Consider the following 115,343-nt stretch of genomic DNA (forward strand, 5'->3'; position numbering starts at 1 on the left):
TGGCGCTGCTGCTCGGCGTCACCGGCGAAATCAGCCCGCTGCACGCCCGGCTGTTGCCGGCGGCGCTGGTGGCCGCCATCTTCGCCCTCAGCACGGCCGGCACGGTGCCTATCTGGCAGGCACCGCTGCTGTACGCGATCGGCACCGCCTGGTATGGCTTATTCACCTGGTTCTGGTTCAAGCTGTGGAAAGAGCAGCCGATGCGCGAGACGCTGAGCCAGCTCTACCTGGAACTGGCGGACTATTTCGAAGCCAAATACTCGCTGCTGACCCAGCACACCGATCCGCAGACCGCGCTGCCGCCGCTGCTGGTGCGCCAGCAAAAGGTGATGGACCTGATCAGCCTGTTGTACCAACAGCTTAATTTCCTGCCGCACGCCAACAATCTCGAGCAAAAGCGCCTGCAGCGCGCCTTTCAGGTGGCGATGGACCTGCAGGAGCACATCACCGTCAGCCTGCATCTGCCGGAAGAGGTGCAAAAACTGGTGGAGCAGAGCCAGGCCGAAGCGATCATTCGCCGCAATGCTCAGGTGATCGCCGGCCGGCTGCGCGTGGTGGCGCACGATATTCTCTATCATCAACATTCGAAGCGCTTCTCCATGACCCACGAGCTGGCGGCGCTGGAAAAAATGGCGGCGCAGCATCCCGATAATCCGGTCGGCCAGTTTTGTTATTACCACTTCAGCCGCATCGCCCGCCTGCTGCGCACCCAGCATCCGCTGTACCGCCGCGACCTGATGCCCGGCCAGCACCGCCTGCCGTTTTGGCCGGCGCTGGTCAGCTATCTGTCGTTCAAATCCACCGCCCTGCGCAACGCCGCGCGGCTGGGCGTAACGCTGGCGGTCGGCAGCAGCCTGGGTGCGGTATTCAACCTGCCGAAGCCTTACTGGATCCTGCTCACCATCATGCTGGTGAGCCAAAACGGGTATAACGCCACCCGGGTGCGTATTCAGCACCGTGCGCTGGGCACGATTGCCGGGCTATTGCTGGCAGCCGGGCTGCTGCAGCTGCAGCTGCCGGAGGGAGAAACGCTGAGCATCATGCTGGTGATCACGCTGCTGGCCTACCTGGTTTCGCGCAAGAACTACGGGCTGTCGGTGATTGGCTTTACGGTCACGGCGGTTTACACCCTGCAGCTGCTGGCGCTGAACGGCTCGCATTTTCTGGTACCGCGCCTGATCGATACGCTGATCGGCTGCGTGCTGGCGTTCGGCGGCACCATTTGGCTGTGGCCGCAGTGGCAAAGCGGGCTGCTGCGCAAGAATGCCCATCAGGCGCTGGAGAACGATCAAGCCGCGCTGCGGCTGATGCTGAAGCAACCGGAACCGGACGCCACCGCGTTGGCCTATACCCGCATGCAGGTCAACCAGGCACACAACGCGCTGTTCACCTCGCTCAATCAGGCGATGCAAGAGCCGGGGTTCGCGTCAAACTATCTGGCGGACATGCGGCTGTGGGTCACTCACAGCCAGTTCATCGTCGAACACCTGAACGCCATGACCATTCTGGCACGCGAGCACTACATGCTGACGCCGAAACTGGCGGAAGAGTATCTGCAGACCTGTGAAATCGCGCTGCAAAGCTGCCAGCAGCGGTTGGAATACGACGGCCCGAGCAGCGGCAACAGCGGCATCATGCAGCCGCCGGATCTGCATCCGGACATGCCCGTTACCGAGATGGAGCGCCATCTGCGGCGCATTTTGTCGCACCTGAGCGTGATGCACACCATTTCGTCGCTGGCCTGGCGCCAGCGCCCGCACCACGGCATCTGGCTCAAGCGCAAACTGCGCGATCAATAAGGGCGCGGCATGCCGCGCCCCGTTATATGCCGCGCGGGCTTCAGGCGTTGATCACATCCTGCACCGCCAGCTCGAACAGCGCCATGCCGGCCTCGATATCCTGCAGCTCCACCACCAGCGACGGCGCGAAGCGGATCACGTTCGGCCCGGCATTGAGGATCATCAACCCACGCGCGGCGGCGGCGGTGAGGAAGTCGCGCGCCCTGCCGTGATAATGCGGAGTCAGCTCGGCGCCAATCAGCAGCCCCATGCCGCGAATCGCGGTGAAAATACCGTATTTATCGCCGATATGCTGCAAAGCCTGCACATACAGCGCATGACGCTGCTCAATGCCGCTCAGCACCTCCGGCGTATTGATCACGTCCAGCGCCGCCTCCGCCACCGCGCAGGCCAGCGGGTTGCCGCCGTAAGTGGTGCCGTGGGTGCCCACCTGCATCACCGACGCAATGTCTTCGGTGGTCAGCATGGCGCTGACCGGGAAACCGCCGCCCAGCGCCTTGGCGGTGGTGAGAATGTCCGGCGTCACGCCATAATGCATATAGGCGAACAGTTTGCCGCTGCGCCCCATTCCGCTTTGCACTTCGTCGAACACCAGCAGCGCCTGATGTTGGTCGCACAGCTCGCGCACGCCTTTGAGGAAGCCGGCGTCGACCGGCGTAATACCGCCCTCGCCCTGAATCGGCTCCATCACCACCGCGCAGGTGTGGTCGTCCATCACCGCTTTCACCGCCGCCAGATCGTTGAACGGCACGTGCACGATGTCGGCCGGCTTCGGCCCGAACCCGTCGGAGTATTTGGCCTGCCCGCCCACCGACACGGTGAACAGCGTGCGGCCGTGAAACGCGTTATAGAAAGCGATGATTTTGGTTTTGTACGGGCTGTTACGGGTAATGGCGTAATGGCGCGCCAGTTTGAACGCCGCCTCGTTGGCCTCAGCGCCGGAGTTGGCGAAGAACACCCGATCGGCGAAGGTGGCGTCGATCAGTTTGCTTGCCAGGCGCAGCGCGGGCTCATTGGTGAAGACGTTGCTGGTATGCCACAGGGTTTCGCCCTGGCGTTTAAGCGCCTCGACCAGCGCCGGATGGCAGTGCCCCAGCGCCGTCACCGCGATGCCGCCGGAAAAATCGATGTACTCTTTTCCCTGCTGATCCCAGACCCGGCTGCCTTGGCCGCGCACCGGCACAAACTGGGCAGGCGCATAAACAGGCAGGATCACCTGGTCAAAGGTACTGCGGCTCACTGCGGATTTTTCAGTCATTTTCGGCTCCACCCTGAAAGTTTTTCAGCGCTATCGTAATGTTAGATTGAAAACATAATCACGAAATATGCATAAAAAACCAATCAAGCGCAAACGCAAAACGCCTGACGGGCGAAAAAAACGCACCGGAATTAACGCTTGAGGAAATTATCCAGCAGCTGGTGGCCCTGCTCGCTGAGCACGCTTTCCGGATGGAACTGCACGCCTTCCAGCGCCAAAGTGCGGTGGCGGATGCCCATGATCTCGTCGCGCACGCCGTCGCGCTCGCTCCAGGCGGTCACTTCAAAGCAGTCCGGCAGCGTATCGGCTTTCAGCACCAGCGAGTGATAGCGGGTCACGGTCAGCGGATCGCTCAAGCCGCGAAACACGCCGACGCCCAGGTGACGAATCGCCGAGGTTTTGCCGTGCATCACCGCGCGGGCGCGCACCACCTCGGCGCCGAACGCCTGCCCCAGCGCCTGGTGCCCCAGGCACACGCCGAGGATCGGCAGCTTGCCGGCGAAATGACGAATGGCGGCCAGCGAGATACCCGCTTCGTTCGGGGTACAGGGGCCAGGGGAAATCACCAGATGCTGCGGCGCCAGCCGCTCGATATCGGCCAGCTGCAGCTCATCGTTGCGCTTCACCAGCACCTCGGCGCCCAATTCGCAGAAGTACTGGTAAAGGTTATAGGTAAAGGAGTCGTAGTTATCGATCAGCAGCAGCATGTTAGGTCCGGCAGAGAAAAATGCCGCCACAGTGTACTGATTTAACCCGCCGCTGCCGACGATAATTTCCGCTTACTTTTTACGGCCGCCGGTGATCGACCCCAGCACGCCGCGCAGGATCTGGCGGCCGAGATCGCGCGCCATGCTCTTGGCGGCGGTCTGGACGATGCCGTCGCGCTTGCCGCCGCGCGGGCCGGTGGAACCGAACAGCAGCTCGTTCAGGCCGTCCATCAGGCCGCCGCCCGCCTGCTGTTGTTGCTGTTGCGCCTGCGGTTGCTGCCCCTGCTGCGGGGTGCCGACGGTGGCGAAGCCACCCGACGACAGCTTCTCGTAGGCGGATTCGCGATCGATCATATCCTCATAGCGGCCATACAGCGGCGACTTGTTGATCGCGCTGTTCAGCCCTTCCGCACCGAGCATGCCCATTTTGGATTCCGGCGCGATCACCATCGCCCGCTCCACCACGTTAGGCCGGCCCTTCTCGTCGAGGAATGACACCAGCGCTTCGCCCACGCCCAGCTCGGTGATCGCCGTTTCGGCATCGAAGGCCGGATTGGCGCGCAGGGTTTGCGCCGCCGTCTTCACCGCCTTCTGATCGCGCGGGGTAAAGGCGCGCAGCGCATGCTGTACGCGGTTGCCCAGCTGGCCCAGCACGCTGTCCGGAATGTCCAGCGGGTTCTGGGTGACGAAGTAAATGCCGACGCCTTTGGAGCGGATCAGACGCACCACCTGTTCGATCTTGGTCAACAGCGCCGCCGGCGCATCGTTGAACAGCAGGTGCGCCTCATCGAAGAAGAACACCAGCTTCGGCTGTTCAGGGTCGCCCACTTCCGGCAGGTGCTCAAACAGCTCGGCCAGCAGCCACAGCAGGAATACCGAATACAGCTTCGGCTGATTGATCAGCTTGTCCGCCGCCAGCAGGTTGATCACGCCGTGACCGTTGGCGTCGGTTTTCATCAGATCGTTGATGTCCAGCATCGGCTCACCGAAGAACTGGTTGGCGCCCTGCTCTTCCAGCGTCAGCAATCCGCGCTGGATGGCGCCGATCGACGCGGCAGAGATATTGCCGTACTGGGTCTGGAATTGTTTGGCGTTGTCGCCGACGAACTGCACCATGGCGCGCAGGTCCTTCATGTCCAGCAACAGCAGCGCATTGTCATCGGCGATCTTGAACACCAGCTGCAGCACGCCGCTTTGCACCTCGTTCAGATCCAACAGGCGCCCCAGCAACAGCGGCCCGAGATCGGAAATCGTGGCGCGGATCGGGTGGCCCTTTTCGCCGTAAATATCCCACGGGATAATGGTGCAGGCCTGCGGCTGCCAGTCGGTGACGCCGATCGCCGCCAGGCGCGCCTGCAGTTTCTCGGAAGGCACGCCCTCGGCGCCGATGCCTGACAGATCGCCCTTCACGTCGGACAGGAACACCGGCACGCCGATGCGCGAGAACTGTTCGGCCATTTTCTGCAGCGTCACCGTCTTGCCGGTGCCGGTTGCCCCGGTGATCAGCCCGTGGCGGTTGGCCAACGCCGGCAAAATCACCAGATCCTGCTCCGGTTTTCCGTCTTTCATCGCTTTGGCGATAATCCGTGGTTCACTCATTTTCTGTTCCTTTGACGCTGACGCAGCGCGAAACGCGCCTGTTGATGCAATAAAGCTATAAGCGCCGCGTAACCCCGTCAAGGACAAACAAAATGGGCGCCGTCGGGATGCCCATGATGCCTGTCTTTTCAGAATCCCCCTAAGACCTGCGTCACCCCCGCAGCCCCAGTTGCTCTTTCAGCGCCTTCAAATAGCGTCGGCTGACCGGTACAGGATCGCCGGCCGACATGATCATTTCCGCCGAGCCGCCCTCTTCGAAGCGGATCTCGCGCACCTGTTCCAGGTTGACCAGATACTGCCGATGGCAGCGCACCAGCGGCGTACGGCTTTCCAGCGTGCGCAGCGTCAGCTCGGTGAAACACTCCATGCCGTCGCTGCGCACCACGAAGACCCCGCTCAGTTTGGAACGGATCGCCAGCACTTCGTCGAACCGCAGCAGATAGATGCGGCTGTGGCCGGTGCAGGGAATGTATTTCAGGTAACCGGCGCTCTCTTCCAGCGCCGCCACGTCCTGCGGTGCACTGCGCTGCCGCAGGCGTTGCAGCGTCTTGCTCAGCCGCTTCGGCTCCGCCGGCTTCAGCAGATAGTCGAAGGCATGCTCCTCGAACGCCTGCACCGCGTATTCGTCGTAGGCGGTCAGAAACACGATGTGCGGCATGCGGTTGGGATCCAGCATGCCGACCATTTCCAGCCCGCTGATGCGCGGCATCTGGATATCGAGAAACACCACGTCCGGCTGCAGCCGGTGGATCTGGCTGATGGCTTCGATGGCGTTGGCGCATTCGCCGATAATCGCGATCTCCGCCTCGGCCTCCAGCAGATGGCGCAGGTTGTCGCGCGCGGAAGGTTCATCGTCAACAATCAGTGCGTTTAACATCAGGCGGCCCTCTCCATGGGGACATTGAGCGTAATGCGGGTGTAGGCGTCCGGCCGGCAATCCACCTGCACGCCATAGCCTTCGCCGTAGCGCACGCGAATGCGTTTATCCACCAGATTCATCCCCAGCCCGCTGCAGTTCGGTTTCGGCTGGAACAGCCCGGCGTTGTCCGTCACCTGCAGCAGCAGATGCTCGCCTTCGCAGCAGGCGCCGATTTCGATGCGACCCACGCCCAACAGATGCGAGGTGCCATGCTTGATGGCGTTTTCGACGATTGGCTGCAGCGAGAACGCCGGCAGCCGCACCGCCAACAGCGCCTCCGGCAGCGATACCGCGATCTCCAGCCGATCGGCGAAGCGCGCTTTCTCGATCTGCAGGTAGGCCTTCACGTGTTCAATCTCATCCGCCAGGCTGACTTCGTCATCCGAGCGTTTGAGGTTTTTACGAAAGAAGGTCGAGAGGGACTGCACCAGATCGCAGGCGCGCTCGCCATCGCGGCGGATCACCGCCACCAGGGTATTCAAGGCATTGAACAGGAAATGCGGATTGACCTGCGCATGCAGCAGCTTGATCTCCGACTGCGCCAGCAGCTGCTTGTGGCGCTCGTACTGTCCGGCCATGATCTGCGCCGACAACAGGCTGGCGATGCCTTCGCCCAGCGTACGGTTGATGGTGCTGAACAGCTGGCTTTTCGGTTCGTACAGTTTGATGGTGCCGATCACCCGCTGGTTTTCGCCGCGCAGCGGGATCACCAGCGTCGAACCCAGCTTGCAGGCCGGGTTGATCGAGCAGCAATAAGAGAGCTGATTACCGTCGGCGTACACCACCTCGTTGTTGTCGATGGCGCGATGCGAATGCACCGAGGCGATCGGCGTGCCCGGCAGGTGATGATCGTCGCCGATGCCGATAAACGCCAGCAGCTTGTCGCGATCGGTGATCGCCACCGCGCCGATGCCCAGCTCCTGATAGATCACCCGGGCGACCTTCATGCTGTTCTCCTGATCGAACCCCTGCCGCAGGATGCCCTCGGTGCGCTCGGCGATCTTCAGCGCCTTGGAAGAGAAGGCGCTGGTGTATTTTTCGAACATCGCGCGCCTATCCAGCAGGATTTGCATGAACATCGCCGCGCCGACGGTATTGGCGATCATCATCGGCAGCGCGATGTGCTCCACCAGCTGCAACGCTTCGTCGTAGGGGCGCGCCACCGCCAGGATGATCGCCATCTGCAGCACTTCCGCCACCAGCGCCACGCCGCCGACGAACAGCGGATTGAACAGCAGCTCGATGCGCCCCCGGCGCATGGCGATGCTGTGCACGATGCCGCCGACCAGGCCTTCCGACACCGTGGAAATCGCGCAGGCCACATCGGTCATGCCGCCGAGCGTATACCGGTGCAGGCCACCGGTCAGCCCGACCAGAAAGCCCACCGACGGCCCGCCCAGCAGCCCGCCCAGGACCGCGCCTATCGCGCGGGTGTTGGCGATCGAATCCTGAATGTGCAGCCCGAAATAGGTGCCCATGATGCAGAACACCGAGAAGATCACGTAGCACAGCAGCTTGTGCGGCAGGCGGATGGTCACCTGCATCAGCGGGATGAACAGCGGGGTTTTGCTCAGCAGATAGGCGATAACGAGATAGACGCACATCTGCTGCAGCAGCAACAGCACCTGGTTAAATTCATACATGGCAGCAACTCATCCAGAGACAACAAAGGGCGAACGCCGGATTTCCGGTCTGATTATTGTCTGCCGATTAGAGCATGGGGCGCAGGAGAAAACAGTGATGAAGGCAAGGCTTCGGGAGGAAGGAGCGGCCGACCCCGGCGGGATCGGCCAAAAAACTTACGGCAGTACCTTGGCCGACAGAATCACCACCGGTTTGGTCGGCACATTCTGGTAAGGGCCGACGTTGCCGGTCGGCACCTGGGCAATTTTGTCCACCACGTCCATGCCTTTCACCACTTTGCCGAACACCGCGTAGCCGAAGTCACGCTGGCCGTGATCCAGGAAGGCGTTATCCGCCACGTTCAGGAAGAACTGGCTGGTGGCGCTGTCCTTGTCGGCGGTGCGCGCCATCGAGATGGTGCCGCGCAGGTTGCGCAAGCCGTTGTCGGCTTCGTTCTTGATCGGCGCCTTGGTGGATTTTTGCTGCATGTCAGCGGTGAAACCGCCGCCCTGCACCATAAAACCCGGGATCACGCGGTGGAAGATGGTGTTGTTGTAGTACCCGCTGTTCACGTAATCGACGAAGTTCTGGGTGGAAACCGGTGCCTTCTGGCTGTCGAGCGCCAACTCGATATTCCCCGCCGAGGTCGTCAGCATGACGTGGGTCTCACCGGCGGCGAGTGCGGCTGGCGCCACTGCGGTCAGGGAACACAGCGCGACGAAGGTCACTAAAGTACGTTTGAACATTAACGGGTCCTTTCTCTGAGAGACAAACAACGGAAAAGCGCTTTGATTCTAAAGAGCTGTATCGGCAAGTGCCAGCCATTTACCTATATTTACCCAATTACGGGACATATCCTAGGCGGCCCTGAATTTTGCTGCGGAAAGTATGGGCGCAGAAGGCTTTTTTGCCAACCGCATCACGCATTTTTTGCCCCGCGCCACCCTGGGTCGGTTTTTGCGATCTGCCTCCCAGTTTGCACACGCATTGTCGTTACTCTATTTAAATGAGAGCGCTCTCATTATAAAAAGAACGGATACTGAAGCATCCCACGGCGGCGTCGCCGCGCAACCCCTGGAGAAATGACGTGAGTGAATTGATGACTGAAGTCAGCCCCGAGTTTGAAAGCACCATCATGGAACTGCTGGTGTTCTCCGGCAGCGCGCGCAGCAATGCGTTGATGGCGCTGCGGCAAGCGCGCGCCGGCGACTTCGCCGCCGCGGCCAAGCACATGGCCGAATCCAAAGAATGGGTGAAGAAGGCGCACCTGATCCAGACCGAGCTGATCGGCCTGGACGAAGGCTGCGGCAAGCTGGCGATCAACCTGATCACCGTGCATGCGCAGGACCATCTGATGAACGCCATGGTGATCCAGGATCTGGCCGACGACATGATCGAGCTCTATCGCCGTCAGTCGCAGACGGAGGGCCGCCCATGAGCACGCTCAAAATCGCCGTGATCGGCGGCGGCAGCAGCTACACCCCCGAACTGGTGGACGGGCTGATCCAGCGCATCGAGGAGCTGCCGGTCACCGAACTGGCACTGGTGGACGTCGAACCGGGCCGGCAAAAAGTGGAAACCATCGCCGCCCTGACCCGCCGCATGCTGGCGCGCCACGGGCTGGAGCAGGTGAAGGTCAGCGTGCACTTCGCGCTGGACGACGCCATTCGCGACGCCGCTTTCGTGCTGACCCAGTTCCGCGTCGGGCAACTGCCGGCACGCGCCGCCGATGAACGGCTGGGCCTGAAATATCAGCTGCTCGGCCAGGAGACCACCGGCGTCGGCGGCTTCGCCAAAGCGCTGCGCACCATCCCGGTGATGCTGGATATCGCTCGCCGGGTGGAAAAGCTGGCACCCGACGCCTGGATCATCAACTTCACCAACCCGGCCGGCATCGTCACCGAGGCGGTGTCTCGCTTTACCAAAGCGAAGATCATCGGCCTGTGCAACGTGCCGATCAGCATGCATCACATGATCGCCAACATGCTGCAGGCGCCTTACGCCGACGTACAGCTGCAGTTCGCCGGCCTGAACCACATGGTCTGGGTGCATCAGGTCACGCACCTGGGGCGCGACGTCACCGCCAAGGTGATCGACATGCTGTGCGACGGTGCGGCGCTGACCATGAACAACATCAAGGAAGAGCCCTGGCAGCCGGACTTCCTGCGCGCGCTCGGCGCGATCCCCTGCCCGTACCACCGCTATTTTTACCAGACCCGCGAGATGCTGGCGGAAGAGATGGCCGCCGCCGGCGAGCGCGGTACCCGCGCCGAGCAGGTGATGCAGGTAGAAAAAGAGCTGTTCGAGCTGTATGCCGATCCGCAGTTAAACACGAAACCGGAGCAGCTCAGCTTCCGCGGCGGTTCTTTCTATTCCGAAGTTGCGCTGGAGCTGATTCGTGCTATCCATAATAATCTCGGCACGCAATTAGTGGTCAACACCGCAAACCGCGGCGCAATCCATGGCCTGCCGGACGATGCTGTGATAGAAATCAACTGTATCGTCGATGCTCAGGGCGCACACCCGCTGACCTTCGGCCCGCTGCCGGAGCCGATGCAGGCCCTGACGCAGCAGGTGAAAGCCTACGAACGTCTAACCATCGAAGCCGCGGTGCACGGCGATCGCCGCAGCGGGTTGCTGGCGCTGATCGCCAACCCGTTAGTGGGCAACGCCAACCTGGCGCAGCCGCTGCTGGACGAGGTGTTGACGATAAACGCGCCGTATTTGCCGCAGTTCAGGTAAGCGGCTATACGCAGCCAGACAGGGGTTCGGCGCGCCGAACCCATTTTTTTAGCCGTAATTCAGGAGTGGGACGATGGTGACACTGGAAGATGTCGCGGCGCTGGCGGGCGTTTCGCGCGCCACCGTATCGCGCGTGGTGAACGGCGACAGCAACGTCAAGGCGCCGACCCGCGAGAAGGTTGAACGCGCCGTCGCCCAGCTCGGTTATACCCCCAACCCGGCGGCCCGCGCGCTCGCCTCCAGCCACAGCAATACCCTCGGACTGGTCACCACGTCGTACCGCGGCGGCTTCTTCGGCGCGCTGATGGACTTCGTGCAGACCGAGGCCGAATCCCACGGCAAACAGCTGCTGGTGACCCAGGGCCGCAACAGCGCCGAAAACGAATGGCAGGCGATACAGCGGCTATTTAGCCTGCGCTGCGACGGCGTGATCCTGCACGTGCGTTTTCTCAGCGACGATCGGCTGCGCCAATTGGCGGCGGAACAACGTGATTTCGTGTTGCTCGATCGTCTGGTACCGGGGCTGGAAGCCCGCTGTGTCACCTTCGATCACCCGCTCGCCAGCCGCATGGCGACGCAGCAACTGCTCGATGCCGGGCACCGGCGCATCGCCTGCATCAGCGGCCCTCGTGAGCGCCCGTCGAGCCGCCTGCGGCTGCAGGGGTTTGAAGAGGCAATGCAGGCGGCGAATATCGAACCGGTGGCCTGCCTGGAGGGCGTCTACGATCTGGAAAGCGGTTACCGCTGCGCCGATCGACTGCTGCAGCAAGCCTCGCGGCCCAGCGCCATCTACTGCTGCAACGAAGAGATGGCGATCGGCGCGCTGCTGGCGATCAACGAGCACCGCCTGCGGGTACCGCAAGATATCTCCTTGATCTGCTACGACAGCGGCGAACGCGCGCCTTTCGTGCGCCCGGCGTTGAGCAGCGTCCATTTTCCCATCAGCGAGATGGCCCAATACGCGGCGCGCAGGCTGATCGACCCCGCCACCCCGGCGCACCGGTTTGAGCCGACGATCGTCAACCGTGATTCCATTGTGACGGTACGCAAATAGATCACAATAATGCGCATCACCCCTTCATGGGTTACATCAAAAAATCGACAGCCATCACAAAAAATCCCGTTGTCTGTGCTAGGATCCGCCCCCTGGTGGCCTGATCGGGACTTTTTTCTGCGTTTGTCAGGAAAAGCCAGCGGCCTTATGCCAGCTTTAAAACCTCTAACAGACATATTCAGGCCTATACAATGAATGACAGTAACCGCATACGGCTTACCTGGATCAGCTTCTTTTCGTACGCGCTGACCGGTGCTTTAGTGATCGTCACAGGGATGGTGATGGGAAACATTGCAGAGTACTTTAACCTGCCGGTTTCCAGCATGAGTAACACCTTTACTTTCCTCAACGCCGGTATTTTGATTTCGATCTTCCTCAATGCCTGGCTGATGGAAATCATCCCGCTGAAGCGTCAGCTGATCTTCGGCTTTGTCCTGATGGTGCTGGCGGTCGCAGGGCTGATGCTCGGCAAGAGCCTGACCATGTTCTCGCTGTGCATGTTTATCCTCGGCGTGGTTAGCGGTATCACCATGTCGATAGGCACCTTCCTGATCACGCACATGTATGCCGGCCGCCAGCGCGGTTCACGCCTGTTGTTCACCGACTCCTTCTTCAGCATGGCCGGGATGATCTTCCCGATCGTCGCCGCGATGCTGCTGGCTCGCCACATCGGCTGGTACTGGGTTTATGCCTGCATCGGCCTGCTGTACGTGGGGATCTTCGTGCTGACCCTGTGCTCCGAATTCCCGGTGCTGGGCAAGAAAGGCGCCGACGCCGGTCAGCCGGTCGAAAAAGAAAAATGGGGCATCGGCGTGCTGTTCCTGTCGATCGCCGCACTGTGCTACATCCTCGGCCAGCTGGGCTTCATTCAGTGGGTGCCTGAGTACGCCACCAAGTCGTTCAACATGGACATCGGCCAGGCCGGTAAGCTGGTGAGCGACTTCTGGACCTCTTACATGGTCGGCATGTGGGTGTTCAGCTTCATCCTGCGCTTCTTCGATCTGCAGCGCATCGTTACCGTGCTGGCCGCATTGGCTACCGGCGCGATGTACCTGTTCGTCAGCACCGACAACCCGGAGCACCTGGGCTACTACATCATGGCCCTGGGCTTCGTTTCCAGCGCCATCTACACCACGCTGATCACCCTCGGCTCGCTGCAGACCAAGGTCTCCTCACCGAAGCTGGTCAACTTTATCCTGACCTGCGGCACCATCGGCACCATGCTGACCTTCGTGGTCACCGGCCCGATCGTGGCGAAAGGCGGCGCGCACGCAGCGCTGACCACCGCCAACGGCCTGTACCTGGCAGTGTTCGTGATGTGTCTGCTGCTGGGCTTCGTAACCAAGCACCGCAGCCACGGTCACGTGACGCACTAACGTCTTCGCATCAAATACATCAAGGGCGCCCGCAAGGCGCCCTTTTTTTGCGCCTTAGCGCCGAAAATCCACCGTCTCATCCTGCTGCAAATGCAGCGTGGTTTCCGCCGGCCGCGTTTCGGCGATCACCGCTCCCTGGCGAATCGAATAACGCACCGGCGTCTGGCGGCGCACTGCGTCGAAGCCGCTTTCCGCCGGCAGGATCACCAGGTTGGCGCTGTTGCCGGCCGCCAGGCCGTAGTCGCTCAGGTTAAGGGTGCGCGCGCTGTGGTGGGTGATCAGCTTCAGCCCATCGTCGATCTGGCCATAGCCCATCAGCTGGCACACGTGCAGCCCCATATGCAGCACCTGCAGCATGTTGGCGGTGCCGAGCGGATACCAGGGATCGAACACGTCGTCATGGCCGAAGCAGACGTTGATCTCTGCCTCCAGCATCTCCTTCACCCGCGTCACGCCACGCCGTTTCGGGTAGCTGTCGAAACGTCCCTGCAGGTGAATATTCACCAGCGGGTTGGCGACGAAGTTGATGCCGGACATTTTCAGCAGGCGGAACAGCCGCGAGGCGTAAGCGCCGTTGTAAGAGTGCATCGCCGTGGTGTGGCTGGCGGTAACTTTCGCCCCCATCTCCAGCTTCAGCGCCAGCGCCGCCACGGTCTCGACGAAGCGCGATTGCTCGTCGTCGATTTCATCGCAGTGCACGTCCACCAGCCGATCGTATTTTTGCGCCAGCGCGAACGCCTTATGCAGCGACTCCACGCCGTATTCGCGGGTGAACTCGAAGTGCGGAATGGCACCCACCACGTCGGCCCCCAGCCGCAGCGCCTCTTCAAGCAGCGCTTCGCCATTAGGATAGGAAAGGATCCCCTCCTGCGGGAAGGCGACGATCTGCAGCGTCACCCAGGGCGCCACCTCCTGCTTCACCTCCAGCATGGCACGCAGCGCGGTCAGCGTGGGATCGGAAACGTCGACGTGGGTGCGCACATACTGCACGCCGTTGGCGATCTGCCACTTGAGCGTTTGCCAGGCGCGCTGTTTGACGTCTTCATGGGTCAGCAACGCTTTACGTTCGGCCCAGCGCTCAATGCCCTCGAACAGCGTGCCGGACTGGTTCCAGGCCGGCTGACCGGCGGTTTGCGTGGTATCCAGGTGAATATGCGGTTCGACGAACGCCGGCAACGCCAGCCCGCCCTGCGCATCCAACACGTCGCTGCGCCACTCCTGCCCTTCCGGCTGCGGCACCAGATGCGCGATGCGCCCCTGTTCGATCGCCAGTTGCCACAACCCTTCATGCCCGCTTAAACGCAGGTTGTCGATAAACTTCAATGGACGTTTCGCCACCCTTCACCTCTGCCGTTGCGCTGGTTTTCTTCATCATACTGGCAGCGGATCGCGCTGACAAAGTCGCCGTTGCCTGCCTACCCCCTGTGTTTACTCCCTGTGGGGTAATTTGCATGCAAACTGACTCGCTTCAGCTAAAGGTGAATAAAATCCGCAACTTATCAAAAAACGTGAAAAATCATCCATATACCACGTTAGAGGTATATAAGGGTGTGATTGATTTGCATCAATAAATTGCCCATCGGGAGAGATAAGGTAAGCCTAGGAAACCAGAATTTTGAGGCAATAATGAGCAGAGTCAAACTTGCCGTCGTCGGCAATGGCATGGTCGGCCACCGGTTCATCGAAGATCTGTTGGATAAAGCAGACAAAGACCAGTTCGAAATCACCGTATTTTGCGAAGAGCCACGCATCGCTTACGATCGCGTGCACCTTTCCTCCTACTTCTCGCACCACACCGCCGAAGAGCTGTCGCTGGTGCGCGAAGGCTTTTACGAAAAACACGGCGTGAAAGTGCTGGTCGGCGAGCGCGCTATCACCATCAATCGCGACGAGAAGGTGATCCACTCCAACACCGGCCGCACCGTCTATTACGACAAGCTGATCATGGCCACCGGCTCCTATCCGTGGATCCCGCCGATTAAAGGCTCGGATAGCCAGGACTGCTTCGTTTACCGCACCATCGAAGACCTGAACGCCATCGAAGCCTGCGCGCGCCGCAGCAAACGCGGTGCGGTAGTCGGCGGCGGACTGTTGGGGCTGGAAGCCGCCGGCGCGCTGAAAAGCCTGGGAGTGGAAACGCACGTGATCGAGTTCGCTCCGGTGCTGATGGCCGAACAGCTCGACCCGATGGGCGGTGACCAGCTGCGCCGCAAGATCGAGCGCATGGGCGTCAAGGTACACACCGGCAAAAATACCCAGGAGATCGTCAACGGCGGCGGCACGGCGCGCAAAACCATGCATTTCGCCGACGGTAGCCTGCTGGAAGTGGATTTCATCGTGTTCTCCACCGGCATCCGCGCCCAGGACAAGCTGGCGCGTCAGTGCGGGCTGGAGATTGGCCGCCGCGGCGGCATCGCCATCAACGACAGCTGCCAGACGTCGGATCCGGACGTGTACGCCATCGGTGAGTGCGCCGCCTGGCGCGATCGCACCTTCGGCCTGGTGGCGCCGGGTTACAAAATGGCGCAGGTGGCCGTCGATCACCTGCTGGGCCGCGAAAACGGCTTCCAGGGCGCCGACATGAGCGCCAAGCTGAAGCTGCTGGGCGTGGACGTCGGCGGCATCGGCGATGCCCACGGCCGCACCGAGGGCGCCCGCAGCTACGTTTATCTGGATGAAAGCAAAGAAGTCTACAAACGCATCGTGGTCAGCGCCGACAACAAAACCCTGCTCGGCGCGGTGCTGGTGGGCGACACCAGCGATTATGGCAACCTGCTGCAGCTGGCGTTGAACGGCATCGAACTGCCGGAGAACCCGGACGGCCTGATCCTGCCGGCCCACGCGGGCAGCAAACCGGCCATCGGCGTGGATTCGCTGCCGGAAAGCGCGCAGATCTGCTCCTGCTTCGACGTCAGCAAAGGTGACATCATCCAGGCAGTCAGCAAAGGCTGCCACACCGTAGCGGCGCTGAAGGCCGAAACCAAGGCCGGCACCGGCTGCGGCGGCTGCATCCCGCTGCTCACCCAAGTGCTGAACGCCGAGCTGAGCAAGCAAGGCATCGAGGTCAACCACCACCTGTGCGAACACTTCGCCTATTCGCGCCAGGAGCTGTTCCACCTGATCCGCGTCGAAGGCATCAAGTCGTTCGAGGCGCTGCTGGCCAAATACGGCAAAGGCTACGGCTGCGAAGTGTGTAAACCCACCGTCGGCTCGTTGCTGGCTTCTTGCTGGAACGAATACATCCTCAAGCCGCAGCATACGCCGCTGCAGGATACCAACGACAACTTCCTCGGCAATATCCAGAAAGACGGCACCTACTCGGTGATCCCACGCTCCGCCGGCGGCGAAATCACCCCGGACGGCCTGCTGGCCATTGGCCAGATCGCCAAGGAGTACAATCTCTACACCAAAATGACCGGCTCGCAGCGCATCGGCATGTTCGGCGCGCAGAAAGACGATCTGCCGGCCATCTGGCGCAAGCTGCTCGCCGCCGGCTTTGAAACCGGCCACGCTTACGCCAAGGCGCTGCGCATGGCGAAAACCTGCGTCGGCAGCACCTGGTGCCGCTACGGCGTCGGCGACAGCGTCGGTTTCGGCGTCACGCTGGAACATCGCTACAAAGGCATCCGCACCCCGCACAAAATGAAGTTCGGCGTCTCGGGCTGCACCCGTGAATGCGCCGAAGCGCAGGGCAAGGACGTCGGCATCATCGCCACCGAGAACGGCTGGAACCTGTACGTCTGCGGCAACGGCGGCATGAAACCGCGCCACGCCGACCTGCTGGCCGCCGACCTCGATCGCGAGACGCTGGTGCGCTATCTCGACCGCTTCATGATGTTCTATATCCGCACCGCCGATAAACTGCAGCGCACCTCGGTGTGGCTGGAAAGCCTGGAAGGCGGTATCGACTACCTGCGCAAGGTGATCATCGACGACAAGCTCGGCATCAACGACCAACTGGAAGCGGAGATCGCCCGCCTGCGCGACGCGGTGATTTGCGAGTGGAAAGAGACCGTCGAGCATCCGGAAACGCAGCTGCGCTTCGCCCACTTCATCAACAGCCCGCTGCGCGATCCGAATGTGCAGGTGGTGGCCGAACGCGACCAGCACCGCCCTGCGCGCCCGGACGAGCGCATTCCCGTCACCCTGATCGATACCGAGGAGAGCCACGCATGAGCCAGTGGATTACCGTTTGTCCCGTCGCCGACATTCTGCCCGGCACCGGCGTGTGCGCCCTGATCGGCGATCGGCAGGTGGCGGTGTTCCGCCCCTATGCCGACGAGCAGGTGTTCGCCATCAGCAATATCGACCCGTTCGCCCAGGCCAGCGTGCTGTCGCGCGGCCTCATCGCCGAGCATCAGGGCGAGCTGTGGGTCGCCAGCCCGCTGAAGAAACAACATTTCCGCCTGTACGACGGCCACTGTCTGGAAGACGACAGCCGTTCCGTCGCCAGCTTCACCAGCCGGGTGGTCGACGGCATCGTACAAGTCGCGGCATAACCTTTCGGGAGGCAACATGTTTACCGACACGATCAATAAATGCGCCGCCAACGCGGCGCGCATCGTCCGACTGGCGAAGGAGAGCCCGCTCGGCTTCTGGATCAGCTCGGCGATGGCCGGCGCCTACGTCGGCCTCGGCATCATCCTGATCTTCACCCTCGGCAACCTGGTCGACCCAAGCGTGCGACCGCTGGTGATGGGCGCCACCTTCGGCATCGCGCTGACGCTGGTGATCATCGCCGGTTCCGAGCTGTTCACCGGCCATACGATGTTCCTGACGCTCGGCGTCAAGGCCGGCACCATCCGCCAAACCCAGATGTGGGCGGTGCTGCCGCAAACCTGGCTCGGCAACCTGCTCGGCTCGGTGCTGGTGGCGCTGATGTATTACTACGGCGGCGGCAGCCTGCTGCCGGTGGATACCAGCCTGGTGCACAGCGCCGCGCTGGCGAAAACCACCGCGCCGGCCGAAGTCCTGTTCTTCAAGGGGGTGCTGTGCAACTGGCTGGTTTGCCTGGCGATTTGGATGGCGATCCGCGTAGAAGGCGCCGCCAAGTTCATCGCCATTTGGTGGTGCCTGCTGGCCTTTATCGCCTCGGGTTACGAACACTCCGTCGCCAACATGACGCTGTTCGCCCTCTCCTGGTTCGGCAACCACAGCGAGGCCTATACCCTCACCGGCATCGGCCACAACCTGCTGTGGGTGACGCTGGGCAATATCCTGTCCGGCTCGGTGCTGATGGGCCTGGGGTATTGGTACGCCACGCCGCGCGCCGAACGCCCGCAGGCGGCGAAAGCCGCCGCACGTCAGACCGCCTGAGTTTTCGGGGGCGCATTTCGCCCCCACACTGATTACCCCGAGGAGTGCCGATGGACTACCTGCCGATTTTCTGCCAACTGCAACATAAAGCCTGCCTGCTGGTGGGCGGCGGCGAGATCGCCGAACGCAAGGCGCGCCTGCTGCTGGACGCCGGCGCAGCGCTGACCGTCAACGCCGTGGACTTCACCCCGCAGTTCCGCCTGTGGGCGGAAGAAGGCCGGTTGACGCTGGCCGAAGGCGAATTCAGCCCGGCCCTGCTGGCGGAAAAATGGCTGGTGATCGCCGCCACCGACCGGCTGGAGGTCAACGCACTGGTGTATCAGTGCGCCAACCGGCAGCGGGTGTTCTGCAACGTGGTGGACGATCCGAAACGCGCCAGCTTTATCATGCCGTCAATCATCGATCGTTCGCCGATCATGGTGGCGGTGTCCTCCGGCGGCAAAGCGCCGGTGCTGGCGCGGCTGCTGCGCGAGAAGCTGGAAGCGATGCTGCCGCAGCACCTCGGCAAGCTGGCCCAGCTGGGCGGCTCGCTGCGGCAGCGGGTAAAACAACGCTTCAGCAGCCTCGGCGCGCGCCGTCGCTTCTGGGAACGGTTATTCGCCCACGATCGGCTGGCGCAGTCGCTGGCCAACGACGACGCCACGCTGGCCGAACGCCAGCTCGAGCAGCTGTTCAGCGAACAGCCGGAAGATCGCGGTGAAGTGGTGCTGGTGGGCGCCGGGCCGGGCGATGCCGGCTTGCTGACGCTGAAAGGGCTACAGCAGATCCAGCAGGCCGACGTGGTGGTTTACGACCGGCTGGTCTCCGAAGAGATCATGACGCTGGTGCGCCGCGACGCCGAACGCATCTTCGTCGGCAAACGCGCCGGCCACCACTGCGTGCCGCAAGAGCAAATCAACCAAATCCTGCTGCAGCAGGCGCAGCAAGGCAAACGCGTGGTGCGCCTGAAGGGGGGAGATCCCTTTATCTTCGGCCGCGGCGGCGAAGAGCTGGAGACGCTGGCGGACGCCAACGTGCCGTTCTCGGTGGTTCCGGGCATCACCGCCGCCTCCGGCTGTTCCGCCTACAGCGGTATCCCGCTTACCCACCGCGACCATGCGCAGAGCGTGCGCCTGGTGACCGGCCACGCCAAGGCCGACGGCGGATTGGACTGGGCGACGCTGGCCGCCGGGCAACAGACGCTGGTGTTCTATATGGGGCTGTCGCAGGCGGCGGAGATCCAACGCCAGCTGATAGCGAATGGATTGGCGGCCACCACGCCGGTGGCGCTGGTAGAAAACGGCACTTCCTGCCACCAGCGGGTGATCGAAGGCGAACTCGGCCAACTGGGCGCCCTGTCACTGCAGGCCGCCAGCCCCAGTCTGATCATCGTCGGCAGCGTGGTCAGCCTGCGCAGCAAACTCAACTGGTTCGCCAGCGAGGTACCGCCTGCCGGCCTGGCGCAAATGGCGTGATACCGACATAAAAAAAGCGGCCCGTGGCCGCTTTTTTTATTTTCGCTGGCGTTACGCCTGCGGCGGTACGAAACCGACGGCCTGATAGACCTTCGCCAGGGTTTCCTGCGCGCGTGCGCGGGCCTTGGCGGCGCCGTCGCGCATCACCTGCTGCAGATAGGCTTCGTCGTTACGGAAGCGGTGATAGCGCTCCTGCAGCTCACCCAGCATGCCGGAGACGGCTTCCGCCACCGCGCCTTTCAGGTGGCCGTACATCTGGCCTTCGAACTCGGCTTCCAGCTGCGCGATGCTCTTGCCGGTCACGCCGGCGAGAATATCCAGCAGGTTGGAGACGCCCGCCTTGTTGACCACGTCGTAACGCACGACAGGCGGCTCTTCCGAGTCGGTCATTGCGCGCTTAATCTTCTTGGTCACCGCTTTCGGATCTTCCAGCAGGCCGATCACGTTGTTGCGGTTATCGTCCGACTTGGACATCTTCTTGGTCGGTTCCTGCAGCGACATCACGCGCGCGCCGGATTTAGGAATAAACGGCTCCGGCACTTTGAACACGTCGCCGTACAGCGCGTTGAAACGCTGCCCTACGTCGCGGCTCAGTTCCAGGTGCTGCTTCTGGTCTTCGCCCACCGGCACCTGGTTGGTTTGATACAGCAGGATATCCGCCGCCATCAGCACCGGATAGCTGAACAGCCCGGCGTTGATGTTCTCCGCGTAGCGCGCGGATTTGTCTTTGAACTGCGTCATGCGGCTCAGTTCGCCGAAATAGGTGTAGCAGTTCAGCACCCAGCTCAGCTGCGTGTGCTCAGGCACGTGCGACTGCACGAAGATGGTGCTTTTTTCCGGATCGATACCGCAGGCCAGGTACAGCGCCAGCGTATCCAGCGTGGCTTTGCGCAGTTTCTCGGCGTCCTGGCGCACGGTGATGGCATGCAGATCGACGATGCAGTAGATGCAGTCGTAGTCGTCCTGCATCTGCACCCACTGACGCAGCGCACCCATGTAGTTGCCGATGGTCAGTTCGCCGGACGGTTGCGCGCCGCTAAATACGATGGGCTTACTCATGTTTAAATTTCCTGATTCTCTAAAGATGACAGCCCAAGAGCGGGCAACAAATCGGCGAAGCGCTCCAACACCCGATCGGGGTGGCTCAGGGCTATCGATTCGCCGTAGTTATAACCGTAGGTAAAGCCGACGCTTGGGCAACCGGCGCCCTGCGCGGCTTGAATATCGTTGCGTGAATCGCCGACGAACAGCAGTTCATGCGCGCGCAGCCCAAGCTTGCCGAGCACCAGATACAACGGCGCCGGGTGCGGTTTCTTTTCCGTCACGTCGTCGCCGCCGATCACCAGCGAGAAATAGTCGCCAATCCCCAACGATGCCAGCAGCGGCGCCACGAACGGCGTCGGCTTGTTGGTCACCAGCGCCATCGGGTAGCCGTGCGCGGCCAGTCGGGCCAGCGTCTCTTGCACCTGCGGGAACAGGCGGCTACCGCTGTCGACGGTCTGCGCATAGAAATGGTCGAAGCGTTCACGCAGCCGGCCGCACTGTTCCGGCGTGCCTTCCGCTTCCGCCCAGCGCAGCGCGCGCTGCACCAGCACGTCGGCGCCGTTGCCGATCCAGGTGCCAACCCGCTCCTCACCCGCTTGCGGCAGGCCCGCTTCTTCCAGCGCCATATCGATGGCGGCCGCCAGGCCCGGCGCGCTGTCGACCAGCGTGCCGTCCAGATCGAAGGCCAATGCGCGGATCGCGCCGAAATCAGCCATGGGAAACCTTCGCCAACTCGCTGCGCATCTCGTCGATCACCTTGCGGTAGTCCGGCTGGCCAAAGATGGCGGAACCGGCGACGAACATATCGGCGCCCGCAGCGGCGATTTCGGCGATGTTATCCACCTTCACCCCGCCGTCGACTTCCAGGCGGATGTCGCGACCGCTGTCGTCGATCAGCTTGCGCACCTGGCGCAGCTTGTCCAGGGTGCCGTGGATGAACGACTGGCCGCCGAAGCCCGGGTTAACCGACATCAGCAGGATCACGTCGATTTTATCCATCACGTAGTCGAGATAGCTCAGCGGCGTGGCCGGGTTGAACACCAGGCCGGCTTTACAGCCGTGCTCTTTGATCAGCTGAATGGTGCGATCGACATGCTCGGAAGCTTCGGGGTGGAAAGAGATATAAGACGCGCCGGCCTTGGCGAAATCAGGCACGATGCGGTCCACCGGCTTGACCATCAGATGCACGTCAATCGGCGCGGTAATGCCGTAGTTGCGCAGCGCTTCGCACACCATCGGACCGATGGTCAGATTGGGCACGTAGTGGTTGTCCATCACGTCGAAGTGCACCACGTCGCCGCCTGCGGCCAGCACGTTGGCGGTATCTTCACCTAACCGGGCAAAATCTGCCGACAGAATGGACGGGGCAATCAAAAACTTTTTCATCCGCTTCTCCAAACGTAGGGTCGAGTTGTTATGCGCCGGGGTGCCCCGGCTTAGCGATACAGCGCCAAAAGCTCGTTCACTTTGCTGCGGCCGAGAATATTGCGGCTGATCGTGCGGCGCGCTTTCACCACATACAGCGCAGCATTCTGGTACCAGTCGCGCGTCAGCTCGGTATCGTGATTGGAGATCAATACCGGTACCCGGCTCTCTACCGAGAGCTGATGCGCCAATTGCGCCAGGCTCTGCTGATCGGCGATGCTGAAGCTGTTGGTGTGGTAAGCGGTGAAATTCGCCGTCGCCGACAGCGGCGCATAAGGCGGATCGCAATACACCACGGCGCCGGCCACGGCCTTCGCCATGGTATCGCGGTAATGCTCGCAGACAAAAGTGGCATTGCGCGATTTTTCAGCAAACCAGTAGAGCTCTTCTTCCGGGAAGTACGGTTTCTTGTAGCGGCCGAACGGTACGTTGAACTCGCCGCGCAGGTTATAGCGGCACAGGCCGTTATAACAGTGGCGGTTCAGGTACAGGAACAGCAGCGCCCGGCGGTAAGGCTCGGTGCTAGTATTGAACTCTTCTCGCAGCAGGTAAAACTGATCCGAGTTATTGAATTCATCGGCGAAAAGCGTGCGGGCATCGCGCACGAAGTCATCCGTGCGCAGCTTAACGATGTTATACAGGTTGATAAGATCGCTATTGATGTCGGCGAGAATGTAGGCGTCGTAATCCGTATTCAGGAAGACGGATCCCGCACCCACGAAGGGCTCGATTAAGCAGTCTCCCGCCGGCAGATGGCGACGAATCTCGTCTACCAGCGGGTATTTTCCACCAGCCCATTTTAAAAAAGCGCGGTTTTTCTTCATGCCGTCAATTAGCTACTTATACAATTCAGAGCGGCGGATTGTACTCTGTTTCAGACAGCACATCAGCGCACAAATTTAAATGATTTATTTTTTAAGATCTTGCTGTACCTGATGTACAGGTCGGACCCATGGTTTTTTCGCCTGTACATCCGCCGGCAACGAAGCAATAGCGCGCTTCGCTTCCGCGGAAGACGCGTAGTTGCCGCTTACCAGCACATACCACGGCTTGCCGTCACGCTTGGTGGCGTACACCAGGTAGTTCTGCAGCTTCTGCTGTTTGGCGTAGGCGTTCAGCGTATCGGAACGCGAAGCGCTGCTCAGCTGCAGCGTGTAATGGCTGCCCGGTGCAGACTGCAGCGAACTGCCGCTGCTGCTGACCGCTCCCGCTTTCGCGGTGGAAGACGGCTTGGCCGGCGGCGTATACACCGTAGTCGGTGATTTATGCTGCGTCGCGGTCGGTTTGGTGGCGGCGGTTTTCGCCGGCGTTTTATGCTGTTGCGGCGTGGTGCCTTGCACAGGGCGCGTCGCCTCGCGCGCCGCAGCGCCGCTCATCACCGTTGCCGGTGCAGTCGGCAACGTCGACGCTGCGCCGGTCATGCCCTGGGTTGCGGCATCCACCTGCCCCTGCTGCTGCGACAGCGCATCCGCCATGTTGCCCGGCAGATCGACGCGCTGCTGCGCACCGCCCTGCTGAGGCTGAGTTTGCGCTTCGGTCGGCGTGCCGGAGATCGGCGGAACGCTGACGTTCTGCGGTTGCTGCGGCTGAGTCGCGCTCACACCGTTGTTATCGTGGGTATCCGTCGTGCCGCCCGGCACGCCGTTGTTGGCGGTGGTCAGCGACGAAGAGCCGGACAGGTTGATGTCGCGAGCCGCGCCGTTTTGCGCGCCGCTATCCTGAGCCGCCTCATGCTTGGTCGGCGCCTTCAAGGCGGAACCGATGCCGATAATCAGCAGCAACAGCACCAAAATGCCGATGCCAATCATCAAATGCTGGCGCGAAACGGCGAAGCGCGGCGCGGCGGCCGGCTTGCGCGAACGCGTAGGACGACGATCGCTGCTATCAGGTCTGAGATCGTCTTCCGGTTTAAACTCGTCCATCTGAAACCCTCCAACTAGAGGCAAAAGCCCACCACCGTAGACCTACCGTGGCACGGGCAGATTAACCCGATGATGGCAAAGCGACACCCGTCGTGCTCTGCTCACTGTATTAATATAGATGCAAATGGCGGCTAAGCCACTGTTACTTGGTCCGATTTAATTACGCTGCTGCTCAGGCAGGCAGGCGGCGATCGACGCCAACACCAGTTCATGCCCTACGCCGCCGCGCACTTCGGCCGCACCGATCGCGGTCGGCAGCACCAGACGCAGTTCACCCGCCAGCACTTTCTTGTCGCGCAGCATGTGCGGCAAATAGGATTCCGGCGTCATTTCCTGCGGCCCGCAGACCGGCAAGCCGGCGCGCAGCAGCAGCGTTTTGATGCGTTCGATGTCTTCAACGGAGAACTGGCCGAGACGGTGCGCGGTTTCCGCCGCCATCACCATGCCCGCAGCCACCGCTTCGCCGTGCAGCCATACGCCGTAGCCCATTTCGGCTTCGATGGCGTGGCCGTAAGTATGGCCCAGATTCAGCAAGGCGCGCAGGCCGCTTTCGCGTTCGTCGGCGGCCACGACCTCGGCCTTCAGCTCGCAGCAGCGGCGGATACAGTAGGCCAACGCCTGCATATCCAACGCCATCAGCGCATCGATGTTGTTTTCCAGCCAGACGAAGAACTCGCGATCGAGGATGATCCCGTATTTGATGACTTCAGCCAGACCGGAAGAGAGTTCACGCGTCGGCAACGTTTTCAGGCAATCCAGATCAACCACCACCGAAGCGGGTTGATAGAAAGCGCCGATCATGTTTTTGCCGAGCGGGTGGTTGACGGCGGTCTTGCCGCCCACGGAAGAATCCACCTGCGACAACAGCGTGGTGGGAACCTGAATGAAGCGCACGCCGCGTTGATAGCACGCGGCGGCAAAGCCGGTCAGATCGCCGACAACGCCGCCACCGAGCGCGATCAGCGTCGTGTCGCGCCCGTGCGGTTTTTCCAGCAGCGCCGAAAACACCTGCTCCAACACCGCCAGAGATTTGTACTGCTCACCATCGGGAAGGATCACCTGATCCACCACGACGCCGCCCCGCTCCAGCACCTGCCGGACGCGCTCCAGATAGAGCGGCGCCAGGGTCTGGTTGGTGACCAACATCGCTTGCTCACCCGCCTTCAACGGCATAAAAGAAGCCGGATCGTTAAACAATCCGGCGGCGATGGTAATCGGGTAGCTGCGCTCCCCAAGCGTTACAGTAATTCTCTCCATGTCGCGCTCAGTTCTCTGTATGGTGCGGCGGTGGTTGATCCCCGCAGCGGCGGGGAACACAAATCAGTTTTCCGCATTGGCCGACGGCGAACGCGAAAATCGGCAATCAGTTGCTTTCCAGCATGTTGATGATCTGGTTAGCAACCACTTTAGCGCTCTGATCGTCGGTGCGGATGGTGACATCGGCAATCTCTTCATACAACGGATTGCGCTCTTTCGCCAAGGCTTCCAGCACTTCACGCGGCGGAGAATCGACCTGCAGCAGCGGGCGTTTTTTATCACGCTGGGTACGAGCCAGCTGCTTCTCGATCGTGGTTTCCAGATAGACCACCACGCCGCGCGCGGACAGACGGTTGCGCGTTTCGCGCGACTTCACCGAACCGCCGCCGGTCGCCAACACAATCCCTTGTTTTTCCGTCAGTTCATTAATGACTTTTTCTTCACGATCGCGGAAACCTTCTTCCCCTTCCACGTCGAATACCCAGCCCACGTCAGCTCCGGTACGTCGCTCAATTTCTTGATCGGAGTCGAAGAACTCCATATTGAGTTGCTGAGCTAACTGACGGCCAATAGTGCTTTTGCCGGCACCCATAGGCCCAACCAGAAAGATATTGCGTTTCTCTGCCATGTTTTTCGGTATTACTAAGACAATTCGTTAATGTTAACCCGCCCCGCCAATCAAATCAGCGGCGGGACCTAAACTGAAACCTCATGAGCGATAGTGCGAGATCAGACGAAAAATTATCTCAACACTCTTGGTAGTTTGGCAACCGAATAAATCGCAATCCACGCCGCGGGAGGGAAACCATATGTTTTTAACGGCGTCTTGACGCTAACAAAAAACCTCGGTGCTCAATTCGGTAACCCTTGTAAGCTAAATCGGCCGCAGCGTCAAACGCAGATCCCCCCAAGGAGATAAAAAAGTGTATCTGCTCATCAACTTTAGGAGATTTGCCGTCCGGCTGACAGGTAGCCGCTTATCCCTTAATCAGGGTCGGCGTAATGAAGATCACCAGCTCGCGTTTTTTCTGTTGTGCGCCGCTTTGTCGGAACAAGCCTCCCAATAACGGCGCATCCGCCAATCCCGGCACCTTGTCCGCCGTCTTGCCGCTATGCCGTTGAAAAATACCGCCGAGCACCAGGGTTTCACCGTTTTTCACCGTGATCTGCGTTTTAATCTCCTGTTTATCGATGGTCAGCGCTTCCCCCGCGCCCCGGCTGATGGCGCGCCCCGGCATATTTTGGCTGATGTGCAACGTCAGCGTGATGCGCCCGTCCGGCAACACTTTCGGCGTCACCTCCATGCCCAGCACCGCCTCTTTGAACTCGATGGCGGTCGCACCGCTGGCGCCGCTTGACACTTCGTAAGGGATCTCGGTTCCCTGCTTGATGCTGGCGGTTTGCAGGTGCGCCGTCAGCAGGCGCGGGCTGGCGATGATCTCCACCTGATTCTCCTGTTCCAGCGCCGTCAGCTCGAGGCTCAGCAAACGCCCGCTGATGCGCGCCAGATGGAAACCGGCGTTCACCGCGCTGCGCTCCAGCGGCAGGTTGACGCCGAGATTGCCCGGCCGCAGCGGCTTCGCCGGCCTGTCGTCAGGCGCCAATCCCCAACGCACGCCGAGTTCGCGCAAGCTTTCGCTGTTGATGGTCACGATATGCGCCGCCAGCTGGACCTGTGCCAGCGGCGCGTCCATTTCCGTTACCCGCTTTTTCAACTGCGCCAGGATCGGCGCGGTGTCGCGCAGCAGCAGCGTATTGGTGCGCTTATCCGCCAGCACGCTGCCCCGCTCGCTGAGCAAGGCGCCGCGTTGGGCATTGAGGCTTTCGGCAATCTCCGCCGCATCGCCGTTCTGTAACGTCAGGCTCAGGCTGTGCAGCGGTTGCCGCTGCGCCAGCGCCTCTCGCTGCTGCCTTTTTTCCTGCGCGTCCGGCTCCGGCGCAATCAGCATCACGTTACCCTCACGCGTCATCGCCAATTTGCCCATGCGCAGGGTCAGCGCCAGCGCCTGAGGCCAGGGCACATTCTCCAGCCGCAGCGTCAGGTTGCCGCTCACGCCGGGCGCGGCGATCAGGTTCATCTGCCGATAATCCGCCAGCGCCTGCAGGATGACCGTGACCGGCGCATCCTGAAACTCCAGCGAAATAACCTGTTTATCCTGCGCCTGTGCGGCGCCGAGCGTCAGACACCACAGCGCCACGCCCAATCCAGCGCGTCCTTTCATGGTTTCCCATCCTTGTTGTCCATTATCAGCGGGATGTCGCCCTGGCTCGCCGGGCAATCCGGTTCGGCCGCCAGCGCCGTTAACGTCAGGCTGCGCGCCTGCACCTGCGTCACCTGCCAACGCTCGGCCAGCACCCGCTGCTGCGGCCGCAGGCGCAGCCACTGCCCCGCCGGCGTCACCACCCAGCCATAGCGCAGCGTCGGTTGCCCGATGACGCCTTTCAGTCGCCAGCCCGCCGGCGATGCCGCCGTTTGGGCACAAGCAGGCAGCGGAGGCGGCGCAAACGGGTCGCGCGGCTCAGCACATAGGGCCCACGGCCATAGCAGCCACCACCACCCACGGCCGGGTCTTTTACTCATCTGCCTGCTCCTCGGTGGCATCCTGCAAAACCAACCGCGCCGTCATGCCAAGGGGCGGCGTCTCCACGCTCAGCTGCTCGAGGCGCAAATCGGCGGGCAGCGCCTCCAGCAGCGCCAACAAACCGGCGTAGTCAATGCGCAAACTCAGCGTTTGCCGCAGCGGTTTTTCCTGCCGCTGCCAGCGCAGCAAAGCGCCCCCCGCCCGTTGCAGCACGCTCGCCAAATCGCCGGTGGTGGTCGGCGCAAGCACCGCCGCCGGGATAATGGTTTGCGGCGTCTCTTCCAACTGGCTCTGCACCATAGCGATCTGTTGCAGCAGGCGCTGTTGCCGCTCCGCCGCATTTTCCCGCTGACGCCATTCGTCTTGCAGCAGCCAACCGCCGCCCAACAGCGCCAGCGTGCCGATGCCCAACCCTTGCGACAGCAGCAATAGCCAGCCCGGTAAGCTCAGCCAGAGGCGCAGCCCGGAGGACAAACGGCTATCCATCACGCCCCCACTGCGCCGCCAGATGAAAGGAGTACAGGCCGTCTTCGCGTTGCGCCATCTCCGCCAAATGCAGCCGTGGCAACGCAGGTATCCCCGCCAGCCGCCGTTCGAACTGCGTGATGGCCGCAGGAGAGCGGCTCAATCCACGCAGCCGCAGGCCGTTCGCCGCATTGCAGTCCAACGCCGTGAGCCACAGCGGCGGAGGAATGCTGGAGGACAATTGCTGCAGCAGCTGCAAATAACGCCGGTTATGTTGGGCGTTATTTGCCTGCCGTTCGGCGCGGGCACTGTGCATCGCTTGCTGCGCCCGCTCTTGCTGCTGCTGGCGGGCGAGCGACGTCAATGCCGCCAGCTCCTCACCCAGCATCGCCTGCCGCGCCTGCCGCTGCGTCTGTTGGTGACGCAGTTGGCCGGCGGCCAGGAACAGTGCCAGCAGCAGCGCCGTTACCTGCAACAGCAGCACGCCCAGCCAGAAATAGGCGCGTCGCCGATCGCGGCGCTGGCGCCAGGGCAGAAAGTTAACCTGATACATCAACGATCCTCCTCGCGCAGCGCCAGACCACCGGCCAACGCGAACGCCGAGGGATGCACGGGCAACGGCGGACGCAGCTGCGTAAAGGCGCTGAGCGGCGACCAGGCCAGGCAGCCGGCGGGCAGGGCTCCCGCCAGCACGCTGCCGGCATAGACAGGCCGATCGTCGCCCGCCGGCGTCTGGGCTTGCAGCGCCCGCAGCGCCTGGGCGCCATCGTCGCCCGGCGCCAGACCAAAGGCGAAGGCGCCATCGGCCGGCGCCACCCACAGCCATTCTCGTTCGAGGCGATGCATCAGCCCCGCGGCGGGCGGCACGCCTGCCGCCGTCGCCATCATCCGCAGCGCGCAGGGGGTGATATCGACCGCCTGCGGATGCAGGCCAGCCTGACGCAGACAAAGCAGCCACTGCTGCAGTTCCTGCCGCCGCGCGGCGGTCAACAGCAGCGCCGCCTCATCCCCCGGTGCGGCGCGATAGTCGAGCGCCAGCGTCTGGCCGTCGAGCGGAAACTGCTTCAAACCGTGGCCGCCGATATAGTCGCTGCGTTCCGGCTCGCGCAGCCGCGCATCAGGCCGTGCCATACGCTGCTGCAACACGCGCTGCGCCGGCAGGGCAATGCGTAAGGAAATATGTCGCGGCAGCTGGACGCGCCATTGCCGCAGCGCCCGGATCAGGAATTCGGAAGGTTCCAGGCAGCCGTCGCGTAAAACTGCCTGCGGCAGCGCCTGCTGCCACCAGTGGCGCAACTGCCAGCCGTTGCGGCGGCGTTGGGCCGCCACCGCCCGCACGCAGTCGATTTGTATATCCAGCCCCACCTGCCATGCTTGAGGGAACATGTTTCGCAAGCCTCCATAACATCAGATGATAAAAGAACATATCCATGTCGCAGGCTTGCCTTTATACTACCGCGCGGTTGTTTATAAACTGCCCAAATGACTTAGAAATGGGAAATCTCAGGTGAAGTTCGTAAAGTATTTACTAATCCTTGCAGTATGTTGCATCGTGCTGGGAGCAGCCTCGATTTTCGGCTTGTACAAATATGTCGAGCCACAGCTGCCCGACGTCGCAACGCTGAAAGATGTGCGGCTGCAAATACCGATGCAGGTTTACAGCGCCGATGGCGAACTGATCGCCCAATACGGCGAGAAGCGCCGCATTCCGCTGAAGCTGGATCAAATTCCACCGGTGATGGTGCACGCATTCATCGCCACCGAAGACAGCCGCTTCTACGATCACCACGGCGTCGATCCGGTCGGCATCTTCCGCGCCGCCTCCATCGCGCTGGTCTCCGGCCACGCTTCGCAGGGGGCCAGTACCATTACCCAACAGCTGGCGCGTAACTTCTTCTTAAGCCCGGAACGCACCCTGATGCGTAAAATCAAGGAAGCCTTCCTGGCGGTGCGCATCGAGCAGATGCTCACCAAGGATGAAATCCTTGAGCTATATCTGAACAAGATCTATCTGGGTTACCGCGCCTACGGCGTGGGCGCCGCCGCGCAGGTCTATTTCGGCAAAGACGTCAGCCAGCTGACCCTGAGCGAAATGGCGACCATCGCCGGCCTGCCGAAAGCGCCGTCCACCTTCAACCCGCTCTATTCGCACGATCGCGCCGTTGCCCGTCGCAACGTGGTGCTGTCGCGCATGCTGGACGAACACTACATCACGCAGGCGCAGTACGATCAGGCGCGCGCCGAAGATCTGGTCGCCAACTACCATGCGCCGGAAATCAGCTTCTCCGCGCCGTATCTCTCCGAGATGGTGCGTCAGGAGATGATCAAGCGCTACGGTGAAAATGCCTATACCGACGGTTACAAGGTTTACACCACCGTCACCAAGCGGCTGCAGCTGGCGGCGCAGGAGTCGGTACGCAACAACGTGCTGGCCTATGACATGCGCCACGGCTACCGCGGCCCGTCCAACGTGTTGTGGAAAGTCGGCGAAGCGGCCTGGGATCGCAAACAGATTGTTGATTCGCTGAAAAACCTGCCGAACTACGGCCCGCTGGCGCCGGCGGTGATCACCGCCGCCAACCCGCAGGAAGCGACGGCGATGCTGGCCGACGGCAGCAGCATTGCCCTGCCGATGGCGACCATGCGCTGGGCGCGCCCATACCGTTCAGACACGCAGCAAGGCCCAACGCCGAAACGCGTCACCGACGTGGTGCAGGCCGGCCAGCAGGTGTGGGTGCGTAAAGTGAACGAGGCCTGGTGGCTGTCGCAGGTGCCGGACGTCAACTCGGCGCTGGTCTCAATCAACCCGAACGACGGCGCGGTGAAAGCGCTGGTTGGCGGCTTCGATTTCAACCAGAGCAAGTTCAACCGCGTCACGCAGGCTCTGCGCCAGGTAGGGTCGAACATCAAACCGTTCCTGTACACTGCCGCGATGGATAAAGGCCTGACGCTGGCCACCATTCTGAACGACTTGCCGATTACCCGTTGGGATGCCGGCGCCGGCACCGACTGGCGGCCGAAGAACTCGCCGCCGACCTACGACGGCCCGATTCGCCTGCGGCAGGGGCTGGGGCAATCGAAGAACGTGGTGATGGTGCGCGCGATGCGTGCGATGGGCGTCGACTACGCGGCGGAATATCTGCAGCGCTTCGGCTTCCCGGCGCAGAACATCGTGCATACCGAATCGCTGGCGCTGGGCTCCGCCTCCTTCACCCCGATGCAGCTGGTACGCGGCTACGCGGTGCTGGCGAACGGCGGTTACCTGGTTGACCCGTACTTCATCACCAAAATTGAAGACGACAACGGCAATACGGTGTTCGAAGCCAAACCGAAAGTGGTGTGCAGCAGCTGCAACCTGCCGGTGATCTACGGCGACACCCACCGTTCGGCGGTGCTGTCCGACGACAACATCGAAAACGTCGCCACCTCGCAGGAAGGCAGCAACAGCACGGTGCCGATGCCGCAGCTGGAGCAGGTTACCCCGGCTCAGGTGCAGCAGGACGGCGACCAACAGTATGCGCCGCACGTGATCAGCACGCCGCTGGCCTTCCTCATCCACGACGCGCTGAACAGCAACATCTTCGGTGAACCGGGTTGGATGGGCACGGCCTGGCGCGCCGGGCGCGATCTGAAGCGTCATGACATCGGCGGCAAAACCGGTACCACCAACAGTTCCAAAGACGCCTGGTTCTCCGGCTATGGTCCGGATACCGTGACGTCGGTGTGGATCGGTTTCGACGATCACCGCCGCGACCTGGGCCGTTCGACGGTATCCGGCGCCATCCCGGATCAGATTTCCGGCGGTGAAGGCGGAGCCAAGAGCGCCCAGCCGGCGTGGGACGACTTCATGAAGACCGCGCTGGAAGGCATCCCGGAGCAGAAAGTCACGCCGCCGCCGGGCATCATCAGCGTCACCATCGACAAGAGCAGCGGCAAGCTCTCTGGCGGTGGCGGCGGCAGCCGTTCCGAGTACTTCATCGAAGGAACTCAGCCGACGGACTACCCATCGCGCGATACCGGCACCACGTTGACCGATCCGGGCGGTGAAAGCCACGAGCTGTTCTGATCGAAAAGGGCCAGAGAAATCTGGCCCTTTTTTTGTTTGGCGCGAAGCGTATCAGCGCGAAGCGCGCAAAAATGCCTCTGAGAGGAACAGCGCGCTGACGTTGCGCGCCTCACGAAAATCCGGTTCCGCCAGCAGCGCCATCATGTCGGCGATCGGCCAACGCACCTGCGGCAGGGGCTCCGGCTCATCCCCTTCCAGGCTCTGCGGATAGAGATCGTGCGCCAGCACGATATTCATTTTGCTGGAAAAGTAAGAGGGCGCCATCGTCAGCTTGCTGAGAAAATCAAAGCGCTTCGCGCCGTATCCCACCTCTTCCATCAGCTCGCGGTTGGCGGCCTCCAGCACCCCCTCACCGGGATCGATCAGCCCTTTCGGGAACCCCAGCTCATAGGATTCGGTGCCTACCGCATATTCGCGGATCAGCAGCAGGTCATCGCCAATCACCGGCACGATCATCACCGCTTCGCGATCCGAAGGCCGCATGCGCTCATACACCCGCCGCACACCGTTGCTGAATTCCAAATCGACCGACTCGACGTTGAACAAACGCGAACGCGCGACGGTTTCCACTTTCAGAATTTTAGGTTTTTGCAGGTGTTTATCCATGATTGCCTCAAAGAGGTTACCCAGGCGCGGACGGGGCAACCGAAATAATGATTGGCGTAACGCACGGCTCGTTGGCGCTCAAACGCTGACCAAATTCGATCCTGATCACATTGTGCGTTAAGGGTAAGCTCCGCCGCAACGAGCATGAGCAGTAATTTACTTTCTTTTAACAAGCGTAGCCAGCGGCGGGCGATTTTCCGTACTGATTCAGCAAACAGCACGCATGAAAATAGGATAATACCGATATCGACGGCAGAGGCCGGTTGCTAGTATCACGCAGGCAAGAATCAGTGATAAAATGGCCTTGCGTCATGAAGGAATGAGATCCAGAGCGAGAATCTGTTTGTTCCCTCATTATTAGTTCTGGGTGCCTCCTGGCGGTTTACTCCGTATAATATTCACCTTTTCATCAGGTTGGCGAAATTCACGGGTGTGAAATGGGGATTGCATGAGCACAATAGTGTTGATATTGGCCTTAGTGCTTGTCTGCCTGATTGCCGCCGGCCTGTACCTGTGGTTCAAGGCGCGCAACCCGTCGGCGCTGGCGCACGCGCTGCCGTTTATCAAACCTGCCCACCGCAAGCTGACCGACGAAGAGCGTGCTGCGGTCGAGTTCTATCTCAATCAGCAAAACAAGCTGAGCAACAAGCTGTTGCCCGGCGGCGGCGCTACCTTGCCCGCAGCCAAACTGGCGCTCACCCCGCAAAGCGATAACGTTTATCCCGTCACGCACGCCATCACCCGCTATGGGCTGGCCAGCGACGATCCCAATAAATGGCGCTATTACCTCGATGCCGAAGAGGTGCACCTGCCGCCGTTTTGGGAACCCTATATCACCGCCGACAACCATGTGGAAGTGATCCGTACCCAGACGCTGCCGCTGGTGATTTCGCTCAACGGGCACTCGCTGAAAGATCATATTCACGACCGGCCGCAACCGCCGGTGGTGAACGCCGCGCCGACCAAAAACGCCTCTATCCGCAAGGAAGAGAGCGAGCATGTCGAGCTGGTCAATATTCGCAAGGAAACGCCGGAAGAGCATGCGCTGAACCGGCCGAACGGCATCCGTGAAGCCGTCATCATCTCCGCCGCGCTGCTGCTGCTGTTCTTCAGCCTGATAAGCCCGGTGCTGGTGATCCCCTGGATGATTTTCGTGGCGGTGCTGATGATCGCCTGGGGATGCTGGAACCTGTTCCGCCGTCCGGCGTCACGCGAGCTGAAAGAGATCCACTGTCTGCGCGGTACGCCGAAGCGCTGGGGCCTGTTCGGCGAATCCGGCCAGGGGCAGATCAGCAACATTTCACTCGGCATCATCGATCTTATCTACCCGCCGCATTGGCAGCCTTACCTGACGCAGGACCTGGGCAAGACCACCGATGTGGACGTCTACCTCAATCGGCAGGTGGTGCGCCAGGGGCGCTTCCTCTCGCTGCATGACGAAGTGAAAAACTTCCCGCTGCAGCAGTGGGGCCGCAACGCGGTGCTGGTCGCCAGCTCGGCGCTGGTGCTGCTGTTGCTGCTGATCTATATCCCGCTCAACCTGCCGCTGACCCTCAGCATGGCCTGGCTGCAGGGTGCGCAAAAAGTGGAAGTGACCAGCGTTCAGGCGCTGGAAGCCACGCCGTTGCGCATCGGCGACACGCTGAAAGTGCGCGGCAGCGGCATGTGCTATGTGCCCCCGCCGGCCAATGGGGGCAGCGCCGTCAATTTTGCGCCGTTCGACTGTTCCGGCATCTACTGGAACAACGCCGCCCCACTGCCACAGCCGGAATCGGAAGTCATAGACAAAGCGACGGCCCTGCTGGCTACGGTCAACAGCCAGCTGCATCCGAGCGGCGCCGATCAGAAGGTCAACCCGCAGTTGGCCAGCGCCATCGAGAAATCCGGCATGATCCTGTTGGACGACTTCTCTGATATCGTTTTGAAAACACAGGATTTGTGCCAGGCAGAAAGCGACTGCGTGCGGTTGAAGAACGCCCTGGTCAACCTGGGCAACGCCAAAAACTGGAGCGGCCTGGTGAAACGCGCCAGGTCCGGCGCGCTGCAAGGCGTCAACGTCCTGCTGCGCCCGGTGAGCGCCGAGTCGCTGGAAAGCCTGACCAAAGTGGCCACATCGTCGTTCATCTTCAATGAAACGCGTTTGGCCGCCGCAGCGCTCAACAGCCCGCCGCCGGGCGGTTTCCTGATCAGCAGCGACGAAGGCCGCCAGCTGGTCAGCCATCCGCAGCCGTCGGCGCCGCAGAGCGAATACAACGCCCTCGACCAGTGGAATGAGTTGCAGCGCCTTTCCACTCTGCTGCTGCACACCCCCTTCCAGGCACAGGGCGTGATCACCAGCCTCAGCGTCGACGCCAACGGCACCCGTCATGTGGCGCTGCACAGCGAACCGGACATGATCACCCTGTGGCGCTACCTCGGTACCAGTCTGCTGTTGCTGGCGGTCGTCATCAGCCTGGGCTATAACGCCTGGCGGCTGGTGCAGCGTCGGCGCATCAATCAGCACCGCGTCGCCGATATCCAGCGTTACTACGACAGCTGCTTCAATCCGCAGCTCAATCCGATGTCGATGCGGCCGATGGCCTGAACCTGACGCCGGGGCCTCCGCCCTGTCATCTGCTTATGCTACGCTAACGCTATTATTCTCATCTGCGGACCGCCCGTCGGTCCGCCCGTGGAGTTTTTATGGTTCCCGAGTTTGATTGGCCGCAGATCGATACCGTGCTGCTGGATATGGACGGCACCTTGCTGGATCTGGAGTTCGACAGCCACTTTTGGCTCAGCCTGGTGCCGCAGGCGCTGAGCGAAAGGCGCGCCATTCCTTTCGACGAAGCCCGTCATATCATTGAGCGGGAGTATCAGGCGGTGCAGCACACCATGAACTGGTATTGCTTCGATTACTGGAGCGAGCGGTTGGATCTGGATATCTACCGCATGACCAGCGAAGTCGGCAGCCGCGCCCGGCTGCGCGAAGACACCGAGCCGTTTTTACGGGCGCTGCGCGACGCCGGTCTGCAAACCATTTTGCTGACCAACGCCCATCCGCACAGCCTGGCGGTGAAAATCGAGCATACCGGCCTCGATCGGCACCTTGATTTATTGTTTTCCACCCACACATTTGGTTATCCGAAAGAAGATCAGCGTCTGTGGCAGGCGGTGCAACAGCACACCGGATTCAATCCGCAGCGCACGCTGTTCGTCGACGACGGCGAGCCGATCCTCGACGCGGCGCGCACTTTCGGCATTCGTTACTGCCTGGGCGTGCAAAACCCGGACTCCAGTACGGCGGAGAAAAGCTTCCAGCGCCATCCGTCGATGCGTGACTACCGCCTGCTGATACCGGCGCTGGCCAAGGGGGAAGCATGAAGGAAAAAGCGACGCGCGACGACGCGGTACGGCTGGATAAGTGGCTCTGGGCCGCTCGCTTCTATAAGACCCGTGCGCTGGCACGCGAAATGATCGACGGCGGCAAGGTGCATTACAACGGCCAGCGCGGCAAGCCGAGCAAGATTGTCGAACTCAACGCCGAGCTCAAGCTGCGGCAAGGCAACGAAGAACGTACGGTGATCGTGCTGGCGCTGACCAGCCAACGCCGCGGCGCCGGCGAGGCGCAGCAAATGTATCAGGAAACCGAAGCCAGCATCGCCAACCGCGAAAAGATGGCGCTGGCGCGCAAGATGAACGCGTTGACCATGCCGCATCCGGACCGTCGTCCGGACAAAAAGGAGCGGCGAGACCTGATGAAATTTAAATTTGGTGAGCCGGAATAACCCCTCACCGCAATGAGAGAAGATTATGTCCAACCATGACCAATTGCACCGTTACCTGTTTGAAAACTACGCGGTGCGCGGCGAGCTGGTTACCGTCAGCGAAACCTATCAGCAGATCCTGAACAACCACGACTACCCGGCGCCGGTACAGAAGCTGCTGGGCGAACTGCTGGTCGCCACCAGTCTGCTGACCGCGACCCTGAAGTTCGACGGCGACATCACCGTGCAGCTGCAAGGCGACGGCCCGCTGAAGCTGGCGGTGATCAACGGCAACAACCGTCAGGAGATGCGCGGCGTTGCGCGCACCCAGGCGCCTATCGCCGACGACAGCACCTTGCATCAGATGATCGGCAACGGCGTCATGGTCATCACCATTTCGCCGACGGAAGGCGAGCGCTATCAGGGCGTAGTCGGTCTGGAAGGTGAAACCCTGGCCGAATGCCTGGAAGCCTACTTCCGCCAGTCCGAGCAGCTGCCAACCCGCCTGTTCATCCGCACCGGCGAAGCGGAAGGCAACGCCGCGGCGGCCGGTATGCTGCTGCAGGTGCTGCCGGCGCAGGACGGCAACCTCGATGATTTCGATCATCTGGTGCAACTGACCAACACGGTAAAAAGCGAAGAGCTGTTCGGCCTGCCGGCCAACGAAGTGTTGTACCGCCTGTATCACCAGGAAGAGGTCACCCTGTACGAACCGCAGGACGTGCAGTTCCGTTGCACCTGTTCGCGCCAGCGTTGCGCCGACGCGCTGCTGACCCTGCCGACCGACGAAGTGGCGGACATGCTGGAGCAGGACGGCAATATCGACATGCACTGCGACTACTGTGGCAGCCACTATGTCTTTGACCCGGTTGATGTTGCCGCTTTGTATGCGGGTAACACCGGCGAAAGCGACCAGTTGCACTAAGTCACACCTCCTCGGCGGGCGCGCTCGGCGCCCGCCAACGCCCGCCGTTTGCACGTTTGCTTTTTTCCGTGTGCTATCTCTCAGATCGTAACGAAATACCGCCTAAAACGTTAAATATTTGATACCCATCGCGGTTACGCACCGTTAGATCCCTACAATTGCCGCCAGAAATTCTGTGACCAAGGAGTAGTAACATGCGCGTTAAAGGTATAACCCCTCAGGATCTGGCCGCTTACGGCATTCACGACGTTAGCGAAATCGTTCACAACCCGAGCTATGAACTGCTGTTTAAGGAAGAAACAGACCCATCTCTGGAAGGTTTTGAGCGTGGGGTAGTCACCAAGCTGGGTGCCGTCTCCGTCGATACCGGCATCTTCACCGGCCGCTCGCCGAAAGACAAATACATCGTCCGCGACGACATCACCCGCGATACCGTGTGGTGGGCCGATCAGGGCAAAGGCAAAAACGACAACAAACCCCTCAGCCCGGAAGTGTGGGCCGATCTGAAACACCTGGTCACCGAACAACTGTCCGGCAAACGCCTGTTCGTGGTGGATACCTTCTGCGGCGCCAACGCCGACTCGCGCCTGAAAGTGCGCTTCATCACCGAGGTGGCCTGGCAGGCGCACTTCGTGAAAAACATGTTCATCCGCCCGAGCGATGAAGAACTGGCTGACTTCGAGCCGGACTTCGTGGTGATGAACGGCGCCAAATGCACCAACCCGAACTGGCAGCAGCAAGGCCTGAACTCGGAGAACTTCGTCGCTTTCAACCTGACCGAGCGCATGCAGTTGATCGGCGGCACCTGGTACGGCGGCGAAATGAAGAAAGGCATGTTCTCGATGATGAACTACCTGCTGCCGCTGAAAGGCATCGCCTCGATGCACTGCTCGGCCAACGTGGGCGAGAAAGGCGACGTGGCGGTGTTCTTCGGCCTGTCCGGTACCGGCAAGACCACCCTCTCCACCGATCCGAAGCGTCAGCTGATCGGCGATGACGAGCACGGCTGGGACGACGACGGCGTGTTCAACTTCGAAGGCGGCTGCTACGCCAAGACCATCAAGCTGTCTGAAGAAGCCGAGCCGGACATCTATCACGCCATCAAACGCGACGCGCTGCTGGAAAACGTCACCGTGCTGGCCGACGGCAGCATCGACTTCAACGACGGTTCGAAAACCGAGAACACCCGCGTTTCTTACCCGATCTACCATATCCAGAACATCGTCAAGCCGGTGTCCAAGGCGGGTCACGCCACCAAGGTGATCTTCCTGACCGCCGATGCCTTCGGCGTGCTGCCGCCGGTATCGCGTCTGACCGCCAACCAGACTCAGTACCACTTCCTGTCCGGCTTCACCGCCAAGCTGGCCGGCACCGAGCGCGGCGTAACCGAACCGACGCCAACCTTCTCCGCCTGCTTCGGCGCCGCATTCCTGTCGCTGCACCCGACGCAGTACGCCGAAGTGCTGGTGAAACGCATGCAGGCCGCCGGCGCCCAGGCTTACCTGGTCAACACCGGCTGGAACGGTACCGGCAAGCGCATCTCGATCAAAGATACGCGCGGCATCATTGACGCCATCCTGAGCGGTGAAATCGACAAGGCGGAAACCGTTACCCTGCCGATCTTCGATCTGGCGATGCCGACCGCGCTGCCGGGCGTGAACCCGGAGATCCTCGATCCGCGCAATACCTATGCCAGCCTCGAGCAGTGGCAGGAAAAAGCGCAGGATCTGGCCGAGCGCTTCATCACCAACTTCGATAAATACACCGACACGCCTGCGGGCGCCGCGCTGGTCAGCGCCGGCCCTAAGCTGTAATTCGGTAGCGTTACCTCTTCAGCTAAGGCGCGGATCCCGCGCCTTTTTTTATTTTCAGCGATTGCTTTTTAACCAGCAAGGCGAGAAAATAAGTCAATGCAATCATTGATAGCAAAGGAGGTTTCAATGGCTACTATCACCGTCAGAAATCTGGACGACGAAATCAAAGAGCTGCTGCGTATTTCAGCGGCGAAAAACGGCCATTCTATGGAAGAGGAAGCGCGCATGATCCTGAAACAGGCGCTGGTGAAAAAACCGCCGCGCTATGGGTTAGGAACACGCATGCATCAGTACTTCGCCGAATTCGGCGGCGTTGAGTTGGAGATCCCCCCACGTGATGAAGCCCCTCATCGTATTGTCAACTTTGATGAAGACGATGAAAAATGATTGTGCTGGATACCAACGTCGTTTCGGAATTGCTGCGGCCGGCGCCTCACTACAATGTATTGCGCTGGTTAGATGAGCAGGATACGTATCGGTTCTATTTGAGCGCCATCGTGGTTGCGGAGCTGTATACGGGCATCGCCTGCATGCCTCACGGCAAGAAACAGCTCGAACTGCAAACTAACCTCGGCGACATGCTGCAGGAAGAGTTTTCAGACAGAATCTTACCCTTTGACGTCGGCTGTGCGATGCAGCATGCGGAATTAATGGGCGCCAATCGCCGCCGAGGCATTGGCGTCAGCATGCCGGATACCCAAATCGCCGCCACCTGCCTGCATTACGGTGCCGCCCTGGCCACCCGCAACACCAAAGACTTCCTCCACTGCGGCATCGAGTTAATCGATCCGTGGCAGGCGCCGACCGGCCGTCGGTTGCATGAGGATGCGGCGGAATACTACGTGATGAGCAGGAAGTCCTGACGGGGCCGCAGCAACGCGGCCCGCGCCAAGAGCGTCAGGCGTTTTCCCTGGCGGTTTGATGGCCGTTGGCCGACTCTTTTTTCTCCATCGGCAACGGAATATACGCGCGGATCAATAGCCCGCCGCGTTCGCTGGTGCCGATATCCAGTTCGCCGTCGTGCGCGTCGATAATGCGCTGCACGATCGCCAGCCCCAGACCGGTGCCGCTGGTGCTGCGCGCGCTGTCACCGCGTACGAACGGCTGCAACAGATGCTTCAATTCTTCCGGTTTGATGCCCGGGCCGTCATCCTCCACCTGGAACCAGCCGCGCTGCAGCTCACGGCCGCTGCTGACCTTGATCCAGCCGTTGCCGTAACGTGCCGCGTTCACCACCATGTTCACCGCCGCCCGCTTAATCGACAGCGGATGCACGTTCATCATCAGCTCGCCCGGCGACAGCGCGGTTTCAATCACCCGCTCATAGCCGCTCTCCGCCGCGACCACCTCGCCCAAAATGGCGTTCAGATCGCTGCTTTCGGTCGGCATCTCCTGCCCGGTGCGCAGGTAATCGATGAACTGCTCGATGATGGCGTTGCACTCTTCGATGTCTTTATTGATCGACTCGGCCAGATAGCCGTCTTCGGCGCTCATCATCTCCGTCGCCAGCCGGATGCGCGTCAACGGCGTGCGCAGGTCATGGCTGACCCCGGCCATCAGCAAGGTGCGGTCGTCCGCCAGCTGCTTGACGCCCGACGCCATCTGATTGAATGCGCGAGTCACCGACCGCACTTCGGAAGCGCCATACTCGCGCAGCGGCGGCGGAATGATGCCCTTGCCCACCTGCAGCGCCGCATGTTCCAGCTCCACCAGCGGGCGGTTTTGAATGCGGATAAATAGCCAGGCGCCGCCGATCGCCAGTAGCATGATCGCCAGCGTATAGCGGAACAGCGGAGAGAAGTCGCCCTGGTGGATTTCCGTCAGCGGTACGCGCACCCAGATATCGGGCTGCAGCCAGGTTTTCAGCCACACCACCGGGGAGTTCTTGTTCACCTCCACCCGCACATCGGTCGGCCCGCCGAGCTGCTGCGCCATCTGCTGGCTGAGGAACTGGTAGTGCTGCGCCCAGCGCAGGCCGCTCTCCTCCGCCGCCGAGTTGGTGTAGAGAGAGATGCCCAGTTCGCGGTAGATCTCACGGCGGAACGCCGGCGGCACTTCCAGCAGCGTGCCGTCCTCCAGCTGCAGCCGATCGGTCATCAGCATACGCACTTCGTACGCCAATACCTTGTTGAACTGCTGCAGACTGGGCAGGATGGCGAAGTTCAGCACCACCAGATAGGTCGTCACCAGGCTGACGAACAGCAAGGTGACGATCAACAACAGGGTTCGGGCAAACGAGCTACGCGGTGAAAAGCGCAATCGCCTCATGCCTTACTGCCGTCCGGGACGAACACGTAGCCGAGACCCCAAACGGTCTGGATATAACGCGGATGCGCCGGATCTTCTTCCACCATGCGGCGCAGGCGCGAGATCTGCACGTCGATGGAGCGCTCCATGGCGCTGTATTCGCGGCCACGCGCCAGGTTCATCAGCTTATCGCGCGACAGCGGTTCACGCGGGTGGCTGACCAGCGCCTTCAGGACCGCGAACTCGCCGCTGGTCAACGGCATCGGTTCATCTTCGCGGAACATCTCGCGGGTGCCGAGGTTCAGTTTGAATTTGCCGAACGCGATCACCGCTTCTTCCTGCGAAGGCGCGCCCGGCAGTTCGTTAGCCTGGCGGCGCAGCACCGCGCGGATGCGAGCCAACAGCTCACGCGGGTTGAACGGCTTAGGAATGTAGTCGTCGGCGCCGATTTCCAGCCCCACGATGCGATCGACCTCTTCGCCTTTGGCGGTGACCATAATGATCGGCATAGGGTTGCTCTGGCTGCGCAGGCGGCGGCAGATGGACAGCCCATCTTCGCCCGGCAACATCAGATCGAGCACCATCAGATGGAAGGATTCACGTGTCAGCAAGCGATCCATTTGCTCAGCGTTGGCAACGCTGCGAACCTGGAAGCCCTGCTCGGTTAAATAACGTTCTAAAAGCGCGCGCAGGCGCATGTCATCATCGACAACCAGGATCTTATGATTCTCTTGCATGGTATTACTCCCAAAGGCTTTATTGCCTGACTCGAATATTGTTAGAAAACCTTGCCATTTGAGACAGCGTTTAATGGTATGTATTCTAGACGAAATTGTTACAAAGCTTATTCTTTTCCCCATTTATCAACAATTTTCATCGAATGTCGACGGGGGTTCGTCAAAATTTCGCCCTTTATCGGCGCAATGTGGGGCAGTGGCCCAATTTTACGCAATTTCGCCACCGGCGAACCGCACGGTGGCGTTTTGACGACGAGTCAGGAAGTCTGCAGGAAACGCGCCAGCTGCCGGCGCAGCTGCCGGTTCTCTTGCTGCAGTGCATCAACCCGGTCGAGCAGCGTCAGCGCCATGGCGATCCCCGGCCAATCCAGATCCAGTTCGGCCCGCAGCCTGCGCGCACGCTGCAGATGGCTCAGCGCCGGGTAATCGAACTCCCAGCTCGGCTGCGCCGGCTCCAGCGGCACGATCACGCCCAGGCCGACGATCTCGACCAGCTCATCCTCTGAAATCTCCACCCTCTGACACAGTTCCACCACGGTGAATGTGATCTCTTTTTTCATCATGTGCTTTACTCCCATTCCGCGCGCGGGTTGAACGCCGCCTGTTCAGCCAGTTCTCGCCACAGGGCGCTGGCCTTCTCGTTCGGCTTCGGCGGCATCACCACCTTGAGAATGACATACAGATCGCCGGGCTCTTTCTTGCCCGCCAGCCCCTTGCCCTTGACCCGCAGCCGTTTGCCGCTCTGGCTGCCGGCCGGCACGGTCAGCGCGATTTTGCCGGTCAGCGTCGGCACCTCGATGCTGGCCCCCAGCGCCGCTTCCCACGGGGCGAGCGGCGCCACGATGCTCAGGTTGTGGCCGTCAATCTCGAACAGCGGATGCGGCGCGAGGCGGATGACCAGATACAGGTCGCCGTTCTGGCCGCCGCCCACGCCGGCAACGCCCTGCCCCTTGAGGCGAATGCGCTCGCCGTCGCCCACGCCGGCCGGGATTTTCACGTTCAGCGTTTTGCTGGCTTCGCTCACCTGCCGCCCCAGCTCGTCGTACACCGGCAGCTTGTAGGCGATCTCGCGGCTTTGGCCATGCAGCGTTTCCTCGAGGAACAGCGGCACCTCCATCTCGAGATCCTGGCCGCGGAAGCCATGCCCGCCGTGCGAGTGCGAAGCGGAGCGGTGCCCGCCCGCCGCACGCCCACCGAACATGCTTTCGAAGAAATCGGAGAAGTCTTGCGCGTCGGCGCCGCCGCCGTGCCATGAAGCGCTCTGCTGATAGCCGCCGCGATCGCCGCGCGCCTGGCGGCCAAAGTTCGGATCGTTGCGGTGCAGCCGGATCTGATCGTACTCGGCGCGGCGCTCTTCGTCCTTCAGCACCTCATAGGCTTCGGCCAGCTCCTTGAATTTGCTCTCGGCGTCTTCTTCGGTGCTCACGTCAGGGTGATATTTACGCGCCAGCCGGCGGTAGGCCGTTTTGATGGTTTTCAGATCGGCGTTGGGCTCAACGCCCATCGTTGCGTAGTAATCTTTAAATTCCATGCGGTAATACCTTCAATGTGTTGGGTTGTGCGCCAAAATTCCTTGTCTCTCTCGCCAGATATCCTCCTTTCGTCACATTCCTTTTCCGCTATCGCTAAGCATACTCCCGATTGTTAAAAGCTGCGCAAACTGAATAAAAACCGTGCGACAACGCGCAGGCCCCCACGCCATTTCTAAAGCCCTGCGCATTCACGTACACTGTGGCGGTGGCCCCATAAAGATAAATCACGATGAGAACTCAACTGATAACCCGTGAAGGGTATGACAAGCTCAAACAAGAGCTGGATTACCTCTGGCGCGAAGAACGCCCCGAGGTGACCAAGAAAGTGACCTGGGCCGCCAGCCTGGGCGACAGAAGCGAAAACGCCGACTACCAGTACAACAAGAAGCGGCTGCGCGAAATTGACCGCCGCGTCCGCTATCTGACCAAATGCCTGGAGCAGCTGAAGATCGTCGATTACTCCCCGCAGCAGGAAGGCAAAGTGTTCTTCGGCGCCTGGGTGGAAGTAGAGAACGAAGACGGCGAGACCAAACGCTTTCGCATCGTCGGTTACGACGAGATCTTCGGCCGCAAGGATTACATCTCCATCGACGCGCCGATGGCGCGCGCCCTGCTGAAAAAAGAGGTCGGGGACGTCGCCACCGTCAATACGCCGCTGGGCGAGGCGCAGTGGTACGTGAACGAGATAGACTACCCGAAGTAAGCTTTCAGCTTTTTCCGAACCGCCGCCAACGCCGCCGCCTGAGCTGTTCTCCACGCCGCGGCCGCGCGGCGGCGGCCCGCTCCGCTGGCATTTTCCGCGATCAATCCGTATAACTGTCCCCTGTTTATTCACCGTTCTCAATACAGATACCAGACCTATGAATGACCCACTGAGCCGCATTATTGCAACAGAACTGCAGGCCCGGCCGGAGCAAGTCGACTCCGCCATCCGTCTGCTGGATGAAGGTAATACCGTGCCCTTTATTGCACGCTATCGTAAGGAAGTCACCGGGGGCCTGGACGACACCCAACTGCGCCAGCTGGAAACCCGCCTGGGTTATCTGCGTGAACTGGAAGATCGTCGCCAGACCATCCTGAAGTCGATCGATGAACAGGGCAAACTGACCGAACAACTGGCGGGGGCGATCAACGCCACGCTGAGCAAGACCGAACTCGAAGACCTCTACCTGCCGTACAAACCGAAGCGCCGCACCCGCGGCCAGATCGCCATCGAGGCCGGTCTGGAACCGCTGGCGGACGCGCTGTGGCAGGATCCGCAACAGCAGCCGGAACAGCTGGCTGAACGCTACGTCGATGCCGACAAGGGCGTGGCGGACGTCAAAGCCGCCCTCGACGGCGCGCGCTATATCCTGATGGAGCGCTTCGCCGAAGACGCCACGCTGCTGGCCAAGGTGCGCGACTACCTGTGGAAAAACGCCCATCTGGTGTCCAAAGTGGTCGAGGGCAAGGAAGAAGAAGGCGCCAAATTCCGCGACTATTTCGATCATCACGAACCGATTTCCCAGGTGCCTTCGCACCGCGCGCTGGCGATGTTCCGCGGCCGCAACGAAGGCGTGCTGCAGCTGGCGTTGAACGCCGATCCGCAGTTTGAGGAAGCGCCGCGCGAAAGCCAGGCGGAGCTGATCATCATCAATCACCTCAACCTGCGCCTGAACAACGCCCCGGCCGACGCCTGGCGCAAGGCGGTGGTCAACTGGACCTGGCGCATCAAGGTGCTGCTGCACCTGGAAACCGAGCTGATGGGCACGGTGCGCGAGCGCGCGGAAGACGAAGCGATCAACGTGTTCGCCCGCAACATGCACGATCTGCTGATGGCCGCGCCGGCCGGCATGCGCGCCACCATGGGCCTCGATCCGGGCCTGCGCACCGGGGTGAAAGTCGCCGTGGTCGACGCGACCGGCAAGCTGGTCGCCACCGACACCGTCTACCCACACACCGGGCAAGCGGCCAAAGCCGCCGCCATCGTCGCGGCGCTGTGTATCAAACATAACGTGGAGCTGGTGGCCATCGGCAACGGCACCGCCTCGCGTGAAACCGAGCGCTTTTATCTCGACCTGCAAAAGCAGTTCGCCGAGGTCCGGGCGCAGAAAGTGATCGTCAGCGAAGCGGGCGCATCGGTGTATTCCGCGTCCGAACTGGCGGCGCTGGAATTCCCGGATCTCGACGTGTCGCTGCGCGGCGCGGTGTCCATCGCTCGTCGCCTGCAGGATCCGCTGGCGGAGCTGGTGAAGATCGACCCGAAATCCATCGGCGTCGGCCAGTATCAGCACGACGTCAGCCAGAGCCAGCTGGCGAAGAAGCTGGACTCGGTGGTGGAAGACTGCGTGAACGCCGTCGGCGTCGATCTGAACACCGCGTCGGTGCCGTTGCTGACACGCGTGGCCGGCCTGACGCGCATGATGGCGCAAAATATCATCAACTGGCGCGACGAGAACGGCCGCTTCAGCAACCGTGAACAGCTGCTGAAGGTCAGCCGCCTGGGGCCAAAGGCCTTCGAACAGTGCGCCGGCTTCCTGCGCATCAACCACGGCGACAACCCGCTGGACGCTTCCACCGTTCACCCGGAAGCCTACCCGGTGGTGCAGCGCATTCTGGTCGCCACCGAGCAGGCGCTGCAGGACCTGATGGGCAACGCTTCGGCGGTGCGCAGCCTGAAAGCGGTCGATTTCACCGACGACAAGTTCGGCGTACCGACGGTCACCGATATCCTGAAAGAGCTGGAGAAACCGGGCCGCGATCCGCGCCCGGAGTTCAAAACCGCGACCTTTGCCGAAGGGGTGGAAACCCTCAACGATCTGCAGGTGGGCATGATCCTGGAAGGGTCGGTCACCAACGTCACCAACTTCGGGGCCTTCGTGGATATCGGCGTGCATCAGGACGGCCTGGTGCACATCTCCTCGCTGGCGGACAAGTTCGTTGAAGATCCGCACACCGTAGTAAAGGCCGGCGACATCGTCAAAGTGAAGGTGATGGAAGTCGATCTGCAGCGTAAACGCATCGCGCTGAGCATGCGCCTGGATGAACAGCCGGGCGAAGGTTCACCGCGCCGCGGCGGCAACGCGCCAGCGCAGACACGCGACAACGCCAGCCGTTCGGCGGGTGCCAACAAGGCCAAACCGCGCAACGCGGCGCCGGCCGGCAACAGCGCCATGGGCGACGCGCTGGCGGCGGCATTCGGCAAGAAACGCTAAGTCGGAACCGACAGGGCGGAGCCTGCTCCGCCCTTTCTGATGAATAAAACCTGCGGCATTTTTTGACCCGTCTCAATAAACCGTCATCTTTTTATGTCCCGTTCCTGCGTGACCGTCCTCCCATTATTCAGGCAATAAAAATCCTCTCCGCAGCCATTTATTAACAACTTCGTTAACACGCCTGTTTCATCTCGCGAATTGTGAACGAAACACAAATGGTTACCGCTCGCATTACGCCGGAATAATGTTATTGAATTGCCTTTCGACGGAAATAAATAAAGGGAAAAAGCCCTCGAAGTTTGCAAACGAGAAAACTCGGCTACAAATACGTAACTGATTTAACTCGCCATTCTCATTTGTTCCCGCTCGCCAGCGGTGGTAAAACGTCATTAATAAAGGCAACGCCATCAAAAACTGTCGTCGCCATAATAATTGGTTACAATACCCTTACTTTTTGTATTGAACGCGATAATGATAATTACTATTATTTGCGCTCACTTTATTGCATGACCTTATGGATGAATACCGCCGACGGCGTGGCATTTTCGCCGGCAACGTCCAATTATCATCAGCCCGATGTTCATCGGCACCCGGAAGGTTAATCACATGCAGCTTCAACCTAAACGCACGTATAAGATTGTCGGCTTTTCCGGTGAAATTGCGCCGGCCTACCGCCAGAAACTGTTATCGCTCGGCATGCTGCCCGGCTCTTCGTTCGACGTGGTGCGCGTCGCGCCGCTGGGCGATCCGATAGAAATTAAAACTCGCCGCGTCAGCCTGGTGCTGCGCAGGAAGGATCTGGCGCTGCTGCAGCTCGACGGCCAGTCCTGAGCCGGCACGCCCTCCGTTTGCCGACGCGCCCTTGCGCCGGCGCTGTTCTCCTTGAAGACGACACGCTGAACTATGAAAAAACTCACCATCGGCTTAATCGGTAACCCGAACTCCGGCAAAACCACGCTGTTCAACCAGCTGACCGGCGCACGCCAACGGGTCGGCAACTGGGCGGGCGTGACGGTCGAACGCAAAGAAGGCCATTTCACGACCCCGCAGTCCGACGTGCGGCTGGTCGATTTGCCGGGCACCTATTCCCTGACCACCATTTCAGAGCAAACCTCGCTCGATGAGCAGATCGCCTGCCACTACATTTTGAGCGGCGACGCCGATCTGCTGATCAACGTGGTCGACGCCTCCAACCTGGAGCGCAACCTCTATCTGACGCTGCAGCTGCTGGAGCTGGGCATTCCCTGCATCGTGGCGCTGAACATGCTCGACATCGCCACAAGCCAGCATATCGATATCGACGTCGCCGCGCTGTCGGCGCGCCTCGGCTGCCCGGTGGTGCCGATGGTCTCCACCCGCGCCGACGGCATCGGCGTGCTGAAACAGATGATCGACAATCACCACATCAACGAACAGCAGGCGCTGGTGAACTATCCGCCGCGGTTGCTGAAAGAGGTCGCCACGCTGAGCGACGCCATGCCGCAAACGCTGCCGGCAGTACAGCGCCGCTGGCTGGCGCTGCAGATGCTGGAAGGCGACATCTACAGCCACCGGCTGGCCGGCCCCGCCGTCGCACTGCTGCCTGCGGCCACCCAGGCGTTGCAACAGCAGCAGCAAGAAGACCCGGCGCTGGTGATCGCCGACGCGCGCTATCAGTCTATCGCCGCCCTGTGCGACGCGGTCAGCAACTCGCAGCAGGCGATGCCCAACCGCCTGACCGAGATGCTGGATAAAGTGATCCTCAACCGCTGGCTGGGTGTGCCGATCTTCCTGCTGGTGATGTACCTGATGTTCCTGCTGGCGATCAACATCGGCGGCGCGCTGCAGCCGATCTTCGATATCGGCTCGGCGGCGATCTTCATTCAGGGCATTCAGTGGCTCGGCTACACCCTGCACTTCCCCGACTGGCTGACCGTTTTCCTGGCGCAGGGCATCGGCGGTGGTATCAACACCGTGCTGCCGCTGGTGCCGCAGATCGGCATGATGTACCTGTTCCTGTCCTTCCTGGAGGATTCCGGCTACATGGCGCGCGCGGCGTTCGTGATGGACCGCCTGATGCAGGCGCTCGGGCTGCCGGGCAAATCCTTCGTGCCGCTGATCGTCGGCTTCGGCTGCAACGTGCCGTCCATCATGGGTGCCCGGACGCTGGACGCCCAGCGTGAGCGCCTGATCACCATCATGATGGCGCCGTTCATGTCGTGCGGTGCCCGTCTGGCGATCTTTGCGGTGTTCGCCGCCGCTTTCTTCGGCCAGGACGGCGCCGGGGTGGTGTTCTCGCTGTACATGCTCGGCATTGCGGTGGCGATCCTCACCGGTCTGGTGCTCAAATACACCATCATGCGTGGCGAGGCCTCGCCGTTCGTGATGGAGCTGCCGGTCTACCACGTGCCGCACCTGAAAAGCCTGCTGCTGCAAACCTGGCAGCGGCTGAAAGGCTTCGTGCTGCGCGCCGGTAAGGTGATCGTGGTGGCCAGCATGTTCATCGGCGGCCTGAACAGCTTCTCGTTCAGCGGCAAGACGGTCGACAATATCAACGACTCCGCGCTGGCCTCGGTCTCCAAGGTGTTGACGCCGCTGCTGCAGCCGATGGGCGTCCACAGCGATAACTGGCAGGCCACCGTCGGCCTGGTGACCGGCGCGATGGCGAAAGAAGTGGTGGTCGGCACGCTGAACACGTTGTACACCGCCGAGCACATCAACAAAGAGGCGTTCGACGCCGCCAACTTCAACCTGCTCGATGAGCTGGGCGGCGCGCTGAACGAAACCTGGGACGGCCTGAAAAACACCTTCAGCCTGAGCGTGCTCTCCAACCCAATCGAAGCCAGCAAGGGCGACGGCGAGATGGGCGTCGGCTCGATGGGCGTAATGAGCAGCAAATTCGGCTCCGGCATCTCCGCCTACAGCTACCTGATCTTCGTGCTGCTGTATGTGCCTTGCGTCTCGGTGATGGGCGCCATCGCCCGTGAATCGAGCCGCGGCTGGATGACCTTCTCTATTCTGTGGGGGCTGAACGTGGCCTACTCGCTGGCGACGCTGTTCTACCAGGTGGCCACCTTCAACCAACACCCGCAGTACAGCCTGACGGCGATCCTGGTGGTGCTGGCGGTGAACCTGCTGGTGCTGTTCGGCCTGCGCCGGGCGCGCAGCCGCGTTACGGTGCGCCTGGGCAACGCTACGCCGGCGGCCTGTTGCCAGGGCGCCAAGGGGAGCTGTCACTGATGGCCGGGCTGCTGCAGGTGCGCGATGCGCTGGCGCTGCTTGGCAGCGCTCAGGCGCAGCAGCTCAGCCAATCGCTGGCGACGCCGCTGCCGTTGGTGCAGGCGATGCTGGACCGTTTGGCGGCGATGGGAAAAGTAGAGCGTATCGAACAGGATGACGGCGCCTGTCTGAGCGGCAGTTGCAAAGGCTGCCCGCAGGGCCAGGGGTGCAGCACGGTTTTCTACCGGCTGAAGGCCTGACGATCAGGGGCGCCGCAGCGGCGCCCCTTGCCGTTGAAGGCTTATTGCTTGTCTTTGTAAACTTCAGCGATGGCGCTGAATTTACCGTGCTCGCGGCCTGCCAGGATCACGTAGTATTGACCGCCCTTCTCGTCCGCCAGTTTGGACAGCTCATCCTTGGCATCCATCGGCGAGGTGGTCTGCGCCGTGGTGGTCACGGTGCCGATCTTCTCGTATTTACCCGGGTTCTTATCCAGATCTTCCTTGGTCAGCAGGGTTGCCGCCATGGAGCCGAAAGACACCGAACCCAGCACTGCCGCTGCAATAATCATCTTCAATGATTTCATGACACTAACCTCTCAATGGATAATTTATCTGTTATGAAAGCCGTCAAGAATCCATGCGTAGTACAGCAGGCTGCCGCGACATCCTCAGGCCTCGTTGCTTTCCCTGACGGGGCCTGTTTCCCAGAGACGAAACGCCAAAATGAAAAGCGCCGCACGCGGTCTTTTCATTTTGCAGCCAACGCATTGACTCACTAAGTATCGAACAGCTTTGTCTTTTATCCACCCGGCGGCGTTTTTTTTCGCGCCCTATCGTGCGTTTTCCCGCCGCATTCAATGTGCTGCAATAAACGCTTCGATCATCGTCACAAATTCGTCGGGATGAGAGATAAACGGCGCATGGGCGGCTTTGACCACGACCTGCGACGTAGAATTCGGCCAGGCCGCGTCGAGCAGCTCGGCGACCTTGCGCGGCACCAGCCCGTCCAGATAGCCGTAAATCCGCAGCAACGGCAGCTCCAGCGCGGCCAACGGCGCACGCAGATCGGCGGTGCGCAGGATCTCCAGCCCGCCGTTCAACACCTCGACGCTCGGCGTCGGCTGGTTGAGCACCACCGCTTTCAGCTGGCGCGCATCCTGACGCGCGCTCTCGGTGCCCAGCGTCTGCAACGCCAGAAAACGCTCGACGGTGCGCTGGAAATCCAGGCTCAGCTGGTGCTGAAAACCGCTCAGCACGTCCGGGCGGATCCCCGGCCACTCATCGCGGGCGGCAAAGCAAGGCGAAGAGGCCACGGTGATCAAGCCCTTGAGCCGCTCAGGTTGCATCAACGCCGCCTGGCTGGCCACCAGCCCGCCGAGCGACCAGCCCAGCCACCAGGCCTGCGACGGGGCGGCCGCCAGCACGATTTCCGTCATCTGCTCCAGCGACAGGGCGCCGAACCCCTGGCTGCGGCCGTACCCCGGCAGATCGACCAGGTGCAGGCGAAAATGCGGCGCCAGTCGCGCCTGAATGCAACTCCACACTTCGGCGTTCAATCCCCAGCCGTGCAGCAGCACAAGATCGCGTTCGCCTTCACCTATTGTTTGCCAGTACAGCGCTGTCATTGGTTATTGTCCTTTCATGCTTACCCGTCTCGGAGGCTCTATGCTATCAATCCGCAGCCGCTGTTGGCTATGCCGACAGCCGTTGAGCCTGATGCGTCATGGCATCTGCAACTGCTGCCTGCGCCATCTGCCGGCCAGCCCCCCGTGTTGCCCGCGCTGCGGGTTGCCCGCCGGGAGAACGCAAACGCCCTGCGGCCGCTGCCTGCAACGGCCGCCGCCCTGGCAACGGCTGGTGTTCGTCGGCGACTACATTGCGCCCCTCAGCCAACTGGTAAAGAGGTTCAAGTTTCACCGCGCGTCCGAGCTGGCCCCGGCGTTGGCGCGCCTGATGCTGTTGCGCTGGCAGCAGGCGCGCAGAGAGCAGTATCTGAACAGACCCGACCTGATTTTAGCGGTACCCTTGCATGCATCACGCTGCTGGCGCCGCGGCTATAACCAGAGCGATCTGCTGGCCCGGCCGCTGGCGCGCTGGCTGGGCTGCCCCTATCGGCCCGCCGCCTTGCGCCGGGTACGCAAGACCGCCCTGCAACAGCGGCTGAGCGCCGGAGCACGCAGGCGCAATCTGCAGCGCGCGTTCGTCTGCACCGTCTCGGTCGCCGGCCGGCATATCGCCCTGGTGGATGACGTGGTGACCACCGGTAGCACCGTCGCGGAGATCGCGGCGCTGCTGCGGCGGCAAGGCGCCGCCTCGGTGCAGATCTGGTGCGTTTGCCGCACGTTGTAGTGCCACGGCAATGGGCGTATTATAACCGACTATAGAAGTCAACTATTGAGCTAATGCTATGATCCGTATAACAGATGCTGCACAGGAACACTTTGCCAAACTGCTGGCAAATCAAGAAGAAGGCACCCAAATCCGCGTATTCGTGATCAACCCGGGCACGCCGACGGCCGAATGCGGTGTCTCTTATTGCCCGCCGGACGCGGTAGAAGCGACGGATACCGAACTGAAGTTCGACAAACTGTCCGCCTATGTCGATGAGCTGAGCGCGCCGTATCTGGAAGACGCCGAAATCGACTTCGTGACCGACCAGCTGGGTTCTCAGCTGACGCTGAAGGCGCCGAACGCCAAAATGCGCAAGGTCGATGACAACGCGCCGCTGATGGAGCGCGTGGAATACGTGCTGCAGTCGCAGATCAACCCACAGCTGGCGGGCCACGGCGGCCGCGTGACGCTGATGGAGATCACCGACGACAACATGGCGATCCTGCAGTTCGGCGGCGGTTGCAACGGCTGTTCGATGGTCGACGTCACGCTGAAAGAAGGCATAGAGAAAGAGCTGCTGCAGAAGTTCCCGGAGCTGAAAGGCGTGCGTGATCTGACCGAACACCAGCGCGGCGAGCACTCTTACTACTGATACCCGGCGCTCACGCCACGGTAGATAACGCAATGCCGGAAGGGGGAACCCGTTCCGGCATTGTCGTTTTTAGCCCACCGACACCTTGCGCCGCCGTTTGTCCAAATCCTTCAGCAGCCGGTTTATCCGCGGATCGGCGAACATCTCCTCCAGCGTTTGGGTCAGCTTGCGCCGCCAGTTAGGGTACTGGTCACTGGTGCCGGGAATATTAACCGGATCGGCCATGTCCAGCCAGTCTTCCGGCTGCAGGCCGAGCAGGGCGCTGGCGCTGTCGGCGACATAACGCTGCAGGCCGCGGTTAAGCAGCGGGCTCATGCCGAGCAGCGCCGCCCTCTTGCCCACCTTCTGCGGCACGCAGCCATAGCGATGCAACCCGTCCAGCAGCCCTTGCTTGGCGCGTTCCCGATCGGCGAACAGCTCCCGCAGGATCTCCGCGTCCGGATAGAGCCCCAGTCGGTTGCCCAGCGTCAGATCGCCGCTTTGCCAATAGCCGCGCAACGTCGGCAGATCGTGGGTAGTGATGGTCGCCATCGCCTGCACCGGATAGGCCTGCGGCGCGCGGAAATGGTGTTCACCGTCGCTTTCGAAATACAGCACCTTGTAGGAATAGACGCCGCTGTCGCGCAGCTTGCCGACGATCTCTACCGGCACGGTGCCGAGATCCTCGCCGATCACCATGCAGCGGTGGCGCTGGCTTTCCAGCGCCAGCACCGCCAGCAGATCGTCCACCGGGTATTTGACGTAGGCGCCGCGATCGGCGGTTTCGCCATAAGGGATCCACCACAGCCGCAGCAGCGCCATGACGTGATCGATACGCAGCGCGCCGCAGCTGGTCATGTTGGCGCGCAAAAGATCGATGAACGGCTGATAACCGCGCGCCGCCATCACGTGCGGATCCATCGGCGGCAGGCCCCAGTTTTGCCCCAGCGGCCCCAGGATGTCCGGCGGTGCGCCGACCGACGCTTTCAGGCAGTACAGCTCGCGGTCGCACCAGGTTTCCGCCCCGCCTTCCGCCACCCCGACCGCCAGATCGCGATACAGACCAATCGGCATCTGCTGCTGCCGGCTCTGCTCAAAACACTGCGCAAACTGCGTGGCCGCCAGCCATTGCAGCCACAGGTAAAAGCGGACCGCGTCCTGATGTTCGTCGCAGAACTGCCGCACCGCTTCGCTCTGCCCCCGCCGATAGCCCTCGGGCCAGGCCGGCCATCCCCACTGGCTGGCGTCTTTGGCCGCCAGGTGGGCATGCAGCGCGTCGAACGCCGCCTGCTGATACAGGCTGTCGCCGCCCTCAGTCACGAACCGTTCGAACGCCTGACGCTGCGCGTCGTTCGGCTTGCGCGCCTGAAACAGCGGGAACGTCAGCTTCAGCGCCGCCAGCTTCAGCTGCATCACGGCGGTGTAATCCACCCACTCCGCGGCGCGCGCCTTGGCCAGCTGCTTCTGCGTCGCCGGCTTCTGCCACCAGCGCTGCGCCGCGTCGCTGCGCTGGAAATCCTCCACCGCGTTGACGTCGATATACGCCAGATTCAGCCAGCGGCGCGACGAGGGGCTGTAAGGGCTGGCGCTCTCCGGGTTGGCCGGATACAGCGCATGGATCGGATTGAGACCGACGAAGGCACCGCCGCGCTCCCCCACCTGCTCCACCATCAGACGCAGATCGCCGAAATCGCCGATGCCCCAGTTGCGATCGGAACGCAGCGTATACAGCTGAACGCAGGCGCCCCACAGTTTCTTGCCGGTCAGCAAGGCGTCCGGCTCGAAGCAGCGCCTCGGCGCGACGATCACTCGGCATGGCCACTGCCGTGCGCCCTGGCTCAGCGTCAATTGGTGATACCCCGCCGGCAGGTCGCCGGGCAGCGTCAGGGTCTTGCGCGCGCCGACGCGCCCCTGCAGGCATTCGCCGTCTTCACGCTGCAGCACCCACAGGTAGTCGCCTTCGCCCGCCGGGGTCAGCGCCAGCGGCGCGCCCTGATAGAACACCTTGACCGCCGGCAACGGCGATGCCGCCCCTTCCTGCGCAGCATCGGCCCGGTTCATGGCCGCCAGCAGCTTGCGCTTGGTCTCCGGCTCAATCGCCTGCCGCTTGCCGTGGGCATTGATGAAATCGGCAGCGATCCCCGCCTGCGCTGCCGCCTGATCGATACGCTTACGATCCATTCGCTCTCCTTAACGTTTGGCTTGCCAGATGCGCTGCTGGTAATCGCGAATCGAGCGATCCGAGCTGAACATGCCGACGCGCGCAGTGTTAAGGATAGTCCGCCGCGTCCATTCGTCCCGGTCGCGGTACAGTTCGTCGACCCGGCGCTGCGCCTGGCAGTACGAGGCGAAGTCCGCCAGCACCAGATAGGGATCGCCGCCTTCCAGCAGGCTGTGCAGCATCATGTCGAACGCGTGCTTGTCGCCGTGGCTGAATGCGCCGCTCGCCAGCTCGTCCAAAATCGCCTTCAGGTGCTTGTCTTTTTTGCGGTAGCTGAGCGGATCGTAGCCCTTCGCCAGTATCGCCTTCACCTGCTCCACGGTATTGCCGAAGATAAAGATATTGTCTTCGCCCACCTGCTCGGCGATTTCGACGTTGGCGCCGTCCAGCGTGCCGACCGTCAGCGCGCCGTTCAGCGCCAGCTTCATGTTGCCGGTGCCGGAGGCCTCTTTACCGGCGGAGGAGATCTGCTCGGAGATATCCGCCGCCGGGATCATCAGTTCGGCCACCGACACGCGGTAGTCGGGAATGAACGCCACTTTCAGGCGATCTTTCACCAACGGATCGTTATTGATCTTCTCGGCCGCCTGGTTGATCGCGTAAATGATGTTTTTCGCCAGGTAGTAGCCCGGCGCCGCCTTGGCGCCGAACAGGAAGACGCGCGGTACGATGTCCAGATTCGGGTTGTCGCGCAGCTGGCGATACAGCGACAGGATGTGCAGCAGGTTCAGGTGCTGGCGTTTATACTCGTGCAGACGCTTGATCTGCACGTCGAAAATCGCGTCCGGATCGAGCGTCAACCCCATCACGCCGTGCACGTAATGGGCCAGCGCCACCTTGTTGTCGCGTTTGATCTGCTGATAACGCTGGCGGAACGCTGCGTCGTCGGCGAATTTTTCCAGCCCGCGCAACGCGTCGAGATCGTTCGCCCATTCCACCTTCAGCGTCTCGTCGATCAGGCCCGACAGCGCCGGGTTGCACTGTTTCAGCCAGCGACGCGGCGTGATGCCGTTGGTGACGTTATGGAATTTGTTCGGCCACAGCTGGTGATATTCCGGGAACAGATCCTTCACCACCAGATCCGAGTGCAGCTGCGCCACGCCGTTGACCGCAAAGCCGCTGACCACGCACAGGTTGGCCATGCGCACCTGCTTGTTGTGATGCACCGCCAGTTTGGCCCACACCGCCTCGTCGCCCGGCCAATGCTTATCCACCTGCTTTTTGAACCTGGCGTTGATCTGTTTGATGATGGAGAAATGGCGCGGCAGCAGGCTGCGCACCAGTTTTTCATCCCAGCACTCCAGCGCTTCCGGCATCAGGGTGTGGTTGGTATAGGCGAAGGTGTTGCTGGTGATCGCCCAGGCCGCCTCCCACTCCAGCTGGTGTTCGTCCAGCAGAATGCGCAGCATTTCCGGAATGGCGATGGTCGGGTGGGTGTCGTTCAGCTGGATCACTTCGTACTTCGGCAGCTCTTCAATCTTGCGGCCGGCCTGATGGTGCTTGCGCAAAATGTCCGCCACCGAGCAGGCGCACTGGAAATACTGCTGCATCAGGCGCAGGCGCTTGCCGGCCTGATGGTTGTCGTTCGGGTAGAGCACCTTGGTCAGCTTGTCGGCTTCTACGCCCTGCTTCTCCGCCTGCAGGAATTTGCCGTCGTTGAAATCGCTCAGGTTGAACGGATGCTGATGGGTCGCCTGCCACAGGCGCAGCGGCTGCGCCACGCCGTTGCGATACCCCAGCACCGGCAGATCCCAGGCTTCGCCGCGCAGGGTGAAGGCCGGGCGCCACAGTTCGCGGCCGTCGGCCTGCTTTTCCAGCTTGCCGCCGATGCCTACATCCACCGCCAGCGCGGCGTTGTGGCGGAACCACGGGTAGCTCTCGCGCTGCCAGTTATCCGGCGCCTCTTGCTGCTGCCCGCCCTGGAACGACTGGCGGAACAGCCCGTACTGGTAGTTCAGCCCATAGCCGGTGGCCGGTTGCTCCACCGTCGCCATCGAGTCGAGGAAACAGGCCGCCAGGCGCCCCAGCCCGCCGTTGCCCAGCGCCGGATCGGTTTCCTGCTCCAGCAAATCCGCCAGCTTGACGTTCTGCTCCGCCAGCGCCTGCTCGACGGTATCGTACCAGCCCAGGTTGATCAGGTTGTTCGCCGTCAGCCGGCCGATCAGAAACTCCATCGAGATGTAGTTCACGTGGCGCAGCGGTTTGGCGCTTTTGCGCGGCGCCGGCTGCGCGGCCAACTGCTCGGCCAGCGCCGCACTGACGGCTTCCCACCATTGATGCTGCGTCATCTGCTGTGCGGAACTGAGGCCGAACCGTTGCCACTGGCGGGCAAGCGCCGCCAGAAAAGCATCCTTCTTGAGCGTAGGCTGTGACATAAGGAAAACTCTCTATCCAGTAAGTGGGTCAAATTGCCGCTATCGTGCCGGTGAGAAAGCCTGACGGCATCATCCCGCCTGGGGATTAGCTGGGGAGGAGGATTGGGGCGTAGCTGGAATTGTGATCTCAGGCACTTTTTGACTCCCTTGCAACGATGCAAAAAAGCCCGCCAACGCGTGCGGCGAGCACTGAGAACGTTAACCATGACGTTAGCACAAGTATTCGCACTGCTGAAGTTTTGTCCATGGCCGGAAATGCGATCTGCAACCGCATCGCCGCGCGCCGGCGCCAAACGTAAAAAAGTGTGATCGATAGCAACTTAACTCCAAGCCGATGCGGAAGCTTGTTGCAATACGTTTAGGGTTGGCAGAAGTTAGGGGGAGCTATTAATTACGAACCATAAAATAATTAGCGCCACTCCAATCCCGGCGGGAACCGCGATTTATACCCTGGAATACTATGCTGATCCCATCAAAACTGAGCCGCCCGGTACGGCTGCAAAATACCGTGATCCGCGATCGCCTGCTGGCCAAACTGGCCAGCGCGGGCAACTATCGCCTGACACTGGTCAATTGCCCGGCGGGATACGGGAAAACCACGCTGATCGCCCAATGGGCGGCCGGCAAGGCCGATCTGGGCTGGTATTCCCTGGATGAGAGCGACAACCAGCCGGAGCGCTTCGCCAGCTACCTGATCGCCGCGCTGCAGCAGGCCAGCGGCGGCCGCTGCGTCAAGAGCGAGGCGCTGAGCCAGAAGCATCAGTACGCCAGCCTGTCGGCGCTGTTCGCCCAGCTGTTTATCGAGCTGGCCGACTGGCACCAGCCGCTGTACCTGGTGATCGACGACTACCACCTGATCACCAACGACGCCATCCACGAAGCCATGCGCTTTTTCCTGCGCCATCAGCCGGAAAACCTGACGCTGATCCTGCTCTCGCGCACCCTGCCGCCGCTCGGCATCGCCAATCTGCGGGTGCGCGATCAGCTGCTGGAAATGGGTACGCAGCAGCTGGCGTTTACCCATCAGGAAGCCAAACAGTTCTTCGACTGCCGCCTGGCGGCGCCGATGGAGCAGCAGGACAGCAGCCGCCTGTGCGACGAAGTCGAAGGCTGGGCCACCGCGCTGCAGCTGATCGCGTTGTCGGCCCGCCAGTCCGCCTCGTCGGCCCAGCTGTCGGCCAAGCGCCTGGCGGGGCTGAACGCCAGTCACCTGTCCGACTACCTGGTGGACGAAGTGCTGGATCACGTCGATGCCGATGCGCGCGCCTTCCTGCTGCGCTGTTCGGTGCTGCGCTCGATGAACGACGCGCTGATCGTGCGGCTGACCGGCGAAGACAACGGCCAGCAGCGGCTGGAGGAGCTGGAGCGCCAGGGGCTGTTTATCCACCGCATGGACGACACCGGCGAATGGTTCAACTTCCACCCGCTGTTCGCCTCTTTCCTGCGCCAGCGTTGCCAGTGGGAACTGGCACTGGAGCTGCCGGGGTTGCACCGCGCCGCCGCCGAAGGCTGGCTGGCGCTGGGATATCCGGCAGAGGCCATTCACCATGCGCTGGCGGCCAGCGACGTCAGCATGCTGCGCGATATCCTGCTGCAACACGCCTGGTCGCTGTTCCACCACAGCGAACTGGCCTTGCTGGAAGAGTGCCTCAACGCGCTGCCCTATGAGCGCCTGATCCAGAATCCCAAGCTGGCGCTGCTGCAGGCCTGGCTGGCGCAGAGCCAGCACCGCTACGGCGAGGTCAACACTCTGCTGGAGCGCGCCGAGCGCACCATGCGCGAACAGAAAATCGAGATAGACCAAACGCTGCACGCCGAGTTCGACGCCTTGCGCGCCCAGGTGGCGATCAACGCCGGCAAACCGGAAGAGGCCGAACGGCTGGCGACCGAAGCGTTGAAATTCCTGCCGCTGTCCAGCTATTACAGCCGCATCGTCGCCACCTCGGTGACCGGCGAAGTGCACCACTGCAAGGGCGAGCTGGCGCGCGCGCTGCCGATGATGCAGCAAACCGAGCAGATGGCGCGTCGCCATCAGGCCAACCATTACGCGCTCTGGGCACTGCTGCAGCAGAGCGAAATCCTCATCGCCCAGGGCTTTCTGCAGGCCGCTTACGAAACCCAGGACAAGGCGTTCGAACTGATCCGCGAGCAGCACCTGGAACAGCTGCCGATGCACGAGTTCCTGCTGCGCATTCGCGCGCAGATCCTGTGGTCGTGGTCGCGGCTGGACGAGGCGGAAGACGCGGCGCGCACCGGGCTGAAAATCCTGGCGAACTACCAGCCGCAGCAACAGCTGCAGTGCATCGCCATGCTGGCCAAATGCTCGCTGGCGCGCGGCGATCTGGACAATGCCAATACTCACCTGCAGCGCTGCGAAACCCTGCTGCACGGCGCCCACTACCATCGCGACTGGCTGACCAACACCGACAAGTCGCGGGTGATCCACTGGCAGATGACCGGCGACACCGCCGCCGCCGCCCAGTGGCTACGCCACACCGAAAAGCCCGGCATGGCGGACAACCACTTCACGCAGGGCCAGTGGCGCAACATTGCGCGGGTGCAGATTCTGCTCGGCCAGTATGACGAGGCTGGCGTGGTGCTGGATGAACTGAACGAGAACGCCCGCCGGCTGCGGCTGGTGAGCGATCTCAACCGCAACCTGCTGCTCAGCAACCAGCTGTACTGGCTGCAAGAGCGCAAGGGCGAAGCGCAGCAGGCGTTGATCGAAGCGCTGTCGCTGGCCAACCGCACCGGCTTTATCAGCCATTTCGTCATCGAGGGCGAAGCGATGGCGCAGCAGCTGCGCCAGCTGATCCAGCTCAACACGCTGCCGGAGCTGGAACAGCATCGCGCCCAGCGCATCCTGCGCGACATCAACCAGCATCATCGGCACAAGTTCGCGCATTTTGACGAGAACTTCGTCGATAAGCTGCTGACCCACCCGCAGGTGCCGGAGCTGATCCGCACCAGCCCGCTCACCCAGCGCGAATGGCAGGTGCTGGGGCTGATCTATTCCGGCTACAGCAACGACCAGATCGCCGGCGAGCTGGACGTGGCGGCCACCACCATCAAGACGCACATCCGCAACCTGTACCAGAAGCTCGGCGTGGCTCATCGCCAGGAGGCGGTGCAGCAGGCGCAGCAGCTGCTGAAGATGATGGGGTACGGCGCCTGAGAGTCAGCGCTGGCCGTAATAGGCGCCAGCGCCATGTTTGCGGCTGAAATGCTTTTCCAGCAGATAGTCATCGATCCGCCGTAGGCCGGGGTTAATATCCCGGCTGATCCACGCCATTTTCGCCACCTCCTCCAACACCACGGCGTTATGCACCGCCTCATCCGGCGTCCTTCCCCAACTGAACGGGCCATGCTGATACGCCAGGATACCGGGAACGTGCAACGGTTCACGCCCTTTCAGGGTTTCGATAATCACCCGACCGGTGTTCAGCTCATATTCCCGCGCCACCTCTTCCGCCGTCAGCCCGCGGGTACAAGGAATATCGCCGGAAAAATAGTCGGCGTGAGTGGTGCCGAGCACCGGTATCGCTTCCCCTGCCTGCGCCCAGGCGGTGGCATGGGTGGAGTGCGTATGCACCACACCGCCGAGTTGAGGGAATGCCCGGTACAGCGCCAAATGCGTCGGCGTATCGGACGAAGGCCGCAGTTGCCCCTCAACAACCTCACCTCGCACATTCACCACCACCATATCCTCAGCCCGCATCGTTTCATAAGGTACGCCGCTGGGTTTGATCACCACCAGCCCACTGGCCCGATCGATGCCGCTGACATTGCCCCAGGTATAGGTCACCAGCCCGTGTTCAGGCAACGCCATATTGGCTTTGTAGACCTGCAATTTCAGTTGCTCCAGCATGCTCCCCCCCTATTTCCAACCCGGCCTCAGCCATGCGTGCAACCACCCAGGCACGCGCCTCCCGTACCGCTTGCAGAGGATCGGGTGCTTTCTCGCTCCACATTTCGAGCAGATAGGGGCCGCGATAGCCGCTCGCAAGCAACGTTTCGAAGCAGCGCGTGAAATCGACCACGCCCTCGCCGAACGGCACATTCTTAAACTCCCCCGGCCGCGTATCCTTAACGTGTACCGCCACGATATGTCCGCGCCCGGCCATGAGCTCCATCGGCACATCGTTGTCCCAGGCAGACAAGTTGCCGATATCCGGGTATAGCTGAAACCACGGGTTATTCAGGTAGTGGGCATAGCCCAGCGCCTTGCTGATCGAGTTCATCAGCGGATAGTCCATGATTTCCATCGCCAGCATGACCTGTGCACGGCTGGCCATCTCTACCGCCTGCACCAATCCGGCGCGGAAACGGGTGCGAGTCTGCGCAGTAGACTGCTGGTAATAAACGTCATACCCGGCCAGTTGGATCACCCGGATGCCGGTATCCTGCGCCAGCCGAATAGCTTTTCGCACGATCTCCAGTCCCCGCTCGCGCGTCGTGTCGTCTTCACTGCCCAACGGAAAACGCCGGTGGGCGCTGAGGCATAAAGAAGGCACGCGCACACCGCTCGCCGCAACGGCGCTAACCAACGCGAGCCGCTGTTCAACGCTCCAGTCCAGCCGCGCCAGGCGGCCGTCGCTTTCATCGATCGACATTTCAACGAAATCGAATCCCAACTCACCCGCCAGTTGCAGGCGCGTCAGCCAGTCCTCGCCCGGCGGCAACGCTTTCTCATAGATGCCCAACGGCACGGATTTGTGCAACATAACCGCTCCTCAGCCCCACCGCTGGGCGATGACACGTTTAAATTCCCGCGCCGCCGCGACCGGATCGGCGGCATCACGAATGCTGCGCCCGGCGATAAAGACATGGATGGGAATACCTTGGAACAGAGGCAAATCCTCCAGCGCCAGTCCGCCGGTGACCGTCACCTTAAAACCCATCTCGCTCAGGCGACGAACCGCGCGGATATCGTCATCGCTCCAGGATACCCCCGCCGCCTGCGCGTCACGGCTGCGGTGATACACCACCTGACCAATTCCCGCTTCACGCCACGCCTGCGCCTGTTCCCAGGTCCAGAACCCCGTCAGTTCTATCTGCACGTCACCACCGAACTCATGTGCCACCTGCAGCGCGCCCTTGGCCGTATTGATGTCAGCGCAGCAGATCACCGTGATCCAATCGGCATGCGCCTCGAAGCACATTCGCGCCAAAATCTGACCCGCATCGGCGATTTTTGCGTCCGCCAACACGATGCGATCCGGATACAGCGCTTTTAAATCGCGTATGGCTCGCACGCCTTCTGCCACGCACAAAATAGTGCCGACTTCGATGATGTCGACTTCGGCCGCGATCAGGCGAGTCGTGTCATAAGCCGCAGCCATGGACAGATTATCCAGCGCCACCTGCAACATCGGTAAATGCGTGTTCATTGTTTGTCCCCTTCAATTCGCCGCCGTAGACGTTTTGTCGATCAACGCCAATACCTCGCTCGCGTGGCGACAGGCCCGCAAGCGATCGAAATTCGCCTCATCTTCAAACAGGTTCACCACTTGCATGATCCCCACCTCCTGATGCGTTTTGGCGTCCACCGCCGCCATGGTGATCAAGATGTCTATCGGATCGTTGTCCTCATCGCCGAAACACACCGGCGTCTTCAGGGTGACCAAGGCGAAGCCGGTTTTCAGCACCCCTTCCTCCGGCCGGCCGTGCGGCATCGCCAGGCCCGGCGCCAGCACGAAGTAAGGGCCGTGCCGTTCGACGCCGGCCAAAATGGCGTCAAAATAGCGGGGTTCCACCACGCCGGCGGCCACCAGCAGATCGACCCCCAGTCGCACCGCCTGGCGCCAGTCGGCAGCCTCCGCCTGCAGTTGGATAGCGTTATTCTGCGCCAACGAATCGCTCAGCTTCATGACTCGCTCCTCACAGCTTCAAATCTTGCGGAAAATGCGCGCCGATGACGTCCATCAGCTTCGGGCCGAAGTCCGCCGCCGAGAGCATATTGCGTACCCCAACCACGTATTTGTTGCCGCTGACGACGATTTCATCCGCGACATGGGTGGAAGCAATGATGATGTCAGCCCCATTCAACTCGGATTTGTATTCCCCCACCGCACAGCTGTTGACCGAATGATCCACGCCTTGCTGCGTTAAAAATTGGTCGACTTTCATTTTCATGATCATGGAACTGCCTTGTCCGCAACCGCATACCGCCAGGATTCGTACCGTCATAATCTGCACTCCTATTAACGTGACGCCGATTCAACCGATTGTTTTTCAGCATCTTCTTCCGCACGCAGGGTGCGTCCGGCGAAGAACATGTACAGCAGGGCGATAACGATCACCACGCCCATAAACCACAGGCCCAGACTCAGCCCTTGCATCAGCGGCGGCGCCAGAATCGACCAGTCCGCCATGCCCATCCAGGCACTTAGCCCAGTCAGTTTGATGGCCCACACGCAGCCGAAGATCTCTATCATTCCCATCACCAGACAGATCTTCATCGCCGCGCGCCAGCCACCAAAGTGGTTAGCGAATACGCCGATGGTGGCGTTAGAAAAGAACATGGGAATGAAACCGGGAATAATCATGATGGAAGAGCCAAGCGCTAACAGTATGCCGACGGCGATCAGTTGACCGATGGTGCCCCACATAAAACCCCACACCACGGCGTTGGGCGCGAAGCTATAAATGGCGGCACAGTCGATGGCCAGTACCGCGCCCGGGATCAGACGTTGGGAAATGCCGTTAAAGGCCTCGGTCAATTCGGCGACGAACATGCGCACACCCTGCACGATGATGAAAATCGCCACCGCGAACATCAGCCCGGTTTGCAGGATATAGATGCTCCAGTGAGTTTTACCGGCCATCGCCTGCAGAGTGTCCAAGCCGAACGAGCACAGAATGATGCCGAAAAACAGCGTCATCACGATGGCGGTGGACACGATGTTGTCATGGAAAATGTTCAGCCACCCAGGCAGCTTCAGATCTTCCACGCTGTCCTCTTTTTTACCGAGATACGGTGCGGCCTTGTATGCCAGCCACGAAGCGAACTGCTGTTGGTGCCCAATGGAGAAACCGCTGTTTTCCGTTACCGCCTGCGTCGGTTTGAACATCATGTTGGAGGTGATGCCCCAGTACAGTGAAGCCAAGAGCGCACTGCACAATACCGTCGTCCACATGCCGTAACCCAGAATGTAGAAAAATACCGCGATCAACCCAACCTGCTGAAACATGATGTGGCCAGTGAGCATGATGGTGCGGATGCCGGTGATGCGCCTCAACAACACGTAGAGTATGTTCAGCGCCAATGCCAGCAAAACCGCGTAGCCGACCCAACTATAGGCGTCCCCCATACGTTCGATGGTGGCCATCATCGAGGCATAGGTATCTGAAATCGCCCCGTTGATGCCGTATACCTCGGACAACTTCGCCACAACGGGTTTGAACGTGCCGGTCAGGATGCCGGAGCCGGCCTGCAATAACATGAAACCGATAATGGTTTTGATCGTGCCTTTGATAATGACCGCCGCGCTTTTGCGCAGCAACGTGTAACCCAACAGCGTAACCAACCCCAACAGCAGCGGTGCATTGGTCATCACCTGGTTAAAAAAGACGGTGAAGATGGTGTAAAGAGTTTCCATACGGCTCTCCCGAAAAGGTTGGCATGCAGGTAACGCCTTCACCATACCAATCACAATAAATCACAAAAAGATCATAAATGATTATTTGTGAACAACCTCGCAAGTTAAAAATCAATTCCACTAACATTCAATGAATTAGACGACTCACACTTTATTACCTATTGAATTTAATAGCAGTTAATCAAACGAAAAGGAGAGAAAACGCCGGCGCAGCGCGTAAATTCTGCGGCGTTTACGTGTATTTCGATCGTTGTCAGTTGAAAAAAACGGTGCTAGATTCGATCAAAACAAATCACATAAAATCTTTAAATGATTATTTGTGATTTTATTATCACCACCAACGAGGAAAGACCCATGAGTAAAGTCAACGACATCACCCGCGAGTCCTGGATATTGAACACCTTTCCCGAATGGGGCACCTGGCTGAACGAAGAGATAGAGCAGGAGAACGTCGCGCCCGGTACTTTCGCCATGTGGTGGCTGGGCTGCACCGGCATCTGGCTCAAGTCTGAAGAAGGCGCCAACCTGTGCGTCGATTTCTGGTGCGGCACCGGCAAGCAGAGTCACGGCAACCCGCTGATGAAAACCGGCCACCAAATGCAGCGCATGGCCGGGGTGCGTAAACTGCAACCGAACCTGCGCACGACCCCATTCGTGCTCGATCCGTTCGCCATTACCCAGCTCGACGCCGTGTTGGCCACGCACGATCACAACGATCATATCGATGTGAACGTCGCGGCGGCAGTGTTGCAGAACTGCGCCCCCACCGTCCCGTTTATCGGGCCGCAAAGCTGCGTAGATATCTGGATCGGCTGGGGCGTGCCGCCGGAGCGCTGCATCACCGTCAAACCTGGCGACGTGATAAAAATCAAAGACATCGAAATTCATGCGCTGGATGCTTTCGATCGCACGGCACTCATCACATTGCCGGTGGAACAAAAAGCGGCGGGCGTTCTGCCGGACGGCATGGACCTGCGGGCGGTCAACTACCTGTTCAAAACGCCGGGCGGCAACCTTTATCACAGCGGCGATTCCCACTACTCCAACTATTACGCCAAGCACGGCAACGATCATCAGATCGATGTCGCCCTCGGTTCCTACGGCGAGAACCCGCGCGGCATTACTGACAAGATGACCAGCGCCGACATCTTGCGCATGGCGGAATCGCTGAACGTCAAGGTCGTGATCCCCTTCCACCACGATATTTGGTCTAATTTCCAGGCAGATCCGCAGGAGATCCGCGTGTTGTGGGATATGAAAAAGGACCGGCTCAAGTACGGTTTCAAACCGTTTATCTGGCAGGTTGGCGGCAAGTTCATCTGGCCGCAGGACAAAGACAATCTGGAATATCACTACCCGCGCGGGTTCGATGATTGTTTCATCCAGGAACCCGACCTGCCCTTCAAGTCTTTCTTGTAATCAATCTGTGTTGCATACGGATGCGCGCTTTTGAACGGCAATGATTCAAATCGTCAAACGGCGCGCATATAATCGAAGGCAACGACGTTTTTTCTCTCCACGGAGCCCGCATGACAGAGTCCCAACGCCACAACGCTATTCTCGATCTCTTGCAGCGCAAGGGGCAAATCTCCGTGGCGGACGTCATCGCGGCGTTTGACATCTCTCCGGCCACCGCGCGCCGGGACATCAACAAGCTGAATGAAATCGGCAAATTGCGCAAAGTACGCAACGGCGCCGAAGCCACGCAAACTCCGCGCCCGGCCTGGACGCCACTCAATATCCACCAAACCCAGCACCTCGATGAAAAAATGCGCATTGCGGCGGCCGCGGCACAGCTCTGTCAGCCGGGTGAAAGCGTGGTGATCAACTGCGGCTCCACCGCATTTCTGTTGGGCCGTGAAATTTGCGGCAAGCCGGTTCAGGTGATCACCAATTATCTGCCACTGGCCAATTACCTGATCGATCAGGAACACGACAGCGTGGTGATCATGGGAGGCCAGTACAACAAAACCCAGTCGATTACTCTGGCGCCTCAGGAAGGCGACGCAACCCTGTACGCCGGGCACTGGATGTTCACCAGCGGTATCGGCCTCACCGCTGACGGTTTGTATAAAACCGATATGCTGACCGCGATGGCAGAACAGAAGATGCTCAACTATGTCGGTAAACTGGTGGTGCTGGTCGACAGCAGCAAAGTCGGCCAACGCGCCGGCATGCTGTTCAGCCGCACCGAGCAAATTGCCATGGTGATCACCGGCCGGGCCGCCGATCCCGCCATCGTTGAGCAACTGCGTCAGCAAGGCGTTGAAGTGCTGCTGGTGTGACAAAACCACAACCTTACTCTGGTCTTAAACGCCGCAGAGTTGGTTACAATAGCGGCGTCCCCCAATTACGAGGCAGTCAGCAGTATGGAACAGTTCGAAGCGATCAACGTTGAGCAGGCGTACACCCGCTGGAAAGAGGGCAGCGCCGCCCTGGTCGACATCCGCGATCCGCAAAGTTTTGAAGCCGGGCATACGCCGGGCGCCTTTCACCTCACCAACGCCACCCTGTCGGCCTTTATGCAACAAAATGACTTCGAGCGGCCGGTGATGGTGATGTGCTACCACGGCAACAGCAGCCGCAGCGCGGCTCAGTACCTGCTGCACCAGGGGTTCGACGCGGTCTACAGCATCGACGGCGGCTTCGAGGCCTGGGCCCGCCAGTATCCGCAAGACGTGGAAACCTCTGCCTGATTCCCGCCGCCCGCCGTGCGTCGGCGGGCTTCCCCTTCATTTTTGTGCGCGTTTTCGCGGGTTTTTCGCAGATCCGTTTGCCAGCGCTCAGGATTTCGACGTTATAATCGGCCGTCAGGGTCGCCGGCGAGCAAGCCGCGGCCAAAATCATTCACTTACGACGGAAGAGCAATGGTTAGAGTAATCGCCATATCCAACCCGCGCCTGGCGCTGGCCTTTGTCGACTATATGGCGACCCAGGGCATCCGGCTTGAGCTGCGCAACAGCGGCGAGGCGGCGGAAATCTGGCTGGCCGACGACGGCCACCTCGAACAGGTGCAACACGAGCTGCAGCAGTTTCTGGTCGATCCGCTCAACCGCCGTTATCAGGCCGCCAGCTGGCAGACCGGCCATACCGACGCCGGTCTGCACTATCAGAGCGAATCCTACCTGCACACCCTGCGCAGCAAGGCCGGGCCGCTGACGCTCGGCGTGATGGTGCTGTGCATCGCGATCTACATCCTGATGCAGGTGCTGGGCGACGACACCGTGATGTACTGGCTCTCCTGGCCGCAGGACAGCAGCCAATACACGCAGCTGTGGCGCTGGGTCAGCCATGCGTTCCTGCATTTCTCCCTGCTGCATATCCTGTTTAACCTGATGTGGTGGTGGTATCTCGGCGGCCAGATGGAAAAACGCCTCGGTGCCGGCAAGCTGTTCGTGCTGGCGGTGGTGTCGGCCTTCTTCAGCGGCTGGGCGCAATCGCTGTTCAGCGGCGCGCTCTTCGGCGGGCTGTCGGGCGTGGTCTATGCGCTGATGGGCTATGTGTGGCTGACGGGCGAACGGGCGCCGGAGCGCGGCCTGATGCTGCCGCGCGGGCTGATGGTGTTCTCGGTGCTGTGGCTGGTAGCCGGATATTTCGATATTTTAGGAATGTCGATCGCCAACGCGGCACACGTAGCCGGTTTAGTGTTAGGGTTATTGATGGCATTTTGGGATACGCGTCATCGCGCACACAACGAACAATAACAGCCGGGAGCTGTGCCCAGCGGGCACAGCGGGCGTTTTAGGGGATTATCGTGAAGCAAACACAGCGTCATGACGCAATTATCGAGCTGGTGCGCCTGCAGGGTTACGTCAGCACGGAAGAGCTGGTGGAACATTTTGACGTCAGCCCGCAAACGATTCGCCGCGATTTGAATGACCTGGCCGACCAGAACAAGATCCAGCGTCACCACGGCGGCGCGGCGCTGCCTTCCAGCTCGGTCAACGCTGCCTATAACGATCGCAAGGTGATGTGGTCGGAAGAGAAAGCCCGCATCGCGCAGCGCGTCGCCAGCCAGATCCCGGACGGCGCCACGCTGTTCATCGATATCGGCACCACGCCGGAAGCGGTGGCCCATGCGCTGATGAACCACAAGAACCTGCGCGTGGTCACCAACAACCTCAACGTCGCCACCCTGCTGACCGCCAAGGAAGACTTCCGCCTGATCCTGGCCGGCGGCGAAGTGCGCACCCGCGACGGCGGCATCATGGGCGAAGCCACCCTGGACTTCATCTCCCAATTCCGCCTCGATTACGGCATTCTCGGCATCAGCGGCATCGATATGGACGGCTCGCTGCTCGAATTCGACTATCACGAAGTGCGCACCAAACGCGCGATTATCGAAAATTCCCGCTGCGTGATGCTGGTCACCGACCACTCCAAATTCGGCCGCAACGCCATGGTCAACCTGGGTAACATGAATCTGATCGACTACCTGTTTACCGACCAGCTGCCGCCGCCGAGCGTGATGAAAATCATCGAGCAGTACGACGTGCAGCTGGAGCTGTGCTGATCCGCTGTTAACCTGCGGGGCGCGCCGCCGCCCCGTTTCCTACCCCCCGCCCCTCTTCATCGACAGCCGTTTGCGCGCTCGCGCCATATCCACATCATTTATGTGACTATCATCACCAAACTGTTACCTCTATCACGCCTAAATGTTTTTGTTTGGTTAAGTCTTGGCTTGCTTGTTGGTTTTTGATTACAATCATGAGCGAAAACGAACATGAAAGAGCTATTTCGAACATCTGGAGGAAGATGACGTGGAAACCAAAGACTTGATCGTTATCGGTGGCGGCATCAACGGTGCCGGCATCGCGGCGGATGCTGCCGGGCGCGGGCTGTCGGTACTGCTACTGGAAGCGCAAGACTTGGCCTGTGCTACGTCTTCCGCCAGTTCCAAACTGATCCACGGTGGCCTGCGCTACCTGGAACACTACGAATTCCGTCTGGTGAGCGAAGCGCTGGCCGAGCGTGAAGTGCTGCTGAAGCTGGCGCCGCACATCGCGTTCCCGATGCGTTTCCGCCTGCCGCACCAGCCGCACCTGCGTCCGGCCTGGATGATCCGTATCGGCCTGTTCCTGTACGATCACCTGGGCAAACGCACCAGCCTGCCGGGCAGCAAGGGCTTGCGCTTTGGACCAGAGTCGGTGCTGAAGCCTGAACTGAAGCGCGGTTTCGAATATTCCGACTGCTGGGTCGACGATGCTCGCCTGGTGGTGCTGAACGCGCAGGAAGTGGAAAAACGCGGCGGCGAAGTGCGCACCCGCACCAAAGTGACCCGCGCATGGCGTGAAAATGGCCTGTGGATGGTGGAAGCGGTCGATATCGACAGCGGCAAAACCTTCACCTGGCGCGCCAAAGGCCTGGTGAACGCCACCGGCCCGTGGGTGAAAAACTTCTTCGACGACGGCCTGAAGCTGAAATCGCCTTACGGCATCCGCCTGATCAAAGGCAGCCACATCGTGGTGCCGCGCGTGCACGATCAGCCGCAGTCTTACATTCTGCAGAACGAAGACCACCGCATCGTGTTCGTGATCCCGTGGAATGACGAGTTCTCCATCATCGGCACCACCGACGTGGAGTACAAAGGCGATCCGAAGGACGTGAAGATCGACGAGAACGAAATCGCTTATCTGCTGAAAGTGTACAACGATCACTTCAAGAAGCAGCTGGGCCGCGACGACATCGTCTGGACATACTCCGGCGTGCGTCCGCTGTGCGACGACGAATCCGATTCGCCGCAGGCGATCACCCGCGATTACACGCTGGACGTGCACGACGAGCAAGGCAAGGCGCCGCTGCTGTCGGTCTTCGGCGGCAAGTTGACCACCTACCGCAAGCTGGCCGAGCACGCGATGGAAAAACTGGCCCACTACTACCCAGGCTGCGGCCCGGCGTGGACCAAAAACGCCACGCTGCCAGGCGGTGACATCGGCGGCGATCGCGACGGCTACGCGGCCAAACTGCGCCGTGCACACGGCTGGCTGCCGGAAGCCCTGGCGCGCCGCTATGCCCGCACCTACGGCAGCCAGAGCGAGCTGATCCTGGCCGGCGCCAACGGCCTCGGCGATCTGGGCGAAGACTTCGGCCACGGTCTGTATGAAGCCGAACTGCGCTACCTGACCGACAAAGAGTGGGTCGTAGAGCTGGACGACGCCATCTGGCGCCGCACCAAGCTGGGTATGTGGCTGGACGACGCGCAGCAGGCGCGGGTGAAAGCCTGGCTGGCGGAACACGCGAAAACGAAAGCGCTGTCTCTGGCTTCCTGAGCCGCAGCGTAACGAAAAAAGGGCCGGTTATCCGGCCCTTTTCTTTGCGCTTTCTCTTCCGTCTTACAGTTTCACCGGCTGAATGTGCCAGATTTCGTCCGCGTATTCCTGGATGGTGCGATCGGAGGAGAAGTAGCCCATGTTGGCGATATTCAGCACCGCGCGCCGCGTCCACTCGTCCTGATTGAGATACACCTCGTCCACCTTGTCCTGCGTATCCACGTAGCTGCGATAATCCGCCAGCAGCTGGTAGTGATCCCCCAGGTTCACCAACGAGTCGAACAGGTTGCTGTAGCGCTTCGGTTCGTCCGGGCTGAACACGCCGGTGGCGATCTGCGTCAGCGCCTGATGCAGCTCGGGATCCTGCTCGTAGTATTGATGCGGGTTGTAACCGTTGCGGCGCAGTTCCTCCACCTGTTCGGCGGTATTGCCGAAGATAAAGATGTTCTCCTCCCCCACGTGCTCGCGCATCTCGACGTTGGCGCCGTCCAGCGTACCGATGGTCAGCGCGCCGTTCAGCGCAAACTTCATGTTGCTGGTGCCTGAGGCTTCGGTGCCCGCCAGCGAGATCTGTTCCGACAGATCCGCCGCCGGGATAATGATCTGCGCCAGGCTGACGCCGTAGTTCGGAATGAACACCACCTTCAGTTGGGTATGCACGCGCGGATCGTCGTTGATCACTTTGGCCACGTCGTTGATCAAGCGGATGATCTGCTTGGCGGCATAGTAGGCCGAGGCCGCCTTGCCGGCGAAGATCACCACCCGCGGCACACGCTCGATCTCCGGATCGTCCAGCAGGCGGTTATACAGCGTGATGACGTGCAACACGTTGAGCAGCTGCCGTTTGTACTCGTGGATGCGCTTGATCTGCACGTCGAACAGCGCATCCGGGTTGACCACCACGTTGAGCGTTTTGGCGATGTACAGCGCCAATCGCTCCTTGTTCTGCCGCTTGGCGCGCTGCACCGCCTGCAGGAAACTCGGGTAATCGACGTTGGCTTTGATCTCGCTCAGCTGGCTGAGATCGGTGCGCCAGGTTTGCCCGATGCAGTCGTCCAGCACCGCCGCCAGCGGCGGGTTGGCCAGCGCCAGCCAACGGCGCGGCGTCACCCCGTTGGTTTTGTTGCAGAAACGATTGGGGAACAGCCGGGCGAAGTCGGCGAACAGCGACTGCACCATCAGCTCGGAATGCAGGGCAGAAACGCCGTTGACCTTGTGGCTGGCCACCACTGCCAGCCACGCCATGCGCACCCGGCGGCCGTTGGTTTCATCGATGATCGAGACCCGCGCCAGCAGGTCGTTGTCGCCCGGCGCCACTTCCTGCACCATCTTGAGGAAGTGATCGTTGATTTCGAAAATCAGCTGCAGATGGCGCGGCAAGATGCGCCCTATCATGTCCAACGGCCAGGTTTCCAGCGCCTCGCTCATCAGCGTGTGGTTGGTGTAGGAAAACACCTGCTCCACCACTTCCCAGGCGTCGAGCCACTTGAATTTGTGCTCGTCGATCAGCCGGTGCATCAGTTCGGGAATCGACAGCACCGGGTGAGTGTCGTTAAGGTGAATGGCGATCTTGTCCGCCAGGTTGTCGAAGGTTTTGTGCATCAGCCAATGGCGGTTGAGGATGTCCTGCACCGTGGCCGACACCAGGAAATACTCCTGCCGCAACCGCAGCTCGCGCCCGGAGGAGGTCGAGTCGTCCGGATACAGCACGCGCGACACGTTCTCCGAGTGGTTTTTATCCTCCACCGCGGCGAAATAATCGCCCTGGTTGAACTTGCCGAGGTTGATCTCGTTACTGGCCTGCGCGCTCCACAGCCGCAGGGTGTTGGTGGCGTCGGTGTCGAAACCGGGGATCACCTGATCGTAGGCGATGGCCACGATCTCTTCGGTTTCCAGCCAGCGCGCCTTGGCGCCCTCCTGCTGCACGCGGCCGCCGAAGCGCACCTTGTAGCGGGTGTTGTGGCGCGGAAACTCCCACGGATTGCCGTACTCCAGCCAATAGTCCGGCGATTCCATCTGCTGGCCGTTGACGATGTTTTGCTTGAACATGCCGTACTCGTAGCGAATGCCGTAGCCGCGCCCCGGCAGCGCCAGCGTCGCCAGCGAATCGAGGAAGCAGGCCGCCAGGCGCCCCAGACCGCCGTTGCCGAGGCCAGGGTCGTTCTCTTCTTCCAGCAGTTCACCCAGGCTCAACCCCATTTCGTTCAGCGCGTTGTCGATGTCCTGATAGATGCCCATCGACAGCAGCGCGTTCGACAGGGTGCGGCCGATCAGGAACTCCATCGACAGGTAATACACCTGCCGCACGTCCTGCGACAGCTGGGCGCGGTTGGAGCGCAGCCAGCGTTCAACCATGCGATCGCGCACCGCGAACAGCACGGCGTTCAGCCAGTCGTGCCGGTTGGCGATGGCCGGATCCTTGCCGACGATAAACATCAGCTTATAGGCGATGGAGTGTTTCAGCGCTTCCACACTGACCGTAGGTGAGGTGTAACTAAACGGTGAAGTCATGGCTTTTTGATCCCTTTTAGGGAGCCCAGCCATTCGCCGCGGAATAGCTGGCCCCGCTGAACATGGACGCGGTATGCCGCGCCCCGACAATCAACCCAAACGGCTGCCCGCCGCGCGTCAACCCAAGACGCGAAACGCGGGCTACAAACGTTGATAAAGCGACAGATACTCTTTCGCCGCCACCGGCCAGCCGAAGTCCACGCTCATGGCGTGGCGCTGAACGTGGCGCCAGTGTTTCGGCCGGCTCCACAGCACCATGGCGCGGCGGATGGCGTTGCCCAGCGCGACGGCATCGCAATCGTCGAACACGAAGCCGCTGGCAGTGCCGTCGGCCAGATTTTCCAGCGCGCAGTCCACCACCGTGTCCGCCAGCCCGCCGGTGCGCCGCACCAGCGGCAGCGTGCCGTATTTCAGGCCGTAGAGCTGCGTCAGGCCGCAGGGCTCGAAGCGGCTCGGCACCAGAATCACGTCGGCGCCGCCGATGATGCGGTGGGAGAAGGACTCGTGATAGCCGATCTGCACCCCAACCTGCTCGGGATAGTCGGCGGCGGCGGCCAGAAACGCCTGTTGCAGCACCGCGTCGCCGGCGCCCAGCAGCGCCAGCTGCCCGCCCTGCGCCAGCAGCTCAGGCAACGCCTGCAGCACCAGGTCCAGACCTTTTTGGCTGGTCAAGCGGCTCACTACCGCGAACACCGGCAGCGATTCGTCCACCTTCAGCCCCATGGCCTTTTGCAGATGCAGCTTGTTTTTGACCTTACTTTTCAGATCGTCGGCGTCGTAGCGGGTACTCAGCCGCGGGTCGTGGGCCGGATCCCAAATCTTGTCGTCCACCCCGTTGAGGATGCCGCTCAGCCGGCCCTGCCGCTGCCGTTCCTGCAGCAGCCCCTCCATGCCATAGCCGAACTCCGGCCGGGTGATCTCGCGCGCATAGGTCGGGCTGACGGCGGTCACGTGGTCGGCATAAAACAGCCCGGCCTTGAGGAACGACATCTGGCCGTAGAACTCCAGGCCATAAACGTCGTAAAACGACGCCGGCAGCCACAGCTCGGTCACATGATGGGCGGAGAACAGCCCCTGATAGGCCAGGTTGTGCACCGTGAACACCGAGCGCGCCGGGTGGCCGTTGGCGGCCAGATAGGCGCAGCTCAGGCCGGCGTGCCAGTCGTGGGCGTGCACCAGCTGCGGGCGCCAGTAGCGATCCAGCCCCTTGGCCAGCTCGCAGGCCATCCAGCCCAGCAGCGCAAAGCGGCGATGGTTGTCGGGGTAGGCGTACATGGATTGGTCGTGGTACGGGCTGCCCGGCCGGTCATACAGCCAGGGGGCGTCGATGAGATAGATGCCCACGCCATGGTAGGTGCCGTAACGCAGGCCCACCCGGCCGGCGAACGAGTCGATTTCCGCCACCAGCACGGTGTCCGGAATGCCGTTGCGTACGTCAGGGAAAGCGGGCAATAGCACCCGAACATCGGCGCCTTCGGCGATTTGCGCCGCCGGCAGTGCGCCAACCACGTCTGCGAGTCCGCCCGTTTTCAGCAGGGGGAACATTTCAGAACATACGTGTAAGACCTGCATTATCACTCCTGAAAGTCGGCCGAAGGCCTCTGGATAAGAAATAAAGCAGGCTTGCCGCTGTTATGTTTGCCGCGTTGCGCAAGCCATCGAACCGTTCATCAGGCGGCAGGCTATCGTTCTGCCGCCCACGTTAACTCACAATTTTGACAACATTTCGCGCGTCACCAGCACGATGCCGCCTTCCGAGCGATAAAAGCGCTTGCTGTCCTCATCGGCGTTTTCCCCGATCACCATGCCCTCCGGAATGTGGCAGGCGCGGTCGATGATGCAGCGCCGCAGGCGGCAGGAACGGCCGACGTTCACGTCCGGCAACAATACGGTAGAGTCGATGGTACAGAACGAGTTCACTCGCACGCGCGGGAACAGCACCGAATGCACCACCACCGACCCGGACACGATGCAACCGCCGGACACCAGCGAGTTCATGGTCATGCCGTGGCTGCCGGAGCGATCCTGCACGAACTTGGCCGGCGGCAGCGGCTCCATGTGGGTGCGGATCGGCCAGGCGCGGTCGTACATGTCCAGCTCCGGCGTTACCGACGCCAGATCGAGGTTGGCGCGCCAGTAGGCGTCCAGCGTGCCCACGTCGCGCCAGTACGGCGGCAGATCGGGGTTGGAGGTCACGCAGGACAAGGTAAACGGATGCGCCCACGCCGCCTGTTGCGCGGTGATTTTCGGGATCAGATCCTTGCCGAAATCGTGGCTGGAACCGGGGGTCGACATATCCTCTTCCAGCAGCTGGAACAGGTAGGCGGCATTAAAAATATAGATGCCCATGCTGGCCAGCGACATATCCGGGTTGCCCGGCATCGCCGGCGGATCGGCGGGTTTCTCCAGGAACTCGATAATGCGGTCGCTTTCATCCACCTTCATCACGCCGAATTCGCCGGCTTCGCTGCGCGGCACCGGCAGGCAGGCCACGGTGCACTGGGCCCCCTTCTCGACGTGGTCGATCAGCATGCGCGAGTAATCCATCTTGTAGATATGGTCGCCCGCCAGGATCACCACGTATTCGGCCTCATAGCGGCGGATGATGTCCAGATTCTGGTAGACCGCGTCGGCGGTGCCTTTGTACCAATGTTCGGTGCTGAGGCGTTGCTGGGCCGGCAGCAGGTCGACGAACTCGTTCATCTCTTCGTTGAGGAACGACCAGCCGCGCTGAATGTGCTGCACCAGCGTGTGCGACTGGTATTGGGTGATCACGCCGATGCGGCGGATGCCGGAGTTCAGGCAGTTCGACAGGGCGAAATCGATGATGCGGAATTTGCCGCCAAAGTGGACGGCGGGCTTGGCGCGGGTGGAGGTCAAATCTTTCAGGCGCGAGCCGCGGCCGCCGGCCAGGATCAGCGCTACGGATTTAATCGGCAGCTGGCGCGCCAACATCAGGGGGTCTTTATTTTCAAACCTAACCATAGCGGACTCCTTTTATTATTTCCGTACCAGAACGCAAAGCGAGCGCGCGTCCTGGTGCCAGGCGGGTAACACCGCCCGTGAGTCTTCCTGAGTGAACGGAGCGACAACCTGCCAATCGCCTTCCGGCAACCTCATCTCCACCGTTTGCGGCGTGGCGTTGACCAGCAGCAGCCAGCGCTGCGACAGCAGGATCTGCATGAGCAGATCGCCTTGCTCCCACTGCTGCGCGTCGAGCGCCTGCCCTTGTGCGTTCAGCCACTGCACGCTGCCGTCGTCCTGCTGCCACCAGCGGTCCTGTTGCAACGCGGGGATCCGGCGGCGCAGCGCGATCAGCGCCGCGACGTAATCGGTCAGCGCGTCATCCGCCGTGGACCAGTCGAGCCAGGTGGTGGCGTTGTCCTGACAATAGGCGTTGTTGTTCCCCTGCTGGCTGTGTCCCTGTTCATCGCCGGCCAGCAGCATCGGCGTTCCCTGGGACAGCAACAGCGTGGCGAGCATCGCCCGCTGGCTGGCCCTGCGGCGTTGCACAATGGCGTCGTCGGCGACCAGGCCTTCCACGCCGTGGTTGTTGCTGAAATTACGATCGCTGCCGTCGCGGTTGCCTTCGCCGTTCGGCTGATTGTGTTTCTCGTTGAAGCTGACCACGTCCTGCAGGGTAAAACCGTCATGGGCGGTCAGCATGTTGACGGTGGCGTAAGGCGCTCGCCCGCGCTGGTTGTACACATCGCTGGAGGCGGCAAAACGCCGGGCGAACTGGCCGAGCGACACGCCGCTCTGCAGCCAGAAACGGCGCATGTCGTCGCGGTAATGGTCGTTCCATTCGGCGAAGCGGCCGGGAAACGCCCCCACCTGATAGCCGCCGGGGCCAACGTCCCAGGGTTCGGCTATCAGCTTGCAGCGCGACAGCACATCGTCCGCCAGCATCGCCTGGAACAGCGGCGCATCGCGATCGAACCCCGGCGTGCGGCCGAGCACGCTGCCCAGATCGAAGCGGAAGCCGTCGACGTGGCACTCCCGCACCCAAAAATGCAGGCAGTCCATCACCCAGGCCACGCCCTGCGGCTGATCGAGCCGTAGGGTATTGCCGCAGCCGGTGTCGTTGACGTAGTCCCCTTCCGGCGTCAGCCAGTAGTAGCTCTGGTTGTCGATGCCGCTCAGCGACAGCATCGGCCCGTCCATATCCAGCTCGGCGCTGTGGTTGAACACCACGTCGAGGATCACCTCGATGCCGGCTTGATGCAGCGCCTTGACCGCATCGCGAAATTCGTTCAGCGGCGTGCCGTCGGTGCTCAGGCTGGCGTAGCGGTTGTCCGGCGCATAGGGCGCCAGCACGTTATAGCCCCAGTAGTTGATCAGCCCCAGCCGCTGCAGACGCGGTTCGGAGGTATGTTGCTGCACCGGCAGCAGTTCCAGCGCGGTGATGCCGAGGCGTTTGAAGTGGGCGATCATCACCGGGTGCCCCAGCGCGGCGAAGCTGCCGCGCAGCGCCGGCGGGATCTTCGGGTGCAGCAGCGTCAGACCGCGTACGTGCGCTTCGTAAATCACCGTCTGCCCCCAGGGCGTGGCGGGCGGGCGATCGTCCTGCCAGTCGTAGCATTGGTCCACCACCACGCATTTCGGCATCAGCTCGGCGCTGTCGTGCGGATCCGGCCGATCGTAACCGCCGTGCAGGTGCGGGTGGTCCGCCACCGGCCCTTCCACCGCGCGCGCGGCCGGATCGAGCGCCAGCTTGTTGGGGTTGAACCGCTGTCCGTTCGCCGGGTCGAACGGGCCGTAGACCCGGTAACCGTAACGTTGTCCCGGCTTGCCGCCCGGCAAATAGCCATGCCAGATATCGCCGCTGCGCGCCGGTAGCGGCAGGCGCACCTCACGCTGCTGGCCGTCGAACAGGCACAGCTCCACCCGCTCGGCGTGCGCCGAGTACAGGGTAAAATTGATGCCTTCGCCGTCGTAATGCGCGCCCAGCGGTGCGGCGAGGCCGGCCGTCAGCTCCGTCATGGCGCCTCCCGCAGCAGATAAATGGTCGCCAGCGGCGGCAGCGTCACGCAGATGGAAAAGTCGCGGCCGTGGCTGCCGACCGCTTCGGAAGAGACCCGCCCCTGATTGCCGGCGTTGCTGCCGTGATAGTGGTGCGAATCGGTATTGAGGATCTCGCGATAGTCGCCGGCGCGGGAGAGGCCGATGCGGTAGCGGTAGCGCGGCACCGGGGTAAAGTTGCTGATGGCGATCAGCTCATTGCCCTGCGAATCGTAGCGCGCGAACGCGAACACCGAGTTGTCGTGATCGTCGACCACCAGCCACTCGAAGCCGTCCGGGCGATAGTCACGCTCATACAGCGGCGCCTGCTGCCGGTAGCAGTGGTTCAGATCGCGCACCAGCCGCTGCACGCCGTTGTGCCAGTTATCCAGCCCTTCCAACAAATGCCAATCGAGGCTGGTATCGAAATTCCACTCGCGCCCCTGCGCAAACTCGCAGCCCATAAACAGCAGCTTTTTGCCCGGATGTGCCCACATAAACCCGTAGTAGGCGCGCAGGTTGGCGAACTTTTGCCAGGCGTCGCCCGGCATGCGGTCGAGGATCGATTTTTTGCCGTGCACCACTTCATCGTGCGAGATCGGCAGCACGAAGTTCTCGGTATAGGCATACAGCATGCCGAAGGTCATCTGGTTGTGGTGATACTTACGGTGCACCGGATCGCACTTCATGTAATTGAGCGTGTCGTGCATCCAGCCGAGGTTCCATTTGTAGTGGAACCCCAGACCGTTGGCGTCCGGCGGCAGGGTGACGCCGGGGTAGTCGGTGGACTCCTCCGCCAACGTCACCGCGCCCGGCTGCGCCTGGCCGATAGTCTGGTTGGTATAACGCAGGAAGGCGATCGCCTCCAGGTTCTCGTTGCCGCCGTAGTAATTCGGCACCCACTCGCCGTCGGCGCGGCTGTAGTCGCGATAGATCATCGACGCCACCGCATCGACCCGCAGCGCGTCGATGCCGAAGCGCTCCAGCCAATACAGCGCGTTGCCCGCCAGGTAGTTGCGCACCTCGTGGCGGCCGTAGTTGTAGATCAGCGTATTCCAGTCCTGATGGAAGCCCTCGCGCGGATCGGCGTATTCGTACAGCGCGGTGCCGTCGAAGTTCGCCAGGCCATAGGCGTCGCTCGGGAAGTGCCCCGGCACCCAGTCGAGGATCACGTTGATGCCCGCCTCATGCGCCGCCGCCACGAACGCCCTGAAATCGGCCGGCGTGCCGAAGCGCCGGGTCGGCGCATACAGCCCCAGCGGTTGATAGCCCCAACTGCCGTCGAACGGGTGCTCGTTGATCGGCAGCAGCTCGATATGGGTGAATCCCATGTCCTTCACATAGTCGATAAGCTGCACCGCCAGCTCGCCGTAGCTGAGCCAGAAGTGGTTGTCGGTGTGACGACGCCATGAGCCGAGATGCACCTCGTAGATGGCGATCGGCTGGTCAAAATCGTTGGCGCGGCGGCGCGCCTGCGTCGACGGCACCACCTCCGGCAGCGGCGCCACCAGCGAGGCGGTGTCCGGGCGCATCTGCGCCTCGAAGGCGTAAGGATCGGCTTTCAGCTGGGTATTGCCGTAGCAATCGACGATTTCATATTTGTACAGCTGGCCGGCCCGCACGCCGGGCAGGAACAGCTCCCAGATGCCGTTTTCACGCCGCAAACGCATCGGATGGCGGCGGCCGTCCCAGAAGTTGAACTCCCCCACCACCGAGACGCGCTGGGCGTTAGGCGCCCAAACGGCAAAGCTGACGCCGTCGACGCCATCCAGCGTGGCGAGGTGAGCCCCCAGGCGTTCATAGGGGCGCAGGTGCGTGCCCTCGGCCAGCAGCCAGCTGTCGATATCCTGCAGCAGCGGGCCGAACCGGTAGGGATCGTCGACAGTCTGTTGGTGATCGCGCCAGCTGACCTGCAGCTGATAGCGGAAAGGATTTTTGCGCCGCGGCACCACGGCGCTGAAGAAGCCGCGCGGATCGTCGCAGTTCAGCTGCGCCAACCGCCGGCCGGTTTGCTGCTCAATCAGCCAAACCTCGGTGGCATCCGGCAGCAGCGCACGCACCTGCAGACCGTTATCGGTCGCATGCATGCCAAGCAGAGCAAAGGGATCGGCGTAATGGCCGGAGATGATCTGATCAATCACGTCACGATCGGGAAGTACAGGCATAGTCTTCTTCCTTAGATTAACAGCATGATCTAAGCACGGCTTGTTGGTTATTCCTTGGCCGTTTTGGTCATCATGCAATGCATTCGGACTCTAAAGCGTGATTGCGGTCGGTTATTGACCAATCTTTACTCTGCCGACCTGAATTTCGCTCTTTATGCTTATTTTTTGAAATATTTCAGTCATGGTGAAAAATTGTTCGCCCATGCGTTAAGCATAGCCAATGTCTGTTAAAAACTGCTCAGCATTGCTCAGGAAAATTCTTCATTAAGAAAACTGCCAGCCCGGCGGCTTCTGCATGCGGCGGCCGACGAGGAGATATGCGGGGTGGAGCCCGGTGAAACGAGGCTTGCGGTGACGTTGCCCGGCGCGGTGCGCGGCGAACAAAAAAGCGAAAAATGAGGCTTTAGGGGGCTGAAATCAGCCAGCCCCCAGGAAGTGCGGGTTTACAGCAGGATGCGCAGCATGCGGCGCAGCGGCTCGGCCGCGCCCCACAGCAGCTGGTCGCCCACGGTGAACGCCGACAGGTACTCCGGCCCCATATTCAGCTTGCGCAGACGGCCAACCGGCGTATTCAGCGTACCGGTCACCGCCGCCGGCGTCAGTTCGCGCATGGTCAGCTCGCGGTCGTTCGGGATCACGCGCACCCAGTCATTGTGCGTCGCCAGCATCTGCTCGATTTCCGGCAGCGACACGTCTTTTTTCAGCTTCAGGGTGAACGCCTGGCTGTGGCAGCGCAGCGCGCCGACGCGCACGCACAGACCATCGACCGGGATCACGCTGCCGGTGTTCAGAATCTTGTTAGTTTCCGCCTGACCTTTCCACTCTTCACGGCTCTGGCCGTTGTCGAGCTGCTTGTCGATCCACGGGATCAGGCTGCCGGCCAGCGGCACGCCGAAGTTATCGGTCGGCAGTTTGCCGCTGCGGGTGGCCTCGGTCACCTTGCGCTCGATATCCAGAATGGCGGAGGCCGGGTCCTGCAGTTCCTTCGCCACGTCGGCGTGCAGCATGCCCATTTGGGTCAGCAGTTCGCGCATGTGGCGCGCGCCGCCGCCGGAGGCCGCCTGGTAGGTGGCGACCGACGCCCACTCCACCAGATCGTTGGCGAACAGACCGCCGAGCGACATCAGCATCAGGCTGACGGTGCAGTTGCCGCCGACGAAGGTTTTGATGCCTTTGTCCAGGCCCTGCTGAATCACCGCGTGGTTGACCGGATCCAGGATGATGATGGCATCGTCCTGCATGCGCAGCGAAGAGGCCGCGTCGATCCAATAACCCTGCCAACCGCTGGCGCGCAGCTTAGGATACACTTCGTTGGTATAATCGCCGCCCTGACAGGTAATAATGATATCGAGCGCGCTCAGCGCGTCGATGTCATACGCATCCTGCAGCGTGCCCTGCTGGCCGCCGAAGGCCGGCGCGGCAGAACCGTGCTGCGAGGTGGAGAAAAAGACCGGGCGAATGGCATCGAAATCGCGCTCTTCCGTCATGCGTTGCATGAGAACCGAGCCGACCATTCCGCGCCAACCGATGAAACCAACGTTTTTCATAATATCTGTTTCCCGCCCGGATAAGGGCTATGTAGGTGATAACGAGTTGTGTGCAATATCTCCTCACCTTACAAAATGTCGGCGCGGGCGCAAAGTGAATTTATTCGATGGCTGAGGATTTCTCAGCAATCCTTCTTATAGGCAAGGACGCGGCCGGAAAGGCCGAGGCGTTTTCCCGATCACGAGGTCACCATGACAGAGATGATTTCCGCTACGGTATTGCTGTTTTTAATTATGGATCCGCTGGGCAATCTGCCGATTTTCATGTCGGTGCTCAAGCACCTGGAGCCGCGCAGGCGCCGGGTGGTGCTGATCCGCGAGCTGCTGATCGCCCTGCTGCTGATGCTGATTTTCCTGTTCGCCGGCGAGAAAATTCTGGCGTTCCTCAACCTGCGTACCGAAACCGTCTCCATTTCCGGCGGCATCATCCTGTTTCTGATCGCCATCAAGATGATTTTCCCGTCTCAGGAGGGCAACAGTTCGGGGCTGTCCGCCGGCGAAGAGCCCTTCCTGGTGCCGCTGGCGATCCCGCTGGTGGCCGGGCCGTCGATTCTGGCAGCGCTGATGCTGCTGTCGCACCAGTATCCGCATCAGCTGCCCCATCTGGTGGCGGCGCTGTTGATCGCCTGGGGTCTCTCTGCGGCCATTTTGCTGATGTCGAACCTGTTCCTGCGCCTGCTGGGCAGCAAAGGCGTCAGCGCGCTGGAGCGGTTGATGGGGCTGATTCTGGTGATGCTGTCGACCCAGATGTTCCTGGACGGCGTGCGGGCTTACATGAAGCTGTAGGCGCCTGACGGCGCCGACGACGGCCCGCGCTTAGCGGGCGGTGATGCGGTTGATGCAGGCGAGCGTGTCGGCGACCACGCCGTCCAGCGGCTGGTTGATGTCGATCGCCTGCACATCCGGCTCCTGCTCGCCCGGCTCTTCCAGCGTGGCGAACTGCGAAACCAGCATCTGCGGTTTGAAGAAGTGGCCTTTGCGCTGCTTCAGGCGCTCCTCAATCACCGTTTTATCCCCTTTCAGGTAGAGGAAATGCAGGTTGCGATTGCCTTCGCGCAGGCGGTCGCGATAGCTTTTTTTCAGCGCCGAACACACCAGCAGCGACACCGGATTGGTGCGTTGCATGGCGAAGATGGCGTCGTTGAGCGCAGCCAGCCACGGAGCGCGATCGTTGTCGTCCAGCGCATGCCCGGCGGCCATTTTGTTGATGTTGGCGCGCGGGTGCAGGTAATCGCCGTCCAGCATGGCGGCATCGGCTTCCCGGGCGACGGCGCTGGCCACGGCGGATTTACCGCTGCCGGACACCCCCATCAGGATAAATACGTGATTCTGCGGATTACTCATTGTGTCATGCCCTTATGGGAACTGGCGCGAGCGCGCCAAATGCGTCCCAACTGATAAAGATACTCTGGAACGCCGACGCCCCGCAGGGCGTCGGATAACGATTATACGACCGTCGCCAGCAGCAGGCAGCCCACCAGGCCGCACACCGAGATGATGGTTTCCAGCACCGACCAGGATTTGATGGTTTCCATGATGCTCAGGTTGAAGTACTCCTTGAACAGCCAGAAGCCCGGATCGTTAACGTGCGAGAAGATAACGCTGCCGGAACCGACCGCAATCACCATCAGCTCAGGGCTGACGCCGGTGGTGGCGATCAGCGGGGCGACGATGCCGCCGGCGGTGATCGCCGCCACGGTGGCGGAACCCAGCGCCAGACGCAGCGCGGCGGCGATCGACCAGGCCATCAGGATCGGCGAAACGTTGCTGCCTTCCATCAGGCCGGCGATGTACTGCTCGACGCCGCTGTCCACCAGCACCTGTTTGAAGGCGCCGCCGCCGCCGATGATCAACAGCATCATGGCGATGATTTTAATCGAGTCGGTGATGGTGCCCATCACTTCATCCATGGTGCGGCCGCGGTTCAGGCCGAAGGTGAAGATAGCGATCAGCACGGCGATCAGGGTCGCCATCACCGGGTCGCCGAAGAACTCGGCGAAGCGCAGCAGGCTGTGGCCCTTCGGCAACACCATTTCAGCCACCGCGCGCAGCGCCATCAGGATCACCGGCACCAGCGACGTGGCGACGCTGACGCCAAAGCTCGGCATCTCTGCTTCGGTAAAGGTTTTCGGGTTGTACAGGCCTTCCGGCACCGGCTTGTCGATGCCTTTCAGGAAGCGGGCATAAACCGGGCCGGCCAGGATCACCGTCGGGATCGCCAGCAGCGTGCCGTACAACAGGGTTTTACCCATGTCGGCATGGAAGATGGTGGCGATGGCCGTCGGGCCCGGGTGCGGCGGCAGGAAGCCGTGGGTCACCGACAGCGCGGCGGCCATCGGCACGCCGACGTACAGCAGCGGGATGCGCGCGGAGGCGGCGATGGTGAACACCAGCGGCAACAGCAGCACGAAGCCCACTTCGTAGAACAGCGCGAAGCCGACGGTGAAGCCGGTCAGCACCACCGCCCATTGAATATGTTTTCTGCCGAACTTGTCGATCAGCGTGGTGGCGATGCGCTGTGCGCCGCCGCAGTCCGCCAGCAGTTTGCCGAGCATGGCGCCGAAGCCCATGATCAGCGCCAGGCTGCCCAACGTGCCGCCCACGCCGGCCTTGATGGAGCCGATGACCTTATCGACCGGCATACCCTGTGCGATCCCGACCGCCAGAGCAACCAGCACCAAAGAGATAAAGCCGTTCAGCTTGAAGCGGATCATCAGCAGCAGCAGCAGCGCTACGCCGCCTGCAACAATCACTAATGGCATAATTTTTCTCCAACCTTTTATCGCGACTCTCTTTACGATAGGCGTAAAGCGTGCGGTTGTTTTATTTTTAGGCTCTTTCCCGGTGTTTAAGAAGAGCTGTAGGTGTTGTTGATTCAGAGGTTCAGTCTTGCAGCAAGATGACCGCACGCTCGTTGTTACCGGTATCATGATACCGGTAACAACATGAGCGCCGGAACCGGGTAAGCGGCTAAAATTCGCGTTCTGGGACAGAGATCAAACTTATGCCGGCAACGACCGGCGGGCTTACAGGCGGGATAACCCGCGCGCCTCAGGGCGCGCTGCAAAAAGAAAGGGTGTTAAAACAGAACGTTAAAATGGCTCAGATACTGCCGCCGGGGATCACGGTGAAACCGACGTCCACCATGCGCGGGCACACCGTTTCGCCGCGCAGCCGGGCCAGCAAACGCTCGGCACCGATCTGCCCCATGCGTTCGCGCGGCGTCAGCACGCTGGCCAGCTTAGGCACCATCACCTGGCCGATATCATGGCCGTGGAAACCGGCGATCGCCATGTCCTGCGGGATCGACAGCCCCTGCCGCTGGCACTCGAAGGCCGCGCCGATCGCCAGGTCATCGTTGGTGCAGAAGATACTGTCGATCTGCGGATAGTCGCGCTGCGCCAGGCGCAGCAGCTCGCCGCCGGCGGAATAGGAGGAAGAACGCGCGGTCATGATGCTGTAGGGCTCCAGGCCGGATTCGCGCATCGCCTGCTCATACCCCTGCTGCTTGATGAGGGTACGTTCATCCTGACGGGCACCGAAATAGACCACGTGACGGTGGCCGTGCGCGATGATCTGCTGGGTCATCTGGCGCGCCGCCTCGAAGTTGTTGAAGCCCACCGCCAGATCGATGCACGGCGAGACGCAGTCCATCAGCTCCACCACCGGAATGCCCGCCACCTCGATCATTTTCAGGGTGCGCGCCGTGTGATGGCGCTCAGACAGGATCAGGCCGTCGATATTGTAAGAAAGCAGCGAGGTCAGACGCTCTTCTTCACGCTCCGGCAGGTAGCCATAGTGCGCCAGCATAGTCTGGTAGTTGTGCGCGTCGGTGACGCTTTCGATGCCGCGCAGCACTTCGGCGAACACCTGGTTGGTCAGCGACGGCAACAGCACGCCAATCGCCCGGCTGGTGGCGTTGGAGAGGATGTCCGGCGCGCGGTTGGGGATGTAGCCCAGCTCATCCAGCGCGACGGCGATTTTTTGCTGCAGGGCGGCAGAAACCTGGTCGGGATTGCGCAGATAACGGCTCACCGTCATCTTGGTCACGCCCACCTTGTCCGCCACATCCTGGAGTACCGGCCGTTTTTTCTTCATTATCAATGAACTGACTAACCGTGAATGGGCAGTCATTTTAGCAAAAAAAACGGCGGGCCGATATTGTCGGTTATGCGACGGCCAACGCAAAAAGGCTCACAGCGTGAGCCCTTCATACGGTGACAAAGGGGAAAAAGCGTGGTTTCTCCCCTTTGTGATTGTCAGCCGAAAATCAATAAATTGATTTTCCTTGTTTTAATATGCTGCCGGCTTTCAGGCGGGCAACGTCATCAGGCTTGTCGTTAACCTCAAGGGCTCACAGCGTGAGCCCTTGAAATTTACCGCTTAATCACACCGGCGGCAGATCGAACAGCAGGATTTCGCTCTCTTCGTCGGCCTGAATCGTCAGCGCCGATTCATCCCACACCGCAAACGCATCGCTGATGCCGGCGGCCTGGCCGTTGACCGAGACTTTGCCGCGCACCACCTGGATCCAAATACGGCGGCCGGCGGCGATCGGGTACTCACCCTGTTCGCCTTTATTCAGCGCCCAACGCGACAGCGTCATATCCTGGAACACCTTCAGCGAACCGTCGCGCGCATCCGGCGACAGCACCAGCTGACGGCCCTGCGGCGCGTCGAACATGCGCTGCTCGTAGCGCGGCTCCAGCCCGACCTGATCCGGAATGATCCAAATCTGGTACAGGTGCAACGGACGATCCTGATTGGCGTTGTACTCGGAGTGACGCACCCCGGTGCCTGCGCTCATGATCTGGAATTCGCCGGCCTGGATCTGCTCCTTGTTGCCCATGCTGTCCTGATGCTCCACCGTGCCGCTCAGCACGTAGGTCAGGATTTCCATATCTTTATGCGGATGGGTACCGAAACCCTGCCCCGCGTCGATCACGTCTTCGTTGATCACACGCAGCGCCGAGAACCCCATAAAGTTCGGATCGTAGTAGTCGGCAAAAGAGAAGGTGTGCCAGCTATCCAGCCAGCCATGATTGGCGTGGCCGCGGTCTTCCGCTTTACGTACATAAATCATATTCAACTCTCCTCAATGTTTTTTTACAGTCTAGTCCTGCGGGCAGAATAAGAAAGCGTAAAAAACTCATGCCTCTGTTCAAAAATTTCGATGGAATGAAGCGGCAGATGGGCAACGGATTTGTTGAAGGCGGAAGCGGTTGAAAAAGGGCAAAAAAAAAGCCAGCACCCGAGCTGGCTAAGTAAACACTGGAAGCAATGTGAGCAATGTCGTGCCTTCGCAGCGAGAGTATCAAGGGTTGATGCCCTCCCCGGAACGCATCGCAATAATAATCATTATCATTCGCACCTGTAAAGCGTTTTTTTTGACCCGTTCAAATAATATTGACTCAAGGCAGTAAACGGATAAATTCAGAGGTTATTCAACCGGTAAGCAACAGGAGCAGCGAGATGAGCGAGATCGTGATACGCCACGTGGAAACGACGGATGCGCAAGCCCTGCATCATCTTTATTCTCAGACGCCCGTCTATCGCGATACGCTGCAGCTCCCGCTACCGTCCGTCGAGTCCTGGCAGAAGCGCCTCGCCAATCCCGAACCGGGCACGCATAACCTGGCAGCCTTCATCGACGGACAGCTTGCCGGGCAGTTGGTCGTGATGCTGAATCAGCGCGTTCGCCGCCGCCACGTCGCCACCTTCGGCATCGGCGTCGATCCACGCTACCACGGTCAAGGCGTCGGCAGCCGCCTGATGCAGGCGATGATCGACCTGTGCGACAACTGGGCGGCCATCGAGCGCATCGAACTGACGGTGTTCACCGACAACCCGGCGGCTATCGCGCTATACCGCAAGTTCGGTTTCGAAATAGAGGGCACCAGCCGCGCCTATGCCATGCGCGACGGCGTGCTGGTCGACGCCTACCATATGGCGCGTTTGCGCTCCGGGCAGCCGCACGGCGATGCGTAATCGCCCTCACCCACAGGGGCCACTGTGCCGGCCCCTGTGCATCAACCGCCGAACCTTTTTACAAGCGCTGGCCGGCCTGACCGCCGCCGCCGGCATATTCTCTCCTCTCACCTCGTTAGGTGCCGCTATGCCAACTTCCGCCGCCGGGCGCCCAGGCGCCCGCAACCTGATTACCGATGTGCCGGGCCTGAAGGTCGGCGTGGCGCAAGACAGCCGGGTGCGTACCGGCACGACGGTTATCCTGCCGGACAGCCCGGCGATCGCCGCCGTGGACGTGCGCGGCGGCGGCCCCGCCACCCGGGAAACCGACGCGCTGGGTGAAGACAATTTGGTACAGACCGTCGATGCGCTGACGTTCAGCGGCGGCTCGGTTTACGGGCTGGCGGCGGCGGATGGCGTCGCAGCCTGGCTGGGGCAACAGGGCCGAGGCTACGCGCTGCGCCCGGCCCCCGGCGTGCCGGTCTCCCCTATCGTGCCCACCGCCTGCCTGTACGATCTGGCCAACGGCGGCGACAAAAACTGGCAGCTCACGCCGCCGTATCGCCAACTGGGCATCGATGCGGTCGGCAAGGCCGGATTGGACTTTCCGCTGGGCACCGTCGGCGCCGGCTACGGTGCCATGACCGGCATGGGTAAGCTGAAAGGCGGCCTCGGCTCGGCATCTATCATTGCCGCCAATGGCGCTACCGTCGGCGCACTGGTGGCGGTCAACAGTTTGGGTGCGGTGGTCGCACCCGGCACCCGCGCCTTCTGGGCGACCCCCTATGAAATTGACGGTGAATTCGGCAACGGCGGCGCAGCGGCGCTGGCACAACTGCGCGCGCAGGGCGAAGATTGGATGGAACAAGAGCCGCAGGGCGGCAGAAAGAACACGACCCTGGCCTGCATCGCCACCGACCTGGCGCTGACGCGGGTGGAGTTGAAACGGGTGGCCATCATGGCGCAAGACGGCATGGCGCGCGCCATCCGCCCGCTGCACAGCCCGTTTGACGGCGACGTAGTGTTCGCCCTGTCCACCGGGCAGCGCGAGGTTCAGGGCAGCCGCGAACTGGCGGTGCTGCAGATCGGCGCGCTGGCGGCGGACACCCTGGCCCGGGCGATCGCCCGTGGCGTACATGCCGCCACGCCGTGGCCCGGCAGCCAGGTCGCAACCTGGCAAACGCTCGGCGGCTAACACGCCGCCACCAAAAAAGGGGCGCTGGCGCCCCTTAATCATGATTAACCCTCGTCGCTTAAATGCCGGCGGTTTCCCGAATATAACGGCGCGCTTTTACCGCATACTCGAACGGGTTGGCCAGCGCCGGATCCTGCTCGGCCTCCACCACCATCCACCCTTTGTAACCGCGCTCGTCCAGTAGCTTGAACACCGGCCTGAAGTCGATCACGCCATCACCCGGCACGGTGAAGGTGCCCTTCTTCACGCCGTCGAGGAAGCTCAGCTTGTTGGCTTTCACTTCCGCCACCACCTCATCGCGCACGTCCTTCAGATGGACGTGGTTGATGCGCGGCAGATACTTCTCCAGGATCGCCATCATCGCCTGCTGGCTGCCTTCCGAATAGTAGGCATGGCCGGTATCGAACAGCAGGTAGACGTCGTCGTTGACCATGCTCATGTAGCGATCGATTTCGGCCGTGGTCTGAATGCCGGTGCCCATGTGGTGGTGCAGACACACCTGCATGCCTTTGCCGGCGGCGATCTTCGCCAGCTCGTTGTAACCGTCGGCCACGCGCTGCCACTCTTCATCGCTGAAGTACGGCTTCTCTTCGAACACGCCTTTAGTGGTGCCCTGAATGCTCTTGCTCTGCTCGGAGCAGCCGATCACCCTGGCGCCCATGGCATGCAGGAAATTCATGTGGTTGATAAATTCATCGATGGTTTTGTCTTTCTGGCCGTCGGCGAAAAAGGTGCTGAACCAGGCGTTGCAGATCTGGATGCCGCGAATATCCAGCATCGGTTTCAGCACCGCCGGATCGCGCGGGTATTTGCTGCCCACTTCGCTGCCGGTGAAGCCGGCCAGCGCCATTTCGCTGACGCACTGCTGGAAGGTGTTTTCCTTGCCCAGATCGGGCATGTCGTCGTTGGTCCAGCCGATCGGCGCAATGGCCAATTTCACGTTGTCTTTATTCATGGTCTGCCTCGGTCCTTGGAGGGCCGCCGGTGCAAACGCCGCCGGCGAGCCGAATAAGATTATTTGCCCAACAGCTCTCTTTCGATGCGCTCTCTGGTCGCCACCGCCTGGCTCGGCATCTTTTCCGGGTAGCCGAACAGCGAGGTGCAGATGATCGATTCGCCGCCGACCTTGAAGCTGCGGTTGGCAAATTCCATGTCGCGCAGCGTCTGGAACAGGGCGTCGAAATTCACCTCGCCTTCGCCGATGCCGACGTGCTGATGCACCGCGGCGTCAACGCCCGGCGGGTTGACGATATAACGGCAATGCTTGGTGTGATTCATGGTGTCGGCAATCAGCACGTGGGAAAGATCGTCCCCGGCGTACTGCAGCATGCCGGCCACGTCACCCTGCCCCTTGTCGTAGTAGAAGGTGTGCGGCACGCTGTAGAGGTATTTGACGTGGTCGCTGCGCAGCGACTTCACCAGATCGGCGGTTTCGTTGCTCAGCTCGCAGAAGTCCCACGGGTGCGACTGGATCTCCATACGGATACCCTCGTGCTCGACGATCGGCAACAGCTCCTCCATCGAGCGATACCACAGCTCCTCGCAGATCTCTGGTTCGTTGGGGTTGCCCGCCAGTTCGGTGTTAATCACCTGCACGCCCATTTCCACCGCGATTTCGATCATCCGCCGCCAGTTTTTGACCGCCGCCTGGCGGCGATCTTCCCCTGGCCCGGACCAGCGATACACCACGATAAATGAGGAGATCTCCACGCCGGTCGCTTTCAGGGCGTTTTTATACTCCGCCATGATTTCGCGGCTGGCCTTCGGATGCTTGTAAAACGGGTTGATCTGCGGGTGCGGCGACTGCTCGATGTATTTGTAGCCCCAGTCCGCCACCTGCTGCACCATTTTGGTCACGCCCAAATCCCGTATAACGTCGACATCAAAAGCGATCTTCATGGTCACTCCTCTGCAATCGTAGGTATGGGGGACAGGCCGATTATTTGTTGTAGAACACCGGGCGCGCCGGCAAGGTCACCGGCACAATCTCGCCGCTGAGCTGGGCCGCCACGCAGGCGTCGGCGGTCACCGCGGCGGCGTAGCCGTCCCAGGCGGAAGGCCCGGTCAGCTTGCCCGCAGCCACGTCGTTGATGAAACCCTGCAGCTCGACGTCATAGGCGTCGATAAAGCGATCTTTCCAGTCGGTCAGGATTTCGGTCGACAGGCGGGCGCCGCTGCGCATCTGCACCGAGGACGGCTCCGGCAGTTTGGCGATGCCGGTTTCCCCCACCACTTCGCACTGAATGTCGTAGCCGTACTGGCAGTTGACGAAGATTTCGACGTCGATGCGCGTACCCTTGGCGGTTTCAAACAGCACAATCTGCGGATCTTTCAGGTGCGGGAACGCCTTCGGGCTCTTACGCGGGAACACCACCTGCACCGACACGTAGTCATCATCGAGCAGCCAGCGCAGCACGTCGATTTCGTGGATCAGGGTGTCGGTGATCGCCATATCGGTGGTGTAGGCCTCGCCGACCGTCGGGTTGCGGTGCGCGCAGTGCAGCATCAGCGGTTCGCCGATCTGGCCGCTGGTCAGCACCTGTTTCAACGCGCGATAGCCCTGGTCATAAGGGCGCATAAAGCCGACCTGCACCAGCCGCTTGCCGTGTTTCGCTTCGGCATCGACGATGTTTTTGCAGCCCTGCGCGGTCACCGCCAGCGGCTTCTCGCAGAACACCGGTTTGCCGGCGGCGATGGCCGCCAACACGAACTCTTCGTGGCTCGGCCCCCAGGACGTGACCAGCACCGCCTGCACGTCGGCGGCCTTGATCAGATCGTGGCCGTTGTCATACACCCGCGCATCCAGCTGCAGATCGCTCACCACCTTGGCGGCGTTGTCGCGGTTGATGTCGTTTACCGCCACCACGCGGGCACCCTGCAACACTTTGCTGCAGCGACGAATATGATCGCGGCCGATGGCGCCGGTGCCGATAACCCCAATGTTCAATGTCATTTTCGCTACCCTCGAGATTTATGTATGAAAACGAATCAGTAATCGCGCGCCTTATCGATGTTTTCCTGCAGCTTGCGCGCCACTTCGACGATTTTCTCGCTGTCGGCCACCTGAGCGCCGCCCACGCGCCACCAGCTGAGATACTTGTGCACCATGGTCTTCGGCAACACCTTGATGTCCAGCAGCGTGGACACGGTTTGCCTGCGGGCGTCGGCCAGCGCGTCGAGCAGCTGCTGCTCGGTGGTGACCCGATAGGTTTTACAGCCGTAAGCCGCCGCCAGCATGGCGAAATCGACCGGCACCAGCTTGCCGTCGAGCTTGCCGCCCTCTGGATTGCGGAAGCGGAATTCGGTGGTGTAGCTGTCCATGCCGTGTTCCATCTGCAGGTTGTTGATGCAGCCGTTGGTCATGTTGTCGAACAGCACCACGTTGATCTTGCAGCCTTCCTGAATCGAGGTGACCAGTTCGGAATGCAGCATCATGAACGCGCCGTCGCCCACCATTGCGTACACCTCGCGCTGCGGCTCGGCCAGCTTGACCCCCAGCGCGGCGTTCACCTCGTACCCCATGCAGGAGTAGCCGTATTCCACGTGGTAGCCGTGCTCGCTGCGGTTGTGCCACACCCGCTGCAGATCGCCCGGCAGGCTACCGGCGGCGGCGACGATCACGCTGTCCGCCGGCAGCTCGCGGTTCAACACCCCCAGCACGCGGCTCTGGGTCAGCGCGGAATCGGTCTGGGCGATAAATTCGGCGAACACCCGCTCGCGATCGAGGTGATCGTCGATCTCCGGCACAAAACCCGCGCCGCCGTATTCCACCGCGTAAACACGCGCGGTCTCTTCACGCTGGGCACCGCGCGCCGCGGCGATGGCGTCGCCCCAGCCGGCGCGGTAGTCAGCCTGCGCCAGCAGCGCGCCCAATGCGTTCAGAGCCTCGCGGGCGTCCGCCAGCACCTGCACGCCGTCGAGCTTGCCGGCGTCAAAGGCGCTGACATTGATATTGAGGAAGCTGACGTCCGGGTGTTGGAACAGCCATTTGGACGAGGTGGTGAAATCGGTGTAACGGGTACCGACGCCGATCACCAGATCGGCCTGCCGGGCCAACGTGTTGGCCGCCAGGCAGCCGGTTTCCCCGATGCCACCGAGGTTGAATTCATGGTCGCTCGGCACCGTGCCTTTGCCGGCCTGGGTTTCGGCAAACGGAATGCCGAAGCGCTCGGCAAATTCGCGCAGCGCCCGCCCGGCCTGCGAGTATTTCACGCCGCCGCCGCACACCAGCAGCGGTTTGCGCTTGGCGGTCAGCAGCGCCAGCGCGTCCGCCAACATGCCGTCGGTCGCCGGGCGGCGATCGAGCCGATGCACGCGTTTCTGGAAGAAATAGTCGGGATAGTCGTAGGCTTCACCCTGCACGTCCTGCGGCAGGCACAGCGTCACCGCGCCGGTATCCGCCGGATCGGTCAGCACGCGCATCGCGTTGATGCAGGCGCTCATCAGCTGCTCCGGCCGCACGATGCGATCCCAGTATTTGCTCACCGCGCGGAACGCGTCGTTGGTGCTGATGCTGAGATCGTAAGGCTGCTCGATTTGCTGCAGCACCGGATCCGGCTGGCGGGAGGCGTAAACGTCGCCCGGCAGCAGCAATAAAGGAATGCGGTTGGCGGTGGCGGTGGCCGCGGCGGTGATCATGTTGGCGGCGCCGGGGCCGACCGATGAGGTGCAGGCGTAGATCTGCCGGCGCAGCTTCTGTTTGGCGAAGCCGATCGCCGCGTGGGCCATGCCCTGCTCGTTGCGGCCCTGATGTACCCGCAGCTCGCCGCTATCCTGTTCCAGCGCTTGCCCCAGCCCCAGCACGTTGCCGTGGCCGAAAATCGCGAAAATGCCCGCGACGAATTTGGTTTCCACGCCGTCGGCCAGCAGATACTGGTTATCGAGAAATCTGACGAGCGCCTGCGCCATGGTTAGCCTGATCTTGCCCATTTACTCACCCTTTAGATTGAGGGCCGCCCCGGAAAGGGCTCGCGCCGAGCCGACAATCCCGTGTTTGTGTTACGCGGCGGCAGCTATTATCTTGAGCAGGCGATGCCCGCTGCTCACGAAGTCGACAACCTGAAACGTGAAGCGATTATAAACAAATATATTTTTCATAAAATCACATTACAGAAGAAACATTTCATTTTGCGATAAAGATCGCATATTGCATGAAAAGCCCGTTTCATCTCGTGCTTCAGCCTTCGCTGACTTCGCACCGCGCAGTGGCGGGTGACCACCGTCAGCACTCAGGATGACAGCCTTTTATCCTGTCCTCGCACTCCTTTTCAGCGCGCGCCTGGCCGCCCTTCCGTGGCCGTTTCACCGCCTTTTCCACCCGCTTGCCGATGTTTTAAATGCATCACATTTTTGGGGTGTAAATTTCATTCCATATTGAAATTGAAATTTTCATTCCCCATACTGTCCACATGCTTCCTGCAGGGCGCCACGCTCGGGCCGCCGCCGGAGTTTTGCTTAAACAGAAGGAAACGGGTATGGCTACACAAGAAAAACAGCTTGATGTCATTTGTCTCGGGCGCATCGCCGTCGATTTCTATGCTCAGCAGATCGGCGCGCGGCTGGAAGACGCCGGCACATTCGCCAAGTACCTCGGCGGCTCTTCCGGCAACGTGGCCTACGGCACCGCCATTCAGGGGTTAAAATCCGGCATGCTGGCGCGCGTCGGCGACGAGCACATGGGCCGCTTTCTGCGTGAAGAGCTGCAGCGCGTCGGGGCCGATACCCGCTGCCTCATCACCGACAAGCAACGATTAACCGGCCTGGTGATCCTCGGCATCAAGGATCAGGAAACTTTCCCGCTGATCTTCTACCGCGAAAACTGCGCGGACATGGCGCTGACGCCGGACGACATCGACGAGGCCTACATCGCTTCCTCGCGCGCGCTGGCCATCACCGGCACGCACCTGTCGCACCCGAACACCCGCGCCGCGGTGCTGAAGGCGCTGGAATACGCGCGCCGCCACGGTCTGCGCACCGCCCTGGACATCGATTACCGCCCGGTGCTGTGGGGGCTGACGTCGCTGGGCGACGGCGAAACCCGCTTTGTGGAATCGGACCAGGTCACGCGCGAGCTACAGGAGGTGCTGCACCATTTCGATCTGATCGTCGGCACCGAAGAGGAGTTTCACATCGCCGGCGGCAGCACCGACACGCTGACGGCGCTAAAAAACGTGCGGCGGGCCACGGCGGCCACGCTGGTGTGCAAGCGCGGCGCGCAGGGTTGCTCGGTGTTCGAAGGCGAAATCGCCGACGACTGGGCGCAGGTGAAGCTGCACGCCGGCGTGCGGGTTGAGGTGCTGAACGTGCTGGGGGCCGGCGACGCCTTTATGTCCGGCCTGCTGCGCGGCTACCTGAACGATGAGGGCTGGGATCAGGCCTGCCGCTACGCCAACGCCTGCGGCGCATTGGTGGTGTCGCGCCACGGTTGCGCGCCGGCCATGCCGACCAAACGGGAGCTGGACGACTATCTGCTGCGCGAACGGCAGGTCACGCGCCCGGACCGCGACGCACGCCTGAACCACCTGCACCGGGTGACCACCCGCAAGCAGCAATGGCCAGAGTTGTGCGTGTTCGCCTTCGATCACCGCAAGCAGCTGGCGGACATGGCGCGCGAAGCCGGCGTCGGCGAGGAACGCATTCCGCGCCTGAAAACCCTGCTGCTCACCGCGGCGCAACAGGCTGCCGCGCAGGCCGGGCTCAACGGCAACAGCGGCATTCTGGCCGACACCACCTACGGGCAGGCGGCGTTGAACGAGATCACCGGCCAGGGATGGTGGATCGGCCGGCCGGTGGAGCTGCCCAGCTCGCGCCCGCTGCGCCTGGAGCACGGCAATATCGGCTCGCAATTGATCGACTGGCCGCAGGAGCACGTGGTGAAGTGCCTGGTGTTTTATCACCCGCACGACGCGGCGGAACTGCGCCGCGAGCAGGATGCGCTGATCGCCGACGTCTACCGCGGCTGCTGCAAATCCGGCCACGAGCTGCTGCTGGAGGTGATCCTGCCGGACAACAACCCCGACAAGGACGAACGCCATTACCTGGAGATGATTGAACACTTCTACCGGTTGGGCATTCAGCCGGACTGGTGGAAACTGCCGCCGCTGAGCGCGGAAAACTGGCGGCGGGTCGGTGCGCTGATCGACACCTACGATCCCTTCTGCCGCGGCGTGCTGATCCTGGGGCTCGACTCCCCGGAAGCGGTGCTGAAGGCGGGCTTTGCCGCCGCCGCGGATGCGCGCTGGGTGAAGGGTTTCGCCGTCGGCCGCACCATCTTCGGCCAGCCTTCGCGCCGCTGGCTGCAGGATGAAATCGACGACGCGGCCCTGATCGAGCAGGTGAAACAAAAATACCTGACGCTGATCGGTTTCTGGCGCCAGTACCGTCCGCAGGCGAGCGGTGCGCACTGACAGCGAGCGCGAGTTCACGTCCCCTTAAGGCCATTTCGCCGCTTTAAGGGGATTTTTTTGCCCCTTTTCTGTGAAGTCGCGCAATGTGCGATCGAATAAATCGCTTTTTGAGGAAATGAAATTTCCGCTCCGTCTGTTAAAATACCCTGTCAATATTTCAGGCGTCAGGCCAATGCGCCTTCACCCCACTGCGAGCCGAATGGATGAACAACCCAACTCAACTTTCGCTGTTACAGGACGAGATTCGCCACCGTTATGAAACGCTGAGCAAGCGTTTGAAGCAGGTGGCGCGCTATATTTTGGATAACAGTAACAGCATCGCTTTCGATACCGTTGCCTCCATCGCCGCACAGGCCAGCGTACCGCCTTCCACCCTGATCCGTTTCGCCAACGCCTTCGGCTTCAGCGGCTTCAACGAAATGAAGCAGGTGTTCCGTCAGCATCTGATGGAAGAAACGGTGAACTATACCGAACGCGCGCGCCTGTTCCGCCAAACCTCCACCGACGACAACGTCGCGCCGGAGAAACCGGCGGAAATTCTCAACGTATTCACCATGGTCAACGCGCAGGCGCTGCAGCAGCTGGCGATGCAGATCGCCCCCGAGCAGCTGGATCGCGCCGTCGAGTTGCTCAACAACGCCGAAAATATCTACGTGATCGGCCTGCGCCGTTCGTTCAGCGTCGCCTCCTATCTCACCTATGCGCTGCGCCATCTGGAGCGCCGCGCGTTTCTGATCGACGGCCTGGGCGGCATGTTCACCGAACAGCTGAGCATGGTGAAACCGAAGGACGTGGTGATCGCCATCAGCTATTCGCCGTACGCCCGCGAAGCGGTGGAACTGGTGGAACTGGGCGCCAAGCGCGGTGCGCAGCAGATCGCCATCACCGACAGCCAGGTAAGCCCGCTGGCCGCCTTCAGCGACGTCTGTTTCGTGGTGCGCGAAGCGCAGGTGGATGGGTTCCGCTCGCAGGTGGCTTCGATGTGCCTGGCGCAGACGCTGGCGGTCTCGCTGGCGCTGAATAACGCCCGGGACGAGTAAGGCTGGGGTGAACGCGCCCGACAGGCTCGGGCGCGGCGGGATTATTGCAGCAACAAATAGCGGTAGAGCGCGCTTTCCAGATCCTGCTTCATGCTGATGAAAAGCAGAATCTCCACCGTCTGGCCGTCGTAGTCATAGATGACGCGGTATTCGCTATCGGGATCCAATCGCTCGTGCAACCGTACCCCCATGCCCGCCAGCACGGCGTTGAAGCGGTAGCGGGCAGGATCGTCGGCAATTGCCGCAAGAGACGATAACAACAGATTGTCCACGAACACCCCGGCTGCGGCGGCCCCTATCGTTCCGCTCTTGTAAGACTCGATGTCTTTCAGGCTCCATTCCGCCGCCGGCGCGACGGTAAAACGTATTTCCTTGGGCATCCTGCACCTCGGGCCTATTTCCGCGCGTCGCGCAGCCGCTGCAACGTTTCTTCGGGCGACAGACCGCGCTGATTTTTAATCTCTTGCTTCGCCATCATAGTCAGTTTCAGCAACGCGTTGGACTGGCGCTCCAGATTGCGTTCCCGAATTTCGGCCTCTCTCTCAGCCGCCGTTTGCACAAACAGCTCGGCAACACCATTTTTTGTGACGTAAACCCCGCCTTCAAACAGATCGGGCGAACCTAATCCTTCTCGCGCCGCTTTTTGGGACATGGTGGTCGTCATGGTTTTTCCTCCTGCGCATAGGCAATCACGCTGTATCACAGCGGTTCTTTGGATTCACTCAGCCGGGGAGCGATCGCGTGCGGACAGGTTATCATTTGAACAAGATGGAGGGCAAATTTAGGTCAAATTTATACCCTGATAAAAAGAAAGCCCGGCAAGCCGGGCCTCAAGCGCTTATTGCGCGGCGGGATAGCCGTCGCCGTTAATCCAGGCGTGGTCTTTTTCCCAGGTGAATTTCCACTGCCGCACCGGCCCGGCCATCACGTTGAGATAATAGTTGTCGTAGCCTGCCAGGGTCGCCACCGGGTGATAACCGCGCGGCACTTTCACCACGTCGCGATTGTAGACCGGCATGCACTCGTCGAGCGTGCGATCGTCGGTATAGACACGCTGCATGCAGAACCCCTGCTCCGGCTGAATGCGGTGATAATACGTCTCTTCGAGATAGGTTTCGTCCGGCGAGTCTTCCCGATCGTGCTTGTGGCTCGGGTAGGAACTGGTGTTGCCCTCGTCGGTGTAAACCTCCACCACCAGCAGGCTGTCGGCCGGCTCGCTGTCCGGCAGAATGTTGTGCACCAACCGCTGGTTACGCCCCTTGCCGCGCCGCTCCACGCCGATATCCGCCGGCGTGATCAGCCGTGAGGGCAGGTGGCCGCTGCCGGGCGCGCTGCACACCGCCAGCTCCAGATCGGTTTCTGCCCGCACGTCGATGCGATCGTGATGCGGCACATACACCGCGTAAGGCGGCGTGCGCTCGAACGGGCTCATGCGTTTGCCGATATGCGGGTACTCGGCGCGCAGCGTGGCGACGGAGGCGATACCGGCCACCAGCACCAGGCACAGCTCCTTATCGCCGCACTCAAGCTGAAGCGACTGCCCGGCGGCCAGGCGATAAACGTCAAAGCCGACATAGCGCCAACCGGCATTTTCCGGCGTCACGTGCTGGATGCGCCCTTCGGCGTTCGGCGTCTGACATTTGGCAAGCAGTGAAGACATCTCGATTCTCCTGTTAATGATTCGTGCAAAGGCCGCTGCCCCGAAGGAGCAACGGCCTGGCCTGAATATGACAGCGCTTAACCCAGCGTCGGCATGCTGAATTCGGACACCGTCTGCTGCCCGGCCGGCCAGCGCGCGGTGGCGGTCTTCATGCGCGTGTAGAAGCGCACGCCGTCGGTGCCGTGCACGTTCAGCGCGCCGAACACCGAGCGCTTCCAGCCGCCGAAGCTGTGGAACGCCATCGGCACCGGCACCGGCACGTTGACGCCGACCATCCCGGCCTGCACTTCTTGCACGAACTGGCGCGCGTAGTGGCCGCTGCCGGTAAAGATGGCGCTGCCGTTGCCGAACTCGTGGCCGTTCACCGTGTCGATGGCGGTACGGTAGTCCGGCACCCGCACGATGCCCAGCACCGGCCCGAAGATCTCTTCACGGTAGATGCGCATGTTCGGTTTCACATGGTCGAACAGCGTGCCGCCGACGTAGTAGCCTTCAGGATAGCCCGGCACCTGATAATTGCGGCCGTCGGCCACCAGGGTCGCGCCTTCTTCCACGCCCAGATCGATGTAGCCCAGCACCTTCTTCTGGTGGGCGGACGACACCAGCGGCCCCATTTCATTCTCTTCGCCGCCCTGCTGCAAGCCCGGCCCGACGCGCAGCTGCGCGATCAGCGGCTTCAATTTGGCGATCAGTTTGTCGGCGGTATCGTCACCGACCACCACGGCGATCGGCAACGCCATGCAGCGCTCGCCGGCGGAGCCGAACGCGCCGCCCATCAGCGCGTTAACCGTGGCGTCCAGATCGGCGTCCGGCATGACGATCGCCTGGTTCTTCGCCGCCCCGAAGGCCTGCACCCGCTTGCCGTGCGCACTGGCGGTGGTGTAGATATGTTCCGCCACGGTGGAGGAGCCGACGAAGCTCACCGCCTGAATGCGCGGATCGGTGCACAGCTGCGCCGCGTCTTCATTGGCGCAGTGCACCACGTTGAACACGCCGTCCGGCAGGCCGGCTTCTTTCAGCAGCTCCGCCAGGCGCACCGAGGCGGAAGGCACCAGCGCCGGCGGCTTGAGGATGAAGGTGTTGCCGCAGGCCAGCGCGATAGGGAACATCCACATCGGCACCATCGCCGGGAAGTTGAACGGGGTAATGCCCGCCACCACGCCCAGCGGCTGCATCAGCGAGAAGCTGTCGACGCCGCTGCCGACGTCCGGCGAATACTCGCCCTTGATCAGATGCGGGATGCCGCAGGCGAATTCGACCACTTCCATGCCGCGCGTCAGTTCGCCCAGCGCATCCGAGTACACTTTGCCGTGCTCGCTGACGATAAGCTCGGCCAGCTCGTCGCGGTGCTGTTCCAGCAGCGCCTTGAAATTGAACATGATGCGCGCGCGGCGCAGCGGCGTGGTGCGCGACCAGTCGGCAAACGCCCGATGGGCCACGTCGATGGCCTGTTTGACTTCGGCGGCGGTGCTCTGCGTGACGCGCCGCTCGACCTGCCCGCTGGCCGGGTTGTGCACGTCAACGGTTTGATTACTGCTGCTCAGGCACACCTGCCCGCCAATAAAGTTACCCACGGTTTTCATGTCACGCCCTCTTTTCAAGTCCGCTGTCGCCTGGCCATTCGCCGGCGGCACGGCGTTAATCGTCCCGCTCGCCAAACCCCGTCGGCAAGCCGGCTAAATCCTGACCGGATGCAGCAAACTCTATTTCATTGAAAAAAAAGTTTCAAATAAATTGTTTTGGAAAATTTATTTTTAGTGCGTGAGGTCGCAATTTTGCGGTGTCGATCCGGTTGGCGCTTTCATTACCGTGCCAGGGAAAGCGCAACGGCGGAGAAGAAATCCGGGGTAATGCACACTGACTTTTCTACAGAAAACCCGCGCTATGCCTGCCCTGTCGTCGTTACCGCCAGCCCCCGTTCGCCCAAGATGCCCGAATCGCTCGCGCCGGTTTTTTTTGAACTGGATCTAAAAATCAATATTCCATTATTCACTAATTATGAAATAAATGTTCTTGTTTGTTCCAGCATTTATCGACGACATCGCCTTGATGACAGGCACGGTTCACACCCTTCCGCTCGCCCTCTTCCCGACACCCCAACCGTGCGGACGGAAGCCAGGATAAAAATCGGAGCAACACATGTCATATCAGCGTAAGCACAATACCGGCTACATATTGCGAATTTGCGGCATCGCCGCCCTGGGCGGCATTCTGTTCGGCTACGATACCGCCGTGATCTCCGGCGCGATCGAAGCGTTGAAAACCTATTTCAGTCTCAGCCCGGCCGAAACCGGTTGGGCAGTCTCCAACGTGGTGATCGGCTGCGTGGTCGGCGCCTTCGCCGCCGGGCCGCTGGCGGCGCGCTGGGGCCGTAAAAAGGCGCTGATGCTGGCGGCGCTGCTGTTCACCGTGTCCGCCGTGGGCGCGGCCTTGGCCCCGACCTTCACCTGGTTCGTCATCTACCGCATCATCGGCGGGCTGGCGGTCGGCATTGCCGCCACCGTGTCGCCGATGTACATGTCGGAAGTGTCGCCAAAAGACATGCGCGGGCGCGCGCTCAGCATGCAGCAGTTCGCCATCGTCTTCGGTCAGATCGTGATTTTCTACGTCAACTTCAAAATCGCCAGCCTCGCCAGCGAAGCCTGGCTGGTGGAAATGGGCTGGCGCTGGATGTTCGCCTCGGGCGTAATCCCCTGCATTCTGTTCTGCATCCTGGTGTTCGTCATTCCTGAATCCCCGCGCTGGAACGTAATGATGGGGCGCGACGATCAGGCGCTGGCGATGTTGACCAAGGTCTCCAACGCCGCCCACGCGCAGAATCTGCTGAAAGAAATCAAAGACTCGCTGCAGCAGGATCAACAGCAGCAGCACCGGAAGCTGAACTACGGCGATGTGCGGGTACGTTTCATCCTGTTCGTCGGCTGCATGATCGCCATGTTGCAGCAGGTGACTGGCGTCAACGTAATGATGTATTACGCGCCGGTGGTGCTGAAAACCGTGACCGAAAACGCGCAGGAAGCGCTGTTTCAGACCATCTGGATCGGCGTGCTGCAGCTGGTCGGTTCGGTCATCGGCGCCATGCTGATGGATCGCATGGGCCGCATTCCCTTGATGCGTTATGGCACGCTGGGCGCCATCGCCGGCCTGCTGCTCACCTCGTACGCGCTCTACACCCAGGCCACCGGCTATTTCGCGCTGTTCGGCATGCTGTTCTTCATGGTGTTTTATGCGCTGTCCTGGGGCGTCGGCGCCTGGGTGCTGGTGTCGGAAATCTTCCCGAACCGCATGCGCGCGCAGGGGATGAGCATCGCCGTCGGCTGCATGTGGGTCGCCAACTTCGCGGTGTCGCAGTCGTTCCCGATGATCAACGACCACCCGTATCTGTTCTCGCATTTCCACGGCGCCTTCCCGATGTGGATCTTCGCCGCCTGCTGCCTGTTCAGCTACTGGTTCATCGGCCGCTACATTCCGGAAACCAAAGGCGTCTCGCTGGAAAAAATGGAGCAGGTGGTGCTGGCCAAACGCCACCGTCACCCCCTGCCCGACGGCAAGCCGCTGCCGCTGGAAAACGGCAAATCCTGATCTCTCAACCCTGACCGCTGGAGTAATGCCTCATGACACTTGCGCTGGACCGCTTCTGCATTAACCGCAAGATCGCGCCGAATCTCGATCTGGACAGTTTTTTCCGCCTGGTGAAACGCTGCGGGCTCAGCAAGGTTGAGCTACGCAACGACATGCCCAGCGGCAAGGTAACTGACGATCTGAGCGACGCGCAGCTCAACGCGCTCGCCGCGCAATACGGCATCGAGATCGTCACGATCAACGCCCTTGGCATGTTCAATCGGGTAGACGACCCGGCGGCGCTGCTGCAGCGCGCCGAAGCGTTGCTAGCGCAGGCGCAGGCCATCCACAGCCGGGCGCTGGTGCTGTGCCCGCACTGCAGCGCCGATGACAAGCGCAGCGAGCAGCAAAAACGCGACGACACCCTCGCGGCATTGCGGTTGCTGGCGCCGCTGTTTGCGCGCTATGGCGTACAGGGGTACGTCGAGCCGCTGGGCTTCGGCATCAGTTCGCTGCGATCGTCGCTGCTGACTCAGGCGCTCATTCGCGATTCGGGCGCGCCGTACCGCATCGTGCTCGATACTTTCCACCACTACCTGAGCGATGTGACGCAGGCCGACTTCGATGCGCAAATCCAGGTGGCGCAGATCGGCCTGGTGCATCTGTCCGGCGTGGAAGACGGGCGGGATAAAGGTGCGCTGAGCGACGAAGAGCGCATCATGCTGAGCGAGGGCGATCGGCTGGAGAGCCGCCGCCAGGTGCAGAACCTGGAACGCCTGGGCTACACCGGCGTCTATGCCTTCGAGCCCTTCTCTTCGCAGCTGGACAGCTGGAGCGAGGCGGATATCGAACGGGAAATCCGCCACAGCATTGCCCTGCTGCAAGGGTAAAAAAAACGGCCTCCGCGGAGGCCGTTTTTCATAGCGTTACTTCAGGTTGCCGACCACCAGCTGGTGGCGCTCGTTGTAAAACTTACGGTAGGCCAGATAGCAGGCGATGATGGTCGACAGGCTGGCGGTAGAAAGCAGCATGAAGGTCACCATAATCTGGTATTTGATCGCTTTCACCGGGTCGATGCCGGCGAAGATCAGCCCGGACATCATGCCCGGCAGGCTAACCAGCCCAACGGTTTTCGCCGAGTCCACGGTCGGGATCAGCGAAGCGCGGATGCTGTCGCGGATCAGCGCCGCCGAAGCGAACTTGGGCGTCGCCCCCAGGCTGAGCATCTCCTGAATCTTCTGCTGTTCGCTTTTGAAACGCTGGCCGAGGTTGGTGTAGCACAGCCCCACCGCCACCATGGCGTTACCGGCGATCATCCCGGAGATGGGGATCACCTGCATCGGCGTAAATTCGATGGAGCCGGTCAAGACCAGCACCGCCAGCGTCAGCACCGCGCCGGTGGTGATGGCGATAAACGACGTCACGAACGCGTGTTCGACGTACTTGCTGCGTTTCTTGGCGTTGTAGGCCGCGTTAAAGCAGATAAACAACACCATCAACACGGTAAGCACCGCGTTATCCAGGTCGAAAATATACTTCAGCACATAGCCGACGATGATCAGCTGCACCACCGCGCGGCAGATGCTCCAGATAATGTCCTTTTCCAGCGCCAGCTTTTCCCGGTGGCTGATCAGGATGGCGACCACCACCAGGATCATCGACAAGCCTAAGGATTCGTTGGTGATGTTATGCTGATTCATGCTGTTGCTCCTGTTGCTCGGCGCCGTGCGCGCGCAGGGTGATCACCTCATCCGCATGCGCTATCTCTTCGGTATCGTGCGTCACCCACAGCACCGCCAGCCGGTGCTCCGCCACCAGCTGATGCACTATCTCATTGACGTTGCGTTTGTTTTCCTCGTCCAGCGCGCTGGTGATCTCATCGAGCAGCAGCACCCGGGGCATAAACTGCAGGTTGCGGATCAGGGAGACGCGCTGCTTCTCCCCGCCGGACAGCTCATTGATGCTTTTGGTCAGCATCGCCTCCGGCAGCCCGAAACGCGTTAGATCGGCCTTCATTTTTCGTTCATCCGGCGACTGTTGACGGATCTGATAGGGCAGCGCCAGATTGTCGTAAACCGTATTGCCGAACAGCGCCGGCGTCTGGAAGCAGTAAGAAACCTGCTTGCGATACGCCTCCGGCGACATCTCGGCGATCGCCTGGCCGTCGAAATAGAGGCTCCCGCGGGTCGGATCCATTAAGGAAGAGATGATTTTCAGCAGCGTGCTTTTCCCGCAGCCGGAAGGCCCGGTGATCAGTTTGAACTCGCCCTCACCCAGCGTGAAAGAGACGGAGTCCAGGATCACCTGGTTGTCTATTTGATAATGAATATCATCCAATCTCAGTATGTCTTTCTTTTCCTTCATTACGATGCCGGCTCCCTACACCTGTTCCCGTCTGAGCGATAAGTATATGGCCGCAAAAAACATCTTAGCAATGCCTGCGCGGATGGCAGAGAGCGGAGAGGAGGATTGGCGGAGCAAAACGCCCCGCCAAATGATAAGATTAATTAATGATTAGCTGTAGAGATAGTCAAAAGCGACCGCCAGGGTCGAATCACTCTTTTTTTATCGCTGCCTGTTCGTCGCCGCTGTACCAGCGTAGAGAATTGTTGATGCTGCGGTGGGTGCAGTGGACCTTGCCCTCCTTTTCCAGCGCCAGCAGCAGGGTTCGGGTGGTATAAATGTTTTCGCCGCATTTATCCGCCAGCTCGCGCGTCTTCGGCCACTGCTCCGGCGGGGGATGGTGGCCCCCTGACCCTTCGACACGCTCTCTGCACAATCCTTGCAACACATTCAGCATCAGCGATTTTCTGCTTTCAAACGTTTTCGGCGCCTTGGCCATAGCATTCCTCCTGAGTGGTTACTGCTGAGCTCCCCCGCTCACGGCTGCACGTCAGCGATGCGCAGGGTATAAATCATGGTGGCATCCGGGGGGATTGCCGGCGGGCTGCCCTGCTTGCCGTACGCCAGCGCCGGCGGCACCACCAGCGTGATCGAGCCGTGGCGCTGCAGCTTCTCGATAGCGGCGCGAAACAGCGGCGGATAGCGCGTCAACGGCTGAGAGATCACCGTCCCTGCCAACTCCATATCTTTGACCACCCGGCCGTCGACCAGGCTTTCGCGCACCACGATATCCACCCGATCGTCGGCACCAATCGCCCCATTGCCGGCATAGTCCACCCGGTAGTAGAAACCGAGCGCATCCTGCTTGACGCCCTCCTGACGGGCGAAATCGGCCAGATAGGCTTTGTCGTCCCGCGGTGGCGGTGGCGCCTGCGTCTGCTGCAACCGCAGCTGCGCCGTGCGCAACGCGCTGTCGATGGCGGCCTCATCCAGCCGCAACCGCCCGGCCAGGGTATCGGCGATGCCGGCCAGCAGCAGCCGGCTGTCCGCCTCCAGCCCCGCGCGCCGGTTCTCCTGCTGCAAATGCACAATGTCGCGCCCCAGAGACACGCCGGCGGCATACGCCTGTTTGTCCGCCTCGCTGGCCAGCAAGGGCGGTTCGGTGGCCTGCTGCCGCTCGGCCAGCAAGGTGTCGATCCGCTGCCGCTGCTGCGCCAACTGCGCCGCCAACCTTGCGCTGCGCTGTTCGGCCCGCGTGAGCGAAGCGGCCAATGCGCCCACCTCAGGCACCGGCGCAACGGCTTGCCGCAATCCCTTCAGGGCATCGGCCAGCGGCCGAATGTCGACGGCGGCCCGCTCCCGTTTCGGCGCCGCCGCGGCCTGAGCCGCCGCTAACTGCCGCTCCAACTGACGAATTTTCTCCGCCTGCTGTTGCAAAGACTGCTTCAGAGAAGTTAAACGAACGCCGTCTGCCCCGGCGATGGCAGCCGATTTGGCGGCCGGTGCGGGCGCCGGTTTACGCGCGGCGTCTTCCCCGAGCGCGGCCGGCGGCGCCTGCCGTTGTTCAGCGAACTTCAACAGGGCGGGAATGCCGTCGTCGGCGGCGCAAGCGGCCCCGTTCGCCGCCAACAGCAAAAAGCCCATCGCCCATCCTTGCGCGCATCGCTTCATGGCTACAGATTCTCAACCCGGCTGGACAGATCGGACATCAGCTCATGCTCGACGTCGGCGCAGAATTTCTCGGTTTTATATTGATAAAGAGCATCAATCGCTTTACGGGTACTCTCATCCACGTTGCCGCGCACCCCGGCATATCCCGAGGCGTTGGAAAGCAGGCCGTTAAAATAGGCAATGCGCTTTTGGTAACTTTGCGGATTAATATTCTTTAACGAATTAACCCGTTGTTGGCAAAGCGCGATGCGTTGTTCATCGGATTTATCATTAGGATTGTTCTGTGAAAGTTTTTTCACAGAATTCAGTTTTGTCTTGCTACCGTCCGCACAGCCAGATAGCACCATAAAAGACAGCAAAAATATAGCCAATCCCACCTTGCGGCGTCCACCGCAAGCATTAATCATCGTTATCATTCCGTTTATAATCCTTTAATTGTCACTTAGGTCATCATTATGTGGCGAACGGCAGCGGCACATGCCTTAATTTGATTAATCAAAAGGGGTTAGACAGCGAAAAATCCCTATGCCGCAATGCGATAGAATAATTCACTACCGGTGTAATTGTTATTCAATTGTTAATTAATCAGATCTAAACGCAGGTTAAACGCGAATAAGAAACCCAATCACTCGCGAACAGAAAACCACGAAACAACAATAAAAACAATGAATTATGTTTTATATTTTGTTTCTAAAGGGAAATGCATCATCTGCTGCCTAAGGGCGATATTAGCAAAACAATATTGTGAATTGTAGGTGCACCCCTATTTCCCCCGATCTAATATCTCGCATATCGTTATTTATATAGTGATTTATACTGGATAATATTTGTATACGATCTATTGATTTTAAAGCAAATATATTTCTTTTTCCTTTTGGTTTTATATTCTGAATTTGACTTAATTTAATAAAATCTATTTCCAAGCAATACTATTATTTGCAAGAATATTCCCAGCAACACGCCACACATAAAACTCGTATTTTATTTACCAGAAAATCCATTGTCGATTTTCCAAATCTCGTTATTTCTCATAAATAACGGATGTTGGCGTATTGCCCAGAGCAAAAGGATCTGGCTCCAACCGCACGGCCGGCGACATGGCGTTGCTGCCGCCGCGGGGGATTTAGATGTGCTGTTCTTTTTATTTAAAAACTCTCTACAGGAACCTGAGAAATGAAACTGAATAAATTAATGCTGGCAACCGTGATTGCTTTCGCTTCCGCATCTGTTGCTCATGCCGCATCTAATCAGGGCAGCGGTAAAGTCACCTTTACCGGCGAAATTATCGATGCGCCATGCAGCGTCGCGCCGGAATCCGTTGATCAGACCGTGCCGATGGGCCAGATCAGCAGCCGCATCCTGGCCAACCAGGGTAAATCCAGCATGCAGCCTTTCAACATCGAACTGAAAGATTGCTCCATCTCCACCATGAAAAACGTCAAAGTGACCTTTACCGGCACGCCTGATCCGATCAACAGCAAACTGCTGGCTCTGAGCGGCACCGCAACCGGCGCCGGCATCGTGATCTACGACAACCTGCACTCCAAAGAAGTGGAACTGGGCACCGCGACCGACGGCCAGGGCCTGAACGACGGCGACAACTCGCTGAAATTCGCCGCTTACCTGCAGGGCAGCAGCGCCTCAAGCACCGTGGTACCGGGCGACTTCACCAGCGTGGCGAACTTCACCCTGGCTTACCTGTAATACCCCACAGGGGATGTCTCAGGGCATCCCCCGCTTTATTGCATGCCGAGGATACCGGCAAGGGAACAGGGAAAGACAGGGAGACGCCAGTATGACTATCCGCCTTTGCGGCCTGTTGCTCATCGCGCTCAGCGCTGGCAACGCGGTGGCGGCAGCGAAAAATCAGGGCCACGGCAAAGTCAGCCTGGGCGGCACCATCGTCGAAACGCCGTGCGGCATCGCCAGCGACAGCCTGGATCAAACCGTCGATTTCGGGCTGATCTCCATGAGCGACGCTTCGCAGGACGGGCAGTCGGTGCTGATCGGCAGCCGCCGCCATTTCACGATCAAACTGGTGAACTGCGAGCTGGCCAGCCTGGTGAAGCCTGACTTCATCTATCGCGCGGCCAACGTCACGTTCGACGGCACCGCCGACAGCCGGGATCCTTCTCTGCTGGGCGTTTACGGCGAGGCGAAGGGGGTGGCTATCGAGCTGTTGACCGATGCCGGCACCCCGATCCCGCTCGGCAGCACGACGGCGGATTACCAGATTGTCGCCGGCGACAACACGCTGCGCTTCGGCGCGCAGTTGCGCCTGCATCCCGACAAGGCGCGGGCGGGCGGCTTCAGCTCTCTGGCCAAATTCACCCTGTCTTATCTCTAGCGCCGGCGGGCGCTGCACAGCATTACGTATTCAGGTCGTACGGATGACCTGCTATTGGGCGCGGACTTGCCATGAGTGATTATGCTATGACGTCATTACTGACACGGAAACACCTACCTCTCCTCGTCATTCTATCTTTCCTCTGGGTGCGTCCGGCATTTTCCGCCACGGAGTTCAATACCGACGTTCTGGACATCGGCGAGCGCAGCAAAGTGGATCTTTCGCGTTTCTCCGATGCCGACTACGTCATGCCCGGCGCTTATTTGCTGGACATCAAGATCAACCAGAAAACGCTGCCCCAGCGCAGCATTCAGTATTTCCCGTCGCCGGATAACAAAAGCGGCAGCCAGGTGTGCCTGCCGCCTGACCTGGTGGAAAAAATGGCGCTGAAAGAAGAAGCGGCCAAAAAAGTCACCCTATGGCACGACAACCAGTGCGCCGACATTCGCGGCATCAAAGGCGCGACCGTCTCCGATCGCATCGGCGGCGGCGTGCTGGCGATCACCATCCCGCAGGCGTGGATGAAATACTCCGATCCCGACTGGACGCCGCCCGAGCAGTGGGACGACGGCATCCCCGGCCTGCTGCTGGACTACAACCTGAGCGGCCAGTTAGGCAAGCAGAACCACAACAACAACACCGCCCAGAACCTGAGCAGCTACGGCACGCTGGGCGCCAATATGGGCGCCTGGCGCCTGCGCGCGGACTACCAGGCCAATTACAATCAGCAGGCCGGCGATCGCAGCACCGGTTTCGACTGGAACCAGATCTACGCCTATCGCGCGCTGCCGATGCAGGCCGCCAAGCTGACGCTGGGCGAGATCTATCTCGACTCCGGGGTGTTCGACGCCTATCGCTTCACCGGCCTCAACCTGGCCAGCGACGAGCGCATGCTGCCGCCTAATCTGCAGGGCTATGCGCCGGAAGTGCGCGGCATCGCCAAGAGCAACGCCAAGATCACCGTCTCGCAGGAAGGCCGCACGCTGTACGAAACCACCGTGCCCGCAGGGCCGTTCGCCATTCAGGATCTCAACAGCTCGGTGCGCGGCAAGCTGGACGTCAAGGTGGAAGAGCAAGACGGCACCGTCTCGACCTTCCAGGTGGATACCGCCACCATTCCGTACCTGACCCGACCGGGCTACGTGCGCTACAACGTGGCGCTGGGCAAAACCTCGGCCTACGACCACCGCACCCAGGGGCCGCTGTTTTCCGCCAGCGACTTCTCCTGGGGCCTGAGCAACGCCTGGTCGCTGTACGGCGGCGCGCTGCTCGGCGGCGACTATAACGCCTGGGCGCTCGGCCTCGGCCGCGATCTGAACGTGTTCGGCGCCATGTCGCTGGACGTCACCCAGTCGATCGCCCGCCTGCCCGGCGAACCGACCGCCAGCGGCATGTCGTTCAAGCTCAACTACGCCAAACGCTTCGACGAGCTGAACAGCCAGATCACCTTCGCCGGCTACCGCTTCTCACAGCGCAAGTTCATGAACATGTCGCAGTACCTGCAGGAGCGTTACGGCGATTACGACAAGAATTACAACGGCCGTCAGAAAGAGCTGTACACCATCACCGCCAGCAAAACCTTTATGGCGGAAGACAGCGCCAAGGCGATCACCGCCTACCTGACCTACTCGCACCAGACCTATTGGGATGCGCGAACTCAGGATCGTTACGGGCTGTCGGCCAGCAAGCTGTTCAGCGTCGGCGATATCAGCAACATCACCGCCTCGCTGTCGGCTTACCGCACCTATTACCAGGGCCGCACCGACGACAGCGTGATGCTCAACTTCACCGTGCCGATCGGCGATCGCCGGCGCGTCGGTTATGCGCTGCAAACCAACAATGGCGATGTCACGCAGACCGCGTCGTACAACGACTACAGCGATCCGGACAATACCTGGCAGGTCAGCGGCGGCTTTAATCAGTCCGGCAAATCGCTGGCGCGCGGGTACTACACCCATAACGCTTCGTTCGGCTCGCTGAACGCCAGCGCCTCTTACCAGCAGGACAGCTACTCGTCGATCGGCGGCTCGTTCCGCGGCGGCCTCACCGCCACCCGGCACGGTATCGCGGCGCACCAGAACTCGAGCAACGGCGGCAGCCGCATGATGCTCGACACCGACGGCATCGCCGGCGTGCCGATCAACAACGGCCGCGCCTACAGCAACCGTTTCGGGCTGGCGGTGATTTCCGACATCACCAGCTACTACAACACCGACACTCGCATCGACGTCAACAAGCTGGCGGACGACGTTGAGGCCACTCGCGCCGTGGTGCAAGGCACGCTGACCGAAGGCGCGATCGGCTACCGCCACTTCGAGGTGGTGAAAGGCAGCAAGCTGCTGGCCACCATTCGCCTCGCGGACGGCAGCGAACCGCCGTTCGGCGCCGCAGTGCTGAGCGAGAAAGGCCGCGAGGTCGCGGTGGTCAACGACGGCGGTTCGGTCTACCTGACCGGCGTGCAGCCGGAGGAAAAACTGGACGTCGCCTGGGAAGGCCAACGCCGCTGCCGCATCGTGATCCCGGGCGCCGCCAAGCCGCTGGACCAGCTGCTGCTGCCGTGCGCCACCCTGTAATCCGTAACGCTGAGAAATAATGACATGAACAAACACCCGATAACGCTACTGACCGCCGCCGGCCTGGCCCTGACCGCCGTACTGCCCACCGCCGACGCGGCGATATCGCTGGATCGCACGCGCGCCGTCTATGTGAGCGACGCCAAATCGATCAGCCTGAATATCGTCAACGAAAACAAAGAGCTGCCTTTCCTGGCGCAGTCCTGGCTGGAGAACGAGCAGCACCAGAAAATCACCTCGCCGCTGGTGGTGCTGCCGCCGTTGCAGCGCGTGGAGCCGAGCGAACGCAGCGTAGTGCGCATCACCAAGACGCCGGAGGCGGATCGCCTGCCGCAGGATCGCGAGTCGGTGTTCTACTTCAACCTGCGCGAAATTCCGCCGAAAAGCACCAAAACCAACGTGATGCAGCTAGCGCTGCAAACGCAGATCAAACTGTTCTACCGGCCGAAGGCCATCGTCGCGCCCAAGGGCCAGGTGTGGCAGGAAAAGCTGGTGTTCCGTAAAAGCGGCGGCGCCATCACCGTCGACAACCCGACGCCGTTTTACATCACCCTGACCGGCATGACGCGGCAGACGCAAAAACAGGGCGGTGGCGCGATCGGCGGTTTTCAGCCGCTGATGCTGAAGCCGAAATCCAGCGAAAGCCTCAAGCTGCACGACACCGGCATGAACAGCTTCGTCATTACCTACATCAACGACTACGGCGGCCACCCCGAACTGCGCTTCGCCTGCAACGGCAACGTTTGCACCGCCGTGCCCGAGAAAAAATAAGGAGGTCCAGCATGGCTGAATTCACCGATCGACTGCGCCCGCTGCTGCTCGGCGCACTGCTGTGCGGCGGCAGCGCGCTGGCGGCAACGCCGCTGGGCGTGATCGAAGGCACCACCGGCACCGTCAGCTTTCACGGCGGCCTGCTCAGCTCCCCCTGCAGCCTGACGCCGGACAGCCGGGATCAGTCCGTCGATCTGGGCGACGTCAGCGCACGCGACTTCCGCAACGCCGGCGATCGCAGCGCGCCGGTGCGTTTTCGCCTCTCGTTCCGCAACTGCCTGCTGGGCGCGCGCGCGTTGGCGGATAACCCGGCCGGCCCGCGCAACGGCGACGCCGGCCGCCTCTATCTGCAGGGAGAGCAGGCCGCGACGCTGGTGTTTCTCGGCGAAAGCGACGTCGACAACCCGTCGCTGCTGAAGTTGAACGGCGGCGTGCAGGGCATCGGCCTGCGGCTGCAAGACCAGCAGGGCCAGGCGCTGGAGCTGAATCAGCGCAGCCGCCCCTACATTCTGCAACCCGGCAGCAACACCCTGTGGTTCAGCGCCAGCGTGGAGTCCACCCAGCGGGCGGTGATGGCGGCCGGGTTCGCCGCCGTGGCGCACATTCAGGTGATTTACCTGTGAGGCTCGAGAACGCGATGAAAACTCAACTGACCAAACTCTGCCTACCGCTGGCGATCGCCCTGGCGGCCCCCGCCGCCTGGGCCAACGGCTACGTCACGCCGGACGGCGGGCCGAAACAGTTCTATATCGATCTGAATGAAACCAACATCACCAACCAGGTGGGGTTCACCAAACTGTTTCCCTATGACCTGGGCGGAACCTATACCGGCAAGGTGTATTGCGATACCCCCATCCCCACCAGCCCGCACTTTTACAAGTCGGATTCGGCGTTGCCCCCCTCCGACTATGGCAATGGCTATTTAAAACTGAATGACTTTTTGGATTTAAAGGCCGAGGTGTGGATCGCCGGCAACAAGAACGCCTACGTCACCGTGCCTTTTTACAACGAATCGAATTTGCTTAACCAACACAGCTGCCGGCCACCGTACTTGCAGGTCAACAACTACGGCAGCGGCTCCAAAGGCAAGATCACCTTCCGGGTGCGCAAAAAGATCATCAACGGCGTTGAGATTAACGATCGGCAGATCATCGAGATGTACGGCCGCCTCGGCTCGACCGACGGCGGCTTCGGCCCCAACCCGATGGCGCAGGTGTTCATCCAGTCCGCGATCCTCTACGTGCCGGATAAATGCGTGGTGAACGAAGGCCAGTTGATCAACGTGGAGTTCGGCGAGATCGGCGGCAGCGATCTCAACGGCTCGAACTACCCGCAAAGCATTCCGGTGCGCTTCCAGTGCGAGGGCGGCAGCTTCGAGGACGGTACGCTGAACATCAAGCTGGCGGTGTCGGGCACGGCGGCCGCCTTCAGCAACGAGGTGTTCAAAACCGACAAGAACGATCTCGGCATCCGGCTGACGCACAACGGCCAGCTGGTTATCCCGAATGAGTTTTACCCGGTGCCGAATATCGGCAACGGCGGCTCCTG

At 61.0% G+C, this 115,343-nt stretch carries 102 protein-coding genes (2 of these 102 only partly in view); 45 read left to right on the forward strand and 57 right to left on the reverse strand.

Annotation, left to right across the window (positions count from 1 at the left end):
- On the forward strand, positions 1–1,799 hold the 3' portion of the coding sequence (locus QOL81_RS22725) for a YccS/YhfK family putative transporter (RefSeq protein ID WP_060424556.1). 280 nt of this gene lie to the left of the window's left edge; only the last 1,799 of its 2,079 coding nucleotides appear in the window; its start codon lies off the left edge, out of view; it ends in the stop codon at positions 1,797–1,799.
- Positions 1,800–1,839: 40 nt separating this feature from the next.
- On the opposite strand, the gene argD is transcribed toward QOL81_RS22725, so the two are convergent.
- From argD to ppiA, 6 genes are all read right to left on the reverse strand, one after another.
- Complete coding sequence (gene argD / locus QOL81_RS22730; RefSeq protein WP_070914495.1) at positions 1,840–3,057, reverse strand: bifunctional acetylornithine/succinyldiaminopimelate transaminase; 1,218 nt, start codon at positions 3,055–3,057, stop codon at positions 1,840–1,842.
- A gap of 131 nt (positions 3,058–3,188) precedes the next feature.
- Entirely contained in the window at positions 3,189–3,764 is a 576-nt protein-coding gene (locus tag QOL81_RS22735) for an aminodeoxychorismate synthase component II (protein ID WP_049198366.1), read from the reverse strand.
- 72 nt (positions 3,765–3,836) lie between these two features.
- A complete protein-coding gene (locus QOL81_RS22740; protein ID WP_033649312.1) occupies positions 3,837–5,363 on the reverse strand; it encodes a helicase HerA-like domain-containing protein in 1,527 nt (508 codons plus the stop codon).
- Between the two features lie 151 nt (positions 5,364–5,514).
- Positions 5,515–6,240 (reverse strand): two-component system response regulator BtsR, encoded by a 726-nt coding sequence (gene btsR / locus QOL81_RS22745; protein WP_060424551.1) that lies wholly within the window; start codon positions 6,238–6,240, stop codon positions 5,515–5,517.
- Positions 6,240–7,925: a sensor histidine kinase gene (locus tag QOL81_RS22750; RefSeq protein WP_060424549.1), complete on the reverse strand. Its 1,686-nt coding sequence runs from the start codon at positions 7,923–7,925 to the stop codon at positions 6,240–6,242. Before QOL81_RS22750 ends, btsR begins: the two co-directional genes overlap by 1 nt.
- 156 nt (positions 7,926–8,081) lie before the next feature.
- A complete protein-coding gene (ppiA, locus tag QOL81_RS22755; protein WP_060424547.1) occupies positions 8,082–8,651 on the reverse strand; it encodes a peptidylprolyl isomerase A in 570 nt (189 codons plus the stop codon).
- Between the two features lie 353 nt (positions 8,652–9,004).
- On the opposite strand from ppiA, the gene QOL81_RS22760 reads away from it, so the two are divergent.
- The 4 genes from QOL81_RS22760 to tsgA all read left to right on the forward strand — a co-directional run bounded on the left by QOL81_RS22760 (position 9,005) and on the right by tsgA (position 13,077).
- On the forward strand, positions 9,005–9,343 hold the full coding sequence (locus QOL81_RS22760) for a PTS lactose/cellobiose transporter subunit IIA (RefSeq protein WP_038878111.1): 339 nt from the start codon (positions 9,005–9,007) through the stop codon (positions 9,341–9,343).
- Positions 9,340–10,647 carry a 6-phospho-beta-glucosidase gene (locus QOL81_RS22765; RefSeq protein ID WP_060424544.1) on the forward strand — a complete coding sequence of 436 codons (1,308 nt, stop codon included), beginning with the start codon at positions 9,340–9,342 and terminating at the stop codon, positions 10,645–10,647. Before QOL81_RS22760 ends, QOL81_RS22765 begins: the two co-directional genes overlap by 4 nt.
- A 73-nt stretch (positions 10,648–10,720) precedes the next feature.
- The gene (locus tag QOL81_RS22770; RefSeq protein WP_070914492.1) at positions 10,721–11,701 is read left to right on the forward strand and encodes a LacI family DNA-binding transcriptional regulator; all 981 of its coding nucleotides are present in this window, start codon (positions 10,721–10,723) and stop codon (positions 11,699–11,701) included.
- Positions 11,702–11,892: 191 nt separating this feature from the next.
- Positions 11,893–13,077: an MFS transporter TsgA gene (gene tsgA, locus QOL81_RS22775; protein ID WP_033636290.1), complete on the forward strand. Its 1,185-nt coding sequence runs from the start codon at positions 11,893–11,895 to the stop codon at positions 13,075–13,077.
- A 54-nt stretch (positions 13,078–13,131) separates the two neighbouring features.
- Here the strand turns inward: tsgA and QOL81_RS22780 are convergent, their stop codons facing one another.
- On the reverse strand, positions 13,132–14,400 hold the full coding sequence (locus QOL81_RS22780) for a cytosine deaminase (RefSeq protein ID WP_207188402.1): 1,269 nt from the start codon (positions 14,398–14,400) through the stop codon (positions 13,132–13,134).
- 303 nt (positions 14,401–14,703) lie between these two features.
- On the opposite strand from QOL81_RS22780, the gene nirB reads away from it, so the two are divergent.
- Genes nirB through cysG form a run of 4 tightly spaced genes read left to right on the forward strand, consistent with a single transcriptional unit; the run spans position 14,704 to position 19,847 of the window.
- Positions 14,704–17,253, forward strand: a complete 2,550-nt coding sequence (gene nirB, locus QOL81_RS22785) for a nitrite reductase large subunit NirB (RefSeq protein WP_197757757.1) — start codon at positions 14,704–14,706, stop codon at positions 17,251–17,253.
- Positions 17,250–17,576 (forward strand): nitrite reductase small subunit NirD, encoded by a 327-nt coding sequence (gene nirD / locus QOL81_RS22790; RefSeq protein WP_038878129.1) that lies wholly within the window; start codon positions 17,250–17,252, stop codon positions 17,574–17,576. Before nirB ends, nirD begins: the two co-directional genes overlap by 4 nt.
- A 16-nt stretch (positions 17,577–17,592) precedes the next feature.
- Positions 17,593–18,393, forward strand: coding sequence for a nitrite transporter NirC (gene nirC / locus QOL81_RS22795; RefSeq protein WP_060424537.1), 801 nt, complete (start codon positions 17,593–17,595; stop codon positions 18,391–18,393).
- A 50-nt stretch (positions 18,394–18,443) separates the two neighbouring features.
- Positions 18,444–19,847 carry a siroheme synthase CysG gene (cysG, locus tag QOL81_RS22800; RefSeq protein WP_060424534.1) on the forward strand — a complete coding sequence of 468 codons (1,404 nt, stop codon included), beginning with the start codon at positions 18,444–18,446 and terminating at the stop codon, positions 19,845–19,847.
- Between the two features lie 51 nt (positions 19,848–19,898).
- Here cysG and trpS read toward each other — a convergent pair whose 3' ends face one another.
- The 12 genes from trpS to pilM form a co-directional block, all read right to left on the reverse strand.
- Positions 19,899–20,906: a tryptophan--tRNA ligase gene (gene trpS / locus QOL81_RS22805; RefSeq protein ID WP_025304534.1), complete on the reverse strand. Its 1,008-nt coding sequence runs from the start codon at positions 20,904–20,906 to the stop codon at positions 19,899–19,901.
- A gap of 2 nt (positions 20,907–20,908) precedes the next feature.
- Complete coding sequence (locus QOL81_RS22810; RefSeq protein WP_038878137.1) at positions 20,909–21,607, reverse strand: phosphoglycolate phosphatase; 699 nt, start codon at positions 21,605–21,607, stop codon at positions 20,909–20,911.
- Positions 21,600–22,277: a ribulose-phosphate 3-epimerase gene (gene rpe / locus QOL81_RS22815; RefSeq protein ID WP_019456160.1), complete on the reverse strand. Its 678-nt coding sequence runs from the start codon at positions 22,275–22,277 to the stop codon at positions 21,600–21,602. The genes QOL81_RS22810 and rpe overlap by 8 nt, the downstream gene beginning before the upstream one ends.
- A gap of 50 nt (positions 22,278–22,327) precedes the next feature.
- The gene (gene dam / locus QOL81_RS22820; RefSeq protein ID WP_038878140.1) at positions 22,328–23,140 is read right to left on the reverse strand and encodes an adenine-specific DNA-methyltransferase; all 813 of its coding nucleotides are present in this window, start codon (positions 23,138–23,140) and stop codon (positions 22,328–22,330) included.
- A gap of 84 nt (positions 23,141–23,224) precedes the next feature.
- Complete coding sequence (locus tag QOL81_RS22825) at positions 23,225–24,238, reverse strand: SPOR domain-containing protein (RefSeq protein WP_060424531.1); 1,014 nt, start codon at positions 24,236–24,238, stop codon at positions 23,225–23,227.
- A 156-nt stretch (positions 24,239–24,394) separates the two neighbouring features.
- A complete protein-coding gene (gene aroB / locus QOL81_RS22830; protein ID WP_060424528.1) occupies positions 24,395–25,495 on the reverse strand; it encodes a 3-dehydroquinate synthase in 1,101 nt (366 codons plus the stop codon).
- Positions 25,496–25,601: 106 nt separating this feature from the next.
- Complete coding sequence (gene aroK, locus QOL81_RS22835) at positions 25,602–26,123, reverse strand: shikimate kinase AroK (RefSeq protein ID WP_004391482.1); 522 nt, start codon at positions 26,121–26,123, stop codon at positions 25,602–25,604.
- 349 nt (positions 26,124–26,472) lie between these two features.
- The gene (gene hofQ / locus QOL81_RS22840; protein WP_072265488.1) at positions 26,473–27,717 is read right to left on the reverse strand and encodes a DNA uptake porin HofQ; all 1,245 of its coding nucleotides are present in this window, start codon (positions 27,715–27,717) and stop codon (positions 26,473–26,475) included.
- The gene (locus QOL81_RS22845) at positions 27,714–28,076 is read right to left on the reverse strand and encodes a HofP DNA utilization family protein (protein ID WP_060424525.1); all 363 of its coding nucleotides are present in this window, start codon (positions 28,074–28,076) and stop codon (positions 27,714–27,716) included. The genes hofQ and QOL81_RS22845 overlap by 4 nt, the downstream gene beginning before the upstream one ends.
- The gene (locus QOL81_RS22850; RefSeq protein ID WP_060424523.1) at positions 28,069–28,563 is read right to left on the reverse strand and encodes a hypothetical protein; all 495 of its coding nucleotides are present in this window, start codon (positions 28,561–28,563) and stop codon (positions 28,069–28,071) included. The genes QOL81_RS22845 and QOL81_RS22850 overlap by 8 nt, the downstream gene beginning before the upstream one ends.
- Complete coding sequence (locus QOL81_RS22855) at positions 28,556–29,095, reverse strand: PilN domain-containing protein (RefSeq protein WP_060424521.1); 540 nt, start codon at positions 29,093–29,095, stop codon at positions 28,556–28,558. The genes QOL81_RS22850 and QOL81_RS22855 overlap by 8 nt, the downstream gene beginning before the upstream one ends.
- Positions 29,095–29,928: a pilus assembly protein PilM gene (gene pilM / locus QOL81_RS22860; protein ID WP_060424519.1), complete on the reverse strand. Its 834-nt coding sequence runs from the start codon at positions 29,926–29,928 to the stop codon at positions 29,095–29,097. The genes QOL81_RS22855 and pilM overlap by 1 nt, the downstream gene beginning before the upstream one ends.
- A gap of 121 nt (positions 29,929–30,049) precedes the next feature.
- Here pilM and mrcA point away from each other — a divergent pair, with 121 nt between their 5' ends.
- Positions 30,050–32,608 carry a peptidoglycan glycosyltransferase/peptidoglycan DD-transpeptidase MrcA gene (gene mrcA, locus QOL81_RS22865; protein ID WP_047729686.1) on the forward strand — a complete coding sequence of 853 codons (2,559 nt, stop codon included), beginning with the start codon at positions 30,050–30,052 and terminating at the stop codon, positions 32,606–32,608.
- A 51-nt stretch (positions 32,609–32,659) separates the two neighbouring features.
- Here mrcA and nudE read toward each other — a convergent pair whose 3' ends face one another.
- A complete protein-coding gene (gene nudE, locus QOL81_RS22870; protein ID WP_038878156.1) occupies positions 32,660–33,214 on the reverse strand; it encodes an ADP compounds hydrolase NudE in 555 nt (184 codons plus the stop codon).
- Between the two features lie 448 nt (positions 33,215–33,662).
- Between nudE and QOL81_RS22875 the strand changes: the two genes are divergently transcribed.
- The 7 genes from QOL81_RS22875 (at position 33,663) to QOL81_RS22905 (ending at position 40,562) form a co-directional block, all read left to right on the forward strand.
- Positions 33,663–35,798, forward strand: a complete 2,136-nt coding sequence (locus QOL81_RS22875; protein ID WP_060424517.1) for an intracellular growth attenuator family protein — start codon at positions 33,663–33,665, stop codon at positions 35,796–35,798.
- Between the two features lie 98 nt (positions 35,799–35,896).
- Positions 35,897–36,577: a GMP/IMP nucleotidase gene (gene yrfG, locus QOL81_RS22880; RefSeq protein WP_025304546.1), complete on the forward strand. Its 681-nt coding sequence runs from the start codon at positions 35,897–35,899 to the stop codon at positions 36,575–36,577.
- Positions 36,574–36,981 (forward strand): ribosome-associated heat shock protein Hsp15, encoded by a 408-nt coding sequence (hslR, locus tag QOL81_RS22885; RefSeq protein ID WP_015379306.1) that lies wholly within the window; start codon positions 36,574–36,576, stop codon positions 36,979–36,981. Before yrfG ends, hslR begins: the two co-directional genes overlap by 4 nt.
- Positions 36,982–37,006: 25 nt before the next feature.
- On the forward strand, positions 37,007–37,885 hold the full coding sequence (gene hslO / locus QOL81_RS22890; RefSeq protein WP_015379307.1) for an Hsp33 family molecular chaperone HslO: 879 nt from the start codon (positions 37,007–37,009) through the stop codon (positions 37,883–37,885).
- A gap of 194 nt (positions 37,886–38,079) precedes the next feature.
- Positions 38,080–39,699: a phosphoenolpyruvate carboxykinase (ATP) gene (pckA, locus tag QOL81_RS22895; RefSeq protein WP_015379308.1), complete on the forward strand. Its 1,620-nt coding sequence runs from the start codon at positions 38,080–38,082 to the stop codon at positions 39,697–39,699.
- A gap of 126 nt (positions 39,700–39,825) precedes the next feature.
- Positions 39,826–40,086 carry a FitA-like ribbon-helix-helix domain-containing protein gene (locus QOL81_RS22900; protein WP_015379309.1) on the forward strand — a complete coding sequence of 87 codons (261 nt, stop codon included), beginning with the start codon at positions 39,826–39,828 and terminating at the stop codon, positions 40,084–40,086.
- Positions 40,083–40,562, forward strand: a complete 480-nt coding sequence (locus tag QOL81_RS22905) for a type II toxin-antitoxin system VapC family toxin (RefSeq protein ID WP_015379310.1) — start codon at positions 40,083–40,085, stop codon at positions 40,560–40,562. The genes QOL81_RS22900 and QOL81_RS22905 overlap by 4 nt, the downstream gene beginning before the upstream one ends.
- A gap of 34 nt (positions 40,563–40,596) precedes the next feature.
- Here the strand turns inward: QOL81_RS22905 and envZ are convergent, their stop codons facing one another.
- The 4 genes from envZ to cbpA form a co-directional block, all read right to left on the reverse strand.
- Positions 40,597–41,967: a two-component system sensor histidine kinase EnvZ gene (gene envZ / locus QOL81_RS22910; protein ID WP_038881686.1), complete on the reverse strand. Its 1,371-nt coding sequence runs from the start codon at positions 41,965–41,967 to the stop codon at positions 40,597–40,599.
- Positions 41,964–42,683 carry an osmolarity response regulator transcription factor OmpR gene (gene ompR / locus QOL81_RS22915; RefSeq protein WP_004709363.1) on the reverse strand — a complete coding sequence of 240 codons (720 nt, stop codon included), beginning with the start codon at positions 42,681–42,683 and terminating at the stop codon, positions 41,964–41,966. Before ompR ends, envZ begins: the two co-directional genes overlap by 4 nt.
- A 257-nt stretch (positions 42,684–42,940) precedes the next feature.
- Complete coding sequence (locus QOL81_RS22920; RefSeq protein ID WP_049202813.1) at positions 42,941–43,246, reverse strand: chaperone modulator CbpM; 306 nt, start codon at positions 43,244–43,246, stop codon at positions 42,941–42,943.
- A gap of 5 nt (positions 43,247–43,251) precedes the next feature.
- Positions 43,252–44,214 carry a curved DNA-binding protein gene (gene cbpA / locus QOL81_RS22925; protein ID WP_070913842.1) on the reverse strand — a complete coding sequence of 321 codons (963 nt, stop codon included), beginning with the start codon at positions 44,212–44,214 and terminating at the stop codon, positions 43,252–43,254.
- A gap of 230 nt (positions 44,215–44,444) precedes the next feature.
- On the opposite strand from cbpA, the gene greB reads away from it, so the two are divergent.
- The 5 genes from greB to QOL81_RS22950 all read left to right on the forward strand — a co-directional run bounded on the left by greB (position 44,445) and on the right by QOL81_RS22950 (position 50,867).
- Positions 44,445–44,918 (forward strand): transcription elongation factor GreB, encoded by a 474-nt coding sequence (gene greB / locus QOL81_RS22930; protein WP_038878177.1) that lies wholly within the window; start codon positions 44,445–44,447, stop codon positions 44,916–44,918.
- A gap of 157 nt (positions 44,919–45,075) precedes the next feature.
- Positions 45,076–47,409: a Tex family protein gene (locus QOL81_RS22935; RefSeq protein ID WP_283440037.1), complete on the forward strand. Its 2,334-nt coding sequence runs from the start codon at positions 45,076–45,078 to the stop codon at positions 47,407–47,409.
- A 606-nt stretch (positions 47,410–48,015) separates the two neighbouring features.
- The gene (gene feoA, locus QOL81_RS22940) at positions 48,016–48,240 is read left to right on the forward strand and encodes a ferrous iron transporter A (protein WP_038878234.1); all 225 of its coding nucleotides are present in this window, start codon (positions 48,016–48,018) and stop codon (positions 48,238–48,240) included.
- Positions 48,241–48,312: 72 nt separating this feature from the next.
- Positions 48,313–50,628 carry a Fe(2+) transporter permease subunit FeoB gene (gene feoB / locus QOL81_RS22945; RefSeq protein WP_060424509.1) on the forward strand — a complete coding sequence of 772 codons (2,316 nt, stop codon included), beginning with the start codon at positions 48,313–48,315 and terminating at the stop codon, positions 50,626–50,628.
- The gene (locus QOL81_RS22950; RefSeq protein ID WP_048232091.1) at positions 50,628–50,867 is read left to right on the forward strand and encodes a FeoC-like transcriptional regulator; all 240 of its coding nucleotides are present in this window, start codon (positions 50,628–50,630) and stop codon (positions 50,865–50,867) included. Before feoB ends, QOL81_RS22950 begins: the two co-directional genes overlap by 1 nt.
- Positions 50,868–50,908: 41 nt before the next feature.
- Here QOL81_RS22950 and QOL81_RS22955 read toward each other — a convergent pair whose 3' ends face one another.
- Positions 50,909–51,193 carry a YdgH/BhsA/McbA-like domain containing protein gene (locus tag QOL81_RS22955; protein WP_049202818.1) on the reverse strand — a complete coding sequence of 95 codons (285 nt, stop codon included), beginning with the start codon at positions 51,191–51,193 and terminating at the stop codon, positions 50,909–50,911.
- Positions 51,194–51,463: 270 nt separating this feature from the next.
- Complete coding sequence (bioH, locus tag QOL81_RS22960) at positions 51,464–52,234, reverse strand: pimeloyl-ACP methyl ester esterase BioH (protein ID WP_060424507.1); 771 nt, start codon at positions 52,232–52,234, stop codon at positions 51,464–51,466.
- A 40-nt stretch (positions 52,235–52,274) separates the two neighbouring features.
- Between bioH and gntX the strand changes: the two genes are divergently transcribed.
- Positions 52,275–52,958 (forward strand): DNA utilization protein GntX, encoded by a 684-nt coding sequence (gene gntX / locus QOL81_RS22965; protein ID WP_060424505.1) that lies wholly within the window; start codon positions 52,275–52,277, stop codon positions 52,956–52,958.
- Between the two features lie 58 nt (positions 52,959–53,016).
- Positions 53,017–53,592, forward strand: coding sequence for a Fe-S biogenesis protein NfuA (gene nfuA / locus QOL81_RS22970; RefSeq protein ID WP_033631902.1), 576 nt, complete (start codon positions 53,017–53,019; stop codon positions 53,590–53,592).
- Between the two features lie 69 nt (positions 53,593–53,661).
- Here the strand turns inward: nfuA and malQ are convergent, their stop codons facing one another.
- Together malQ and malP are read right to left on the reverse strand one after the other, a co-directional pair.
- Positions 53,662–55,752, reverse strand: coding sequence for a 4-alpha-glucanotransferase (gene malQ / locus QOL81_RS22975; RefSeq protein ID WP_060424503.1), 2,091 nt, complete (start codon positions 55,750–55,752; stop codon positions 53,662–53,664).
- Positions 55,753–55,761: 9 nt separating this feature from the next.
- Positions 55,762–58,167, reverse strand: a complete 2,406-nt coding sequence (gene malP, locus QOL81_RS22980) for a maltodextrin phosphorylase (protein WP_070913843.1) — start codon at positions 58,165–58,167, stop codon at positions 55,762–55,764.
- Positions 58,168–58,627: 460 nt separating this feature from the next.
- On the opposite strand from malP, the gene malT reads away from it, so the two are divergent.
- Positions 58,628–61,342, forward strand: coding sequence for an HTH-type transcriptional regulator MalT (malT, locus tag QOL81_RS22985; RefSeq protein WP_060424501.1), 2,715 nt, complete (start codon positions 58,628–58,630; stop codon positions 61,340–61,342).
- Positions 61,343–61,345: 3 nt separating this feature from the next.
- Here malT and QOL81_RS22990 read toward each other — a convergent pair whose 3' ends face one another.
- The 6 genes from QOL81_RS22990 to ulaA are packed head-to-tail and all read right to left on the reverse strand — an operon-like array spanning position 61,346 to position 65,768.
- The gene (locus QOL81_RS22990; protein ID WP_070913865.1) at positions 61,346–62,032 is read right to left on the reverse strand and encodes an L-ribulose-5-phosphate 4-epimerase; all 687 of its coding nucleotides are present in this window, start codon (positions 62,030–62,032) and stop codon (positions 61,346–61,348) included.
- Positions 61,983–62,891 carry an L-ribulose-5-phosphate 3-epimerase gene (locus tag QOL81_RS22995; protein ID WP_283440038.1) on the reverse strand — a complete coding sequence of 303 codons (909 nt, stop codon included), beginning with the start codon at positions 62,889–62,891 and terminating at the stop codon, positions 61,983–61,985. The genes QOL81_RS22990 and QOL81_RS22995 overlap by 50 nt, the downstream gene beginning before the upstream one ends.
- 9 nt (positions 62,892–62,900) lie before the next feature.
- Positions 62,901–63,557 carry a 3-keto-L-gulonate-6-phosphate decarboxylase UlaD gene (locus QOL81_RS23000; RefSeq protein WP_070913845.1) on the reverse strand — a complete coding sequence of 219 codons (657 nt, stop codon included), beginning with the start codon at positions 63,555–63,557 and terminating at the stop codon, positions 62,901–62,903.
- Positions 63,558–63,569: 12 nt separating this feature from the next.
- Entirely contained in the window at positions 63,570–64,037 is a 468-nt protein-coding gene (gene ulaC / locus QOL81_RS23005) for a PTS ascorbate transporter subunit IIA (RefSeq protein ID WP_060438254.1), read from the reverse strand.
- 10 nt (positions 64,038–64,047) lie between these two features.
- The gene (gene ulaB / locus QOL81_RS23010) at positions 64,048–64,356 is read right to left on the reverse strand and encodes a PTS ascorbate transporter subunit IIB (protein WP_060441396.1); all 309 of its coding nucleotides are present in this window, start codon (positions 64,354–64,356) and stop codon (positions 64,048–64,050) included.
- A gap of 14 nt (positions 64,357–64,370) precedes the next feature.
- The gene (ulaA, locus tag QOL81_RS23015) at positions 64,371–65,768 is read right to left on the reverse strand and encodes a PTS ascorbate transporter subunit IIC (RefSeq protein WP_060424498.1); all 1,398 of its coding nucleotides are present in this window, start codon (positions 65,766–65,768) and stop codon (positions 64,371–64,373) included.
- A 354-nt stretch (positions 65,769–66,122) separates the two neighbouring features.
- On the opposite strand from ulaA, the gene ulaG reads away from it, so the two are divergent.
- From ulaG to glpD, 6 genes are all read left to right on the forward strand, one after another.
- On the forward strand, positions 66,123–67,187 hold the full coding sequence (gene ulaG, locus QOL81_RS23020) for an L-ascorbate 6-phosphate lactonase (protein WP_070913846.1): 1,065 nt from the start codon (positions 66,123–66,125) through the stop codon (positions 67,185–67,187).
- A gap of 110 nt (positions 67,188–67,297) precedes the next feature.
- Positions 67,298–68,053, forward strand: coding sequence for an HTH-type transcriptional regulator UlaR (gene ulaR, locus QOL81_RS23025; RefSeq protein WP_060424494.1), 756 nt, complete (start codon positions 67,298–67,300; stop codon positions 68,051–68,053).
- Positions 68,054–68,137: 84 nt separating this feature from the next.
- Complete coding sequence (glpE, locus tag QOL81_RS23030; protein WP_004930790.1) at positions 68,138–68,464, forward strand: thiosulfate sulfurtransferase GlpE; 327 nt, start codon at positions 68,138–68,140, stop codon at positions 68,462–68,464.
- A 171-nt stretch (positions 68,465–68,635) separates the two neighbouring features.
- Positions 68,636–69,472, forward strand: a complete 837-nt coding sequence (gene glpG, locus QOL81_RS23035) for a rhomboid family intramembrane serine protease GlpG (RefSeq protein ID WP_070913847.1) — start codon at positions 68,636–68,638, stop codon at positions 69,470–69,472.
- A gap of 50 nt (positions 69,473–69,522) precedes the next feature.
- Positions 69,523–70,281 carry a DeoR/GlpR family transcriptional regulator gene (locus QOL81_RS23040; protein ID WP_004930797.1) on the forward strand — a complete coding sequence of 253 codons (759 nt, stop codon included), beginning with the start codon at positions 69,523–69,525 and terminating at the stop codon, positions 70,279–70,281.
- A 247-nt stretch (positions 70,282–70,528) separates the two neighbouring features.
- Positions 70,529–72,037 carry a glycerol-3-phosphate dehydrogenase gene (glpD, locus tag QOL81_RS23045; protein WP_049202828.1) on the forward strand — a complete coding sequence of 503 codons (1,509 nt, stop codon included), beginning with the start codon at positions 70,529–70,531 and terminating at the stop codon, positions 72,035–72,037.
- 63 nt (positions 72,038–72,100) lie between these two features.
- On the opposite strand, the gene glgP is transcribed toward glpD, so the two are convergent.
- The 6 genes from glgP to asd form a co-directional block, all read right to left on the reverse strand.
- A complete protein-coding gene (gene glgP, locus QOL81_RS23050) occupies positions 72,101–74,548 on the reverse strand; it encodes a glycogen phosphorylase (RefSeq protein WP_060424487.1) in 2,448 nt (815 codons plus the stop codon).
- Positions 74,549–74,689: 141 nt separating this feature from the next.
- On the reverse strand, positions 74,690–76,120 hold the full coding sequence (glgA, locus tag QOL81_RS23055; RefSeq protein ID WP_049202834.1) for a glycogen synthase GlgA: 1,431 nt from the start codon (positions 76,118–76,120) through the stop codon (positions 74,690–74,692).
- Positions 76,121–76,255: 135 nt separating this feature from the next.
- A complete protein-coding gene (gene glgC / locus QOL81_RS23060) occupies positions 76,256–77,533 on the reverse strand; it encodes a glucose-1-phosphate adenylyltransferase (RefSeq protein ID WP_004930810.1) in 1,278 nt (425 codons plus the stop codon).
- 15 nt (positions 77,534–77,548) lie between these two features.
- Complete coding sequence (gene glgX / locus QOL81_RS23065) at positions 77,549–79,531, reverse strand: glycogen debranching protein GlgX (protein WP_060424485.1); 1,983 nt, start codon at positions 79,529–79,531, stop codon at positions 77,549–77,551.
- Positions 79,528–81,714, reverse strand: a complete 2,187-nt coding sequence (gene glgB / locus QOL81_RS23070) for a 1,4-alpha-glucan branching protein GlgB (RefSeq protein WP_060441400.1) — start codon at positions 81,712–81,714, stop codon at positions 79,528–79,530. The genes glgX and glgB overlap by 4 nt, the downstream gene beginning before the upstream one ends.
- 443 nt (positions 81,715–82,157) lie before the next feature.
- A complete protein-coding gene (gene asd / locus QOL81_RS23075; protein ID WP_016930397.1) occupies positions 82,158–83,261 on the reverse strand; it encodes an aspartate-semialdehyde dehydrogenase in 1,104 nt (367 codons plus the stop codon).
- A gap of 192 nt (positions 83,262–83,453) precedes the next feature.
- On the opposite strand from asd, the gene QOL81_RS23080 reads away from it, so the two are divergent.
- Complete coding sequence (locus QOL81_RS23080; protein WP_025159894.1) at positions 83,454–84,047, forward strand: YhgN family NAAT transporter; 594 nt, start codon at positions 83,454–83,456, stop codon at positions 84,045–84,047.
- A 30-nt stretch (positions 84,048–84,077) separates the two neighbouring features.
- Here the strand turns inward: QOL81_RS23080 and gntK are convergent, their stop codons facing one another.
- The 4 genes from gntK to QOL81_RS23100 all read right to left on the reverse strand — a co-directional run bounded on the left by gntK (position 84,078) and on the right by QOL81_RS23100 (position 88,344).
- Positions 84,078–84,605 (reverse strand): gluconokinase, encoded by a 528-nt coding sequence (gene gntK, locus QOL81_RS23085; protein ID WP_033649350.1) that lies wholly within the window; start codon positions 84,603–84,605, stop codon positions 84,078–84,080.
- 101 nt (positions 84,606–84,706) lie between these two features.
- On the reverse strand, positions 84,707–86,023 hold the full coding sequence (gene gntT, locus QOL81_RS23090) for a gluconate transporter (protein WP_033636339.1): 1,317 nt from the start codon (positions 86,021–86,023) through the stop codon (positions 84,707–84,709).
- 340 nt (positions 86,024–86,363) lie between these two features.
- The gene (gene gntR / locus QOL81_RS23095) at positions 86,364–87,359 is read right to left on the reverse strand and encodes a gluconate operon transcriptional repressor GntR (RefSeq protein WP_060424481.1); all 996 of its coding nucleotides are present in this window, start codon (positions 87,357–87,359) and stop codon (positions 86,364–86,366) included.
- Positions 87,360–87,648: 289 nt separating this feature from the next.
- Positions 87,649–88,344, reverse strand: coding sequence for a pirin family protein (locus QOL81_RS23100; protein WP_038873615.1), 696 nt, complete (start codon positions 88,342–88,344; stop codon positions 87,649–87,651).
- A 389-nt stretch (positions 88,345–88,733) separates the two neighbouring features.
- Between QOL81_RS23100 and QOL81_RS23105 the strand changes: the two genes are divergently transcribed.
- Complete coding sequence (locus QOL81_RS23105) at positions 88,734–89,249, forward strand: GNAT family N-acetyltransferase (protein ID WP_060424478.1); 516 nt, start codon at positions 88,734–88,736, stop codon at positions 89,247–89,249.
- On the forward strand, positions 89,242–90,423 hold the full coding sequence (locus QOL81_RS23110; protein ID WP_060424475.1) for a P1 family peptidase: 1,182 nt from the start codon (positions 89,242–89,244) through the stop codon (positions 90,421–90,423). The genes QOL81_RS23105 and QOL81_RS23110 overlap by 8 nt, the downstream gene beginning before the upstream one ends.
- A gap of 58 nt (positions 90,424–90,481) precedes the next feature.
- Here the strand turns inward: QOL81_RS23110 and iolE are convergent, their stop codons facing one another.
- The 4 genes from iolE to iolD are packed head-to-tail and all read right to left on the reverse strand — an operon-like array spanning position 90,482 to position 95,352.
- A complete protein-coding gene (gene iolE / locus QOL81_RS23115) occupies positions 90,482–91,378 on the reverse strand; it encodes a myo-inosose-2 dehydratase (RefSeq protein ID WP_019455194.1) in 897 nt (298 codons plus the stop codon).
- A 59-nt stretch (positions 91,379–91,437) separates the two neighbouring features.
- Positions 91,438–92,322, reverse strand: a complete 885-nt coding sequence (locus QOL81_RS23120) for a sugar phosphate isomerase/epimerase family protein (protein ID WP_197827335.1) — start codon at positions 92,320–92,322, stop codon at positions 91,438–91,440.
- A 40-nt stretch (positions 92,323–92,362) separates the two neighbouring features.
- Complete coding sequence (iolG, locus tag QOL81_RS23125) at positions 92,363–93,376, reverse strand: bifunctional inositol 2-dehydrogenase/D-chiro-inositol 1-dehydrogenase (RefSeq protein WP_038871433.1); 1,014 nt, start codon at positions 93,374–93,376, stop codon at positions 92,363–92,365.
- 35 nt (positions 93,377–93,411) lie between these two features.
- Positions 93,412–95,352: a 3D-(3,5/4)-trihydroxycyclohexane-1,2-dione acylhydrolase (decyclizing) gene (iolD, locus tag QOL81_RS23130; RefSeq protein WP_102985401.1), complete on the reverse strand. Its 1,941-nt coding sequence runs from the start codon at positions 95,350–95,352 to the stop codon at positions 93,412–93,414.
- Between the two features lie 545 nt (positions 95,353–95,897).
- On the opposite strand from iolD, the gene QOL81_RS23135 reads away from it, so the two are divergent.
- Together QOL81_RS23135 and QOL81_RS23140 are read left to right on the forward strand one after the other, a co-directional pair.
- Positions 95,898–97,829, forward strand: coding sequence for a bifunctional 5-dehydro-2-deoxygluconokinase/5-dehydro-2-deoxyphosphogluconate aldolase (locus QOL81_RS23135; protein ID WP_060441404.1), 1,932 nt, complete (start codon positions 95,898–95,900; stop codon positions 97,827–97,829).
- Positions 97,830–98,032: 203 nt separating this feature from the next.
- Positions 98,033–98,869: a MurR/RpiR family transcriptional regulator gene (locus QOL81_RS23140; protein WP_004930856.1), complete on the forward strand. Its 837-nt coding sequence runs from the start codon at positions 98,033–98,035 to the stop codon at positions 98,867–98,869.
- Between the two features lie 41 nt (positions 98,870–98,910).
- Here QOL81_RS23140 and QOL81_RS23145 read toward each other — a convergent pair whose 3' ends face one another.
- The 4 genes from QOL81_RS23145 to QOL81_RS23160 form a co-directional block, all read right to left on the reverse strand.
- Entirely contained in the window at positions 98,911–99,249 is a 339-nt protein-coding gene (locus tag QOL81_RS23145) for a type II toxin-antitoxin system RelE/ParE family toxin (RefSeq protein WP_049202849.1), read from the reverse strand.
- Positions 99,250–99,263: 14 nt separating this feature from the next.
- On the reverse strand, positions 99,264–99,533 hold the full coding sequence (locus tag QOL81_RS23150; protein WP_004930864.1) for a hypothetical protein: 270 nt from the start codon (positions 99,531–99,533) through the stop codon (positions 99,264–99,266).
- A gap of 174 nt (positions 99,534–99,707) precedes the next feature.
- Positions 99,708–100,529: a 5-deoxy-glucuronate isomerase gene (gene iolB, locus QOL81_RS23155; protein ID WP_033636349.1), complete on the reverse strand. Its 822-nt coding sequence runs from the start codon at positions 100,527–100,529 to the stop codon at positions 99,708–99,710.
- Positions 100,530–100,606: 77 nt separating this feature from the next.
- Positions 100,607–102,112 (reverse strand): CoA-acylating methylmalonate-semialdehyde dehydrogenase, encoded by a 1,506-nt coding sequence (locus QOL81_RS23160; RefSeq protein ID WP_049202852.1) that lies wholly within the window; start codon positions 102,110–102,112, stop codon positions 100,607–100,609.
- Positions 102,113–102,379: 267 nt separating this feature from the next.
- On the opposite strand from QOL81_RS23160, the gene QOL81_RS23165 reads away from it, so the two are divergent.
- From QOL81_RS23165 to QOL81_RS23175, 3 genes are read left to right on the forward strand one after another with little or no spacing between them, the layout of a single operon-like run.
- Entirely contained in the window at positions 102,380–102,685 is a 306-nt protein-coding gene (locus tag QOL81_RS23165) for a hypothetical protein (protein WP_139159295.1), read from the forward strand.
- Positions 102,669–104,111, forward strand: a complete 1,443-nt coding sequence (locus tag QOL81_RS23170) for a sugar porter family MFS transporter (protein ID WP_049202853.1) — start codon at positions 102,669–102,671, stop codon at positions 104,109–104,111. The genes QOL81_RS23165 and QOL81_RS23170 overlap by 17 nt, the downstream gene beginning before the upstream one ends.
- A 32-nt stretch (positions 104,112–104,143) precedes the next feature.
- On the forward strand, positions 104,144–104,980 hold the full coding sequence (locus QOL81_RS23175) for a TIM barrel protein (protein WP_060424467.1): 837 nt from the start codon (positions 104,144–104,146) through the stop codon (positions 104,978–104,980).
- A 36-nt stretch (positions 104,981–105,016) separates the two neighbouring features.
- Here the strand turns inward: QOL81_RS23175 and fetB are convergent, their stop codons facing one another.
- The 5 genes from fetB to QOL81_RS23200 form a co-directional block, all read right to left on the reverse strand.
- Complete coding sequence (fetB, locus tag QOL81_RS23180) at positions 105,017–105,790, reverse strand: iron efflux ABC transporter permease subunit FetB (RefSeq protein WP_049202855.1); 774 nt, start codon at positions 105,788–105,790, stop codon at positions 105,017–105,019.
- Positions 105,777–106,454, reverse strand: coding sequence for an iron efflux ABC transporter ATP-binding subunit FetA (gene fetA, locus QOL81_RS23185; RefSeq protein ID WP_047729658.1), 678 nt, complete (start codon positions 106,452–106,454; stop codon positions 105,777–105,779). The genes fetB and fetA overlap by 14 nt, the downstream gene beginning before the upstream one ends.
- Positions 106,455–106,644: 190 nt before the next feature.
- Positions 106,645–106,932, reverse strand: a complete 288-nt coding sequence (locus QOL81_RS23190; protein WP_070913853.1) for a FaeA/PapI family transcriptional regulator — start codon at positions 106,930–106,932, stop codon at positions 106,645–106,647.
- A gap of 38 nt (positions 106,933–106,970) precedes the next feature.
- Positions 106,971–108,077 carry an FKBP-type peptidyl-prolyl cis-trans isomerase N-terminal domain-containing protein gene (locus QOL81_RS23195; protein WP_283440039.1) on the reverse strand — a complete coding sequence of 369 codons (1,107 nt, stop codon included), beginning with the start codon at positions 108,075–108,077 and terminating at the stop codon, positions 106,971–106,973.
- Between the two features lie 29 nt (positions 108,078–108,106).
- Entirely contained in the window at positions 108,107–108,520 is a 414-nt protein-coding gene (locus tag QOL81_RS23200; protein WP_038871468.1) for a YuaE family lipoprotein, read from the reverse strand.
- A gap of 757 nt (positions 108,521–109,277) precedes the next feature.
- Here QOL81_RS23200 and QOL81_RS23205 point away from each other — a divergent pair.
- The 6 genes from QOL81_RS23205 to QOL81_RS23230 form a co-directional block, all read left to right on the forward strand.
- Positions 109,278–109,808 carry a fimbrial protein gene (locus tag QOL81_RS23205; RefSeq protein ID WP_038871472.1) on the forward strand — a complete coding sequence of 177 codons (531 nt, stop codon included), beginning with the start codon at positions 109,278–109,280 and terminating at the stop codon, positions 109,806–109,808.
- A gap of 91 nt (positions 109,809–109,899) precedes the next feature.
- On the forward strand, positions 109,900–110,451 hold the full coding sequence (locus tag QOL81_RS23210) for a fimbrial protein (protein WP_087762453.1): 552 nt from the start codon (positions 109,900–109,902) through the stop codon (positions 110,449–110,451).
- 71 nt (positions 110,452–110,522) lie between these two features.
- Positions 110,523–113,024 carry a fimbria/pilus outer membrane usher protein gene (locus QOL81_RS23215; protein WP_038871477.1) on the forward strand — a complete coding sequence of 834 codons (2,502 nt, stop codon included), beginning with the start codon at positions 110,523–110,525 and terminating at the stop codon, positions 113,022–113,024.
- A gap of 24 nt (positions 113,025–113,048) precedes the next feature.
- Positions 113,049–113,795, forward strand: coding sequence for a fimbrial biogenesis chaperone (locus tag QOL81_RS23220; protein ID WP_159318741.1), 747 nt, complete (start codon positions 113,049–113,051; stop codon positions 113,793–113,795).
- 11 nt (positions 113,796–113,806) lie between these two features.
- On the forward strand, positions 113,807–114,418 hold the full coding sequence (locus QOL81_RS23225) for a fimbrial protein (protein ID WP_047729654.1): 612 nt from the start codon (positions 113,807–113,809) through the stop codon (positions 114,416–114,418).
- A gap of 14 nt (positions 114,419–114,432) precedes the next feature.
- Positions 114,433–115,343, forward strand: the 5' portion of a protein-coding gene (locus QOL81_RS23230) for a fimbrial protein (RefSeq protein ID WP_060424454.1). Its footprint extends 94 nt past the window's final position; only the first 911 of its 1,005 coding nucleotides appear in the window; its start codon is at positions 114,433–114,435; its stop codon lies off the right edge, out of view.

The sequence above is a fragment of the Serratia sp. CC22-02 genome, assembly GCF_900182895.1.
In the GTDB taxonomy this organism is placed as follows: Bacteria; Pseudomonadota; Gammaproteobacteria; order Enterobacterales; family Enterobacteriaceae; genus Serratia; species Serratia nevei.

Excerpts from the sequence above, each read along its gene's own strand:
- hofQ (WP_072265488.1), bottom strand. The coding sequence starts at position 27,717 with ATGAAAGGACGCGCTGGATTGGGCGTGGCGCTGTGGTGTCTGACGCTC.
- QOL81_RS22760 (WP_038878111.1), top strand. The coding sequence starts at position 9,005 with ATGACTGAAGTCAGCCCCGAGTTTGAAAGCACCATCATGGAACTGCTG.
- glgC (WP_004930810.1), bottom strand. The coding sequence starts at position 77,533 with ATGGTTAGGTTTGAAAATAAAGACCCCCTGATGTTGGCGCGCCAGCTG.
- malQ (WP_060424503.1), bottom strand. The coding sequence starts at position 55,752 with ATGGATCGTAAGCGTATCGATCAGGCGGCAGCGCAGGCGGGGATCGCT.
- QOL81_RS23210 (WP_087762453.1), top strand. The coding sequence starts at position 109,900 with ATGACTATCCGCCTTTGCGGCCTGTTGCTCATCGCGCTCAGCGCTGGC.
- ulaG (WP_070913846.1), top strand. The coding sequence starts at position 66,123 with ATGAGTAAAGTCAACGACATCACCCGCGAGTCCTGGATATTGAACACC.
- btsR (WP_060424551.1), bottom strand. The coding sequence starts at position 6,240 with ATGTTAAACGCACTGATTGTTGACGATGAACCTTCCGCGCGCGACAAC.
- QOL81_RS23110 (WP_060424475.1), top strand. The coding sequence starts at position 89,242 with ATGCGTAATCGCCCTCACCCACAGGGGCCACTGTGCCGGCCCCTGTGC.
- QOL81_RS22855 (WP_060424521.1), bottom strand. The coding sequence starts at position 29,095 with ATGTATCAGGTTAACTTTCTGCCCTGGCGCCAGCGCCGCGATCGGCGA.
- gntT (WP_033636339.1), bottom strand. The coding sequence starts at position 86,023 with ATGCCATTAGTGATTGTTGCAGGCGGCGTAGCGCTGCTGCTGCTGCTG.
- QOL81_RS22750 (WP_060424549.1), bottom strand. The coding sequence starts at position 7,925 with ATGTATGAATTTAACCAGGTGCTGTTGCTGCTGCAGCAGATGTGCGTC.
- QOL81_RS23205 (WP_038871472.1), top strand. The coding sequence starts at position 109,278 with ATGAAACTGAATAAATTAATGCTGGCAACCGTGATTGCTTTCGCTTCC.
- QOL81_RS22765 (WP_060424544.1), top strand. The coding sequence starts at position 9,340 with ATGAGCACGCTCAAAATCGCCGTGATCGGCGGCGGCAGCAGCTACACC.
- pilM (WP_060424519.1), bottom strand. The coding sequence starts at position 29,928 with ATGTTCCCTCAAGCATGGCAGGTGGGGCTGGATATACAAATCGACTGC.
- ulaA (WP_060424498.1), bottom strand. The coding sequence starts at position 65,768 with ATGGAAACTCTTTACACCATCTTCACCGTCTTTTTTAACCAGGTGATG.
- nfuA (WP_033631902.1), top strand. The coding sequence starts at position 53,017 with ATGATCCGTATAACAGATGCTGCACAGGAACACTTTGCCAAACTGCTG.
- cbpA (WP_070913842.1), bottom strand. The coding sequence starts at position 44,214 with ATGGAATTTAAAGATTACTACGCAACGATGGGCGTTGAGCCCAACGCC.
- glgP (WP_060424487.1), bottom strand. The coding sequence starts at position 74,548 with ATGACTTCACCGTTTAGTTACACCTCACCTACGGTCAGTGTGGAAGCG.
- pckA (WP_015379308.1), top strand. The coding sequence starts at position 38,080 with ATGCGCGTTAAAGGTATAACCCCTCAGGATCTGGCCGCTTACGGCATT.
- QOL81_RS23190 (WP_070913853.1), bottom strand. The coding sequence starts at position 106,932 with ATGGCCAAGGCGCCGAAAACGTTTGAAAGCAGAAAATCGCTGATGCTG.
- QOL81_RS22845 (WP_060424525.1), bottom strand. The coding sequence starts at position 28,076 with ATGAGTAAAAGACCCGGCCGTGGGTGGTGGTGGCTGCTATGGCCGTGG.
- yrfG (WP_025304546.1), top strand. The coding sequence starts at position 35,897 with ATGGTTCCCGAGTTTGATTGGCCGCAGATCGATACCGTGCTGCTGGAT.
- malP (WP_070913843.1), bottom strand. The coding sequence starts at position 58,167 with ATGTCACAGCCTACGCTCAAGAAGGATGCTTTTCTGGCGGCGCTTGCC.
- iolE (WP_019455194.1), bottom strand. The coding sequence starts at position 91,378 with ATGAATAAAGACAACGTGAAATTGGCCATTGCGCCGATCGGCTGGACC.
- gntK (WP_033649350.1), bottom strand. The coding sequence starts at position 84,605 with ATGAGTAATCCGCAGAATCACGTATTTATCCTGATGGGGGTGTCCGGC.
- ompR (WP_004709363.1), bottom strand. The coding sequence starts at position 42,683 with ATGCAAGAGAATCATAAGATCCTGGTTGTCGATGATGACATGCGCCTG.
- hslO (WP_015379307.1), top strand. The coding sequence starts at position 37,007 with ATGTCCAACCATGACCAATTGCACCGTTACCTGTTTGAAAACTACGCG.
- aroK (WP_004391482.1), bottom strand. The coding sequence starts at position 26,123 with ATGGCAGAGAAACGCAATATCTTTCTGGTTGGGCCTATGGGTGCCGGC.
- QOL81_RS23160 (WP_049202852.1), bottom strand. The coding sequence starts at position 102,112 with ATGAAAACCGTGGGTAACTTTATTGGCGGGCAGGTGTGCCTGAGCAGC.
- iolB (WP_033636349.1), bottom strand. The coding sequence starts at position 100,529 with ATGTCTTCACTGCTTGCCAAATGTCAGACGCCGAACGCCGAAGGGCGC.
- QOL81_RS23100 (WP_038873615.1), bottom strand. The coding sequence starts at position 88,344 with ATGATTTATGTACGTAAAGCGGAAGACCGCGGCCACGCCAATCATGGC.
- QOL81_RS23175 (WP_060424467.1), top strand. The coding sequence starts at position 104,144 with ATGACACTTGCGCTGGACCGCTTCTGCATTAACCGCAAGATCGCGCCG.
- dam (WP_038878140.1), bottom strand. The coding sequence starts at position 23,140 with ATGAAGAAAAACCGCGCTTTTTTAAAATGGGCTGGTGGAAAATACCCG.
- QOL81_RS23220 (WP_159318741.1), top strand. The coding sequence starts at position 113,049 with ATGAACAAACACCCGATAACGCTACTGACCGCCGCCGGCCTGGCCCTG.
- ulaC (WP_060438254.1), bottom strand. The coding sequence starts at position 64,037 with ATGAAGCTGAGCGATTCGTTGGCGCAGAATAACGCTATCCAACTGCAG.
- QOL81_RS22875 (WP_060424517.1), top strand. The coding sequence starts at position 33,663 with ATGAGCACAATAGTGTTGATATTGGCCTTAGTGCTTGTCTGCCTGATT.
- greB (WP_038878177.1), top strand. The coding sequence starts at position 44,445 with ATGAGAACTCAACTGATAACCCGTGAAGGGTATGACAAGCTCAAACAA.
- QOL81_RS22850 (WP_060424523.1), bottom strand. The coding sequence starts at position 28,563 with ATGGATAGCCGTTTGTCCTCCGGGCTGCGCCTCTGGCTGAGCTTACCG.
- nudE (WP_038878156.1), bottom strand. The coding sequence starts at position 33,214 with ATGGATAAACACCTGCAAAAACCTAAAATTCTGAAAGTGGAAACCGTC.
- QOL81_RS22810 (WP_038878137.1), bottom strand. The coding sequence starts at position 21,607 with ATGGCTGATTTCGGCGCGATCCGCGCATTGGCCTTCGATCTGGACGGC.
- rpe (WP_019456160.1), bottom strand. The coding sequence starts at position 22,277 with ATGAAAAAGTTTTTGATTGCCCCGTCCATTCTGTCGGCAGATTTTGCC.
- QOL81_RS23120 (WP_197827335.1), bottom strand. The coding sequence starts at position 92,322 with ATGAAGATCGCTTTTGATGTCGACGTTATACGGGATTTGGGCGTGACC.
- iolG (WP_038871433.1), bottom strand. The coding sequence starts at position 93,376 with ATGACATTGAACATTGGGGTTATCGGCACCGGCGCCATCGGCCGCGAT.
- nirC (WP_060424537.1), top strand. The coding sequence starts at position 17,593 with ATGTTTACCGACACGATCAATAAATGCGCCGCCAACGCGGCGCGCATC.
- trpS (WP_025304534.1), bottom strand. The coding sequence starts at position 20,906 with ATGAGTAAGCCCATCGTATTTAGCGGCGCGCAACCGTCCGGCGAACTG.
- QOL81_RS22900 (WP_015379309.1), top strand. The coding sequence starts at position 39,826 with ATGGCTACTATCACCGTCAGAAATCTGGACGACGAAATCAAAGAGCTG.
- ulaB (WP_060441396.1), bottom strand. The coding sequence starts at position 64,356 with ATGACGGTACGAATCCTGGCGGTATGCGGTTGCGGACAAGGCAGTTCC.
- QOL81_RS23225 (WP_047729654.1), top strand. The coding sequence starts at position 113,807 with ATGGCTGAATTCACCGATCGACTGCGCCCGCTGCTGCTCGGCGCACTG.
- QOL81_RS23140 (WP_004930856.1), top strand. The coding sequence starts at position 98,033 with ATGAACAACCCAACTCAACTTTCGCTGTTACAGGACGAGATTCGCCAC.
- QOL81_RS22920 (WP_049202813.1), bottom strand. The coding sequence starts at position 43,246 with ATGATGAAAAAAGAGATCACATTCACCGTGGTGGAACTGTGTCAGAGG.
- QOL81_RS23195 (WP_283440039.1), bottom strand. The coding sequence starts at position 108,077 with ATGGGCTTTTTGCTGTTGGCGGCGAACGGGGCCGCTTGCGCCGCCGAC.
- QOL81_RS23200 (WP_038871468.1), bottom strand. The coding sequence starts at position 108,520 with ATGATAACGATGATTAATGCTTGCGGTGGACGCCGCAAGGTGGGATTG.
- cysG (WP_060424534.1), top strand. The coding sequence starts at position 18,444 with ATGGACTACCTGCCGATTTTCTGCCAACTGCAACATAAAGCCTGCCTG.
- QOL81_RS23135 (WP_060441404.1), top strand. The coding sequence starts at position 95,898 with ATGGCTACACAAGAAAAACAGCTTGATGTCATTTGTCTCGGGCGCATC.
- malT (WP_060424501.1), top strand. The coding sequence starts at position 58,628 with ATGCTGATCCCATCAAAACTGAGCCGCCCGGTACGGCTGCAAAATACC.
- asd (WP_016930397.1), bottom strand. The coding sequence starts at position 83,261 with ATGAAAAACGTTGGTTTCATCGGTTGGCGCGGAATGGTCGGCTCGGTT.
- ppiA (WP_060424547.1), bottom strand. The coding sequence starts at position 8,651 with ATGTTCAAACGTACTTTAGTGACCTTCGTCGCGCTGTGTTCCCTGACC.
- envZ (WP_038881686.1), bottom strand. The coding sequence starts at position 41,967 with ATGAGGCGATTGCGCTTTTCACCGCGTAGCTCGTTTGCCCGAACCCTG.
- gntX (WP_060424505.1), top strand. The coding sequence starts at position 52,275 with ATGCTATCAATCCGCAGCCGCTGTTGGCTATGCCGACAGCCGTTGAGC.
- nirB (WP_197757757.1), top strand. The coding sequence starts at position 14,704 with ATGAGCAGAGTCAAACTTGCCGTCGTCGGCAATGGCATGGTCGGCCAC.
- QOL81_RS22825 (WP_060424531.1), bottom strand. The coding sequence starts at position 24,238 with ATGGACGAGTTTAAACCGGAAGACGATCTCAGACCTGATAGCAGCGAT.
- QOL81_RS23080 (WP_025159894.1), top strand. The coding sequence starts at position 83,454 with ATGACAGAGATGATTTCCGCTACGGTATTGCTGTTTTTAATTATGGAT.
- argD (WP_070914495.1), bottom strand. The coding sequence starts at position 3,057 with ATGACTGAAAAATCCGCAGTGAGCCGCAGTACCTTTGACCAGGTGATC.
- feoA (WP_038878234.1), top strand. The coding sequence starts at position 48,016 with ATGCAGCTTCAACCTAAACGCACGTATAAGATTGTCGGCTTTTCCGGT.
- ulaR (WP_060424494.1), top strand. The coding sequence starts at position 67,298 with ATGACAGAGTCCCAACGCCACAACGCTATTCTCGATCTCTTGCAGCGC.
- glpE (WP_004930790.1), top strand. The coding sequence starts at position 68,138 with ATGGAACAGTTCGAAGCGATCAACGTTGAGCAGGCGTACACCCGCTGG.
- QOL81_RS22770 (WP_070914492.1), top strand. The coding sequence starts at position 10,721 with ATGGTGACACTGGAAGATGTCGCGGCGCTGGCGGGCGTTTCGCGCGCC.
- QOL81_RS23145 (WP_049202849.1), bottom strand. The coding sequence starts at position 99,249 with ATGCCCAAGGAAATACGTTTTACCGTCGCGCCGGCGGCGGAATGGAGC.
- QOL81_RS23000 (WP_070913845.1), bottom strand. The coding sequence starts at position 63,557 with ATGAACACGCATTTACCGATGTTGCAGGTGGCGCTGGATAATCTGTCC.
- glpG (WP_070913847.1), top strand. The coding sequence starts at position 68,636 with ATGGTTAGAGTAATCGCCATATCCAACCCGCGCCTGGCGCTGGCCTTT.
- fetB (WP_049202855.1), bottom strand. The coding sequence starts at position 105,790 with ATGAATCAGCATAACATCACCAACGAATCCTTAGGCTTGTCGATGATC.
- bioH (WP_060424507.1), bottom strand. The coding sequence starts at position 52,234 with ATGACAGCGCTGTACTGGCAAACAATAGGTGAAGGCGAACGCGATCTT.
- QOL81_RS22955 (WP_049202818.1), bottom strand. The coding sequence starts at position 51,193 with ATGAAATCATTGAAGATGATTATTGCAGCGGCAGTGCTGGGTTCGGTG.
- glgA (WP_049202834.1), bottom strand. The coding sequence starts at position 76,120 with ATGCAGGTCTTACACGTATGTTCTGAAATGTTCCCCCTGCTGAAAACG.
- QOL81_RS23170 (WP_049202853.1), top strand. The coding sequence starts at position 102,669 with ATGTCATATCAGCGTAAGCACAATACCGGCTACATATTGCGAATTTGC.
- feoB (WP_060424509.1), top strand. The coding sequence starts at position 48,313 with ATGAAAAAACTCACCATCGGCTTAATCGGTAACCCGAACTCCGGCAAA.
- QOL81_RS23165 (WP_139159295.1), top strand. The coding sequence starts at position 102,380 with ATGCACACTGACTTTTCTACAGAAAACCCGCGCTATGCCTGCCCTGTC.
- QOL81_RS22905 (WP_015379310.1), top strand. The coding sequence starts at position 40,083 with ATGATTGTGCTGGATACCAACGTCGTTTCGGAATTGCTGCGGCCGGCG.
- nirD (WP_038878129.1), top strand. The coding sequence starts at position 17,250 with ATGAGCCAGTGGATTACCGTTTGTCCCGTCGCCGACATTCTGCCCGGC.
- glgB (WP_060441400.1), bottom strand. The coding sequence starts at position 81,714 with ATGCCTGTACTTCCCGATCGTGACGTGATTGATCAGATCATCTCCGGC.
- glgX (WP_060424485.1), bottom strand. The coding sequence starts at position 79,531 with ATGACGGAGCTGACGGCCGGCCTCGCCGCACCGCTGGGCGCGCATTAC.
- gntR (WP_060424481.1), bottom strand. The coding sequence starts at position 87,359 with ATGAAGAAAAAACGGCCGGTACTCCAGGATGTGGCGGACAAGGTGGGC.
- QOL81_RS22735 (WP_049198366.1), bottom strand. The coding sequence starts at position 3,764 with ATGCTGCTGCTGATCGATAACTACGACTCCTTTACCTATAACCTTTAC.
- QOL81_RS22995 (WP_283440038.1), bottom strand. The coding sequence starts at position 62,891 with ATGTTGCACAAATCCGTGCCGTTGGGCATCTATGAGAAAGCGTTGCCG.
- fetA (WP_047729658.1), bottom strand. The coding sequence starts at position 106,454 with ATGAAGGAAAAGAAAGACATACTGAGATTGGATGATATTCATTATCAA.
- QOL81_RS23105 (WP_060424478.1), top strand. The coding sequence starts at position 88,734 with ATGAGCGAGATCGTGATACGCCACGTGGAAACGACGGATGCGCAAGCC.
- iolD (WP_102985401.1), bottom strand. The coding sequence starts at position 95,352 with ATGGGCAAGATCAGGCTAACCATGGCGCAGGCGCTCGTCAGATTTCTC.
- aroB (WP_060424528.1), bottom strand. The coding sequence starts at position 25,495 with ATGGAGAGAATTACTGTAACGCTTGGGGAGCGCAGCTACCCGATTACC.
- hslR (WP_015379306.1), top strand. The coding sequence starts at position 36,574 with ATGAAGGAAAAAGCGACGCGCGACGACGCGGTACGGCTGGATAAGTGG.
- QOL81_RS22935 (WP_283440037.1), top strand. The coding sequence starts at position 45,076 with ATGAATGACCCACTGAGCCGCATTATTGCAACAGAACTGCAGGCCCGG.
- QOL81_RS23150 (WP_004930864.1), bottom strand. The coding sequence starts at position 99,533 with ATGACGACCACCATGTCCCAAAAAGCGGCGCGAGAAGGATTAGGTTCG.
- QOL81_RS23215 (WP_038871477.1), top strand. The coding sequence starts at position 110,523 with ATGAGTGATTATGCTATGACGTCATTACTGACACGGAAACACCTACCT.
- tsgA (WP_033636290.1), top strand. The coding sequence starts at position 11,893 with ATGAATGACAGTAACCGCATACGGCTTACCTGGATCAGCTTCTTTTCG.
- QOL81_RS22950 (WP_048232091.1), top strand. The coding sequence starts at position 50,628 with ATGGCCGGGCTGCTGCAGGTGCGCGATGCGCTGGCGCTGCTTGGCAGC.
- QOL81_RS22740 (WP_033649312.1), bottom strand. The coding sequence starts at position 5,363 with ATGAGTGAACCACGGATTATCGCCAAAGCGATGAAAGACGGAAAACCG.